The sequence below is a fragment of the Glycomyces harbinensis genome (assembly GCF_900101745.1).
In the GTDB taxonomy this organism is placed as follows: domain Bacteria; phylum Actinomycetota; class Actinomycetes; order Mycobacteriales; family Micromonosporaceae; genus Glycomyces; species Glycomyces harbinensis.
In genome coordinates, this window is record NZ_FNAD01000021.1 from 1 (window position 1) to 94,912 (window position 94,912).

Genomic DNA, 94,912 nt, shown 5'->3' on the forward strand with positions numbered 1-94,912 from the left:
GCAGGTTACCCACGTGTTACTCACCCGTTCGCCACTCGAGTACCCGCAAGCGGGCCTTTCCGTTCGACTTGCATGTGTGAAGCACGCCGCCAGCGTTCGTCCTGAGCCAGGATCAAACTCTCCAACAAAAACCTGTTGCGCACCACCCTCCGAAGAGCATGGCGACTTTGGTATGTGTCGAAGCGATTCCTGACCGATTTTCACGAAACACCTCACGATGTTCCAAGGAAAAGACAGTCAAAAACAGTACCAACCAAACCAGCACGACAACCTAGTGCCACACCCGTTCAGCCGGCCCACACGCTGACCATCCAAACACCCTGTTGAGTTCTCAAACAACACGCCAACTCAGACGATCCACTTTAGGGATTCGGCCTCAGCCGGAGCAACCTCTCAACTCTAACAGTCTCGGATCGCGCTGCAAACTTCAGGCTGATTAACCTGTGTCACACACGATCGAGACTCTTGTGAGTCTCAAAGATCCCCGCGATTCAGCATCCGGACCGCGCCTAAACTCTCCCGAGTTTGTCGCTGGTCTCCGGCGGCTTCCGGACCAGTTTGTTTCATCTGTTCCGTTCCCCCGCGGGCAGAGACAACATTACACGACCTTTCGGGGACCTGAATCGGGGGGTACCCCTAAGCGTCCAGCAGTATGCACCGGTCGTGCTGACCTGCTGGAATGTTCTGGGCCGCAATGAGTTCTGGTGGTCGGTCGTGTCCAGGGACGGCTCGGCAGAACTTGCCCGCTCAAGCGCCCCGGCTCGAACCTACGCGCGGGGTCCGACATTCGAGGGGGGTCGCGCCGCGCTCAGGCGGTACCGCCGGCGCTCGTTCGGTGCGGAGTCCTGGACGCTCCGGTGGGCGGCGGCCGGCTTCCCTTGGGCACGAAAGAAGGGCCGGGCCCGTCTTTCGACGGGCCCGGCCCTTGCATGTCTTCGAGCGTTGCCGCTCAGGTCTTACGCCGCGGCCTCGACCGGGACGATGTTGACCAGCTTGCGGCCTCGCTTGGTGGAGAAGAGGACTTCTCCCTCGGCGAGAGCGAACAGCGTGTCGTCGCCGCCGCGGCCGACCAGCTCGCCCGGGTGGTACTTGGTGCCGCGCTGACGGATGAGGATCTCGCCCGCGCTCACGTGCTGACCACCGAAGCGCTTGACGCCAAGCCGCTTCGAGTTGGAGTCACGCCCGTTGCGGGAGCTGGATGCGCCCTTCTTATGTGCCATTGTCCAACCCCTTACTTGGTGATGCCGGTGACCTTGACGAGGGTCAGCGGCTGGCGGTGACCCTGGCGCTTGTGGTAGCCGGTCTTGTTCTTGTACTTGTGGATCTTGATCTTCGGGCCCTTGGTGTGCTCGAGAAGTTCACCGCTCACCGTGACGCCGGAGGCGTCGGTGACCACAGTGCCTTCGTCGACGAGCAACACCGCAGGCAGCGTAAGCGTGTCGCCGGGCGCGCCCTGAAGCTTCTCGACTTCGAGGACGTCTCCTTCGGCGACCTTGTACTGCTTTCCGCCAGTCTTGACGATTGCGTACATGTCGACGCGGTCTCCTTGGGTCCTCCCCGGTGCGGGGAAATGAGTTCCCCGCAGGGGAACGGTGTCTGTCAATTTCGCGGTGCCGTGCACCTGCCAACTTCCGGCTCCGAGAACGTCGCCTTGGCTGGGCCGCCGATCGAGCTCCGCGCTCGTCCCCGCATGCGCGGGGACGAAAAGCTGAGGGCTCTATAGGCCGCTCACTAGGGTACGTCATGTACCCGCTGTTTCCGGCATCGGGCCGGGGCCGGGGCCGCGGACGTCACAGTCCGCGGCCTCGTCCCGCCTAAGCCGTCGCCTTTCCGGAGGCGGTGTCGCCACCGTCCGTTTCGGCATCCGCCTCGTCGGCCGTCTCGTTCTCGGCCAGGACCTGGTCGGCGTCCGCAGGGACGGCCTCCTCGGTCGCGGCCGCGAGGTCGGTCGTCTCGGTCTCGACCACGATCCCCGAGTCGCCCGCCTCGGAGGCGGTCTCGTCGGCGAACTCGACGTCCTCGTCGTACTCGTCCTCGTAGTCGTCGTCCTCGACGTGCGCGGCGGCGATCTTCGCGGTCTCGGTCGCAGCCGACTTCACGTGCGCATCGGACTTGTCCTGCCGCTTCTGCTGGCCCTGCTGCTGTTGCTGCTGGCCGCCGGACTTGGACTTGTCCTTCTTCTTCTTGCCGCCGCTCTGGTTCTGGCTCTGCTGCTGGCCCGAATCGGGCTTGCCGCCGCCGCCGTTCCCCTTCTTGCGGGTGTTGCCGAGGATCTCGTCGGTGTGGATCATGACGCCGCGGCCCTTGCAGTGGTCGCAGGGCTCGGAGAAGGCCTCGATGAGGCCCTGCCCGACCCGCTTGCGGGTCATCTGCACCAGACCCAGCGAGGTCACCTCGGTGACCTGGTGCTTGGTCCGGTCCCGGCCCAGGCACTCGGTCAGGCGCCGCAGCACCAGGTCGCGGTTCGACTCGAGCACCATGTCGATGAAGTCGATGACGATGATGCCGCCGGTGTCGCGCAGCCGCAGCTGGCGCACGATCTCCTCGGCCGCCTCCAGGTTGTTCCTGGTGACGGTCTCCTCGAGATTGCCGCCCTCACCGGTGTAGCGACCGGTGTTGACGTCGATCACGGTCATCGCCTCGGTGCGGTCGATGACGAGCGAACCGCCCGAAGGCAGGTAGACCTTGCGATCCAGCGCCTTGAGGAGCTGCTCGTCGACACGCATCTCGGTGAAGACGTCCTTCGTGCCGGTGTGGCGCTTGAGCCGCGGCAGCAGCTCGGGCGACACCGACTCGAGGTACTTGTGGATCTCGTCGAAGGCCTCGTCGCCCTCGACCACGAGCTCCTTGAAGTCCTCGTTGAAGACGTCGCGGACGACCCGGATGAGCACGTCGGGCTCGGAGTGCAGCACCGCCGGCGCATTCGCCTTCTTCGACTTGGACTGGATCTCCTCCCACTCCATCTGGAGGCGGGAGATGTCGCGGGCCAGCTCCTCGGGGCCGGCGCCCTCGGCCGCGGTGCGCACGATCACGCCCGCGCTCTCGGGAACGAGCTTCTTGAGGGCCGCGCGCAGGCGGGTGCGCTCGCGGTCGGGGAGCTTGCGGGAGATCCCGGAGGCGTTGCCGCCCGGGACGTAGACCAGGTGGCGGCCCGACAGGGCCACATGGCTGGTCAGACGGGCGCCCTTGTGGCCGACCGGGTCCTTGGTGACCTGGACGAGCACGGCGTCGCCGGGCCTGAGGGCCTGCTCGATCGAGCGGGCCTTGCCGGCCAGGCCGGTCGCGTCCCAGTTCACCTCGCCGGCGTAGAGCACGGCGTTGCGACCGCGGCCGATGTCGACGAAGGCGGCCTCCATGCTCGGGAGCACGTTCTGGACCTTGCCGAGGTAGACGTTGCCGACCAGGCCCTGGGCCCCGGACTTCGACACGTAGTGCTCGGCGAGGATGCCGTCCTCGAGGACGGCGGCCTGGGACTTGCCCGCGCGGACGCGGACGACCATCTGGCGCTCGACCGCCTCGCGGCGGGCGAGGAACTCGGCCTCGCTCACGACCTGGACGCGGCCGCGGCCGGACTTGCGCCCGTCGCGGCGGCGCTGGCGCTTGGCCTCCAGGCGCGTGGAACCGGAGACGCCGCGCACCTCCTCGTTCGACGAGGGGCGGCGCTGCGGGGAGCGGACCTTGACGACGACTTCGGCGTCGTCCTCGGTCTCGTCGGGGCGGGGGCGGTCGGAGTCGTCCGAGCCGGCCCTCCTGCGGCGGCGACGGCGGCGACGGGTCACCTCGGGGCCGTCGGCCCCGCTGTCCTCGTCGTCTTCGTCCTCGGCGTCGGACCCGTGGTCCTCGTCCTCGGAGTTCTCGTCGTCTTCGTCCTCGGCGGAGCCGTCGGCGCCCTTGCCGCGGCCGCGGCCGCGACGGCCCCGGCGACCGCGGCGCCTGCGCCCGGCCTCGGAGTCGTCATCGTCGTCGAAGTCGTCGTCGAAGTCCTCGGCGACGGGCTCCTCGACCTTGGGCTCGGGCTTGTCGCCGGCGGCCTTGTCGGCGGCGCGGTTCTCGGTGCGGCTGCGCGTGCGCTTGCGCGTCGGCTGCTGCTCCTGAGGCTGGGCCTTCTTGGCCTGGGTCTTCTTGACCTGGCCCCGGCGGGGCTCGGGCTCGTCAGCCTGCTGGTCGCGGGAATCGCGCCTGGCGGGCTCTTCCCTCGGCGCCGAGCTCTTGGGCTCGGCCGCCTTGGGCGCGGTCTTCGGAGGAGGGGCGAACATCGCGGTCGTCGCCGCAGCGGCGCGCGGGCGCTCGCTGCGGGGCGGTTCGGCCGCGGGTTCGTCGTTCTTGGGTTTCTGGGGAGCCATGAAGGTGACCGCGATCGGCGGCACCTGTTCGCGCGGCTCATTCTCGCGCATACGAATAAATCTCCATTCCAGCCGCCGCCCGGGCGCGTGACGCGGTTTGCGTCCGCTGCCGCACGGGCGCGGCATCAGCAGTGCGGTCCTCCCGACGTGGTGAACCGGCATCCGGCTCGCTTCGCCTTGGAGGCTTGCGAGCCTTACTCCGGCGCTGAACCATGCCGATCGGGCCGCACTGAAAGCCTCAACTCGCGCTGGGGAAACAACCTCGGCCCCAGCCGAGTGGTCAAGTCCGTCGCCGTCGTGAGGGACGCGGACAGGACATCTTCGGTCGCACTGCACGTAGCTGTGTGCGGTACGACAAGGGCAAGTATCGCACACTCTGCGTCGTTCGCCGAGCAGGACGACGAGCCGGTGCCCCTCCTCTCATTATCCTCCCTCGTCAATCGCCCTTCGACGCCCGTGAAAGATCGGTCACGAACGGGTGAGAAGACGCGACTCCTCGTGGTTGGCACGGTCGGAGCGTGGCTCGTGTCCCATGTACTCGATAAGCTGTTGGCTGGCGCGTCAGCAGCGGGCCGCAGCGTTCAAGGGAAGAAGACCATCGCACTCCAGGTGATCGACTCGGACGAGTCCGAGGAGCCCCGGGCGGACGGAAAACCCTCCACCTACCAGGGGCGGCATCGCGGTGCCGACCTGTTCCGGCAGCTCACCAGCGTCGGCTGGGTGCTGGCCGTGGTCGCGGCCCTGCTCGCGGGGGGCGGCACCGTCCTCTTCTGGTCCTCCGGGATCGGCGACGAGCGGCCGTCGGTGGACGCCGGGAAGATCGGCGACCTGTGCGAGCTGGTCGTGAACCCCGAGCTGCTGACCCCCTGGGCCGACGTCGAGCAGGCGCGGAGCCCGGAGGAGACATCGGAGGAGAAGGTGCGGACGTTCGACTGCACCTACTCGGCCGAGTACGCCGGCGACGAGGCCTACCGGCTGGTGACACTGTTCGCGACCGTGCAGGTGTACGAGGACCCGTCGAAGGCGCGCGCCGCGTACGCCGGGGTCCTGGAGTTCGAGGCCGCCGAAGGGCACGAGACCTCCTCGCTGAGCGGGGTCGGCGAACAGGCCGCGATCGCCACGGTCGAGGACGGCGAGGAGACCGAGGTGCGCGTCCACTCGCAGGAGGCGAACGTCACGGTCAGCGTGAACGGATTCCTCACCGGGCAGCCGCCGGAGGGCGGCGACCCGGAGCAGTTGGTGGAGGATCTCACCGCAGGACTCATCGACGCGCTCCCCCGGGCGGGGAATTAGGCGGCTCCCTTTAAGCTGACCGTGACTACCGCGGCGTCAAGTCGACACGCCGGGAATCATTCGCGGAGGATCATCGTGAGCGCCACATCACCATTTGGCCCGGCCTATGAAGAGCAGCCCGAGGACGGGCAGCGGCCGGGTTCGGGCCAGTGGCGGCCCCGGGCCGGAGGCCCGCGGGGCGCGCAGGGTGAGCCGCAGGACGGTCAGCGCGGTTCGGGCCCGTACCAGGGCGAGCCGCGCACTCCCGGGCGCGGTGTGCCGAGCCGGGGCGCGCAGCCGGGCGGTCCCCCGGCCGGACAGCGTCCGATGCCGCAGGCGGGGCGCCCCTCGCCGCAGGGCGGAGGCTTCGAACCCCAGCCGCGCGGCGGAGCGCCGCGCGCGGGCGGTCCCTCGGCGGGCGGTCCCGTCGCGGGACGCGGCCAGCAGCCGGGCCAGTACTCGTCACCGCAGCGGTCGCCGCAGCCGGGAGGCTACGAGTCGGGCCCGGTCACGGGCTCCACGCCCCGCACCGACCAGTGGAACGCGGGCTCGCCGCCGCGCCGAGAGGCCGGACAGGCCCCCCGCGGAGGCGACTACCGGCCGCGGCCCGAGGGCGCGCCGGGCAGTGCGCCGCAGGCCCAGGACCAGCCGTTCGAGGAGGCCGCGTTCGCCGACGACCGCGGCAGGGACGAATGGGGCGGCGGCAGCGAGACGACTGCCATCGGGCGCCTGGGGTACATGCCGAAGGAGCCGCGGCGGCGCTCGGACTTCCAGAAGGTGCGCAGCCGGGCCCGCAAGTCGAGCCCCTGGCCGAAGATCGGCGCCGCGGTCGTGGCGCTGGCCCTGGTCGGCGGCGGCACCTGGTGGTTCATGAACTCCGGTGACGACGAGCAGACGGGCGCGGCCGGCGAGGACTCGAACCTCACGTACTCGGGCAGCGACGAGCCCTGCTCGCTGGTGGACGCGTCCGAACTCGAGGCGGTCGTGGACGGCGCCGAGCCGGAGGCGTCGGCCGAGGGCGAGGAGAAGAACACCGGCTGGGTGCAGTCGTGCACGCTGACCTACGGCGAACCCGAGATGGCCGCGGCGCTGCTGAAGATCGAGAGCACGGTCTTCGACTCCGATTCGATGGCCAGCGTGAACTTCGACCTGGGCGCCAGGGAGATCAGCGAGATGGTCGAAGCGTGGACGCCGGTGGACCCGGCCCCCGAGATCGGCGACCAGTCCGCGGCGGTGTCGCGGGTCCCCGAAGAAGGCGGCACCACGAACTACCAGCTGCATCTCCAGGACGACAACGTCTACATGGTGGTGCGCCTGGCGGTCGCGGAAGACGGGGGCATGGACGCGCAGAGCCTGACGGAGATGACGACGGCGCTCGCGAACGCGTACCTGGAGAACTGGCGCAACGCGAATTGAGTTTCGGGCGTGTCGGGGAGTGTCTCGGCGCGTCTACGCAAATCGGACACTAGAGGGACCCCTGGTTCGAAAGTACTCCGGGGGTACGACGACGACATCAGGGCCGGGCCCCGTCTTTCGACGGGGCCCGGCCCTTTTCACTCGTTCGAGTGAACGCTGATGAGGGTGCGTCAGTAGGTTCGCATCGGGGCGCCGAACATCTGCGCCTCGATCGACGTCGGAGCGCACCACAGGTAGCGCTCCTTCTGGCCCTTGCGCAGCATCGCGATCATGTCGTCGTGCAGCATCTGGAGCCACTGCAGCACTTCCTGGTTGACCCGGATCGCCGACCGGGCGATCTGGGCCTCCTCGGCGGTGAGCCGCTGGAGCACCGTCATGTGGGCGTCCCCGGTGAGCTCGTCGGCGTAGTTGGTCAGGCGCGGCAGCACCGTCAGCTGCGTGCGCCAGGGGCCGAGGACCGGCTTGGTCTGCGAGCCGCGCTCGCCGACGTCGTAGACGTACAGCGCCGGGGAGTGCTGGCTCGCCTCGACCGTCACCGGCTGGTCGCCGTGCAGGACCGCGAGGCGGTCGTTGCGTCCGGTCGCGGTCTCGCCCAGGCCGTTCCACTCCTGCGGCCGCGTGGTGCACACCGCGACGCGGGTGCCGATCGCCAAGGCGCGGAAGACGAGCAGGCGGGCGAGGTACACGCCGCCGATGAGGTTGATCCGCGTCTCCTCGGGCCGGAAGAACGGCGCGACCACCGGCACCTGCTCGGCGTCGCGGCCGATGACCAGGCCGGACGGCGGGCTCGCGGAGGTCATGAGCTCCAGCGCCCGCGCGGTCGGGATCTGCGGTGCGGAGCGGATCGCCTCGATCGCCTTGCCCGCGTCGCTCGCGGTCTCGACGGAGCGGTCGGTGACCGGCAAGCCGTAGACGGTGCCCTCGGTGGGGCCGGCCGAGACCTGCGAGACGCCGAACAGGCCCGCCGAGGTCGGCAGGGAGCTGATCGGTCCCCCGGTGATCGGCGCGGCGCCCGAGTAGGGCATCCCCGAGTACGGCTGGGCCGAAGACGGCTGCGCGGAGTACGGCTGCCCCGAGACCGGGCTGCCCGGGAAGGGCTGCCCGGAGGTCGGCTGGCCGGACACCGGCTGCGCCGAGACCGGACTCACCGACGGCGCCGACACGGGCGCGGCCGAGACCGGCGCGATCGGCGACTGCGGGCGGCCCTGCGGCTGCGACGGCGTGTTCGGCAGCTGGTACTGCGGCTGCGAAGGCTGCGGCGCGGGTCCGGGCGGCTGCGCGCCCGGAGGCGGACCCGTCGGAGGCTGCACCGCCGGACGCTGCGGCGGCTGCTGCTGGAACTGCTGCGGCGACGACTGCGGTCCTTGGGGAGGGGAACCGGGCGGGCGCATCTCCGGCGGGCGGGGCGTCTGGTGCTGCGGCGCCTGCGGCTGCTGCTGCGGGGGCTGGGGCGGTCGGGGCGGGGGCTGGGCGCCGCCGCGCGCACCGGCGGCCTGCGGCGGCGCGGGGGGCTGGCCCTGCCGCGCGGATCCGGTGTTCTCGGGCGGCCTGGAGTACACGGCGGGCTGCTGGCCCGACTGGCCGTACGTCGATCCCTGGGGCGGGCCGGCGGGGGGCCGCTGCGGCGCCGCGGGCGGCGGACCGGCGGCGGGCTGGCCGGCGCGGGGGACGTTGAGGGTGCCCGCCGCGTCGTCGTCGACCGGACGCTTCGGGGCGCCCTTGCCCTGCTCCTCGTCGTCGTCCGAGTGGCGGCCGCCCTGATAGCCGCCGCCTTGGTACGTGCCCCCCTGGTAGTTGCCGCCGCCGTAGACGTTGCCGTTGCCGTTGCCGTTGCCGCGGTCGCTCATCGGGGTCCTCCTCCGGTCGGGGCGGATGCGTAGGCGGCGGGACCGTGCTCGCCGTCGAGGCGCTGAAGACGCACGCCGAGCTGGTCGGCGACGTTGAGCAGCTGGTTCTGCGCCGACTCCCAGGAGGCCTGGTCGAGCGCGAGGCGGATGATGCCGTCCACGGCGAGCTGGCGCCCGGTGACCCGGCCGTCCGGGTTGACCTTGCCGTTCGAGCCGGCGGTGACCACCGTCGAGACCGTCACGAACGCGGCGGGGATGCCCGACAGCGCGTCCTGGGTGCGGTGCAGGGACACCGCGTCGGTGGGCCACTTGGTGATCCGGTAGGCGACGTGGCGCAGGCCGTCGGCGTACCAGTGGTTCCACTCCTCCGCGGTCCGCTCGCCCGGCACCGGCGCGAACGCGACGCCGAGCGACTGCTGGACCGCTTCGCGCACGCCCTCGGCGTCGAGGATGCGGTTGGGCACGCCGACGTTGCCGAGCAGCTTGCTCACCCGCTGCGAAGTCGAGGCCAGCGCCTTGTAGACGCCGTCGACCTCGCCGCCGCGTTCGGCGGTGGCCTCGCGGGCGTCGCGGGCGCCGAGGCGCACGGCCAGCCAGGCCTTGTGGTGGACGACGGCGGGGTAGTCGCCGAGGAGTTCGCGGTAGGAGCGGGAGGCGGGGCTGTTGTCGTAGGCGCTCAAGCCGACCGGGGTGGTGTGGCCGACGAGCTGGACGGTGGAGACGGGCACGGAGGTCTCGTCGAAGAGGCGCTCGAGGCGCTCCAGCGGGACGGCCTTGGTGCCCTCGTCGGTGGATCCGATCTCGATGACGGCGAACCAGCCGCCGTTGTCGTGGCCGATGCCGACGTTCTCGTCGCGGTCCTCGACGCCGGTGATGCCCAGGTCGGGGGCGATCCGGTGGAGGACCTCGGTGAGCTGTTCGGGGTCGAGGGCCCGGATGCGCCGCTTCATGCGCGACTTCAGCGGCCAGGTCTGGTACCACCAGTAGTCGCCCTTGCGCCAGAAGACGACGATGAGGATGACGAGCGCGACGCCGCCGCCGGCGGCCGCCGCGATCATCCCGAACGCCAGGCACGCGAGTGCGATGGTGAGGGCGAGCTCGACTGCGATGAGCTGCGCGACGGTGAGCGGGCCGAGCCGGCCGGAGGATCGGGTCGTGAACACGACCGACTCGCCGGGGGTCGGTCCGCTGCCCTGCCGGGCCTGCACGGATGCGGTGCCGCGAGCTTGCTGCTGCCCCTGAAGCATCGTCATTGAGACGTCTCCATCATGAAGGTGAGTGGTCGTACCTATCGTAAGCGGACGAGTCCACCTCTTGGTCCCCCGCCCTGCGGGTGTCGCGGGCGCGCATGCGGGCGGACCAGCCCTCTGGCGCTGCGGCGTTAGACTGAGCCGATGCGATTCCTCCCGCGTACTCCTCTCTATGCCGCCGCTGCCGTGTTGGCGGCGGCCGGAACGATACTGCTGCCCATGGGGCCCGCGCAGGCCCAGGGCGGCGAGTGGAACATCCCGATGGCCGAGGCTGACGACCGGCTCGCGTGCGTGCCGGTCGACGACAAGGACAGCGATTCGCTCAACCAGCAGCCGTGGACGAAGAACTTCATCGGGCTCGACGACGCGCAGCAGTACAACCGCGGCACGTTCGAGGCGGGCTCCAAGATCGGCGACCCGGTGACGATCGCCGTGATCGACTCCGGGGTGGCCAAGGAGCGCGAGGACGTGTTCGGGTCCCGCCTGCTGGAGGGCTTCGACCACTGGGACGCGGCGTCCAAGGGCCAGTGCGACGCGTTCTACCACGGCACGGCCGTGGCGGCGATCGCCGCGGGAGGCGCGCTGGACGAGAACTTCATCGGGGTGGCCCCCGAGGCGAACATCCTGCCGATCCGCATCTTCCAGAACGACGAGGACGGCGGCGACGAGAACAAGAGCCGGCTGCTCGCCGACGCGATCAGGGCCGCGGCCGAGCAGGGCGCCGACGTGATCAACACGTCCCTGGTCGTGCTGCCGACGACCGAGCTCCAGGAGGCGGTCGACGCGGTCATCGCGGAAGGCGTCGTGATCGTGGCCGCCACCGGCAACGAGACCAAGTTCATGGAGGACCCGGACCTCGAGTTCAAGGACCAGGGGTTCTATCCGGCCAATTACCCGGACGTCATCGCGGTGGGGGCGCACAACGAGACGGGGAACTGGTACGACAAGACCAACTACGGGGAGAACATCGACCTGCTCGCGCCCGGCCAGAACGTCTCGTTCCCGTTCGCGGGCGGGGAGTGGCAGTCGGCCAGCGGCACGAGTTTCGCCGCGCCGTTCGTGGCGGGTGCGGCGGCGCTGCTGAAGGCCGAGTTCGGGGCCGAGGCGACCCCGGCTTGGATTCAGAAGCGCTTGCAGGAGACGGCGATTCATCCGCCGAACGGCTTCAACGTCTACCAGGGCTACGGCGTCTTGAATGTGAAGGACGCCCTGTCGGCGCCGATCGCCGACCCGGGCGAGATCACTTCGACCGATGTCGGCATGGCGCCGGTGGAGGACCAGACTTCCGGGCCGCCGCTCACGGAGGATGAGCGGGACGCGATCGCGCCGCTCGATCCCGACTACGACCCGTTGAGGACCGAGAAGACGGTGGCTTGGGCGAGCGTCGGCGGGGCCCTGGTGCTCATCGCCCTCGTCCTGGTGCTGAAGAAGGTCATTCCGAAGGGCCGCACGCGGCGCTGGCGGCCGGGTTCGCGCGAGATCGACCGGCTCCCGGTGAAGGTCGACAGCGCCTGAGCGCGAAGCGTTGAGGAGGGGCGAGCGGACCAGGTCCGCTCGCCCCTCCTGCTTTCGCTCGTACTGCCTTCGCTCGCGCTGCCCTCCGGGTCGGCGAGGGGGATCCGGGTGTTCTCGCGCCTGCCGGCGAGGGCGACCCTTCGCCCGCCTCCCCTGGGGGAGAACGACGAGAGACCCGGGTGATCCGATGATCGGCCCGGGTCTCGGTGCGTCGCAGCTGACGCGTTGGTACTACATGAAGCGAGCGCGGTTCGCAGCTTCGACTTCCTGGTAGCGGATCTTCGCGTTGTCGACCGCGGTACCGATCTGCACCAGGAGCTCGTTCAGCTTCGCGAGGGACTGGTCCCACTCGGTGCGCTGAGCCTGGTAGGCCTCGGCAGCGGCGTCTTCCCACTCGAGAGCGTCGAGCTTGCTGGCGAGGTCGGCGAGCGCGTCGTTGATCGACTGCGCGTCCGTGTGGATCCTCTGGCTCGACTCTTCCATGGTCGCGTAATCGAGCTTAATCTGCCCACTGGACATGGCGATTCACCTCTTTCCTTGGGTATCGGGGGGTTGGTTAGAGCATTCCGGCGAAGTCGCTGTGGCCTTCTTCGTCCTGCTCCGTCGTCGCGGTGGCGCTGGAGTCCAGCATGTTGGCGATGTTCTCGAGGGCGTCCTGGAGGTCCGCGGACTCCTTGTCCCAGGTCGTCATGACTTCCTGGAACGCGACGGCGGCCTGACCGGACCATGCGCTCGCGAGCATCTCGACGAGCGACCGGATGCCTGCGAGGGTCCCGTCGACGTCCTGCTTCGTGGTCAATGTGTCGGTGGCAGCCTGGTGGACTGTCTCGGATGTCATTGCGACCATCGGTACACCTCCTGATCGTTAAACCGGGGGCTGCGACCCAAGCGTGCTGAGCCGTCAGGGGTATCCCAGTGAGTTTTCATCGATTCCGCAGTCACCATAACCCGTCCGTGCAAACTCACCGGGTTGGTGGTGCGCTTTTGAGTTTACTAGCCCCGACAAGTCCCGTGTATCCCCACTTTGTGCCACCTCGGGCACCGCGTGCGACCGGACCGCCAGGGACGGGAGGGCATCGTCGGCCGGGAGCGGAATCCCAGCTACGTGGAGTGTAAGGCGCTCCCTTGTGTCCCAATCTCCCCGGTTCGTGCCAAGCCGCGCGGCCAACGGGCCGCGGATGGCGCGCGCTCGGTATGCTGGTATCAGCACGAACCGGTCGGCCGTGCCCGTCGCAGCACGTCAAGGGCGCGAGCGGCTACCGGGACCTACCCCCTGACGAAAACTCATGCACCGAGGTGATGACGTTGCTTCCTGAGGAAATGGACGGCTCCTACACCGCCGTACAGAACACGGACGGGTCCTTCACCGTCACGACGGACACCAACCAGCAGTTCCGTATGACCGAGGAGTCCTTCGACGAGTTCATCTCCAAGATGGGCCTCACGATCCAAGACCTCGACGGCTACCGCAGCCAGGTATTGGGCGGCTCCGTCATCCGCCTTCGCGAAGGCATGAACCCCGAGTACATCAGCGCGGGCAGCTTCCGCACGGTCGACACCGTGAACGTGCCGTTCGGCACCTTCGACGACGCGGTGGAGCTTGCGGAGGCCTACAAGGGCACCTTCTACCCGTCGCGGGCAGAGCAGCTCGACCGCGTCTTCCACGGGCTCGACACCGGTCGCGTGGTCAGCGAGGACATCAAGGTCAGCTACCTGGAGTCCGACGGCAACGTCAGCGCTGACGTCGTGAGCATCGGCAGCGAGTTCGACACCCGCGGCAGTGTTTCGGAGAACGAGGTCACCGAGGTCCAGGAGGAGAACTCCGAAGAGGAGCCTCCGGCCTCGGACGCCGAGACGCCCGGTTCCGACACCGGGGCGACCGGCTCCGAATCCGAAACGCCCGGCTCTGAAGACGAGCCCCGGACGACCCTTTAGCCCTGCTGATCGCAGACGACCTGAACCCCGAGGAAGGAGCCTGCCATGGTTGCCAAGGGCAAAGGCAAGGACTTTTACAAGAGCACTTACACCCACGAGCAGCTGTGGGACATGCTGAGCGTCGCCGACGACTGGGCCGTGGAACAGGCCGGCACGGTCTGGACCTCCGCCGCGAGCGGCATGAAGGCCGCGCGCGAGGAGATGTCGACCCATGTGGTCTCGTTGCGGACGCAGTGGACCGGATCGGCCGCCGAAGAGTTCGAGAACCGCATGGGCGTTGTCGAGCGGTACAGCATCGAGTCCGAGCAAGGCATGAAAGAGGTGGGCGAAGACACGATGCCCGAACTCGCCTCGTATCTCAAGACCGCTCAGAGCAGCGCTCAGGACGGAGACTTGTACCCCAGCTCGACCGAGACCTACGACGAGTGGCTCGAGAGCAAGGACATCGACAAGACCAAGCCTGAGTACGAGGCCAAGAAGACCCAGTACCAGCAGCAGTACCAGGACTATCTCGATCTGCGCCATGACACCATCGCGCAGATCGTCGCGGATCTGGGCGACCAGTATGCGATCGCGAAGGAGAAGGTGTTCGCCGAGCCGCCGCCGCCTCCCCCGAGCGACATGCCCGGCAACACGACCTACACGAAGCCGACCGGTGGAGTGTTCGCCGAGAATTCACTGTCCAGCGGCTCCGGCGCTCCCAACGCCCCCGGTATGACCGGTTCCACCGGTTCCACCGGCATCGTCGGTACCGAAGGGGCCGACGGCATCGCGGGCACCGAGGACGACTTGGACCCCGTCGAGAACGCCTGGACACCGGGCTCCTACACCGACGTCGACGGCGAGTACGACGGTCTTGCCGCCGGCGGCGACACTGTCGTCCCGGCCGGCGGTGGCGGCTACCCCTCCAGCATGGGCGGCGGTACCAACATGGGCGGCGGCACCGTTCCCGGCGGCGGCGCGGGCTTGTTCCCCACGCGCACCACGCCGACCACCGGTGCGGGATCCGCACCCGGCCGCGGCACCGGATCGGGCAGCAGCCCCGCTCGCGCAGGGGCCTCCTCCGGATCGGGCACCCGCTCGGGCTCCGGCAGCGGAAGCAACAGCGGTCGTGGCAGCGGCAGCGGCATGAACTCGAACCGGGGCGGCGTCGGCCGCAACGGCAGCGGTGGATCGCGCGGCGGGGGCACCCGTTCGGGATACAGCGACGATGACGACGACGAGGTGTACACCCGCGAGACTTGGCTGCGGGAGGACGACGTCGACTGGAGCCGCAACCGGGTCTCCGACGAAGAACTCGACGAGGACTGACACAGCTTTCGAACCGTGATTGAGGGGCGAGCGGCCTGGGCCGCTCGCCCCTCAGTCGTCGCCGCCGTGATCGCGGCGGATGGAAATGCAAGGGCCGCAACCGACAGGTATATCCGTTGCGGCCCTGAAGCTATCTCCGGTTCGGATCACTCGGTCGCCATGGGCTCGGTTCCCCTGCGGAACCGGGCGGGTTGAAGCCCGGGCCGCTCGGGGGGCTGCTGTACCCCTGCGGGCCCGGGGGCGGACCGCCGTAGTTCTGGCCCCCGCCGGGAGGAGCACCGAACTGGGGGTTCGCCGGGACCGCTTGCTGGTATCCGGTCTGATCGGGCCCGTTGCCGGGGCCGACCGGTCCGGACTGGCCGGCTGCGGCCGCCTTGCGGCCCCGACCGCGAAGCACCAGCCACACCACGATCGCGGCGGCCAGGAGCACCACGGCAGCGGCGATCACGATGATGGCCGAAAGGTTGGATTCCTTGTTGCCCTCGGCGGCGACAGAAGGCCCGGCGGACTCGGCACCGGGTTCAGGGGCGGCCGACGAGTCTTCTTCTTCGTCGGGAGTCGCGCCGCTGGCGCCGGCTTCGCCCATCGGATAACCGAGGGGATTCTCCTCCACCGTTTCAATGTCCTCGGCGTTGACTGCTTGATCAGCGTTCACGAGGCCGTAGCCCGCCTCGTCGTCGCGGGTGCCACTACCGTCCCCCGCAGTCTGGATCATTCGCTGAATGACGTTGCTGGCGTCAAGATCGGGATGTGCGGCCCAGGTCAGTGCCGCCACGCCTCCGGTGAAACCGGATCCCATCGACGTTCCGCCGTATACGTCGGCATACAACTCGGTGCCGTCGCCCAGCGTGCCGAACTGGGGCACTGGCGCCGTCATCGCGTCAGCGGGCGCCGCGACGACAATCTCCGGGCCGGTCGTGGTGTTCTCTAGCCAGATATCGCCATTCTGGTCGGTGCCCGTTACCGCAACTACGCCTTCAACCGATGCCGGATATCCAGGTTCAATGCCGGGGTCGTTACCTGCACCGGCGACAACGATCGCACCCTTGTCGATGGCGTATTGCAGCACTTCGAGGTACTCGCCTTCGAACTCTGCGCCTTGCAGGATCCAAGGCACCACAAGGACATCGGCGCCGTTGTCGACGGCCCACCGAAACGCCCCGAACTCCGACTCGCCCATGGCCCCGCCGAAGTCCGCCTGACCCGTGTCGAGTCGAACCGGGAGGATCGTGGCTTTCGGAGCCGCCAAGAGCACGCCGGCTGCCACCGCGGAACCGTGCCCGTCCGTGTCATTCCATGCGTCCTCTTCGTCGGACAACGTCGAGTACCCGGGAAGAACGTCCTTGTCCTCGAAGAAGGGGTGCTCGCCGATTCCGGTGTCCATCACGGCGACGGTGACGCCCTCGCCCTGTGTGGTCTCCCATGCGGCGGGAGCCTGGATCTGGTCGACCGCCCAGGCGTTGTCCTCGTTCAGCGTCGTGTCCTGGGCGAGCGCCGTGCCGGGGGCCGCCGCGATGGCGGCCGTGGCGGCGAGCGCGACGAAACCGGCGCCCATGGCGGCGCGGCCGGAGGCGGCTCTCGGCGGTCTCGCGGGGGGTGACGTGAGAGGTGTGGCCATAGGGTGGACCCCTTCCGTGTGCCGGTCGTTACAGCGCTGTCCGCTCTGCACCACAACATACCGGACCAATGTTCAGGTCGCGATCCCCGCTGGAGCCGGTCAGCCGGTTTCCGGGCAGGTGATGCCCTCGACCCTGTCGGTGGTCGGTTCGCCTTGCGGCGGCAGGCATGCCGGGGTCTGGTCGACCCGCTCGACGCAGGCGCTCTCGAGGTGGAGCGCGGCGTCCTCGCCCCCCGTGTACTGGAGTGCGAGCTCGTCCACCCGTTCCGCGGTGATGCGGCGGGTGCCCTCCAGGGTCGCGCCGTCGTAGGTGAGTTCGTAGTCGCCCTCGGCCCAGCGGGCCGCCACGGCGGCCTCGTAGGCCGCGAAGTCGGCCGCCCGCAGTTCGTAGGTGAGGCGGTACCGGTAGGTCGCCAGGCCCGCCGGGGTGCGGTAGTCGCAGTCGACGACGTCGACGTGGCGGGCGGCGAAGCCGGAGAAGGCCGGGATCGCCGCGACGGTGTCGGCCACGGCGCTTTCGAGCCGCGCCCACGTGCCGTCCTCGGTGTGCTCGCCCCTCGGCTCCTCGGGCAGGGAGGCGGCCTCGGCCCATCGGTGGACGTCGGTCCCCGTGCCGATCGCGAGGGCCAGCGCGAGGCACCAGACGGCGGCTTCGACGCCCGCGAGGCGTCGTCCGGCGCGGTCGGGGCCGCCGCCGAGCCAGGTGCGGGTGGCGGTGCCGGCCGCGAGCAGGGCCGCCGCGAACACGATGGGGACCACGGTGAACAGGAAGCGCATCCCCACGGTCGCGGCGCCGTCGCTCATGGCCTCGCGCATCGGCATGGCCGCGGGGGTCAGGAGGAGGACGAGCTGGACGGCCGCGAGTCCTCCGGAGGCGGCGAGGTACAGCTGGGCGCGGCGGCCGCCGCGGTCGAGCCAGATCGCGGCGAGGAGGTTCACGGGGATCGCGGGGGCCAGGATGAGGAGGTAGGACAGGCCGCGTTCGCCGAGTGCGTTGTCGACGCCGGGCCAGGCGTAGGCCTGGACGCCGTGCCAGGTCCACTGCCAGATCCATACGACCGCGGCGGCTTCGGCGAGGAGGAGGAGCTGGAGGGCCCGCACGCCGGCCGGCGGCCATGACCGGGCGCGGCCGGGGACGGCCTCGATCGGCGCGGCGTCGACGCCGGGGGGCGTCAGCAGAGGTCTCATGGGGGCCTTCGGGGTGTGTTCGAGCGGGTTCGGTTCTGACCCTAGTACGCCGCAGGGCCGCCGACCGGTTGCGGTCGGCGGCCCTGTGATGCGGCCTTATGCGGTGCCGTTGGGCGGCAGCAGCGTCGTCTGGATGAGCTGCTCGCCGTCCTTGCGCCGGACCAGCGTGCCGCGGCCCGGGGGCTGCGCGCTGGGGCGGAGCTTGTTGAAGATCGCGCCCTCCTCCCGGCGGCCGCTCATGAGCAGGCCGGGGGATTCGAGCGATTTGATCTGCCCGACGATCGGGTCCATCAGCGCTCGCGAGGCGCCGGAGGCGCGGCGGGCGATGATGACGTGGAAGCCGATGTCGCGGCCCTGCGGGATCAGTTCGGCGAGTCCGGCGAGCGGGTTCACGCGCTGGGCGACCATCTCGTAGTCGTCGACGATCAGGTACAGGTCCGGGCCGGTCCACCAGGAGCGGTCGCGCAGCTGCGCGGGCGTGACCTTGTCCCCGGGGAGCCGTTTCTCGATCGGCCCCTTCAGGTTCTTGACCGAGCCCTCGAAGTGTTTGCCCGACATGGCGTAGTCCAGCAGGGTCGGCTTGGAGACTTCCTCCAGCATCCCGCGCCGGTAGTCGGCCATGATGATCTTGGCTTCGTCGGCGGTGTACGTGGCCTGGATCTGGCGGGCGATGTGCCGCAGCAGGTTCGTCTTGCCGCATTCGGAGTCGCCGAAGACCAGCAGGTGCGGCTCGGTCTGGAAGTCGAGGTACACCGGCTTGAGTCCGGCCTCGTTGAGGCCGATCGGGATGCCCGGCTTGGAGCGGTCGACGGCTTTGAGGAAGTCGGCCACGTGGAGCTGCTTGGGCAGCAGGCGCACGGGCGGGCAGGGTTGCCCGCGCCAGGCCTGCTTGACCTTCTTGACGAAGTCCTCGACGCCCGGTTGCAGGTCGTCGCCGTCCCGGATCGAGTCGATGCGCGGGACCGCGGCGAGGATGTGCAGCTTCTGGAGCGACAGGCCTCGGCCGGGGCGGTTCTTCGGCACGTTGGCCGCCGCCTTGCGGTCGATCTCGGACTCCATGTTGTCCGAGAGCTTGAGTTCCAGTTTCAGGCCGAACATGTCGCGCATGTTCATGCGGATGTCGCCCCAGCGGGTGCAGGTGACCATGACGTGGACGCCGTAGGCGAGGCCGCGGTTGCCGATGGCGCGGACCTGGTCCACGAACGGTTCGAAGTCCTCGCGCAGGGTCATCCAGTTGTCGATGACGAGGAAGATGTCGCCGTAGGGGTCCTCCTGGAACCGTCCGGCCTCCTTCATGCGCCGGTAGGAGCCCATGCCGTCGATCTTGTTGGCGGTGAAGAAGGCTTCGCGGTCGTCCAGGATGCTCGTGACCTCCTGGATGGTGCGCCGCACGCCCTCTTCTTCCTGGCGGCCGAAGACGCCCGCCACGTGCGGCAGGTCTTCGATGCCGCGCAGGGTGCCGCCGCCGAAGTCGAGGCAGTAGAACTGGATCTCCCGCGGCGTGTGCAGCAGCGAGAGCGAGGCGATCATCGACCGCAGCATGTTCGACTTGCCCGACTGGGCGCCGCCGGCGATCGCCACGGTGCCCTGGGCGCCGGAGAGGTCGACGATGAACGGGCTGCGGCGCTGCTCGAACGGCCGGTCCTCTTCGCCGAGGACGGCGTGGAGCTTCCCGTTGAGGGAGAAGCCCCTCGGGGTCAGGCCGCGGACGGGGTCGGCTTCCAGCGGCGGGAGCAGCTGGTCGAGCGTGGGCGGTTCCGCCAGGGGCGGGAGCCACACCTGGTGGGCCGGGCGGCCCATGCCGAGGCAGTTGTTGACCATGACCTCGAGTTCGGAGAGCTTCTCGTTCTCCTCGTCTTCGGCGGCCTCGGCCGCGGTGGTGATGTCCTCTTCCTCGGCCTCCTCCTCGACCTCGGGCTCGGGGGGGAGCTCGACGAAGCCGGGCAGGAACCGCTGCACCTTGTGCTGGACGGCGGCGATGCGCTCGGCGCGGGAGGCGACGCGTTTGGGCGGCTTGTAGGTCCCGCCGACGTACGCGGCGCGGAAGCGCACCAGGTCCTCGGTGCCGACCTGGAGGTACCCGTGTCCGGGCGCCTGCGGCAGTTCGTAGGCGGCGCCGGAGCCGATGACGGTGCGCGACTCCTGCGCGGAGAACGTGCGCAGCGCGACGCGGTACGACAGGAAGGTGTCCAGGCCCTTGAGCTTGCCCTCCTCCAGTCGCTGCGAGGCGAGCAGCATGTGCACCCCGATGGACCGGCCGATGCGGCCGATCTGGAGGAACAGGTTGATGAACTCGGGTTTCGCGACGAGCATCTCGGAGAACTCGTCGGCGATGATGAGCAGGGTCGGCATCGGGTCGAGCGGCTGCCCGGCCTTGCGCGCCTTCTCGTACTCCCAGCGGTTGGTGAAGTTGCCGTTGGCGCGCAGCACTTCCTGGCGCCGCACCAGTTCGCCTTCGAGCGCGTCGGCCATGCGGTCGACCAGTTCGATCTCGTCGGCGAGGTTGGTGATGACCGCCGAGACGTGCGGCAGTTCGTCGAGGGCCGCGAAGGTCGCGCCGCCCTTGAAGTCGACGAGGATGAAGTTGAGCTCTTCGGAGGAGTGCGTCGCGATCAGGGAGCCGACGATGGTGCGCAGCACCTCCGACTTGCCCGAACCGGTCGCGCCGATGAGCAGCCCGTGCGGGCCCATGCCGCCGACGGCCGACTCCTTGAAGTCGATGTCGACGATCGCGCCGTCCGGGCCGGGCCCGATCGGGACCTTCAGGTAGTCCTTGACGGGCTTCTCGCGCCAGTGCACGGCGGGGTCGAGCGCGGCGGCGTCGTTGAACCCGAGCATCTCCGGCAGGCTCGAGGGGTTCGCCATCGGCGAGGCGTCCTCGTCGCCGGACTCGGTCGCGCCGGCCGCGTTCTTCAGCGACAGGCGCCACGGCGAGAGCGAGCGCGCGATGCCCTCGGCCTGGTTGTACGACAGGCGGTCGGGCTTGCCGAGCACGCGGCGGCGCCCGGCCTGGTCGGTGTAGATCTCCTCGGCGGTGACGTCGTAGAGCTTGATGTGCGGTCCGGGCTTGCGCGGCAGGTAGCCGGAGAAGTCGAACACGGTGACGCCGGCCATGCCGTCGGCGGCGATGATCCCGGTGGGGTCGACCTCGCCGCCGTCGAGGATGACGACCAGCTGTGCCTGGCCCTCTCCCGCCGTGGAGCCGGGCGACCAGGCGCTGCGGCTCGACAGCTGCTCGCGCAGCGAGGTCTCGAGCTGGGTGGTCGTGTTGTAGAACATGCGGACCGGTCCGGCCCCGTCCTCGGCGGACGGGTGCTGGAGGTGGGGCAGCCACTTCATCCAGTGCCACTCGGGCATCCGCTCGTTGTCCGCGACGACCGCGAAGATGACGTCGTCGGGCGAGTGGAGGACCGCGAGCTGCGCCAGCTGGGCGCGCAGGTTGTCCAGGACCAGGGCCCTGTCCCCGCGCAGCACCATGCGCCCGGCCTCGGTGTACTTCATCGACCTGGGGATGTCGATGACGTTCGAGTGGGCCGCGACGAAGCGTCTGAGCGCCATCGAGGTCATCGGCTCCAGGTCCTCGACCGGTTTGGTCTCGGGAGGCACCAGTTTCATCGTCATGCGCTGCTTGCCGACGCCCACGCGGACGTCGAGGGCGTCGTCGTCCTTGGGACGCCGCTCCCACATGCGGCGCGAGCCGACCAGCGACCACAGGGCCTTCGGGTCGGGGTGGCGCCAGCGCGCGGCGCGCCACTGGCGCTCGGCGCCCTTGCGGGCGCGGCGCCGCACCTGGTTGAGGTAGCGCATGTAGTCGCGCCGGTCGGCGTTGAACTCGGCCTTCTTCTGGGCTCGGTTGCCGCCCATGCTGGTGGCCATCATGCCGACCATGGAGATGCCCATCATGGCGCCCATGGCGATGCGCATGGTGTTGCTGCCCGAGGAGGCCGACGAGCCGGTGCCGACCCTGGTCATCATCATCATGGCCATGGCGGCCGCGCCGGCGAGCATCGGCAGGATCATCAGATACTGGGCGATGTTCTTGGGCTGCGGATCGGGCATGTCCGGCGGCGACTCCAGGAGGATGTCGCCTCGCGGAGCCTGGGGCCCGCGCTTGCGCGGAGGCCTGCGGAAGAGTTTGGTCGTCACAGAGGGTCCTTGTACTCACCGGGGGATGCGCGGCCACGGCTTTGCAAACTTACGCCTCGCGAGCGTCGGCGAGGATGCTAGCTAGCCGTAACTTCAGCGCTGCCGTATAAAAGATGTAAGTGCGCTCTGTCGAGTATCGCACTAACTAGGGTAGAACCGCATCGCCACTCGGCCGGTACACCCGCCGTTGCATGAGGGATTTATCCTTTAACGGTCCCCCGATTACCGACCTGACCCGGAGGTTCGCGCGGTGAGCACCAAGTCGGCCACTCTTTCGAGGGTGACGATCGTCAGTCCTCGCACCAGGATTGACCTCGCACTGCCCTCAGACGTCCCCCTTTCCGACCTGCTGCCGACGATCCTGCACCAAGCCGGCGAGTACTACATCGACGAAGCCGGCGACAACGGCGGCTGGATCCTCGCCCGCCTGGGCGAGGAGGCCATCGACACCGGCCATTCCTGCTCCCAGCTGGGCATCAGCGACGGCGAGATGCTGTATCTCAACCCCGCCGACGCCGCCAAACCCGAGATCGTGTTCGACGACGTCATCGACGCCGTCGCCACCGCGACCGAGCAGCGCGGCAACCGCTGGGACCACGTCGCGACCAAGCGCTTCAGCGTGGGCGTCGGCACCGCGGCCCTGGCCGTGGGCGCCGTCGCCATCCTGCTCACCGGCCACATGGCTTCCGCGATCGTGGCCCTGGGGGTGGCGGCGGTCCTCGTCGGCGCCTCGGCGCTGCTCTCGCGCGCGGTGGGCGACTCGCGGGCGGCGACCTACTTCGGGATCACCTCGGTGTTCTACGCCGGCGTGGGCGGCCTGCTCATCGCCGGGGGCGACACGAAGCTGTTCGATCTCGACGGCCCGCACGTGATGATCGCCGCGGCGGCGATCCTGCTGTTCAGCGTCCTGGCGATGGTGGCGGTGGGCGACATGGCCTCGGCGCCGGTGTTCATCGTGACGATCCTCGGCGCGATCGTGCTGGGGATCTCGACGGCGCTGATGATGATCATCCCGGGAGGCACGGCCGCCACGGCCGCGGGCATCGCGGCGCCGCTGGCGCTGGTGATCCTCCCGGCGGCCCCGCGCCTGTCGCTGTCGATGGCGATGGTGCCGACCCCGACGCTGCCGACGACCACGGACGAGCTGAAGGAGGGCGACACCGAGGCCATCGACGGCAAGCGGATCCTGAAGCTCTCCGAGCACGCCGGGAACTACCTCGAGGCGCTGCTGTCGTTCGCGGCCGTGGTCGGCCTGGTCTCGGCGATCGCGCTGGCGTTCTCCGACAAGATGCCCGAGGGCCTGATCCTGGCCACGGTCCTGTCGCTGGTGCTGCTGAGCCGGGCGCGTTCGATCGAGGACCGTCCCGCCCGCATCGTCATGCTCGCCGGCGGCATGGGCGGCCTGGCCGCGACGCTCGCGTCGATCTTCGTGGCCAGCGAGGGGAACATCCTGGTGCGGCTGACGGTCATCCTCGGCGCCCTGACGCTCCTGACGCTGATCGCGATGATCTACGGACTGGCCGTGGCCGGCAAGAAGATCGCCCCGACCTGGGGTCGCTCCCTGGACATCATCGAGGCGCTGCTCATCGTGTCGATCCTGCCGCTGGTCGGCTGGGTCTGCAACCTGTACGCGATCGCGCTGTCCCTGCGCGGTTAGTCCCCCCGATCCCCGACCTCGACACTGAGAGAGGCGAATTCCGATGCCCCAGATGCGTTCCCGGCGCGAACAGGTGGACGCCCACCGGTTCATCACGTCGCGTATGAACCAGGCGCTGGTGCTGGCCAACCCCGACTCGATCGAGCGTCCGCTGCGGCGCATCGGCGTGTCGATCTTCGTGTCGGTGATGGTGCTGGCCCTGATCTTCGGCGGCTTCGCGATCGCGACGCTGTTCAACAAGGGCAATGCGCTGCCGGAGGTCGGCAGCATCATCACGATCAAGGGCAGCAACTCCGTCTACGTGTACACGACCAAGAGCGGCGGCGAGCCGACCGAGGAAGACCCGCCGCGGCTGTGGCAGGTCACGAACTACACCTCGGCGCTGCTGCTGGCCAAGCCCGGTTCGGACGGCAAGCCGCCGGTGCAGAACCTGAAGGCCTCGTCGCTGGCGGGGATCGCCCGCGGCGGCTTCACGATCGGCATCCAGGGGATCCCGACCCAGCCGCCGGACCCCAAGGAGCTCTTGCAGAACGAGGACTGGAACGCCTGCTCGATCCCGCGCAAGGACAACGGCACCACGAACTTCCAGCTGACGCAGCTGGCGGTCATGGACCTGCCCGCGCCCCCCGAGGAGCTCGGCGAGGACCGGTGGATGCTCGTCATGACGGCCGTGGACGAGAGCAAGGGCGAGGTCCCGGCGTTCTACCTGCTGTGGAACGGCGCGAAGTATCCGATCGGCAGCGCCGACCGTCCCGCCGACAGGCTGATCGACGACCTGAACCTCTCCATCGGGGACGCCGTCCCGCTCGACGGGGCGATGCTCGACTCGATCCCCACCGGCGCTCCGCTCGCTCCCGAGATCAGGGACGAGTTCAACACCCCCTCCGAGGAGGGGGTGGAGTCCGTCGACGGCACGCTGCTCAAGTACGGCCAGCCGGTCTCGGAGGCCGGTGAGCTGTTCGTACTGGTGAAGACGCCGGACAAGGGCGACGAGTTCGCCCGCATCACCCCGACGATGGAGGCGCTGCTGAAGACCCAGTACGGCGCGACCCTCGAGATCGACCCGGTCGTGAAGGGCGACATCGCCTCCACGGCGACCTACCTGCCGCCGGGCTACCCGGAGGAGAACCTGGGCGACACGCTGTGGACGACCGATTCCCGGCGTCCCGCGGTGTGCGCGGTGTACTCGCCCGAGGCGCAGGAGGAGGAGTCCACGACGATCGCCATCGCCATGTACGAGCAGGCGCCCGAGGAGCTGACCGAGGCGGCGAAGTCCGTCGAGTTCGACGAGAACGGGGAGATCTTCCACCAGGTGTCCATGCGGGCGCAGACGGTGCTGCCGCAGGGCATGGCGGTGCTGGCCGACAGCCGCACCGACGAGGGCGCGACGATCTCGGGCTTCTCCTACATGGTGAGCGACCAGGGCTTCCGCCACGGCCTCGTCGACCAGGGCATCACCGACTCGACGCAGAAGCTGCTGGGGTACGACGGGATCGACCCGATCTCGGTGCCGAACTCGATGATCGAGCTCATCCCGGTGGGTCCGCCGCTGGACCCGTACGAGGCGCGCCAGCAGATGGCGATCGACGCCGACGACGTCCCGCGCTATGAGACCGAGTCCGAGTCGGCCGCCGAGGGCGGCTGAGGCCCGGACGGGTGCCGCGTGCCGCTGGGGACTTCGGTCCCCGGCGGCACCGTCGTTTGTGGGCGCCGTTCGAGCCCCGCTTTCAAAGGTGCTCGGTGCTGGGTGGGGCGTGTTAACCTGGCGCGACACGCTCCCGATTACGCGAGGACTCGTCATGGCCTACCCGCCTCAGCAGCCGGGTTTCGACCCGAATCAACAACCGCCCCAAGGGCAGCCCGGCTACGGGCAGCAACCCGGGTACGGCCAGCAGCCTGGATACGGGCAGCAGCAACCGGGTTACGGCCAGCAGCCGGGTTACGGGCAGCAGCCCGGTCAGCAGCCGGGATACGGCCAGCAGCCGCAGCAGCCCGGATACGGCCAGCCCCAGCAGCCGGGCTACGGGCAGCAGCCGCCGCCCGGGTACGGCGCGCCCGGCCTGCCGCCGGCGCCCAAGTCGAAGACCGGCCTGTTCGTCGGCATCGGCGCGGGCGTCGTTGTGCTGGCGGCCGTGGTGGTCCTGCTGGTCATGCAGCCCTGGGCCGGCGGCCCCGGGGCCGGCGACTCCCCCAGCGACGTGGTCGAGGGCTACATGTCGGCCACGGTCGACGGCGTCAACTCCGGCGGCTTCGCCGACATGGAGGCCCTGGCCGACGACGTCCGCCCGTTCCTGTGCGCGGACATGCAGGACGAGCTCGACACCGGCCTGTCCGAGTCCGACTCGGCGGACGTCGAGGAGTTCGCGGACATGTACGCCGACGCCGAGTTCAACGTCTCCTACGAGCTCGGCGAGGCCACCGAGGACGGCGACACGGCCTCGGTGCCGGTGACCCTCTCGGGCGAGGCGACCTTCGCGGGCGAGACCGTGCCGATGGACGACGAGTACACCGTCGACCTCGTCAAGGAAGAGGGCGTCTGGAAGGTCTGCGGCAGCGACGGCGGCCTGCTCTAGAACAGCAGTGAAGGCCCGCCTCCCGGTCGGGAGGCGGGCCTTTACGATGCGGTCAGACGAGCGCGTTCAGCAGCGGGAAGTAGCCGTCGCGCTGGCCGGCGGCGTTGGGGTGGTAGGACTCGCTGATCGGGTAGGAGAGCCCGTTGACCCACTCGGTGTCGTCGCAGACGGCGTGGCCCTCGAAGGCGTCGCGCACGTCGACGTAGTCGAAGCCGTGGCTGCCGGCCACCTGGCCGATCGTGTCGCCCAACAGGTCGGCGGCGGCGTTGAGCGCGGACTGCTCGGCGGGGCTGATGCGGGTGATGACGTTGCACTGCTCGCCGTTGAACAGCCGCGGGTAGCCCAGGACGATCACCTCGGCGTTCGGCGCGGCCGACTCGATCGCGTCGTAGACGGCGTGCAGCTTCGCGGGAAGCCGGTCGCGGATGAACGCCTCGGCCGCGTCGATCTGGCTGTCGCAGGTCCACGGGTAGGGGTAGGCGCACTGCTGGACGACCCCGGCCCAGCCGGTGTCGTTGCCGCCGATGGTGATCGTGACGAGGTCGGTGCCGGAGGAGAGCCCGCCGAGCTGCGAGGCGAGGACGTCGCCGGTCCTCGCGCCCGAGCAGGCCGCGAAGGTGAGGTCGGCGCCGAGCTCCTCGGCGATCAGGGAGGGGTACGCCGCGTTCGAGCGGCTGCAGTCGGAGCCGTCGTCGATGTACGAGCGGGTGCCGACGCCGGAGGCGTAGGAGTCGCCGAGTGCGACGTATTCGATGGTCTGCGCCTGGGCGGTCCCGCTGGTGAGGGCCAGTACGGAAACGACCGCGGCGAGGAGGGCCGCCGCCATTGTGGAGATTCGTCGGGGGTATGACATTTTGGGCTCCGTCTCGAATTTTGTCCGGGTGCCGGGGCCCTCTTTATATCGGTCCTGTAACGGACGGTCTAGCGCTGGAACGTGCCATGTCGGAATATCGACACCAGTTGTTCCGCTTGCGGGACAAGCGCAAGCGAGCGTTCATTCGGGACGGGTTGCGGGGTTCGCTCAGATGCCCGCGGGGAGGTCGAGCCGGTCGAGCGGCTGGGGTTCGTCGGGGGTCTCGGCCAGGAGCCGGTCGGTGTCGTCCGCCTTCGAGGTCTCGGGCTCGGCGAGCAGGCGCCGGACCTCGGCGTCGAGGTGGGCCCGGACCAGGGACGCGAAGCGACCCGCGTCCTCGGCGGCCAGCGCCTCGACGAAGGCCGCGTGCTCGGAGACGAGGTCGCGGTGGACCTCGAAGTGCTCGTACATCGAGAAGGTGCACAGGCGCGTCTCGATGAGGAGGGTGCCCATCATGCGCGCGAGGCGCACCGAGCCGCCCCACGCCGCGAGGGCGCGGTGGAAGTCGAGGTAGGCGTCGCCCAGGGCGCGGGCGTCGTCCTTGCGCAGGGCGCGCTGCATGCGCTTGACCTCGGTGCCGAGCTCGGCCAGGACGGTGCGGCGCTCGGCGGCGGGCCGGGCGAGGATGCGCCGGCCCAGCTCGGGTTCGATGCGGGCGCGCAGCCAGTGGATGTCGCGCACGTCCTCGGCGGTCATCGTGCGCACGGCCAGGCCGCGGCGCTTGGGGATGACCAGCAGGCCCTCGGCGGTGAGGCGCTGCATGGCCTCGCGCAGGGGGCCGCGGCTGACGCCCAGCTGGTAGGCGAGTTCGGCTTCGCCGAGGACCGCGCCGGGTGGCAGCGATCCGTCGACGACCGCTTCGCGGAGGCGTTCGGCGATGAGGTCCACCGTCGAGGTGCGGCGCACCGGGGCGAGGCGCCCCACCTGACGGGCACCCGCGAGGCCGTTCAGTCCGCTGTTGCGATCAGACACGTCTGCCTGCTCCCCTTCTGTCGCTTCTGGGCAGCATCTTAGCGCCGCTCGTACATCACGCTTCGTCACAAGCTCCGGTTGCGGCACCCGTCAACATGCTTGCATTTTCGTTATCGAACGTCGATCATCGTATTGTCGACAAACTTACAATAGAACGTTAGGGTCGGCAAGACACCGGAGTAGACCTCAGGAGGCGACCATCGTGTCGAACGAACCGCATCTCAACCGCCGCAGCCTGTTCAGAGGCTCCGCTGTCGGAGTCGCCGCGCTCGGGCTCGCCGCCTGCTCGCGGACGGACGACGGCAGCGGCGACGGCCTGCTCAAGGAGGCGCAGGACGGCGGCACCATTCGCGTCGCCTACGCCGACGAGGCCCCGTACGCCTACACCGGCGACGACGGGTCCGTCACCGGGCAATCGGTGGACACCCAGGTCTACCTGCTCGACCAGCTGGGGATCAAGGCCGACCAGATCGAGTGGAAGCTCACCGAGTGGGACTCGCTCATCACCGGCCTGGGCACCAACCACGACATGGTCATCGCCGGGATGTACATCACGCCGGAGCGCTGCGAGGCCGTGGCCTTCGCCAACCCCGACTACGTGATGCCCGACGCGCTCATGGTCCCGGCCGGCAACCCCGGCGGCTACACCGACTTCAACACCATGGCCGAGGGCGACGGCGTCATCGGCGTCATGAACGGGACCAGCGAGCACGAGATCGCCGACGCGATCTACGGCGAGGACCGCATCAACGTGCAGGCCAACCTCGACTCGCTCATCCTCGAACTCAAGGCCGGCCGCTGCGACGCGATCGCGCTGACCAGCGCGAACCTGCGCCTCGCCGCCGACGCGGATGCAGAGGTCGAGGTGACCGAGGGGTTCTGGCTGGTCGACCCCGAGACCGGCGAGGACATCATCGGCGCCGGCGCGGCCGTGTTCCAGCCGAACGACTCGGACTTCCGCGACGCGGTCAACGAGGAGCTGGAGAAACTCCTCGCCGACGACGCGAAATGGGAGGAGCTGACCGGCCCGTACGGCTTCACGCTCGAAGAGAACCACCCGGAGGGCCTCACGGCCGAGGACCTCTGCCCGGACACCTACCAGTAGGAGGCCGGCATGGACTTCCAAGCGGTCATCGAATCACTCCCCCGATACGGCGAACCGCTCCTGGTCACGATCGGGGTCACCGTCGCCTCGGCGGCGCTGGCGCTCGTCCTCGCGTTCACGCTCGGACTCATGACGGGCTCCCGCCGCCTCGCGGTCCGCACCCCGGCCCGGGTGTTCGTGGAGTTCTTCCGCGGCTCCTCGGTGGTGGTGCAGCTCTTCTGGTTCGCGTTCGCGATGCCGGTGGTGCTGGGCATCCAGTTCGACTACCTCATCGTCGCCGGGATCATCGCCCTCGGTTTCAACTACGGCGCCTACTCCTCGGAGGTCGTGCGCGGCGCGATCGCGGCCGTCCCGAAGGGGCAGCTGGAGGCCGCCACGGCGCTCAACCTCACCCCGTCCCAGAAGATGCGGCTCGTGGTCCTCCCCCAGGCCTGGCCCGAGATGATCCCCTCGCTGTGCGCGTTCGCGATCATGCTGCTGAAGGCCTCGGCCCTGGTGTCGGTCATCGGCATCCTCGACATCACCTGGCTCGCCGGGCTCCTGGGCAAGCAGCCCGGGCAGGACCGGCTGCTGCACTACGGCGTCGTCCTGGTGATCTACTTCATCCTCGCCTGGCTCATCTGGACCGGCATGCGGGCCCTCGAACGCAAGGCCAAGCGCGGCCTGGGGATCGACGCGAAGCCCGCCAAGGGCCGCCTGGCCCCGGCCGTGGCCGAAGGAGGTGCCCTCTGATGCAGACCCAATGGAGCAACGAGACCCTCCGGGAGATCTTCCCGGCGATCTGGGACGGCTTCCTGGTGGTCCTCCAGGTCACGCTCGTGGCCGGGGTCATCGCGATCGTGCTGGGCCTGTTCGTCGCCATCGGCGAGCGCAACGGGCCCGTGTGGCTGCGCCGGCCCCTGGGCGCCCTCTTCCAGTTCGTCCGCAACACCCCGCTGCTGGTGCAGGTGCTCATCGTCTGGACGGCGACGAGCCTCTACATCAACCCCGAGTGGAGCGCGTTCGCCGTCGGCTCGGCCGTGCTCGGCGTGCACTACGCGTCCTACACCTCGGAGTCCTACCGGGCCGGGATCGACGCGATCCCCAAGGGCCAGTGGGAGGCCGCGACGGCCTTGAACCTCCCGGCCCGCCGGGTCTGGGGAGCGGTGGTCCTGCCGCAGATGGCGCGGCGCTCCGCGGCCGCCGTCGGCAACTGGATCATCGCCATGTTCAAGGAGGTCCCGACCCTGTTCGTCATCGGCGTCATGGAGATGATCGCCGAGGCCAGGGCCTTCCAAGGCCAGCACTACACCGGTGCCGTCGAGGGGTACACCCTCGCGGGCCTGCTGTTCCTGGCCGCCTCGTATCCCGTGGCGGTCGCGATGCGGAGATTGGAGATTCGCCTTGCAAAGTCCAATTACTGATCCGAGCGGCGCCGAGCCGCTGATCGAGTTCGACCGCGTCGACAAGTCCTTCGGGGACCTCAAGGTCCTCGACAAGCTCAACTTCCGGGTGGACCCCGGCGAGCGCGTGACGCTCATCGGGCCCTCCGGTTCGGGCAAGACCACGATCCTCAGGCTCCTGATGACCCTGGAGAAGGTCACCCCGACCGCGGACCCGGAGACCGAGGGCGGCGTCATCTACGTCGAGGGCAAGCCCTACTCCCACATGGAGAAGGGCGGGAAGCTCGTGCCCGCTTCCGAGCGGTGGCTGCGCCAGCGCCGCTCGCGCGTCGGCATGGTGTTCCAGCAGTTCAACCTGTTCCCGAACATGAAGGTGCTGCGCAACGTCACCGAGGCGCAGGTCCACGTCGCGGGCCGCTCCAAGGCCGAGGCCGAGGCCAAGGCCGGGGAGCTGCTCGAACTGGTGGGCCTGTCGGAGAAGGCCGACGAGTACCCCGCGCGCCTCTCCGGCGGCCAGCAGCAGCGCGTCGCCATCGCCCGCGCCCTGGCGATGGACCCGGACATCCTGCTGCTCGACGAGGTCACCAGCGCGCTCGACCCCGAGCTCGTCGCCGACGTCCTCGCCGTGCTGCGCGACGTCGCCGAGACCACCAGCATCACCATGCTGTGCGTGACCCACGAGATGGGCTTCGCGCGCGACGTCTCCAACCGGGTCCTGATGTTCGACAATGGGCAGATCGTCGAGCAGGGGGCCCCCGAGGCCATCTTCTCTGAGCCGCAAGAAGCCCGGACGCAGGACTTCCTCCGGGCAGTGCTCGCGGAGTAGCATTGGAGTCTCCTCCATCCTTGGAGAGTGTTAGGGGTGTTCGAGGGGGGCGGTCATGAGGGGTTATCGACCGCCCTCCTCATTCTTTTCGCCCGCATTCGGTCCTGAGACCTGCGAGAAGCGGCCGGGTGCGCACTCCGCGCGCGGGTCGCGAGTGGCAGAATCAGTCTCCGTGCAAGCACGCCGATTCCGCCGATCCGAAAAGTGAGCCGATGAACTTGTTCGGTAGAGGTGAACGCCCCACCGAGGAGACCGTGGCCGTGATCGGCCTGGGCCGGTTCGGCTCGGCCGTCGCCGAGTCCCTCACCAGGCTCGGCCACGAGGTCCTCGCGATCGACGAGCGCCCCGAGATCGTCCAGCGCGCCTCCGAGACCCTCACCCACGTGGTGCAGGCCGACTCGACCGAGTCGGCGGTCCTGGGCCAGCTGGGCATCGGCGAGTTCGACCACGTCGTGGTCGCGATCGGCACCGACATCGAGGCGAGCGTCCTCACCGTCCTGGCCTGCGAGGAGGTCGGCGTCCGCGAGATCTGGGCGAAGGCCATCAACGCCAAGCACGGCCAGATCCTCCACCGCACCGGCGCCCACCACGTGGTCTACCCGGAGGCGGCCATGGGCGAGCGGGTCGCGCACCTGGTGAGCGGCAAGATGCTCGACTTCATCGAGTTCGACGACGGCTTCGCGATCGTCAAGACCAAGGCGCCGGCCGAGGCGATCGGCAAGACCCTCGCCGAGTCGCGCCTGCGCTCCAAGTACGGGGTGACCGTGGTCGGCGTCAAGCAGTCGGGCGAGGACTTCACCTACGCCACCCCGGACACGGTCGTCGCCGAGGGCGACACCCTCATCGTCTCCGGCGCGACCACCAAGGTCGAGGCCTTCGCCTCCACCACCTGACATGACCGCACGCGTCAAGGCGTTCTTCAGCCACCCCGCCCGGCTCATCCCGCTGCTGTTCATGGCCGTGATCCTCGGGTCGACCCTGGTGCTCATGCTGCCGGTCGCCTCCGTGGACCCCGGCTCGACCTCGATCACCGACGCGCTGTTCACCGCCACGTCGGCGGTGTCGGTCACCGGCCTGGGCGTGCTGGACACGCCCGTCCACTGGAGCTGGTTCGGCGAGTTCGTCATCATGCTGAGCTTCCAGATCGGCGGACTGGGCATCATGACCAGCGCGGTCCTGGTGGGCCTGTTGGTGTCGAGCAGGCTGGGCCTGCGCACCAAGCTCGCGACCCAGATGGAGATCAGCAAGGCGCTGAGCCTGGGCGACGTCAAGGCCGTGCTGCTGCGCACGGTCGTGTTCTCCTTCATCGTCGAGGCCGCGGTCGCGCTCGTGCTCGCGATCCGCTTCAGCTCGTACGGCTTCGGCTTCGGCGACGCGGTCTGGTACGGCGTCTTCCACGCGGTGAGCTCGTTCAACAGCGCCGGCTTCGCACTGTTCTCCGACTCGCTCATGAGCTACGCGACCGACCCGTGGATCTGCCTGCCACTGTGCTTCGCGACGATCCTCGGCGGGCTCGGCATGCCCGTCATCTTCGAGATGACCCGCCGCCGCTGGGGCCGCAAGCAGTGGTCGGTGCACACCAAGCTCACCCTCGCCGGCTCGGGCATCCTGCTCTTCGGCGGCTGGATCGCGTACCTGCTGTTCGAATGGTCGAACCCGGCCACGTTCGGCCAGTGGCCCTGGTACGACCGGCTGCTGCCGGCGTTCTTCCAGTCCTCCATGGTCCGCGCCGCGGGCCTGAACTCCGTCGACATCGGCCAGATGAACGACGACTCGCTGCTGGCCTCGATCATCCTCATGTTCATCGGCGGCGGCTCGGCCTCCACGGCCGGCGGCATCAAGGTCACCACGTTCTTCGTGCTGCTGCTGGTGATCTGGGCCGAGGTCCGCGGCGAGCCCGACGTCACGGTCTTCCGCCACCGCATCAGCCCCGCGGTCGTCCGCGAGGCGCTCACCGTGGCACTGGTCTACGTGGCCTGCAACGCCTTCGGGATCTTCCTCATGCAGCGCTTCGAACCCGACCTGGACCTGATGTCGATCATGTTCGAGGTCACCAGCGCGCTGGCGACGCTCGGCCAGTCCACCGGCGTCACCTACGACCTGTCCGAGCCCTCCAAGTGGCTGCTGACGATCGCGATGTACACCGGCCGCGTCGGGCCGGTCCTCTTCGCGGCCTCGCTGGCCCTGCGCACCCGCCACCGCCTGTACCGATACCCGGAAGGACGGCCGCTCGTGGGCTGATCGGCCGACCCTCGAAGTGAGCCCCGCCTCACGAGGCCCCCCACCGACAAGCGAAGATGGTCCCAGCACGCCGCAGCGCGGATCGTCGCCCCCAGAAAGGACGCCCCCCGATGTCCCGTAAAGCCCGGCAGCGCACCAGTCGTCTCCCCATCCGCATGCAGTTGATGCTGCCGATCGCAGCGGCGCTGATGGGAATGCTGGTGCTCGGGCTCTTCCAGACGGTGAACGTGTGGGACGAATACCAGAACGCGACCGACGCCGAAGTGCTCGCCGACCTCTCCAAGTCCCTCAACAAGACCCTCGACGTGCACCAGGCCGAGGCCGGGCCGCTGATGGCCTCGGTCATCAACGGCGGCGGCGGCGCGTTCGACGCCGCGGTGGCCCGCCGCGAGACCGACTGGGCCTTCGAGGACCTGGAGGCGACCGCCGACGCGGCGATCCAGCGCTTCCCCGATCTCGAGGACGACCTCGAGACCCTGTTCGACAAGGCCGCCGACCTCCAGGAGGCGCGCACCGCGTTCGACCTGCTCTCCTCGGGCGACGCCGAGTTCAGCGACGACGACGTCGAGGCCGCGTACCTGGTCTACCGCAACGTCGCCGACCAGATCGTCGGCGTCGCCGCGATCCTGCCGAGGCTGGTGAACGACGCGCAGGTCTCGGCGCACCTGGACTCCCTGGCCGCGGTCATGCAGGCCAGCCGCATCGCCGCCGAGATCCAGTTCACCGTGGCCGCCGACCTGGCGCTGCTGAGCGAGAACGGCGAGGTCGTGGTCGGGCGCGCCGAGCTCGCGACGGTGTCCTACCTGTCGGGGTCCTTCGACCGCCAGATCGTGGAGTTCCAGGCGAACGCCTCCACCGAGACCAGCTCGGTCTACAAGGAGGCCATGGACTCCGAGGAGGTCGCCGACGCGCAGCTGGCGCTCGGGATCTACCTGCGCGGCAACATCCCCACGATCACCCCCGAGGACTTCTCGGCCGGGCAGGGCGTGGTCGTGGCCGCGCTCGACACGACCCAGATCTCGGTCATGGACTCGATGGAGGACGACGTCACCGCGATGCGCGACGCCGCCTCCCGGACCCTGCTGACCACGTTCGCGCTGGTGATCGTCCTGGCGCTGACGGCGATCATCTCCGCGGCGATGCTCGCGCGGCGCATCAGCCTGCGCGTCGACGGCGTCCGAGAGGCGACCCTGACCGCCGCGTACGACACGCTGCCCAAGACCGTGGCCGCGGTGTCCCAGGCCGCCAACGCCGACGAGGTGGACCGGCTGCTCCAGGCCGCGAAGCGCCAGACGCTCATGTCGGGCGACTCGCGCTACGCCGACGAGCTCGACAGCCTCGCCGAGGCCTTCAGCGCCGCGCACCACCAGGCCCTGCGCCAGACCGCGAACCAGGCCCTGCTGCGCATCGACGTCGAGGCGATGATGAAGACGCTCGCCCGCCGCGGGCAGAGCCTCATCCGCCGCCAGCAGCAGGTCATGGAATCCCTTGTGGAGGACGCCGGGGGCGACGCGGTCCCCGACGAGTGGCGCAGCGTCTACCACCTGCTCGCGCGCATGCGCCGCAACGAGGAGAACCTGCTCCTGCTCGCCGGCGGCGACCCGCAGCGGCGCTACAACCACCCCTCGGGGCTGGAGCTGATCATCCGCGACGCCGTGGCCGAGATCGAGGACGCCGGCCGCGTCCTGGTCGAGAACCAGGTCGCGGCCCGCCTGGAGACCAAGCCCGCCGGCGACCTGGTGCGCATCCTCGCCGAGCTGCTCGACAACGCCGCCGCGTACTCCCCGCCGACCCAGTCGGTCCGGGTGACCTCGCGGCGCTCGGGTTCGGAGATCGTCATCTCCATCGCCGACGACGGCATCGGCCTCGCGCCCGAGCCGATGGCCGCGATCAACCGCCGCCTGGCCGAGCCGACGCAGCTCACCTCGGAGCTCACCGCGACGATGGGCCTGCTCGTGGTCGGCCGGCTCGCGGCCGAGCACTCGATCAGCGTCCAGCTGCACTCGACCATGGGCAAGGGCACGCTCGCGCTGGTGCGCATCCCGGCGAGCGCGCACGCCGAGGACCCGGTCGGCCTCAACCCGGACGGCTCCGGCGGCTCGGCCGCGCGCCTGGCGCTGTCGGCCCGCGCCGCGAACCTGCCGGTCACCGGGACGGGCGCCGAGGCGGCCGCGCCGAGCGCCGTCGAGCCGATCGTGCCGCGTCCGCGCAAGGCCGGGTCCGCTCCCGAACCGCGCCCTGTAGCTGGGACGACACGCGGCGGAGCCAACGGCGCGAGGCCCCCTGCGGGCCCCGCTCCCGAGACGCTGGATGTTACCTTCAGGAAGGTGAACAGAGCACTCGAAACCTCAGGCAGGGTCAACGGCGCCGAACTGCCCCGTCGCGCGCCAGGTTCCCGGCTGCTCCCAGGCTCCGTTCCCAGCCCGCGCGCGGGCGGCGGCGGAGCCGACCTCGACCCTGCCGAGATCCGGGACCGGCTCGCCGGTTTCGCCTCCGGCATCGCGGCGGCCGCCGCGCACGAACAACGCCAATAGAAAGCAGCGAGATGGATAGCAAGGACAAGAACGTCGGTGAACTCGACTGGCTCCTGACCTCCTTCGTGGAGAAGGTCCCGGACGTCTCCGAGGCGCTCACGGTCTCCGTCGACGGCCTCGCCATCGCCGCCTCGCGCGGCCTGTCGACCGACAGGGCCGACCAGCTCGCCGCCATCACCTCGGGCCTCGCGAGCCTGACGACCGGCGCCGCCAAGGTGCTGGACGCCGGCCGCATCCGCCAGTCCGTCATCGACATGGACGAGGGCGTGCTGCTGCTCATGGCCGTCGGCGACCGCGCCCAGCTCGCCGTGCTGGCCAACGCCGGCTGCGACCTCGGCCAGGTGGGCTATGAGACCGCGCTGCTGGTCAAGCGGGTCTACGCCGCGCTGGAGCCCGACGCCCGCACGGGCATGTAGACCGTAGGAGATTCCTCACCCGCGCGCGGCCGCTTCCGGCGGCCGCCCGCGCACCTCCGCCCTTCCCGCCCGAGCGCGGTGCTCCGCACCGCAGTCGACCTGCGACGACCACCGAACCCGCACGGTCCGATCACCCTCCGCCACGCCGCATCGGCATCGCCCCTCCGCGTCGATGCCCTTTCGCGGCGCTATGCTGCGTTCGCTACCTGGAAAATGAATCTGGAGGCCCACAGGTGACCACGGTTGAGCCGAAGCTTGAGCCAACGCCTATCGTCGCGCGTCCCTGGCCGGTACGTCGCGAGCCGAACGGCTCCTGGCTCGCCCGCACACTCCGCACGACAGACGCGAAGCAGATCGGACTGCTGTACTTCGTCACGTCGTTCGCGTTCTTCGCCATCGGCGGCATCCTCGCCCTGCTGATCCGCGCGGAGCTGTTCCAGCCCGGACTCCAGATCGTGTCGTCGGAGCAGTTCAACCAGCTGTTCACGATGCACGGCACCATCATGCTGCTGATGTTCGCGACGCCGATCGTGTTCGCGTTCGGCAACTACCTGGTGCCCTTGCAGATCGGCGCGCCCGACGTCGCGTTCCCGCGGCTGAACGCCTTCGCGTACTGGCTGTACCTCCTCGGATCGATCCTCGCGGTCTCCGGGTTCATCACCCCCGGCGGCGCCGCCTCCTTCGGCTGGTTCGCCTACCAGCCGCTGTCGAACGCGGTCAACTCGCCGGGCATCGGCGCCGACATGTGGTTCGTCGGCCTGACCATCTCGGGCCTGGGCACCATCCTCGGCGCGGTCAACATGATCACCACGATCGTCACGATGCGCGCCCCGGGCATGCTCATGTTCCGGATGCCGATCTTCACGTGGAACATCCTCATCACCAGTCTCCTGATGGTCCTGGTGTTCCCGATCCTCGCCGCCGCGCTCCTCGCGGTCGTGGCCGACCGCCAGCTGGGCGCCCACGTCTTCGACTCCGAGACGGGCGGGGCGATCCTGTGGCAGCACCTGTTCTGGTTCTTCGGGCATCCAGAGGTGTACATCGTGGCGCTGCCGTTCTTCGGCATCGTCTCCGAGATCTTCCCGGTCTTCAGCCGCAAGCCCATCTTCGGCTACAAGACCCTCGTCGCCGCGACCCTCGCGATCGCGGGGCTCTCGATGGCCGTGTGGGCCCACCACATGTACGCGACCGGCTCGGTCATGCTGCCGTTCTTCTCGCTCATGACCTTCCTGATCGCGGTCCCGACGGGCGTCAAGTTCTTCAACTGGATCTTCACGATGTGGAAGGGCCAGCTGACGTTCGAGGCGCCGATGCTGTTCAGCATCGGCTTCCTGGTGACGTTCCTCCTCGGCGGCCTCTCGGGCGTCCTGCTCGCCAGCCCGCCGGTCGACTTCCACGTCTCGGACTCCTACTTCGTGGTGGCGCACTTCCACTACGTCCTGTTCGGCACCATCGTGTTCGCCGTCTACGCCGGCGTGTACTTCTGGTTCCCGAAGGTCGCCGGGCGCATGTACGACGAGCGCCTCGCGAAGGTCCACTTCTGGCTGACGTTCATCGGCTTCCACGCCACGTTCCTGGTGCAGCACTGGCTCGGCGCCGAGGGCTTCCCCCGCCGCTACGCCGACTACCAGGCCACCGACGGCTACACCACGCTGAACATGATCTCCACCGTGGGCGCGTTCATCCTGGGCCTGTCGACGCTGCCGTTCATCTGGAACCTGTTCAAGTCCTGGAAGGCCGGGCGCGTGGTCGAGACCAACGACCCGTGGGGCTACGGCGGCTCGCTCGAGTGGGCGACCAGCTGCCCGCCGCCGCTGCGCAACTTCGACCGCCTCCCGCGCATCCGCTCGGAGCGCCCCGTCTTCGACGAGAAGTGGGGCCACCTGGTCAAGGAGGTCAAGGGTCACTGACCCCGCCTGCGCGAGCAAGCCCGGGAGCCGCGGCTCCCGGGCTTCTTCGCTGCCCGGGGGGCGGAATTTCGGCCCCGGCCCGCACCGCCCCTACCGCGATCGGCGGTCCGTCACTAGGATCGTGATATGAGCCGGGCACTGATCGTGGTAGACGTCCAGATCGACTTCTGCGAGGGCGGGTCGCTGCCCGTCGAGGGCGGCGCCGCCGTCGCCGCAAAGGTCACCGAACTCATCGGGGCCGCGCCCGGGCGCTGGGACCACGTGGTCGCGACCCGCGACTGGCACATCGACCCCGGCCTGCACTTCTCCGCCGAACCCGACTTCCGCGACTCCTGGCCGCCGCACTGCGTGGTCGGCACCCGCGGCTCGGGCTTCCACCCGGACTTCGACCACTCGCTCGCCGAGGCCGTGTTCGACAAGGGCGCCTACGAGGCGGCCTACTCCGGTTTCGAGGGCTCGGCCGGCGAGACGGGCCTGGCCGAGTGGCTGCGCGAGCGCGGCGTCGACGCGGTCGACGTCGTGGGCATCGCCACCGACCACTGCGTGCGGGCCACCGCGCTCGACGCCGCCGGCGAGGGCTTCGCGACCACGGTGCTCCTGGAGTACACGGCGGCCGTCGCCGAGGAGACGAGGGCCAAGGCCCTCAAGGACCTCGAAGAGGCCGGGGTCGCCGTCGCCTGAGGCCGGGACGCGTCCGCCCCGGCCCCTGCGGTTCAGGCGACGTCCTCCGGCGTGACGTCGACCCGGAAGCCGTTGTTCGACAGGTCCGGGTCGTACACGAACACCTCGGCGCTGTACGTGGTCGGCCTGACGTCGCCCAGCAGGTACATGCCCGAGTCCTCGTCCCCGCTCCACTCCTGCGACGGCGGCGGGGTGAACGTCCACTCCTCCACCACGGACTCCCCCGCGGCGAGGCCCTCGTACACCGCCACGCCCTCGGAGTCGGCCGTGCACGGCGGAAGGTCGAACTCCTCGAGGACGAAGCTGTCGGAGCCGCAGGCGGTCATCTGGAACCCGACCGCCTCGTGGTCGCCCGCGTTCGTCAGCGTCAACTCGATGCGCCAGGTCCCGTCCTCGCCCTCGGTGACCTCCACCGAGGCCTCGATGTCGGTGACCCCCAGCAGGTAGGCCTCCCCGGTGACGTCCTCGAGGTCGGATCCGGTGCGGTACCGCATGATCCGGTAGTCGACCGGAACGGGCTCGTACATGCCCGTCGTCTCCGTGTCGGTCACCATGAGCAGCACGCCCGCGGTCGCGGCCGGTGCGATGTCGAACAGCGGGAAGTCGCTCGTGTCGCCGAGGGCGACCTCCTCGGTCACCTCCCAGCCGCCCGCGCCGTCGCCGGCGACGACGACCGCCTGGCGGACCATCGTCTCGACCGGCATGCACCCGATCAGCGCGACCGCCCGGGTCGGGCCGCCCTCCTCCAGTTTCGTGTGGACCACCTTGAGCACCCACACCGGCCCCTCGTGCATGTACCACTGGCCGTCCTCCCATTCGGGGGTGCCGTCGGCGAGCGTCGCGGGCCCGCTCGGGCACGCGTCGTTCAGACTGCCCCCGTCGGGTTGGAACTCCGGCAGTTCCAGTTCGGCGCCGACGAGGTCCCCGAACGCCGGCAGGACCGGATCCTCGACGTCCTCCGACGCCTGGCCGTCCGGGCCGCCCTCGGGCTCGGCCGCGGACTCGTCGGCGGTGGTCGGATCAGGCGTGGCGGTCGCGGTGGTCTCCTCGGCCGGGGGCGGATCGTTCTCGTCGCCGTTGGACTCCTGGAGCCACCACACGGCGGGCGCGGCGACGAGGAGCGCCGCCAGGCCGGCCGCCAGGGCGCCCCTGGTGGTGCGGCGGCGGCGGACGCGGCCGTGGATGACGGCCGAGTCGACCGGGTCGACCATGAGTTCGGCCGCATGCGCGAGGTCGGCGAACGCCGCTTCGAACTGCGTGTCGTCTGGGGTGCTCATCGCTCCTCCATCTCATCGTGCACGGCGAGACGGCCCGCGAGCGCGGCCTTGCCTCTGGCGAGCCAGGAGCGGACGGTGGCCTCCGGGACGCCTTCCTGGTGGGCGATCTCGGCCACGGTCAGTCCCGCCATGTAGCGCAGGATCACCGCCTTGCGGTGCCGTTCGCCGATGCCGGCGAGCGCCCGCATCAGGTCCACGCGGTCGCCGTCGGGCGGCGGCTCGTGGACCTCCTGCTGGCGTTTGAGGAAGCGCTGCGCGACGGTGCGCCGGCGCAGGTGGCTGGTCGCCAGGTTCCAGGCGACGCGCCGGACCCAGGCGGTGGGGTTCTCGTAGTCCTGGACCTTGTGCCACCGGGCGAGGGCGCGGCAGAACGCCTCGGCCACCAGGTCCTCGGCTTCGGCCCGGTCGCCGGTGTAGGCGAAGATCTGGCCGGTGATGGTGCGGACGTTCGCGGCGTAGAAGTCGTCGAACTCCAGGGTCGGTCGGAGAAGAAGCGGCTGCTCCGCTGCGGGAGGGTGCCGGGTGCCGCGGGTGGGCGTCATGGAGGCTCCTCGGCGTCGAGTGCGGTGCGGCCCCGGGGCCGCACTCTCTAGACGAGGTTCGGCCGCGTTTTGACGCGGTCGATTGAGGAGCTTCGGTTCACAGATTCGCGGGGGCACGGCGAAGCCCCCGCGAGCCGGGGCCCGCGGGGGCTCTGTCCCACCTGCTCACTCGGTGAAAATGCAGGTTCCGGCCGCGCCGATCCAGCCCAGGGCCTGCACGGTCGAGGGCAGTTCGTCGTACGGGGTGGCCGAGGCGACGTCGGCCAAGAACTGCAAGTCTCCGTAGCGGTGCTCCCCGGACGTGTCGACGGCCACGGTCCACTCCATGATGAAGACGTGGTCGACCGGAATCTCGTCGATCTCGGCCACGGCGTCCCACGTCCCGAGCGGGTCGGTGCGGAGGTTGACCGGTACCCCGGAAAGGACCTCGACCTGGGGATCGGTGGCGGCGGTGAGCACGTAGTCGGTGACGGTCCGCGGCCCCGTGTTGTGGATCTCGACGGTGACGGTCCAGACGCCGGTCTCCTCGGTCGCCGCCGCGGTGACTCCGACCGAGAGCTCTGAGTAGGCCTCCGGGCCGAGGTCGCCGATCACTTCCCGCACCGGCTCGCCGCCGGCGTTGAGCGTGATGCGCTCGGCCCAGTACCGGAGGTCGTCGGCGGCGGGATCGTAGCGTTCGGCGAAGCCGACGACCACGCCGTCGCCGACGGCGAAGCCCAAGTGCTGGGGCGATTCACCGTCGAGTTCGGAGTGGACGAGCTGCGTTCCGGCGGCCCACGTGTCGTCCTCGACCTCGTCGAGGGTCACCGCCTGGTACAGCGTCTGCTCGCCGTAGCGGCATCCGAAGAGCCCGACCTGGTAGTACTCCTCACTGCCATCGGACATGAGCGCCTCGCCGGTCTGCACGAGGAAGACCGCGCCGTCATCGACCGGCTCCTGGACGGTGCCGTCGCTGAGCTCCGCGCCGTCGGACGCGCAGACCGCGTCCACGTCGGCGTTCCCGGGCGCGAACGACGGCAGGACGATCGTGGCCCCCACGAGGTCGGGGCCCGGGCCGTATGCGTCCCAGTACTGGTCCTCGTCGGGTGGTACGGAGTCATCGTCGATGGGACGTTCGTGCGCGGTCTGCGGCTGCTCCCGGTCGTCAGCCCCGGCGGTGTTGGCGAGGAGCCACGCCGCGGGTGCGATGAGGGCGAGGGCGGCGGCCCCGGCGGTCGCGGTTCGGCCGACGCGGCGCCGTTTCGCCTTGCGCCGCAATGAAACGGTGCTGCCGTCTTTGACTTCGGCGGTGGTGTCGTCGGTGTATGCGGTGAAGATCGACGCCACGGGGTCGGGGGTGCGGTCGGGGGTGTTCACTGCTGCTCCTCGGATTCGTCGATGCGCAGGCGCTCGGCGAGCGCGGCTCTGCCTCGGGCGAGCCAGGTGCGGACGGTCGACTCGGCGACCTGCTCCTGGTCGGCGATCTCCGCGCCGCTCATGCCTGCGATGTAGTGGAGGATGATCGCCTTGCGGTGGCGCTCGCCCAGTTGGGCGAGCGCGCGTTCCAGGTCGACGCGGTCGGGCCCGGGCCCTTCGACGTCGGCGAGGTGCTGGCGGCGCGTGAAGCGCCGGACGAAGGCGCCGCGCCGGAGCCTGGAGGTGGCGAGGTTCCAGGCGACGCGGCGGACCCAGGTCGCGGGGTTGTCGTACCGGCTGAGGATCTTCCAGCGGATCAGTGCGCGGCAGAAGGCCTCGGCGGCGATGTCCTCGGCTTCGGCGTGGTCGCCGGTGTAGGCGCGCATCTGGGCGGTGATCTGGCCGATGTTGCCGGCGTAGAACGCGTCGAACTCGGCTTGGTGTTCGGGCGCGGCCCGTGATCGCTTCATGATGGACGTTCCGGCGGCTGCTGCGGCATCCATGCGGCTCCTCGTGGCGGGGGTTCGCGGCGCGGTCAAGGCGTCGCACCCTCCACACGAACGAGGGCGCCGCGGCGTCCCACCCGGATCGGGGTTTTCTTCAGGAGGTCATTTGCCGTAGCGGCGGTCGCGGATGGCGAAGGAGCGGACGGCGCGCAGGAAGTCGACGCGGCGGAAGTCGGGCCAGTTGGAGTCGCAGAAGTAGAACTCCGAGTACGCCGACTGCCACAGCAGGAACCCGGAGAGGCGCTGCTCGCCGCTGGTGCGGATCACCAGGTCGGGGTCGGGCTGGCCGGTCATGTAGAGGTGGCGGGCGATGGAATCGGCGTCGATGGCCTCGGCGGCCTGCTCGAGGCTGGCGCCGGAGGCGGCCTGTTCGAGCATGAACGAGCGCACGGCGTCGGCGATCTCGCGCTGGCCGCCGTAGCAGACGGCGAGGTTGACCTGCATGCCGCGCTTGTCGGCGGTGCGCTGCTGGGCGTCTTTGAGGGCGGCCTGGTGCTCTTCGGGGAGGAGGTCGAGGGCGCCGACCATGCGCAGCTGCCAGGGCTGGTCGTCCTCGGCGAGTTCGCCGGCGAGCTCGTCGATGATGTCGAGGAGGGGGTCGAGTTCGTCTTTGGGGCGCGAGAGGTTCTCGGTCGACAGGAGCCAGATGGTGACGTGCTCGACGCCCAGTTCGTCGCACCAGCCGAGGAAGCGCTCGATGTGCTTGGCGCCGGCGCGGTGGCCGTCGTTGGGGTCGGTCAGGCCCATGTCGCGGGCCCAGCGCCGGTTGCCGTCGACCATGACGCCGATGTGCCGGGGCAGGGGCTGGCCGGTCAGCTCGCGTGCGAGCCGACGCTCGTAGATCAGGTAAAGCAGATTCGAGATCGCCACAACCGGCAATTGTAGGCCTGTCCGATTTACGGATTGCACGCTTCGCCGTGCGCGCGGCCGACACGGGCGGGGCCCGTCCGAACAGGGCTCGCGCACGGCGGCGGCCGTGGCCTCGGAAGGCCACGGCCGCTTGGGAACTGCTCTCTGTCGTACTGCTACTGGAGGTCGAGCCGCTGCTTGAGCGCGTCCAGTTCGCTCCACAGGACGGTGGGGAGGCGGTCGCCGAAGCGGGTGAACCAGCTCTCGACGAGCGGGATCTCGGCGGCCCACTCGTCGCGGTCGACCAGGAGCGCGGCCTTGAGGTCGGCTTCGGTGAGGTCGAGTCCGTCGACGTCGAGCGATTCGGGGGTCGGGCAGTACCCGATCGGGGTCTCGACGCCTTCGGCGCGGCCTTCGAGCCGTTCGACGACCCACTTGAGCACGCGTGCGTTCTCGCCGAAGCCGGGCCACAGGAAGCGGCCGTCGTCGGAGCGGCGGAACCAGTTGACGTAGAAGACCTGCGGCAGGAGCGCCTCGTCGGTGGCGGCCTTGCCCATCTCGATCCAGTGGCCGAAGTAGTCGGCGGCGTTGTAGCCGATGAACGGCAGCATCGCCATCGGGTCGCGGCGCACGACGCCGACCCGGCCGGTGGCCGCGGCGGTGGTCTCCGAGGAGAGGGTCGCGCCCATGTACACGCCGTGGACCCAGTCGCGGGCCTGCGTCACGAGCGGGATGGTGGTGGCGCGCCGGCCCCCGAAGAGGATCGCGTCGATCGGGACGCCGCGCGGGTCGTCGTACTGCTCGGCGAGCACCGGGCACTGCTTGATGGGCGTGCAGAAGCGGCTGTTGGGGTGGCTGGAGGGCTCCTCGGAGTCGGGCGTCCAGTCCTGGCCCTTCCAGTCCACGGCGTGGCCGGGCGCCTCCCCCATGCCCTCCCACCAGACGTCGCCCTCGTCGGTGAGCGCGACGTTGGTGAACAGGGTGTGGCCCTTCGCGATGGTGCGCATGGCGTTGGGGTTGGTGTGGTAGTCGGTTCCGGGCGCGACGCCGAAGAAGCCGTACTCGGGGTTGACGGCCCACAGGCGCCCGTCCTCGCCGAAGCGGAGCCAGGCGATGTCGTCGCCGAGGGTCTCGACCTTCCATCCGGGGATGGTCGGCTCGAGCATGGCGAGGTTGGTCTTGCCGCACGCGGAGGGGAACGCGCCCGTCACGTGGTAGACCTTCCCCTGCGGGCTGGTCAGGCGCAGGATGAGCATGTGCTCGGCGAGCCAGCCCTCGTCGCGGCCCATCGCGGAGGCGATGCGCAGCGCGTAGCACTTCTTGCCGAGCAGGGAGTTCCCGCCGTAGCCCGACCCGTAGGACCAGATCTCGCGGTCGGCCGGGAAGTGGGAGATGTACTTGGTGTCGTTGCAGGGCCAGGCGGTGTCGGTCTGGCCGGGCGCCAGGGGCGATCCGACGGAGTGGAGGCACTTGACGAAGTCGGCGCCCGAGCCCATCGCCTCGAGGACTTCGGCGCCCATGCGGGTCATGATGTGCATCGAGGCGGCGACGTAGGCCGAGTCGGTCAGCTCGACGCCGAACATGGGCTTGTCGGCGTCGAGCGAGCCCATGCAGAAGGGGACGACGTACATGGTGCGCCCGCGCATGGAGCCGCGGTAGAGGCCGGTCATGGTCTCGCGCATGTAGTCGGGGGCGGTCCAGTTGTTGGTGGGCCCGGCGTCCTCGGGGTCGAGCGAGCAGATGAAGGTGCGCTCCTCGACCCGGGCGACGTCGTCGGGGTCGGTGCGCGCGAGGAACGAGTCGGGTTTGGCGGGGACGGGGACGAGGGTGCCGAACGCGACGAGTTCGGCGGTCAGGCGGTCCCATTCGGCCCGGGTGCCGTCGCACCAGACGATCTGGTCGGGGTCGGTCAGCTCGGCGACCTCGCCCACCCAGGCCAGGAGTTTGTGGTGGCGGGTGGGCGGATCGGTGAGTCCGATCGCGGGTTCGGCGGTTTCGATGCTCACGGTGGCTCCTTCGGTTCGGTGCTCTGGCGCGGCTCGTGGACGGGTCCGCGACCGGGCGGCGATGTGACGCGGGCGCTCCGGCCGGGACCGGTCCTTCGGACGCTACGTGAACGCGGGGGAACGCGCAGGGACTCATGCTCGATTGAACCCTTCTTGAACAGGGTTTCCGCTTGCCGCTTGCTATAGGGTGCTCATTTGAGCTCGAAACAATCACAACTACTTGCGTTTTCTTCTTCACCACGCATGATCGATCATCCGCACATGAATTTGACGCATACTCGCAACTAACGCGATCTGTTTCGATCATGGATCGAGCGCGTTAGATCGCGATCGCAAACCGGTTACGAGTCGCGACGCGGCCGCATTTGGCGCGAATCCCTACACCGCGGGGCGTCTTGGGCGAAGATGCAGTTCTGCAACCGCATCAGCAACCGAGTGTCGAAGCGTTGGAGAAGTCCATGGCGCACCGCGAACCGGAACCGCAGCCAGGCCGCGCCAGAAGCGTGGCGGTCGGCACGGCGGCAGTGGTCCTGATCCTGGCCGCGCTCGCGGTCTTCCTGCTCATGAGGTGAACACGACGACGGCGGCCGTGCTCGATCATGAGCACGGCCGCCGTTCGATGCGTTGACGTCAGACCGAGGGCCCCCGGCGGCGCAGCTCGTCGACGCTGACCATCGCCTCGCGCAGCTCCTTGAGCCAGTCCTCGGCGTGCTGCTCGACCAGGCGCACGCACCACGCGAGCGCGTCCGAGCGCGACGCGGCCACACCGGAGCCGACGAGCGTGTCGAGCACGAGGCGCTCGGGCTGGCGCAGCCGCGTGGTCACCGGCAGGGACTGGTGGGTGAAGACCATCGTCGTCGAGCCGCAGCGCGCACCCCACGAGGACTGGCGGTGGTAGCGGTACTGGAGCTGCTGGGCGATCTGCACGCGCATGTCGCGGGTGGCCTCGCGGAAGCGCGAGATCCGGCCCTCCTCGGTCGCGGCCCGGTCGGACTCGGTCGCGTCGCCCGGGTGGTCCGGCGTCGGCAGCGGGCAGATGATGATCATCTCGTCGCGGTCGACGGTGACGTCGGGCATGCCGGCGATCCAGCCGTCCGGGACGATCCCGTAGATCCAGGCGGGGGCGTCGTCAGTGGACGGCAGGGGGCCGTAATGCCACGAGCCGGTGTCGTCGATGGCGGCCATTGACGGGTCTCCTCACGTTTCGGTGACGCATCAGGTGTACCCCATCCCGTCAAGGCGGTACTACAGGCCCCGCATGAACACGCCCGCGAGCGCGCACACCGCCGCGATCGCCGCGCCGACGCACGCGAGCGTCTGGCCCGGGCGCGGGCGCACCCGGTACTGCCACGACAGCCACACGCCGAGCACGATCGGGCCCGTCGCGACCCCCAGGAACAGCGTCAGGGCCGCCGCCGCCTGCCGCACGGCCGTGTCCTCGCTGCGCAGCGTCCACAGTGCGACCGCGACCGCCAGGGCGCCCAGCCCCGCGCCGATGGCGGCGGCGGTCGCCTCGGTGTGGCGGGGCGCGTCGATCGGCAGTTCACCCTGGCGGGCGAGGGACAGCAGCCGCCCGGAGCGCTCCAGCCGGGCCCGGACGCGCTCGGCGTCGGGCTCGGGGTCGGGCGGCCCGGCCGACGGGGTCGGCCCGGTGCGGCGGTGCCCCACGAAGTCGCCGAGGGACCGCCACAGGACGGACACGGTCTTGTCGGTCTCGGCCACGAGGGTCGCGGCCGCGACGGCGGCCCGGTTGGCCTCGTCGCGGGCGGTCCCGGCCGCCTCCACCGCGGTCGCGAGCCGGTCGGCTTCGCTCCGGTAGGCGGCGTCGGCGGCGCGGATCTCCGCTTCGGCGTCGGCGCGGTCCTTCAGGAAGGCCGCGACGGCGTCCGCGTAATCGCACGGTTCGGTGTCGGAGGTCTCGGTCGGCATGGCGGCCCCTTTACGGCAGGTCCAGTACGGCCTCGGGCCTGGGCAGGGCCGCGGTCGTCAGGTACGGGATGACCACCTGCGGGGCGCGGTGGCGGGCGCGGTCGAAGTAGAGGCCGCGCCGCTCGCGCGGATACCAGGCGGGGCCGCCGCTGGCGGGCGAGAGCGGGGCCAGCTCGGGCCCCTGCACGTCGAGGGCGAGCCAGGCGTCGACGGCGTCGAAGCGCGCGGAGAACCCGCCGAGGTCCTCGCGCAGGCGCGGCACCGACCGCCACCAGCCGAGGGTGTGCAGGTGGCGTTCGGGCCCGTCGATGAGCATGGCGCGCAGGCGCGCCGACTGGGCGGCGTCCAGGCGCGCGGACCCGGCGTCGACGGCGTAGACGAGGTTGAGCCGCAGGGTCCCGTCGCAGCGCAGCTCCCAGTCCTTGCACAGCGACCCGAGGTCGTCGTGCCAGTCGACGTCGGCGCCTTCGGTCTCCAGGGCGGCGGCCAGGGCGATCGCGGAGGAGGCCGCGTCGGGTTCGAGGCAGCACAGGTCGACGCCGATGCGCTGGCCGCGGGCGGCGGTGAGCGCGGCGGCGGCGAGGATGTCGGCGGCCTCGCCGGAGCGGGTGCCGAGGATGGCGAGGTTGCGTCCGGGGGCGCGGTGGAGGGCGAGTTCGGCGCCGCGGGCGGCGACGTCGATGGTCTGGCCGAGCAGCGCGGTCTCGGGGGAGGGCGTGTGCGCGGCGAGTTCGGGGACGTGGTCGCCGTCGAAGAGCGCGGGCGGCAGGTTCCCGGGCGGGCGGGCCTCCCACAGGCGGCGCTGGAGCGGTTCCCAGGCGTCGGCGTGGCCGGCGTTGGGGAGGGCGACGATCTTGTTGGCGACGGCGTGCCCGGACTCGTCGTTGACGACGGCGTGGAAGCGGGGCACGGTGTCGGCGGCGTGGTTGTTCTCGGCGAGGACCCTGCGGGCCTTGGGCAGTGCGATGCGGAGGGTGAACTGGGCGACCAGGCTCGGGCGGCCCCACAGCGCTTCGATGCCGGCGATGTCCTGTGAGGCGAGGACGAGGTGGATGCCCTGGCTGCGGCCGCGGCGGGCGAGGTCTTCGAGGAGCTGGACGGCTTCGTCGGTGACGGCGTCGCGGGTTTCGAGGAGGACTTGGAACTCGTCGACGACGGCGACGATGCGCGGCCAGTGGCCTTCGGGGTCGGCGGCGCGGAGCTCTTCGAGCTTGGTGGCCTCGTGGGCTTTGGCGGCTTCGGCGCGGCGGCGCAGCTCGTCCTTGAGGTGGCGCAGGAGGGCGAGGCCGAATTCGCGGTCGTCGTTGACGTTGACGCCGACGAGGCGCACGTGCGGGAGCCAGGAGGGGTCGCGGCGGCCGGTGGCGAAGCGCGCGAAGGAGACGCCTTCCTTGAAGTCGAGGAGGTACAGCGCGAGCTCGTCGGGGCTGTAGCCGGAGGCGAGTCCGGCGATCCAGGCGTAGAGCAGGTTGGTCTTGCCCGAGCCGGAGGGGCCGCCGACGAGAGCGTGGGGCGGGTTGTCGCCGAGGGCGAGCCGGGCGACGTCGCCGGCGGGGGTCTCGCCGATGACGGCGTGGAGCCCGGTGGCGGAGGAGGAGGCCCACAGGCGCTGCGGGAGGAGGTCGACGAGGCGGGCGGGTTCTCTTCCGGCGCTGTGCTTCTCGGCGATCGCCTTGGCGGCGGCGGTGATCGCCGGGGAGGGCGGTGGCGCGTCGAGGGCGATCGCGGCGCCGGGCAGGCCGGTGTACTGGGTCGCGGTGAGGCGCGGCAGGTCGGCGGGTCCGGCGGTATCGTCGCCGACGATGACGAGGTGGACGCCGGCGGCGACGCCGGTGCGGCGCAGGCGGGCGAGCTGGGCCTGGTCGTGGGCGGGCCAGGAGGCGAGGTCGGCGTTGAGGAGCACGAGGACGCGCCAGGGTTCGGGGCGCCGCCCGGTGGCGGCGGCGAGCTCGGCGAGGGAGGCGTGCTCGCCGGCGAGGACGTCGGCGTTGATGCGGCGGACGGTCTCGACGAGCGTGTCGAGCGCTTCGCGCAGCCCGGAGGGGCCGACGAAGGAGAGGAGGCCGGCCTTGCCGAGGGCGGCGAACGCGGACAGGGAGCCGCCGAGATGCTCGGGGTCGTAGACGTGGAGGCGCACGAGCCCGGCGGGCACGGACCCGACGGCGCGGGCCAGCAGTCCGGGAAGTGCATGCGCCGCATCGGAATCGATGCGCAGATGGGCACGGTCGAGCAGCGGCAGCAGCGCGGGCAGTGAGACGCCGGTCACTGATTCCACGGAAATGTCATACCCCTCTGTCACATTTACATCACGGAAAGCGACGTGACGGTGAGAGGAGGTGGTGAGAGCAGCATCGGCGCCGGCGGCATCGATGGCGGTGCGGGCGACATCGGCGGCAGCAAGGGCGACATCCACGGAGTCGGCGGCGGCCGAGCCGGACTCCGCGATCGAGCCCGCACCTTCGGGAGCAGCGGCGCGTCCCGCTCCCGAGCCGGCCTCGGCGGGGGTACCACCGCCGAGCGCACCGCCCGCCTCGACTCCACCCCCGACGGCGACCCGGGCGCCGTCGGAGGCGGGGCCAAGCGCGGCGGAAAGCGAGCAGCTGGCATCGGCACAGGCCTCACCGCCAAGGCCGAACGCGGCACCGCCCAGGCCGGTAGCCGGGCGGTGCGAACCAGCGGCGGCAGGCGGGCGCAAGACGGCGGCAGTGGTGGTGGCGGGTGGGCGGTGAGCAGCGGTGGTGGGTGGGTGGGGGGAGGGGGAGGGGATCCCGGGCCCGGAGCCCGCGGATTCGCTGCCGGCGATGCGGCCGATGCGCAGCATCGGGGCCGGGCCCCGTTCCAGGCCCGATTCGGGCTTCCAGCCCTGCCATGGGGCCCCTGCCGCAGCCGGGGCGGCGCTGCGGGCCGCTTCGAGGGCGGCGTCGTGGCCGGCACGCACGGCCGCGGCCCTGCGGGCCTCGAGCGTGGCGACCATCTTCTCGTGGATGCCGCGCAACTGCGTCTGCTTGCGCCCGGCATCGCCGATGATCTGCTCGGCCTTGCGGCCTTCGACGTCCGCTTCGACGGCGGTGCGCTCAGCGAGGAGCCGCGCCTCACCGCGGGCGCGCCCGAGCTCGTCGCCCATGGCCACCACCAGTCGTCTGCGCCAGCTGCTCATGGTCGGGCCCTCCGCTCGTCGTGGCTGCTCGTCGTGCGCCGCAAGATCAGGATCGAGAATTCGCGCACCGTTCACCGGCCCTCTCGCGGCAGGCGGTGCAGCGCGGCGACCAGCGCCGGACCCACCAGCGCGGTGCGGGCCGCGTCGCCGGCGTCGTCGGAACCGCCGCGCCCCAGCGTGCAGGCCGAGGCCAGCGCCGCCCCGATGTGGTCGGGTTCGGCCTTGGGCACCAGCGAGCGCACCTTGTCGGCGCACTTGTCGCGCAGCGAGGCCACGTCGCGGGCGGTGGGCGTGCGGCCGAGGTGCTCGGCGGCGAGGGTCCGCACGAGCGGCCAGGCCAGGCCGGGGAGTTTCACCCCGGTCTCGGGCCCGGCGTCGCGCAGGCGCTTGCAGTAGGCCTCGGCGTTGCCGTCGCCGGCGGCCTTGAGGAGCTCGTTGAACAGGCGCGTCGGCGGGACCTGCTGCGGGTCGGCCGTTCCGGTGCGGTCGCACAGCTCGTTGACGCGCTCGGTCCACCACCGGCGCGGGTCCACCGGGGCCGGCGCGGCGGTCCTGCCCTTCACGGGGGCCGCGACCGGTGCGGCACTGGTTCCGGCGCCGATCGAGTCGAGGTAGTCGTCGACGGCGGCGGCCGCTTCGCTCAGGCGCGTGCGCGCGGCGGCGAGCCGTTCGCGCGCGGCGCCGAGCTTGTGGAGCCCGATCTCGGCGTTCGACTCCCGCGAGGCCTCCTTGAGTTCGGCCTGAGCGGCCTCGAAGCGGTGGTCGGCGGTGTCGAGGGCGGGCAGCGGGAGGTCGACGGCCAGGGCCTTGAGGCGCCCGGCGAGGGCGGCGACGTCCACAGGGGTCTCCGTTCTAGAGGGTCGCGGCGTAGGCCTCGGCCTGCTCGGCGGCCGCGAAGGTCGCGGCCAGGGACTGCTCGAGTTCGGCGGCGGCCTGCGCGAGCGCGGCCTGGGCGGTGGCGACCGAGTCGTGGCCTGATCCGGCGGTGACGGCGGTCAGGCTCCCCTGTGCGGATTCGATGTTCTGGCTGGCGGCGGAGATGGCGGACTGGCCGTCGCGGACCTGCTGCAGGGCGGCGGCGATGGCGGACTTGAGTTCGGCGACGCTCACGGTGGACACGATGCTCATTCTCACCGAGAACAGGCCCGCTTTGCGTGATCGGACGATAACGCGGCGTGTCTGCTTTGTCGGATTTCCGATACACCCGTGACAACCAGTGTTGCTTTCGATGCATTTTATGGTGGCGGAGTGACGTACCTCCCAACTACAGTGTGAGTACCAAACGGGGTAGGGCCGTGGTTACGGCTCGCAAGCTTCGCCGAGGCTGCCCCCAAACATCGATACCCGGGAGGCGACCGTGCCAGTGCAACGCACTTACGTCCTCGACACCTCGGTTCTGCTATCAGACCCTGGTGCGTTCTCACGGTTCGACGAACACCACGTGGTCATCCCGCTCGTCGTAGTCAGCGAGCTGGAAGCCAAACGCCACCATCCGGAGCTGGGCTGGTTCGCCCGAGAGTGCCTGCGGCGCCTCGACGAACTGCGCATCAAGCACGGGCGTCTCGATCAGCCCATCGACATCGGGGACCACGGCGGTTCCATCCGGGTCGAACTCAACCACGTCGACACCTCCGGGCTTCCGGCCGGCTTCGCCGGGGACACGAACGACTCGCGCATCATCGCCGTCACCCGGGCCCTCGGGCTCGAAGGCGCCGAATCCGTACTCGTCACCAAGGACATGCCGCTGCGGGTCAAGGCCTCCGCGGTCGGCATCCCCACCGAGGAGTACCGCCACGGCCAGGCCGTCGACCCGACCTGGTCGGGCATGGCCGAGCTGTCGGTCGCCGACGAGGTCATCGACGCCCTCTTCGAAGGCGGCGACGTCGACCTGCCCCACGACCTGGAGCTGCCCTGCCACACCGGGCTGGTCCTCAACGGCACCGGTTCGAAGGCGCTCGGCCGCGTCACCGTCGACAAGAAGATCCAGCTCGTGCGCGGCCGGGAGGCCTTCGGCGTCCACGGGCGCTCCGCCGAGCAGCGCGTCGCCATAGACCTGCTGCTCGACCCCGAGATCGGGATCGTCTCGCTCGGCGGCAAGGCCGGCACCGGCAAGTCCGCGATGGCGCTGGCCGCCGGCCTCGAGCAGGCGCTGGAACGCGAGGTCTTCAAGAAGGTCATCGTGTTCCGGCCGCTCTACGCCGTCGGCGGGCAGCAGCTGGGCTACCTGCCGGGCACCGAGAACGAGAAGATGAGCCCGTGGGGCCAGGCGGTGTTCGACACCCTCGGGGCCGTCACCGACGACAACGTCATCAACGAAGTGCTCGAACGCGGCATGCTCGAGGTCCTGCCGCTCACGCACATCCGCGGGCGGAGCCTGCACGACGCGTTCGTCATCGTCGACGAGGCGCAGTCGCTCGAACGCGGGGTGCTCCTGACGGTGCTCTCGCGCATCGGGCAGGGTTCCAAAGTGGTCCTCACCCACGACGTCGCCCAGCGCGACAACCTGCGGGTGGGCCGCCACGACGGTGTCGCCAGCGTCATCGACGTGCTCAAGGGCCACCCACTGTTCGCTCATGTGACGCTTACGCGCAGTGAGCGTTCCGAGATCGCGGAGATGGTCACCAACCTGCTCGAAGGCTGATCGGCCAGCTCTGGCATGCTGTGTCCCGGGCGTCTGTGGACAGACGCCCGGGACACAGGAGTAGAGCGAATGATCCCACTGCTGACCCGTTACGGCGCGAAGCTCGCCGCCGTACTCGTCCTCGCATTGGGGGCCGTCATAGCCGTCAACGCCGTGACCGACGACCCCTCGGAACTCGACGCCCAGCACCCCAGCCAGGCCGCCGCCGAACAGCAGGCAGAGGCCGAGGCGGCGTACGAGGAAGTCCGCTACCTGCACGTGAACTACATCGAGGAGACCGCGGGCGCCGACGTGGCGACCAAGGTCGACGCCCTCGCGGACTTCGCCGCCGACCGCGCCGCGAGCCTGGACAGCGCCCAGGAGGACGCCGACCAGGCCGCCGAAGAGGCCGAGCAGGCCGCCGAGGAGGCCGCGAACGCCGGGCGCACCGACGTCGACATCCCCGGCAGCTGCGGCGACTACTCGGGCAACAAGGCCACCGGCTGCGCGCTTGCGCAGGAGCACGGCTTCGACCTCGAGCAGGTCGGCTGCCTCGTCGCCCTGTGGGACCGCGAGTCCGGCTGGAACGAGCTGGCCGCCAACGGCATCGGCGCCTACGGCATCCCCCAGGCGCTCCCCGGCTCGAAGATGGAGTCCGAGGGCTCGGACTGGGAGACCAACCCGGTCACCCAGATCGAATGGGGCCTGGGCTACATCGAGGGCCGCTACGGCACCCCCTGCGAGGCCTGGAACCACTCCGAAGAAGTCGGCTGGTACTAGCCCCCATATAGACAACCCTCCCGCTGCCCGGCCCCGTGCCGGGCAGCGGCGTCACACCTGGAGCGCCACCCCATGATCCCCAAGCTGACCCGCTACGGGGCCCGGATCGCGGCCCTGCTGGTCCTGTCGATCGGCGCCGTCATCGCCGTCGCCGCCATCACCGACGACCCCGCGACCACCGACGCCCAGCACCCCAGCCAGGCGGCCGCCGAACAGCAGGCCGAGGTCGAGGAGGCCATCGAGGACGTCCGCCTCCGGCACGTCGATTACATCCAGGAGACCGCCGGCGCCGACGTCACCGTCAAGGCCGCCGCCGTCGCCGACTACGCCGTGGACAAGGCCGAAGGCCTGGACGACGCCCAAGAGGACGCCGACCAGGCCGCCGAAGAAGCCGCGATGAACACGAACCCGACGTCAGTGGACGTCCCGTCCAGCTGCGGCGAATACTCCGGGAACCGCGCGACCGGCTGCGCGCTCACCCTCGAATGGGGCTGGGACCTCGAGCAGTTCGCGTCGTGCCTGGAGCCGCTCTGGAACAAGGAGTCCGGCTGGAACGAGCTCGCGGCGAACTCCATCGGCGCCTACGGCATCCCCCAGGCCTACCCGGGGAACAAGATGTCCTCCGAAGGCGACGACTGGGAGACCAACCCGGTCACCCAGATCCGCTGGGGACTGGGCTACATCGCCAACCGGTACGACGACCCCTGCGGCGCCTGGGCCAAATCCGAGGCCGAGGGCTTCTACTGATCCCCTGAGCCAGGACCCGATGTACGCCAGCGCCACCAGCTCGAAGCCGACCGTGGTGCGCTGGAGCAGGCCGGCCGCGAAGGCGCCCGGCTCGCGCGGCACGCCGAACCACTCCGCAACATAAGGCGTCGAGCAGGCCACGAGCGCCACGGCCGCGACCCAGCTGGAGGCCAGCACCGCGCGGCGCACCTTCTCGGGGCAGTCGCCGCCCTTCGCCCACTTGGCGAAGCACAGGCCCATGACGGCCATCGTGCTGAACGCGCAGAACGCGGCGTAGCGGTGGATCGCCGAGATCAGCGAGACGTCGGGGAGCCCGGGCGGGTCGGTCGGGAACAGCGCGACGAGGCCGAGCAGGCCCGCCCACGCCAGCAGCATCGGACTCATCCACCGGGGGGCGTCGACGCGCCGCGCGACGGCCGCGAACGCGCACGCGCCGAGCCCGAAGAGCACCAGCGCGACCGGCAGCAGCCAGCCCAGCGGCGTGTAGAGGTGGAGGCTGATGACGACCTCGACGGGGTTGAGGCCGGAGGTGGCGTGGAGGACGACCATCGCGGCGAATCCCGCACCGAGCGAGGTGAACCCGGCCGTCGTCAGTCCCTTGAGGGTGTTCCAGCTTTCGCCAAGGGGCGCATGAATGATCATGTAGCAAGACTCGCGAATTCGGGCTTTGAAATCAGTGACGCGCACACCCGAATCCCTCCCCCCGCCTGCACCCGCCCGGGGGTACCGCCTGCCCTACCTTCGCGCTCCCGTCCGCCGCACCGGCGCGTGTGCGAGGCTTGGGGGGTGAACGAGTTGGCCGGAGCCCTGTCCCCGTATCTGCGCCAGCACGCCGCCAACCCGGTGGCGTGGCGCCAGTGGAGTCCGGCGGCGCTCGCCGACGCCGCGGACCGCGACGTCCCGCTGCTCATCTCGATCGGCTATTCGACCTGCCACTGGTGCCATGTCATGGCGCACGAGTCGTTCGAGGACCGCACGGTGGCCGCGGCGATCAACGACCGCTTCGCACCGATCAAGGTCGACCGCGAGGAGCGACCGGACCTGGACGCGGTCTACATGCAGGCGACCATGGCGATCACCGGGCAGGGCGGTTGGCCGATGACGGTGTTCGCCTTCCCCGACGGCACGCCGTTCTTCGCCGGCACCTACTTTCCCAAGACCCACTTCCTGCGCCTGCTCGACGCGGTGCACACCGCCTGGACCGGTCAGCGCGAGGAGCTGGGGCACCAGGGCGCGGCGATCGTGGAGGCCAGTGCGAAGAGCGGCCCGGCGTTCGCCGACGTGACCGTGGCGTGCCCGCTGGACGGGCCGTGCCCGCCCGCGCCGCCGATCCGCCCCGAACTGCTGGACGCGGCCGCGCGAACCGTCCTGGCCTCGGCCGACGGCGTGCACGGGGGTTTCGGGTCGGCCCCGAAGTTCCCGAGCGTCCCGACGCTGCGGTTCCTGTGCGACGCGTACGTGCGCACCGGCGACCAGGGACTGCTCGACCATGTGAAGCTCACTGCCGAGCGGATGGCCCGCGGCGGGATCTACGACCAGGTCGCGGGCGGGTTCTCCCGCTACAGCGTGGACGAGGCCTGGACGGTGCCGCATTTCGAGAAGATGCTGTACGACAACGCCGAGCTCCTGTGGCTGTACGCGCGGCTGGCCGGTGAGGGGGCGCTGTTCGCGCGCGTCGCCGACGAGACGGCGGCGTTCCTGCTGGAGCACTTCACGACCGCTGAGGGCGCCTTCGCGGCGGCCTTCGACGCGGACACGGACGGCGTCGAAGGCCTGACGTACGTGTGGACGCTCGCGCAGTTGGAGGAGGTCCTCGGCGAGGACGCCGCGTGGGCCGCCGAGGTCTTCGGCATCGACGCGGCGAACCCGAACTTCGAGCACGGCGCGAACGTCCTGGAGCTGCCCCGGGACCCGGACGACTCGGCCCGCTGGGAGGCGGTGCGCCACCGGCTCCTCGCGGCCCGGCGCACCCGGCCGCAGCCGGGGCGCGACGACAAGGTGGTCGCGGCCTGGAACGGTCTGGCGATCGCCGCCCTTGCGGAGTATGCCGCTCGCACGGGCCACCGCGATGCGCTCCTCGCGGCAGAGCGTGCCGCCGAGCACCTCGCGAGCGTCCACATCGACGACGACGGCCGCCTGGCGCGCGCCTCGCTCGGTGGGACCGCCTCCGAAGCGCCGGGCATCCTGGAGGACTACGCGGCGCTCGCACTCGGGTTCCTGCGCCTGGGCGGCGAGTGGACCGCGCGGGCCCAGGGTCTCCTGGAGCAGGTCCGCGAGCGGTTCACCGACTACGAGGGCGGGTTCTTCGACACGGCCGAGGATGCGGAGTCGCTGGTGACGCGCCCGGCCGACGTCCACGACGGGCCGACGGCCTCGGGTTGGGCGCTGGCGGCGGCCGCGCTGCTGGAGGCGTGGCAGGTCACCGGGGACGAGACGTACAAGGACGACGCGTGGCGTTCGATCGCCCGGGCCGAGCCGGTGATGGGCGCGAACCCGCGCTTCACGGCCGGCCTGCACGCCGCCGCCGAAGCCCTGGTCAGGGCCCAGCGCACCGAGTTATCCACAGGCACTGCGCTGCGAGAACCCCGTCCCCGGTCTGAGTTATCCACAGGCGGGAAACTTTCTGTTGCCGATCGGTGGCGCTTCGTGTTGCATAGATAGCAAAAAAGCCATTCGGCGGACCTGCGGGATGGCGGCGACATAAGGGGATTCGCGAACGTCGCCATACCGGGACCGCGCGCGGGAATCCGCCCGCGCGCGGTCCCCGCAGGACCGCCGCTCCTCCGCGGAGCACCGCTCGGGGTGTCCGGCTCGGCCGGGCCGGACACCCCGCTGCGGGTTGAATCACATCCGACCGCATTGGATATGTGCTTGTCGCGCGGCTAGCGGCCCGCATATTTTTGGAGCCGTGAACCCGAATCCGCTGCGCCCCCCGGTCCCGTCCCCCGCGGACATACCCGCCGACCCGTGGCGCTACCTCTGGTACGTCGCCCGGTCCCACACGGGGCTGGTCGCGGTCGGGTTCATTCTGCTCAGCATTTCCGGCACGGCCTGGGTGCTGCTCCCCTGGGCCATTTCGAAGGTGATCGACGAGGTACTGGTCGCCGGGACCACCGAGCCGCTGCTGCCGTGGACGATCGTGCTCATCGGGACCGCGATCGCCTCGTCGTGGGTCTTCATCGGGGGCTACCGGGCCCTGTTCCTGGCCGAGTCGCACGCGCGCGTGCGCACGGTGCAGAACCTCACCGACCATCTGAACCGGGCCGGGACGGGCGTGCGAGGCGCGGTCTCCCCGGGCGAGATGGTGAACCTGTCCACTGAGGACGCACACAAGACGGGGTCGTTCGTGTTCCAGCTCGGCTTCGGCTGGATGGGCGTGGTCATGCTCGGCGTCGGCACGGGAATGCTGTGGAACATCGATCCCGCCCTCGGGGCCGTGATCGCCGGCGGGGTGCTGTTCATCGGGTTCGTCGTCGGGCCGGTCCTCAGCCGCCTCCAGCATCATCAGATCGCCTACCGCTCTTCGGTGGCGACGCTCACCGGGCAGGCCGCCGACGTCGTGGGCGGGCTGCGGGTGCTGCGCGGGGTCGGCGGCGAGGAGCAGTTCTCCCGGCGCTACCGGGTCGCCTCCGCGAATCTGCGCGAGGCCGGCTACGGCGTCGCGACGGCCGACTCTTGGGTGCAGGGCCTGCGTTCGAGCCTGCCGCTGGCGCTCATCGCGGTCATCACCTGGATCGCGGCGCGGCTGGCCCTGACCGGGACCATCACCGTCGGGGAGCTCTCGGCCGCGTTCGGCATGACCGCGCTCGTGGCCCAGCACTCGGGCGCGATGATCGGCATGGCCCAGTCGGTGATCGCCGCGCAGGTCGCGTCCCGGCGGCTCACCGCGTTCTTCGGCACCCGCGCCGACATCACCGACGACGGGACCGAACGGGGGGCCGAGGGCCCGCTCCGCGACCCCGAGTCCTCGCTCGCGGTCGAGCCCGGGAAGCTCACCGTCGTCGTCAGCGCCGAGGCCAAGCCCGCCGAGGCGGCGATGGAACGGCTCGCCCGCTACCGCGAGTCCGACGCCGAATGGGGCGGGACCCGCCTCGGCGCCGTCGCACTCGACGAAGTCCGCGAGCGCGTCCTGCTGCTGCGCGAGGACTACCTGTTCGCCCAGAACCTCGGCGAGACCCTCCGCGTCGGGGCCGCCGGAATCGACGAGGCGAAGGCGCTCGCCGCGATCGAGGCCGCCTGCGCCGCCGACGTGTACTCGAGTCTCGGTTCGACGCTGAACGGCGAGATCACCAACGGCGGCCGGAACCTCTCGGGCGGGCAGCGCCAGCGGCTGCGCCTGGCGCGGGCCCTCGCGGCCGACGCCGAGATCCTCTTGGCCGTCGAGCCGACGTCGGCGGTGGACGCCCACACCGAGAACCTGATCGCCTCGCGCGTGTCCGCGGTCCGGTCGGGCCGCACGACGGCCGTGGTCACCGCGTCCCCGCTGTGGCTCGCCCGCGCCGACCGGGTGGTGTGGATGGTCGACGGCAAGGTCAGCGCGGTCGGCTCGCACGCCGAGCTGTCCCGCGAGCGCGAGTACCGCGCCCTCACTTCGCGACAGGAGTCCTGATGAGTGCCCAGACACCCGCACCGGTGACGGCCGGCCGCCTGCCGATCGCCGATCGCGCCGCCGTGTTCCACGCGGTTCGGCGCCTCGTCGTCGAGGAGAAGACCGCGTTCATCGGGGTCGTGGCGCTCTATGTGGCCGCGGCCGGGGCGGGGGCGGCGCTGCCGGTGATGCTCGGGGAGGTCATCGACGGGATCGGGACGGGGTGGACCGCGTCCCGGGTGGACTTGATCTGCGGCGTGATCGTCGCGTGCGTGCTCTTGCAGTTGGTGCTCATGCGCACGGGCCGCAAGCTCGGGTACCGGCTCGGGGAGCGGGCGGCGGCGCGGTTGCGCGAGTCGTTCATCGACCGGGTGCTGCGGTTGCCGTTGGGCACGGTGGAGCGGGCCGGGACCGGGGACTTGGCGACCCGCACGTCGGGTGATGTGGGTGCGGTGGCGGAGCTGCTGCGCAAGACGGGCCCGGAGGTCGCGGTGTCGTCGATCGAGGCGGTGGTGATCACGGCGGCCGCGTTCGTGGTGAGTCCGCTGCTGGGATTGCTGTTCCTGGTGGGGGTGCCGACGCTGATCTTCACCGCGCGGCGGTATCTGCGTTTGGCGAGTCCGGTGTTCTTGGCGGAGCGGGCGGCGATGAGTGAGATCGCCGAGACGCTGACGGCGTCGGCGGCGGGGTCGCAGACGGTGGCGGCGTACCGGATGCAGGGCGAGCGCGGCGGGGCCGGTTATGCGCGCGCGGGGACGCACATGGAGCGTCTGCGGGGGATCATTCGGATCCAGACCTGGTTCTTCCCGTCGGTGGATTTGACGTTCCTGGTTCCGGCGGTGGTGGTCTCGGTCGTGGGCAGCATGTGGTACCTCGAGGGCTGGGTCTCGGTGGGTCAGGTGATCGCGGTGGCGATGCTGACGCTGCGGCTCGACGGTCCGGTGTTTCGGACGACGATGGCGTTGAGCGAGTTCCAGATGGGCGGGGCGGCACTGTCGCGTGTGGAGGGTGTGCATCTGATGCCCGACGAGGAGCGCGATGCCGCGCCTTCGGGTGCGGACGTGCGATTGGACGACGTGACGTTCGGGTACGGCGACGGCCCTGATGTGCTGCACGGGTTGAGTCTGCATCCGCGGCGCGGGGAGCGCCTGGTCGTCGTGGGGCCTTCGGGTGCGGGGAAGTCCACGATCGCGCGGCTGCTGGCGGGGATCGACCGGCCTCGCGCCGGTTCGGCGACGCTCGGCGGCGCGCCCGTCGCGGATGTCCCGTTGGAGGTCTTGCGCCGCAAGGTGATCCTGGTGACCCAGGAGCATTACATCTTCACGGCGTCGCTGCGCGCGAACTTGAATCTGGCCGCCCCTGAGGCCGGTGACGAGGCGCTGCTGGCGGCCCTGGCGACGGTGGACGCGCGCTGGGCGGCGGATCTGCCCGAGGGGTTGGACACGATGCTCGGCGAGGAGTTCCACGAGTTGAATCTGGCCGAGGCGCAGCAGTTGGCGTTGGCGCGCGTGATCCTCGCGGACCCGGATGTGGTGATCCTGGACGAGGCGACGGCGGGCATCGACCCGGGGAGCGCGGGCAATGTGGAGGCGTCGTTGGCGGCGGCGCTGGACGGGCGGACGGTGATCGCGATCGCGCACCAGTTGCAGGCGGCGGAGTCGGCCGATCGGATCGCGGTGGTGCAGGAGGGCCGGATCGCCGAGGAGGGCTCGCACGCGGAGCTCTTGGAGGCGGGCGGCGTGTACGCGAGCCTGTGGGGTGCGTGGAAGGGCGTGGCGGCCTGAGCGCGTCGTGCGCTGCGCGATGGCGATGGGCCCGAGGCGGAATGCCTCGGGCCCTTCGTCGTTTCGGAGGTTCGCTCGCCTAGTCGACATTCGTGTACTGATGGTGCAAAATACCAGAAATTCGCATTTCGGATACTAGGGTGGACTCCCGTATCTCCGGCACCGCAAGCGGTGTCGCGAACCTCGAACGGGAGCCTCCATGCCGCGCACGACCTTCCCTCCCCACGTCCAGAAGCACCGGCTGGCCGGGTACACGTACTGGTCGCGCCTCACCCGCTCGGAGACCCCCTGCCTGGAACCGGTGGTCCTCATCGGCGGTGCGCTGCACCGCAAGGAGGACTGGGGCCGCGTCGAGCAGGGGATGCTCGCGTTCGCGGACGTGCTGTGCCCGGACCTGCCCGGCTGGGGCGAGGCCGACCTCCTGCCGCCGTACCTCGGCCCGGACGTCCCGGCCGAGGCGATGGTCCGCCTCCTCGACGACCTGGGCATCGAACGGGTGAACCTCTTCGCGGGCTCGTACGGCACCTCGGTCGGCTACCGGCTGGCGCAGCGCCACCCCGACCGGGTCGCCCGGATGGTCCTGGCGGGCACGATGAGCGGCATCCCCGACCGGGCCCGACCGATGATGCGCGAGGCGGTCAACCTCGCGATCGCCGGCCCGCGCGAGCGCTTCGGCCCCGCGGCCGTCGACGCCCTGATGAGCCCCGGGAACACCGCCGACATCGCCTCCGCGGCCGTGGTCCGGCGCATCCTGTCGCTGCGGTTCGGCAGCGCGGACGAAGGCGATCTCGCCAAGTTCATCGCGAACACGAACCGGCTGCTGTCGCGCGACCTCATCGACACCTCGATGCCGCCGACCGTGCCGACGCTCTTCACCACCGGGGAGCACGACACGCTCACCACCCCCGAACTCTGCCGCGAGCTCGCGATGTCGTGCCCCGAGAGCTGGTTCGTGGAGATGAGCCGCGCCGACCACCTGATCCACCTGGAGCGCCCGAAGCAGCTGGTCGACCTCATGACCCGCTTCTTCGCCGAGGAACCGCTGCGGGACCTCGAGTACGCCACCGCGATCGAGGACCTCCGCCGCGTCCCGGTCGCCGCCTGAGCACCGCTGACGCTCATCCGCGCAAGGTGAGACGGCGGACCCTGGTGTCCAAGGGGCTCAAGACTCCTCGTATCTGGCGGCGATCGCGGCGGCTCGGTCGCGCAGCGAGGCGCGCAGCCACTGCGGGGCCACGACTTCGGCGTCCGCGCCGAGCTGCCACAGCGCCCATTCGGCGTGCCTCGCGTCCTGGAAGGTGACCTCCAGCCGCAGCCGGCCGTCCGCTTCGGCGTCCTCGGCGAGGACGGCCAGGCCGGTGCCCGCCAGCTCCGCCCGCCGCGCCGGGTCCACCAGCGCCACTACCGCGACCAGTTCGCCGCCGGCCCTGAACCGCGCGCCGCGCTCCTGCCACATCCGGTCCAGGTCCACCCGGTCCGGTCGCTGCGCGGGCTCGGCCAGTTCCTCGGCGGCCGAGATCCGCGACAGCTTGTAGGTGCGGTCCTCCCCCGACCTCACGGCCAGCAGGTAGCCCTGGTCGCGGACGGTGACCAGGCCGATCGGGTCGACCGTGCGCCAAGCCGGGGCCTGGTCGACCGCCGCGTAACGGATACGCAGGCGGTGCCCGGCGAACACCGCGCGCCGGACCTCGGCCACGACCGCGTCCGGCACCTCGTCGACGTCCGGGCGGCGCGCGAGGAGATCGGTCTCGGGGTCGATGAGCATCCGCTCGGCTACCCCGGCCGCCGTGCCCCGGTGGCTCTCGGGCAGCGCGTCGACCACCTTGAGCATGGCCGAGGCGAGCGCCGAACCGAGGCCGAACGCCTGAGCGCCGCGCCGCGATCCGGCCACCAGCAGCGCGAGCGCCTCGTCGTGGTTCAGCCCGGTGAGCTCGGTCTGGAAACCGGGCAGCAGCGCGAACCCGCCGTGGCGGCCGCGTTCGGCGTAGACCGGGATCCCGGCCGCCGACAGGGCCTCGATGTCGCGCAGCACGGTGCGCGTGGAGACCTCCAGCTCGCGGGCCAGCGCGGTCGCCGAAAGCCTGCCGCGCTGGCGCAGCAGCAGGACCAGTGAGACCAGCCGGTCGGCGCGCATGCGAGAACTCTATCGGAATACATGACACAAGATGTCGTGTATCGCTGGAAGGCTGGCCCTTGACCGAAACCCACCGCATTTCGAGAGGTGATCCACATAGCACACGCGATGGTCAATCCCGAGGGTCTGCACGACCCGGTCCCGTTCGGCTACAGCCATACCGCCGCCGTCTCCGCCGGCACGGACCTGGTGCTCGTGGCGGGCCAGTACGGGTCGGGCCCGGACGGCGCGGTCGTCTCGGCCGACTTCGCCGAGCAGTTGCGGCAGGCGCTGCGCAACGTCGGCACGGCGCTCGCCGCGCACGGGCTCGATCTGGGCCATGTGGTCCAGCTCAGGACGTACGTGGTGAACCATGACGCGAGCCGGCTCGGTCCGATCGCCGGGGCCGTGCAGGGGATCTGGGGTGCGAAGCCGCCGACGCAGACGCTGATCGGCGTCGCGGGCCTGGCGACGCCGGACATCCTGGTCGAGGTCGAGGCCCTCGCCGCCCGGCCGTGAGGGACCGTCTCGCAGGCGGGCCGCGTGCCCGCCTGCGAGGCGCCGGACGGCGGCCCGTGGACGGCGCCGAGGCCCGGCGCCGGGCCGAGAACCCCGCCCCGAGCAGGGCATGAAAGAAGGGACCATCTGGCGATGGTCCCTCTTGCGGTGGAGCTTAGGGGATTCGAACCCCTGACCTTTTCATTGCGAACGAAACGCGCTACCAACTGCGCCAAAGCCCCTTGCGGCGACAAGATTAGCACAGCGGCGCACGGGGTCCGCGCGGGAGTTGTGTGGGCCCGGTCTCGCCGCTAGATCCAGGAGTCGAGCCACATCCTCGCGTGCCATTCCTCGCGCGGCATGGCCTCGCCGGTATAGATCGGCCAGAAGTACGCGAAGCAGAGGACGACGACGGCGACGAAGGCTCCCGCTATGAGCGCGCCGGTGAGGCGGCGTTCGGGGGAGCCGAGGGAGAGCTCGTTTCTTCGGTGCCTGCCGATGATCATGCCCAGGGCCCAGGTGACCGCGCCGATGAAGAAGGGGACGGCCGGGGCGGTGTAGAAGAAGAACATCGTCCGCTCGGGGTAGCCGAACCACGGGAGGATGCCCGCGCCGATGCCCGCCAGGAGGAACCAGGCCCGCCAGTCGCGCTTGTACAGCGCCCACACCAGGACCGCGAGGGTGGCGGGCACGAAGGTCCACCACAACAGGGGCGTGCCCAGGAGGAGGACCTCGCCGGCGCATTCGGTCGCGCCGCATTCGACGTCGGAGCTCCAGTAGAAGACGACGGGCCGCAGGTCGAACAGCCACTGCCACGGCCAGGACTGGTAGGCGTGCTCGGAGGAGAGGCCTTTGTGGAACTCGTAGACGCTCCAGTGGTACTGCCACCAGTTGACGAGCGCGCCGAACACGGCCGGTTCGCTCCTGCCCTGCTCGGCGAGCCAGTGCCGGTAGGAGCCGGTGTCGTTGAGGAACCAGCCGGTCCACGAGACCGTGTAGACGCCGATGGCGAGGAGGCCGAACCACAGGTTCTGCGCGAACTCGTAGATCAGGGTGTCGCGGAAGGGCTTGCGGGCGCCGACGTCGACGCGCAGGCGCCAGTCCCACACGATGTAGAGGACGATCGCGACGATGATGTACCACAGGGCGCTCCACTTGGTGGCCATGGAGAGTCCCAGCAGCACCGCGCACAGGATCCTCCACCACGGCACGCCGAGCCTGGGGCGCCGGCGGACGGGGTCGAGGCCGTCTTCGAGGGCGGCGAGCCAGCGTTCGCGGCGCCAGTCGCGGTCGCGGACGATGCAGTACATCGCGCCGAGGATGAGCGTCGCGATGAAGATGTCGAGCAGCGAGGTGCGCGAGAGCACGAAGTGGCTGCCCTCGACGGCGAGCAGGAGCCCCGCGGTGGCGCCCAGGAGGGTCGAGCCGGTGAGGCGGCGCATGAGCCGGATGAGCACGGCGACGCCGATGATCCCGGCGACGGCCGCGCTGATGCGCCAGCCGAACTCGTCGTAGCCGAACGCGGTCTCGCCGAGGCTGATGAGCCATTTGCCGAACGGCGGGTGCGCGACGTACGCGGAGCCGTCGGCGCCGGGGTCCCATTCGACGCCGTGGGACAGCATCGAGTGCGCGTCCTGGGCGTAGTAGACCTCGTCGAAGATCAGGCCCTTGGGGTGGTTCAGGCCGACCAGGCGCAGCAGCGCGGCGATGCCGGTGACCGCGAGGGTCGCCCAGAGGGCGCGGCGGCGGTCGTCGGGGACGATGCTCGCGAGGCGGTCCCGGACGGCGGGGAGGGGGCCGGAGAGCGGGGTCGGCCGCCAGGCGGCGGGCGGCTGCTCGGGCCGGACTGCGGTGGCGCTCACCGGGGTGAGTCTAGATGCTGTGACGGGCCGTCAGTGCACCAGCTCGGTCGGGGGCTTGAACTCGCCTTCGCCGTTGATCTCCCACTGGGACGCGAGGATGTCGGCGACCGCATTGGCGGGTTTGCCCAGGTTCGAGCGGCCCACGAAGTTCTGGGGGCTGTCGGGGTCGGCGACGAACGCGGCCGCGGCGGCGTTGGGCGTGAAGCCCACGAACCAGTTCGTGGAGTTGGAGTCGGTGGTGCCGGTCTTGCCCGCGACCGGGCCGTCGACCGCGTCGCCGACCTGCTCGGCGGTGCCCCAGGTGCAGTTGCCGGCGGCGGCGCCGTACCCGGTCGGGCAGCGGGCCGCGTCGACGGCGGCGCGGGCCACCTCGACGCTGATCGCCTGGCTGCACTCGCTTTCGAACGCGATCGTGTCGCCGGAGTTGGTGACCGCGGAGGACACCGGCGTCGGCTTGCAGTAGACGCCGTCGGCCGGCAGCGCCGCGTACGCGGCGGCCATGTCCAGGGGCGTGGTCTGGGTGACGCCGAGGACGAAGGGCCCGTACGTCTCCGGGCTGTTCTCGACGTGGCTGAGGTCCAGCGGGTTGCGGAACTGGATGCCGAGCCGCTCGGCCACGTCGATGGCCTTGTCGACGCCGACGCGCTCGGCGAGCTGCACGAAGTAGGTGTTCACCGATTCGCCGAAGCCGGTCCACATGTTGTAGTTGCCGACCTCGCCCTCGGAGGCGTTCTTGGGGCACCAGTAGTTGCCGCAGCTGGCCGCGCCGTCGCCCACGACGTACTGGGACGTGTACTGGTAGGGCGAGTAGATCGTCGTGTCCAGCGGCAGGCCCTCCTCGAGGGCCGCGAGCATCGTGAACATCTTGAACGAGGAGCCCGCCTGGTAGCCGGCGACGTCCGCGTTGCCGCTCAGCAGCGGGTTCGTCGTGTTCGGGTACGAGCCCTTGTAGTCGGCGTTCGCGGTGTTGGGCCCGTTGTCGGACACGTCGTTGGAGTAGTCGCGGTTGACGGCCATGACCTCGATCGCGCCGGTCCCCGGCTCCACGACGACCGAGCCGAGCGCGTACTCCGAGCCGGTCTCCAGCTGGTCCTCGATCGCGTCCTGCGAGGCGTCCTGCAGTTCGGTGTTCAGCGTCGAGGTGATCTCGTAGCCGCCCCGGTAGAGGCGGGCCTTGCGGATCTCCTCGGTCTCGCCGAAGCCCTCCTGCTGCTCCCACCACTTCTCGAAGTAGTCGACGAAGAAGCCGTAGTCGGAGTCGATCGCGCCGCCGGAGGTGTTGTTGGCGTCCTGCGGGTTGAGCGCGAGGTCGGTCGCCTTGGACTCGTCGCCCTCGGCCGAGGAGAGGAAGCCGACGGCGACCATCCGGCCGATGACGTGGTCGCGGCGGACCTTCGCGGCCTCGGAGGAGCCGTTGATCGGGTCGTACGTCGAGGGCGACTGGATCAGCCCCACGAGCATCGCCGCCTCCGGGACCGTCAGGTCCGCGGGGACCTTCCCGTAGTAGACCTGCGCGGCCGCGCCGATCCCGTACGCGCCGTTGCCGAAGTAGACGGTGTTGAGGTAGTTGGTGAGGATCTCCTCTTTCGTCATCTCCTCTTCGAGCGCCAGCGCGTAGCCCATCTCCTTGACCTTGCGGTCGATGGTGACCTCGCTGGCGGCCGTGACCTCGTCGGGGGTGGTCGCCGTGTAGGAGAGGACCTGGCGCACGTACTGCATGGTGATCGTCGAGGCGCCCTCGGAGGTGCCGCCGTCGGCGATGTTGGTGACCAGGGCGCGCATGATGCCTTCGGGGTCGACCCCGTTGTGCTCGAAGAAGTTCGAGTCCTCGGTGGCGACGAGCGCGTTGATCACCGAGTCGGGGATCTGGTCGTATTCGAGCTGGACGCGGTACTGGTCGCCGAACGTGGCGATGACGGTCTCGCCGTCCGCGGCGTACAGGGTCGAGGACTCCGGCGCCGGGGGGAGGACGAGTTCGTCGGGGAGTTCCAGGACGGTCTCGGAGCCGACTTTGGCCAGGCCGCCGACGCTGGAGACGAACGGCAGGAAGGCCACGCCGACCACGAGTCCGAACGCCACGGCGACCGGTACGAGCGCGAACATGGCGCGCCGCTGCACGGCCGTGACGGGTCCGAACCAGGTCTGCGCCACCGGCTTCGAAGTTGCACTCACGCTGTCTCCCGAGGAGCCCCGAATGACGGGGAATATACGGTCAGTTCTTTTGGGCGCGGCATAGCGCCGAGTCAGGCGGAGTTCCGGGGGCGCGTCCACTCTACGACGGCGCGCCTTCGGCGTTCGGAGGCAGTCCGAGCCGGGTGGGGGCGGTTACAGACGCTCCGGGTACTGGCGCGTCGCGCGCGTCCAGCGTGCACCGGCTGGTAGCGGCCGGGGCGGACGCGTAGTGCGTCCGCCCGGGTCCGCAGTTCACCAGGCGAAGGCGAGGGCGGCGGTGAGGACGGCGCCGGCGGCGATCCAGCACAGGCCGATGGCGGCGGAGCGTCCTTCGTAGAGCCGGGTGGCGCCGGAGGCGGCGACGAGGGTGAACGCGACGGCCATGAACAGGACGAGGGCGGGGGCCCAGCGGAGCAGGAGGCCGCCGGTGCCGCCGATGTAGGCGCTGTGGGCGTCGGGGCCGGTGGCGCGGGCGGGCAGTTCGGTGCCGAGGTCGTCGAGGGTGACCTCGCCGGTGAGTGCGAGCTCCCTGGACCAGTCGCCGGTGGTGAACGTGCCGGTGCACGAGGGCGCGAAGCCGGTCTGGCAGGAGGTGACGGTGGCGGTGCCGCTGTGGCTGTGGCCCACGGAGATCCACAGGGCGGGTGCGGCGGACCAGGCGAAGAACATGAGCAGGCAGGCGCAGACGAGGATGCCCAGGAGCGCGGGGGCGAAGTGCTTGGGTTCGCGGCGGCGCTGGGGCCGGCCGGGGCGGGCGGGGCGGCGGCGTTCGGTTTCACCGGCGCGTTCCCACACGGCGCGGATCGCGGCCATGCCTTCGGTCTGGGAGCCGAGGGGTCCGCGCTGGGGCGCGGGTGCGGCCGCGGGCGGGGCGTGGTCGACGGGGTCCCGGTCGGCCGGTGCGTGGAGGTGGGCGGCGCCGGCGGCGCCGTAGGCGGCCGGGACCTGCGGCACCGCGGTGTCGCCGGTGTCACCGGCGGCCTCGGGCCCGCGTGGTGCCGGCTGTGACTGGGGTGCGGCAGCGCGGTGTGTTCCAGACATAAGGGCTATTGCATCACCGAATCGGCGATGCCGGGCGCAATCGCGCGCGGATAGTGTGTCGTGCGGGTCCGGTGGCCGGCGCGGCGGCCGCCTCACGGGCGGTCGGACGATGCCGGTCGCGAAGTCTGGACCGATACCATGGGGCGCATGACTCACGTACTGACCGCGCTGGCCTGGCCTTACGCCAATGGTCCGCGCCACATCGGCCATGTGGCGGGATTCGGGGTTCCCGCCGACGTCTTCGCCCGTTACATGCGCATGCGCGGTCACGACGTCCTCATGGTCTCGGGGACCGACGAGCACGGCACGCCGATCCTGGTGCAGGCCGACTCGGAGGGGCTGAAGGCCGCGGAGGCGGCGGCGAAGTACAACCGGATCATCGTGGAGGACCTGGACGCGCTGGGCCTGTCGTACGACCTGTTCACGCGCACGACGACGGGGAACCACTACAAGACGGTGCAGGAGCTGTTCTCGACGCTGTTCGCGAACGGCTACATCCTGCAGAAGAAGACGCTCGGGGCGATCAGCCCGTCGACGGGGCGGACGCTGCCGGACCGCTACATCGAGGGCACGTGCCCGCATTGCGGGTTCGATTCGGCGCGCGGGGACCAGTGCGACAACTGCGGTCGCCAGCTCGACCCGGTCGACCTGATCGACCCGAAGTCGCGGATCAACGGGGAGACGCCGAAGTTCGTGGAGGAGGACCACTTCTTCCTGGACCTCCCGGCGTTCGCGGACGCGCTGAACGCGTGGCTGGACACCCGGACGGGCTGGCGCACGAACGTCCTGCGGTTCACCAAGAACCTCCTGGACGACATGCAGCCGCGTCCGATCTCGCGCGACCTGGACTGGGGCGTGCCGATCCCGCTCGAGGGCTGGGTGGAGCGCCCGGACAAGCGCCTGTACGTGTGGTTCGACGCGGTCATCGGCTACTTGAGCGCGACGATCGAGTGGGCGCGGCGCTCGGGCGACGCGGACGCGTGGAAGCGGTGGTGGCAGGACCCGGAGGCGGTCTCGTACTACTTCATGGGCAAGGACAACATCGTCTTCCACTCCGAGATCTGGCCGGCGATGCTCTTGGGCGCCAACGGTGAGGGGTCGAACGGCGGGGAGCCGGGCGCGCTCGGGAAGCTGAACCTGCCGACCGAGGTGGTGTCCTCGGAGTTCCTGACGATGGAGGGGAAGCAGTTCTCGTCGTCGCGGCGCGTGGTGATCTACGTGCGGGACTTCCTGGAGCGGTACTCCCCCGACGCGCTGCGGTACTACATCTGCGCGGCGGGCCCGGAGAACCAGGACTCGGACTTCACGTGGGCGGAGTTCCTGCGCCGCAACAACGACGAGCTGGTGGCCGGCTGGGGCAACCTGGTGAACCGGTCGATCGCGATGGCCGCGAAGAACTTCGGGGCCGTGCCGGAGCCGGGCGAGCTGGAGGAGGTCGACCGGGAGCTCCTGGCGGCCACGGGCGCGGCGTTCGACACGGTCGGGGACCTCATCGGCGCGAACAAGGTCCGCGCGGGCATCGGCGAGGCCATGAAGGCGGTCGCGGCGGCCAACAAGTACCTCGCGGACACCGCGCCGTGGAAGATGAAGGAGGACCCCAAGCGCCAGGGCACGGTGCTGCACACGGTCCTCCAGGCGGTCTCGGACCTGAAGACGATCATGAGCCCGTTCCTGCCGCACTCCTCGCAGCGCGTGCACGAGCTGCTGGGCGGCGAGGGCGTGTTCGCGCCGATGCCGCACATCGAGGAGGTCACGGACCTGGACGAGGGCGGGGCGACGTTCGGGACGTACCCGATCCTCACCGGCGACTACGCGGACGTCCCGAAGTGGGAGTCGGTGCCGCTGGCGCCGGGCACGCCGCTGGCGAAGCCCGTGCCGGTGTTCACGAAACTCGAACCGTCCATCGTGGACGAGGAGATCGAGCGCCTCAACTCGTGAGGCACCGAGACGATGCGAAGCGGCCCGGCGGTTCCCGCCGGGCCGCTTCGCGCTGTCACACGACCGGGGCGACTTCGGCTCGGGCGACCCACTTCTCGTAGACGCCGCGCCTGACGGCCTCGGCGCCGGTGCGCGAGAGGACGTCGGGGGTGGGGCGGGCGATGCGGAAGCGGGCCCATTCCTCGTCGGCGTCGACGAGGGAGCCCGCGATGCCGTTCCAGACCACGCGGGTGGCCTCGCGCAGGACGCGGCGCACGCGGTGCGCGCGGGCGAGTTCGACGCCGGGGACCTCGACGCTGCGCTCGGTCTGGAGGGGCGCCCACTGCTGGCCGGCGTAGGCGAACATCGGGAACTCGGCGCCGCTGGTCGAGTACGCCACGAGGCGGGCGCCCTCGGGCAGCGGCAGGTCGGTGAGGTCGGCGGTGACGTGCTCGGGCAGCAGGTGCGCGGCCGAGATCGCGAAGCCGGTGCCGAGCACGGGCATGCCGCGCCGGTCCGAGGACGGCATGGCCGTGAGGCCCTCGTAGTCGGGCGCGACGGGGGCGTCGTAGTCGGCGCCGTCGGCGGCGGGCCAGCGCAGCGCGAACACCCACCGGTCCCCCGGTTCGGTCTCGCCGCCGAGCACGGAGCGGGACGAGGGGGTGCGCAGGTGGGCGGTGTCCCAGCGGCGGTAGCAGAAGCCGCCGGGGACGGCGGCGGTCTCCATGAGGCGGGCGATCTGCGCGGCCGTGACGGGCCGTTCGAGGACGTCGCCGGCGGCGAGGGGCGCGGAGCGGCGGACGCTGTCGAGCAGGGCCCGGGCGGCGGGGTCGAGGTGGGGGGTCTGGGTGAGGCGGCGGACGAATTCGAGGTCGATGCCGGGCGCGAGCGGCACGGTGAGGGCCTGGTCGTCGCCGACGGAGGCGGGGACGCCGTCGCGCAGGACCTCGCTGGCGTGCACGAAGTGCCGGTAGGGGTAGTCGCCGCCGGGCCGGGAGTTGGGGAGGAAGTCGGGGCGCGGGAGCGCGGAGAACAGCTCCCAGGCGGCGCCGTCGGCGTAGGGGGCGCCGGGGTATTTCTCGCCCTGCCATTCGACGGTGACGAGGGGGAGGGTCTCGGTGTGGTCGGCCGGGACGGCGGGGCGGCGTTGCTGGAGCGCTGCGGCGCGGTTGCGGCGGGACGCGAGGTCGCGGGTCATGTGCGGCTCGATTCGTCATGCGCGGGTGCGACTGCGATGTCGCCGAGGCGTGTCGGTGTATCCACTGTCGGTATACGGCTGCACGTCAACGTATGGCGCGGCTGTCAGGCGCGCATGTCCGGTATATGAAATGGGTGTTACGACCGCAGCTCTTGCCTGTACACGGGCCCCGTGCGATCGACCGGCGTTGCGGCGGCGTTCGCGCCCGCGGCCGGGGGTTGCCGTCCCGAACCCCCACCCGCCCCGGGGAAAGGTAGGTCCGATGTTCGCGCGGGGGTGTGACGATCCAGGGGCCCGGCCGCCCCCATGTCACCCGAACGTGTAGGTGCGGCGTCGCCGCTCGCCGCGGCCGCCCGGACGCGCGGGCACGGGGTCGCGGTCACCCGGGCGCGGCACCGCCGTCGCCCGGACGCGCGGGCGCGGCGCGTGGCATCGTTGACGCGTGTACCGATCCGAACCCGCGCCGGCGCCCGAGCCGCTCCCGTTCCCCATCAGCGACAGCCACACCCACCTCGACCTGGTCGACACGTTCGACGCCGAGGAGGAGGTGCCGACGCCCGCGCCCGGCTCGCCCGAGGTCCGCGCGCGCCTGGACGAGGCCGAGGCCGCGGGCGTCGCCCGGGTCGTGCAGGTCGGCACCGACGTGGCGTCCTCGCAGTGGGCCGCCGCGCTCGCGGCGGCCGATCCGCGCGTGCTCGCGGCCGCCGCGCTGCATCCGAACGAGGCGCCCCGCCTCGGCGACCTCGACGCCGCGCTCGCGGCGGTCGACGCGGTCGCGGCGCTGCCGCGCGTGGCGGCCCTGGGCGAGACCGGGCTCGACTACTTCCGCACCGACGAAGGGGGCCGCGCCGCCCAGCAGCGGTCCTTCCGGGCCCATGTCGAGATCGCGAAGCAGCGCGGCAAGACCCTCGTGATCCACGACCGGGACGCCCATGAGGACGTCCTGTCGATCCTCGACGCCGACGGCGCGCCCGAACGGGTCGTCCTGCACTGCTTCTCGGGCGACTTCGCGTTCGCGAAGGAGTGCGCGCGGCGCGGGTTCTTCATGAGCTTCGCGGGGAACGTGACGTTCAAGAACGCGCAGCACCTGCGCGACGCGGCGAGCGTCGCCCCGGCCGAGCTGGTCCTGGTCGAGACCGACGCGCCCTTCATGGCCCCGGTGCCGGTGCGCGGCCACCGCAACCACCCGGCGCTGACGAACTACACGGCCCGGTTCCTCGCCGGCTACCTCGAGAAGGACCTGGAGGCGTGGTGCCGGCGGCTGTGGCAGAACACCGAGAACGCCTTCGGGCAGTGGTGAGGCCCCTCAGCTGACGTCCACGGTCGCCTCGGCGGTCGCGGTGGTCCCCTCGGCGTCGGTGAGCGTGAACGTGAAGACCCACCGGCCCGCGGTCGGGAGGCTCACCTCGCCGGCGAGGATGCCGGTGCGCAGCTCGATGAGCCGCAGCTCCTCGGCCGCCTCCCCTTCGAGCCCGTACTCGGCGGTCCAGTCGACGGCCGCGAACGCGACGCCTTCGAGGTCGTCGGCGAGGATGCGGACGCTGTTGGGCCCGGGCCGGCCGGGTTCGAGCACGAGCTGCGCGGTGTAGGCGTCGGTGGTCACGAGGGTGGCCGTCTCGGTGGACTCGGAGGTGCCCGTCTCGGTCTCCAGCAGCGCGGTCTTGGCGGGCACGGCCTGCACGAGCACCGCGACGGCCGCCATGACGACGGCGAGGAAGGCGACCTCGACGCCGGCCATGACGCGCAGGCGCCGGCGGCCCTCGGCGCCGCGCATGAGGGCCCGGCGCGCGAACAGGGCCGCGCCGAGGATGACGACGAACAGCCCGGCCTTGAGCATGACGAGGCGCCCGTAGGCGGTGTCGGTGAGCGCCTCGATCGAGTCGATGTGCAGCAGCGCCGAGGCGAGCCCGGCCACGAGCAGGTTCGCGATGAGCCACGGCACGAGCGCGGTCCACATGCCGGCCGTGCGGTCGGGGATCTCGGTGTCCTTGCGCAGCGCCAGGATCAGGAGCACGACCACGCCGCCGGCCCATGCCAGCGACGTCGCGAGGTGGACCAGGTCGGCGACGAACGCGACGGCCACCGGCTCGGTCGCCATCGGGTGGCCCGCGAGCGGCCAGGTGGCCGCGAGCCCGAGGCCGACCCCGGCGAGACCGGCGACCAGCGGCGGCCTCGGCTCCTGCGCGCTCGTGACGGTGAGGCGCATCAGCGGCAGCGCGAGCAGCACCAGCAGCAGCCGCAGCAGCGCGGCGAGCCCGATGTTCGACTCCATGACGGCCTGGATCCCGGCCGCGTCCAGCCCCGAGACGCTCGTCCCGGTCTCGTAGGCGGCCTGGAGCGGCAGGCCGAGGACGGCGGTCATGGCCACGACCGAGAGGCCGAGCGCGACGAGTTTCGCGACGAGGTCGCGCGGCTTCGCGCCCGCGACGAGGAAGACGCCCGCGCCGAGCGCGAGTGCCAGGGCGGCGTAGCCGAACCAGCGGTTGCCGTACAGGAGCGACTGCACGAACGGGTCGGTCCCGGCCGTGAGTGCCTCGGCGCTCGGCGCTTCGGTGGGCTCGCCGACCGAGTAGGTGAACGTGCCGGAGACGGGGTGCCCGTCGTGGGAGACGACGCGGTATCCGACGAGGTAGGTGCCGTCGAGATCGGATTCGACGGCGATCGTGATCGTCGTCTGGTCCTCGTTCTGCTCGATGCCGGTGTCGGCTCGGTCACCATCGGGAGCCACGACGCCGGTGGCCGCGTCTACGGGGGTGACTGGCTCGTTGAACTCGACGACGACCTCGCCCGGAGGGGCGTCCAGGACCGCCCCGGAGGCGGGATCGGTCTTGGTCGCGGTCGCGTGCGCCGACGCCGCAGAGGCCCAGAGCACGCCGATCAGGGCTGCCGCGAGCGACGACCAGGCGAGGCGGGCGGCGAGGCGGCGGCCCGAGGGCCGGCCGGCGACGGGGCTCCCGGCGGTCCGGCGGCTGGTGGTTCGGCGGCGTTGCATCGCCGCTGAGCGTACTCGAATCCGCTTCGTGAATCGAGAGTTGGACCGGAGAAAGGCTGAGCGAGCAGATGGGCAGTTCCGAGCGGAAGAACGAGCGCAGAAAAGCCGCAGAGTCGCTGCGCAAGCAGCAGGCCGCGGAGGCCAGGCGCCGCAAGATCGTGTTCGGGGTGGCGATCGGCGCCGCCGTGGTGCTGATCGGGGGCCTCCTGGTGGTCGGCATCCTGATGAACCGCGAACCCGAGTACGAGGTCGCCGAGCCGACCGCCGCGGTGACCGACACGTACGGGGTGCAGATCGGCGACGGGCCGGTCGAGGTCGACCTGTTCATCGACTTCATCTGCCCGGCCTGCAACCAGTTCGAGTCCACGTACGCCGCGGACATTCAAGGCTGGATCGACGACGGCTCGGTCACCGTCAACTACCACCCGATCGCGATCCTCGACCGGATGAGCTCGGGCACCGAGTACTCCAGCCGCGCGGCCGCCGCCTCGGTGTGCGCCGCCGACACCGGCCCCCAGGAGTTCCTCGACTACACCCTCGCGCTGTACGAGAACCAGCCCGCCGAGAACTCGACGGGCCTGACCGACGACGAGCTCATCGCGATCGGCACCGACGTGGGCCTCGGCTCGGACTGGCAGTCCTGCGTCGAAGACGAGGCGTACCGGGGCTGGGTCCAGGAGGGCACCCAGTGGGCCACCGGCGACGGCGGCGTCACGGGCACCCCGACCGCGAAGGTGAACGGCGAGATCGTCGACAACGCCGAGTTCGCCGACCAGGTCCAGGCCGCCATCGACGCGGGCTGACCGGGCACGGGTTTTCAGGGGCGTGGGCGCGAGAGCGCCTGCGCCCCTGCTGCGTCGGCGGCGAAGCCGGCGGGCGCGGGCCGGACTTCCGACAGGGGCTGGGGACACGTGCGACGGTTCCGTGTCCGCCCCGGATCAAGCGTGCCCGGCGGGTACGACCATCGCGGGTCGAACAGGACGAAGGGCCGCTGTCACCGGCGCGTTCAATCGCGGGCGCCTGCGGCGGCGCAGCCGCCGCCGATCAAACGCAGCGCGTACAGCGGCGCCGCCGTGACCGCCCTCAGTCGCGGAGCGCCGCCAAGGCGGTCTCCAGGGAGAACCCGAAGGGCAGTTCCAGGCGGTGGCGCTCCAGCAGTTCGCGGTCCGCGAGGATCTCGGCGATCGGCGCGTCGGCCGCGACGCGGCCCGCGTCGAGGATGACCGCCCGCTCGCACAGCTGGAGCGCGTACGGCAGGTCGTGCGTGACCAGCATCAGGGTCGGCGCCGTCGCGTGCAGGATCTTCGCCAGGTCGCGGCGGCTCGCCGGGTCGAGGTTCGCGCTCGGCTCGTCGCAGACGACGATGTCGGGCCGCATCGCCAGCACGCCCGCGAGCGCGGCCCGGCGCTGCTGGCCCACCGACAGGTGGTGCGGGGGCCGGTCGGCGAGGTCGGCCAGGCCCACGTCGGCGAGTGCGGCCGCGACCCGTTGGGCCAGTTCGGGTCCGCGCAGGCCGAGGTTCGCCGGTCCGAAGCCCACGTCGTCGGCGACGGTGGGCATGAACAGCTGGTCGTCGGGGCTCTGGAAGACGATGCCGACGCGGCGGCGGATCTCGGCGAGGGTCTTCTTGGCCACGGGGAGGCCGCCGACGGTCACGGCGCCTTCGGTGGCGGTGAGCAGTCCGGCGAGGTGGAGCATGAGCGTGGTCTTCCCGGCGCCGTTCGGGCCGAGGATCGCGACGCGTTCGCCTTCCTCCACGGCGAGGTCGACGCCGTCGAGGGCCCGGTGGCCGTCCGGGTAGACGTGCCGCAGGCCTTTGATGTCGAGGGCTTTCACGCGATCACCGCCGTCCACGCCGCGATGGCTCCGGCCACGGCCGGGGCGCTGAGGGCCGCGCCCCATTGGAGGGCGCTGGCGGGTGCGGGGCCGACTTCGAGCGGGAGCCGCCCGGTGTAGCCGCGGGCGGCCATGGACTGCCAGATGCGTTCGCCGCGTTCGAAGGAGCGGATGAAGACGACGCCGAGGCTGCGGGCGAGGGCGCTCGCCTGCCACAGGAAGCGCGGGTCGTCGCAGCGGGCGAGGCGGGCCAGGCGCATCTGGGTCACCTCGGCGACGGTGAGGTGCGCGTAGCGGATCGCGAACGCGGTGATCTGGAGCAGGATCTCGGGGCAGCGCAGGCGCGAGAGTCCGGCGAGGACGCCCGCGACGGGGGTGGTCGCCGAGAGCAGCAGGGCGGCCCACACGCCGAGGGTGGCCTTGGCGAAGAGGTTCCATCCGGCCCACAGGCCCGGCTCGGAGACCGTGATGAATCCGAAGTGGACTGGCGGTCCGGCGACCATGAACGGGAACGCGAGCGCCAGCACCAGGAACGGCGATTCGACGAGGCTCCGCGAGAGCACCCAGGCCGCGGGGACCCTGGCGAGCGCGAAGAGCCCGGCGAGCAGGAGGGCGTAGGTCCCGAAGGCCCACAGGGCTTCTCGCGGCGTCGCGGCGATGGCGCAGGTGAAGCCGACGAGTGCGACGATCTTCACCTGCGGCCGGAGCCGGTGGAGCGGCGAGTCGCCGGGCCGGTAGAGCCCGTCGGCCCCGCTCACGCGCCCTCGCCGGCCGATTCGGTCCGCTTGCCGCGGGCGAGCAGCCAGAACAGGCCGGTCGCGACCGCGAGGGTGAGCAGGACGCCGAGGACGCCGGCGAGCGAGGCGCCGAGGATCTCGTTGTCCACGAAGGCGATGCCGTAGTCGGCGAAGGCGCCGCCGATCTCGTGGTCGCCCGCGGCCTGGAGGACGCAGGTGCCGCCGGTGATCTCGCCTTCGGCGGTGTCGCAGCCGGTGAGGAGCACCGATTCGAGCCCGTCGGGCGAGGCGGAGGCGAACAGGGACACGAACCCGGCCAGGACGAGGGTCACGAGGACGCCCGCGAGGAGGAACCTCTTGGTCTTCATGCGTGCTCCTTCAGGGTTCGCGGGTTCTGGGCGAGGCGGGTGCCGCGCAGGGCGTGGACGAGGTCGGGGCGGGCGAGGGCGACGGCGGTGACGGCGCCGGCGGTGATGACGGCCTCGCCGACGCCGACGAGGACGTGGGTGCCGAGGATGGCTGCGGCCATGGCGCCGAAGGACTGTCCGACTTCCTCGCCGCCGATCCAGAACTGGAGCACGAATCCGGCGGAGGCGGCGACGACGCTGACGACCGAGGCGGCGAAGACGGCGGCGCCCAGGCCCCAGCGGGTGCGCGGGAGGACTTTGAGCGCGAGCACGAGCACGCCGTAGGCGCAGAACGTGGCGATGAGGGCCATGTTGGCGACGTTGAGGCCGAGGGCGGTGACGGCGCCGTCGGCGAACAGGAGCGCCTGGATGACGATGACGACGGTGACGCACAGGGCCCCGAGCCAGGGGCCCAGGAGCGCGGCGGCGAGGGCGCCGCCGAGGAGGTGGCCCGAGACGCCGGCGGCGATCGGGAAGTTGAGCATCTGCGCGGCGAAGATGAACGCCGTGGCGAGTCCGGCGAGCGGTACGAGCCGTTCGTCGAGGCCGCGGCGGGCCCTGACGACGCAGAGGCCGATGAGGAGTGCGGCGATGAGGGCGGCGACGAGGGAGGTCGGTCCGTCGATGACGTCGGTGGGGATGTGCAGCGCCAGGTCTGACACGGGCAGTGCCGCCTTTCGACTGGTTGTGGTGGTCTCGGGAGGACGCGGCCGGGGACGGACCGCTGGTCCGGGGTTCGGCGGCCGCCTGCCGGTGGCAGGGCGCCCGCGTGTGGCTTCAACAACCCGCCGTTGGGCTATTGCCATCATTTTGCAAGAGCAAGGTATCCGCCGTCAAGTGGCCGGTGCGCGCGTGAGGAGGCGTTCATGTCGCGCCGGGAACAGTCGAACAGGGAACACGGGGCGTGCTCACAGGCGATTGTCAGGGACGGCCGGTAGGGTTGCGCCCTGTGAACGTACGACTTCAGCCCGGTGAGACGGCGCCAGATTTCACGCTCTCCACCGACACCGACGACACGGTGACCCTGTCGAGCCTCCAGGGCCGCAAGGTGATCCTGTACGCCTACCCGCGCGCGATGACCCCCGGGTGCACCAAGGAGGCCTGCGATTTCCGCGACAGCCTCGCGAGCCTCCAGGCCGCCGGTTTCGCGGTGCTCGGGATCTCCCCGGACGAGCCGGCGGACCTCGCGAAGTTCGTCGAGCGCGACGGCCTGACCTTCCCGCTCCTGTCCGACCCCGAGCACAAGGTGCTCGAGGAGTACGGCGCGTGGGGCGAGAAGAAGAACTACGGCCGCACGATCACCGGCGTCATCCGCTCGACCTTCGTCATCGACGAGCAGGGCGACATCGAACTGGCCCAGTACAACGTGAAGGCCACCGGCCACGTCGCGCGGTTGAAGAAGCAGCTCGGCCTCGACTGACCCGCCTCAGGACCTCGGCAGCAGCACCCGGAAGGTCGCCCCGCCTCCGGGCGTGCGCGACAGGCGCACGCAGCCGCCGTGGCCGCTGACGATCGCCGCGACGATGGACAGGCCCAGCCCCGAGCCGCCTTCGGCGCCGCGGGCGCGGCCCTGGTCCACCCGGTAGAGCCGCTCGAAGACCGCTTCGGCGTGCTCGGGCGCGACGCCCGGGCCCGAGTCGGCCACCTCGACCACCGCCGCGGGCAGGGGCGGGGTCTCCCCGATCTGCGCCAGAGCGCGCGGCCCGGGCCGGCGGCCCCATCCCAGGCGCACGGTGATCCGCGCGTCCGGCGGCGTGTGCCGCAGGGCGTTGGCGACGAGGTTCGTGAGGACCTGGCGCAGCCGCGGCTCGTCCCCGCGGACGTCGACGGCGTCGAGGAACTCGTCGTCGCCGTGCAGGGGCTCCAAGGCAATGAAGCGGCCGGGGACGCGCAGGTGCGCGTCGCCGACGACGTCCGCCGCGACGCCGAGCAGGTCGACCGGTCCCCGCTGGAGCGGGCGCCTGCGGTCGAGGGCCGCGAGCAGCATGAGGTCGTCCAGGAGCAGGCCCATGCGCTGCGACTCGGCCTCGATCCGGCCGATGGTCTCGTCCATGACCGCCCCTGGCGGCACGCCGCCGCGCCGGTACAGCTGCGCGAACCCCTTGATGGAGGTCAGCGGCGTCCGCAGTTCGTGCGAGGCGTCGGCGAGGAACTGCCGCAGCCGCGCCTCGGAGGCCGCGCTCGCGTCGAGGGCCTCCTGGATCCTGGCGAGCATCGTGTTGAACGCGTGGCCGAGCCGCCCGGTCTCGGTGTGCGGGTCGGTGTCCGCGACCCGCTCGTCAAGGCGCCCTTCGGCGATCGCGGCCGCGGTCGCCTGCATGCGATCGAGGGGGCGCAGGCCGATCCGGGCGACCCAGAAGGCGCTGACGGCGAGCAGGAGCAGGATCGCGAGCGTGACGGCGCCGCCGATGAGCAGCAGCGACTCGGTCGCGGCGCCCACGTACGCCGAGGACAGCGCGAACACCGTGTGCCCGCCGGAGTCCGCGTCGGCCTCGACGAGCACGCGCCAGGAGTTTCCGTCGGCGTCCTCCACGGTGACGGTCCGCCCCGCGAGCGCGGGCAGGTCGTCGAGGCCGGTCAGCTCGCTCATGTCCTCGTCCCCCAGGCCGTGCAGGAGGTTCCCGGCGGCGTCGTACACGAAGACCTTCGGACTGTCGGGCATGCCCTCCACGGGCGGCTGGAAGGCGCCCGATTCGGGGGCGCCGTCGTCGCTCTGGCGCGGCTCGGTCCGCTCGAACAGCTCGGCCGAGGTCGCCAGCTGCTCGTCGATCCGGTCGGTGAGCACGTTCTGCAGCAGCGCGGTCGCGGTGAGGACCGCGGCGGCCAGCGCGAGCGCGCACAGCGTCACGATCGTGAAGGCCATGCGGGAGCGGACGGTCCAGTGGCGCCAGGTCCGCGGGCGCCTCATCGCGCCCTCGGCTCCCGGAGCGCGTAGCCGAAGCCGCGGACGGTCTGGATGAGCGGCGGTTCGGTCACGTCGATCTTCTTGCGCAGGTAGTAGACGTAGGACTCGACGATGCGGCCGTTGCCGCCGAAGTCGTAGTTCCAGACGCGGTCGAGGATCTGGGTCTTGCTGACGACCTTGCCCGCGTTGACCATGAGGTAGCGCAGGAGTTTGAACTCGGTGGGCGAGAGCTCGATGGCGCGGCCGGCGCGGCGGACCTCGTGGACGGTCTCGTCGAGTTCGAGGTCGGCGTAGCGCAGGACGCGGTCCTCGGCGGGGGCGGCGGCCTTGGTGCGGCGCAGGACGGCCTGGACGCGCAGGATCACCTCTTCGAGGTCGAAGGGCTTGGTCACGTAGTCGTCGCCGCCGACGGTGAGGCCGGTGACGCGGTCGCGGACGGCGTCGCGGGCGGTGAGGAACAGGACGGGGAGGTCGCGTTCGGCCCGGAGGCGCTTGGCGACTTCGAAGCCGTCCATGTCCGGGAGCATGACGTCGAGGACGACCAGGTCGGGTTCGAACGCGGCGGCGGCCGCGAGGGCTTCGGCGGCGCTGCGGGCGACGCGGACGTCGAATCCGGTCAGGCGGAGGGTGGCGGACATGAGCGCGCCGATGTTCTCCTCGTCGTCGACGACCAGGACGCGGTCTTTGTTCTCGGCGGGTTCGGTCACCAGGGCTCCTTCGTGAGTGCCCTGACTGCCTATCCGGCGGGGCCCCGGTCTTGCTGGGAGGAACCTCAGAGGAAGGTCAAAATCGTTGCCGGTGCCGGGTTCAGGCGCGGGTGAGGGTCCGCTTGGGCCTGGGTCCGGCGGCCTCGTCGATGGCGAGCAGCCGGGCGGCGTCCTCGGCGGTGCCGGTGCGGAGGACGTGCTCGCGCAGGCGGCGGTACCGGTCCAGGAGTGCGGCCTGCTCTTCCTGGGGAAGGAGGGCGGAGTGCTGGACCGCCACCGCCAGGGCGGCGACCCGCGCGACGTCGTCGGCTGCGTTCATGTCCCGAATGTCGCGGGTGAAGGCGGACGGGAGGCGAACTGGACGTGAACTGGGGCGCACATGGCCGCATCGATCAGGGCCGGAGGGCTCGGCCGATGGCCTGGGCGGCTTGGGGGAAGGCGCCGGGGTCGGGGCCGGAGTAGTTGAGGCGCAGGTGGGGGCCGGTGGGTTCGGCGGGGAACCATTCGTCGCCGGAGACGACGAGGACGCCGGCGTCCTCGCAGGCGCGGGTGAGCGCGGGCAGGTCGGTGGCGTCGGGCAGGCGGGCCCACAGGTTGAGGCCGCCGCGGGGCATGGCGGTGAGGTGGACCTCGGGCGCGTGTTCGCGCAGGCTGTGGGCGAGGAGGTCGCGGCGGGCGGCGAGCTGGTGGCGCAGGTTGCGCAGGTGGGTGCGCCAGCCGGGCTGGCCGACGACGTCGAGTGCGACGGCTTGGAGGAGGCCGCTGACGTACATGGCCTCGGCCCTGGCGTCGGCGATGATCCGCTCGCGGGCGGGCCCGCGGGCGATGACGGCGGCGACGCGCACGGCCGGGGAGACGCTCTTGGTGAGGGAGCGGAGGTAGACGACGTGGCCGCCTTCGTCGCGGGCGGCGACGGGGGTCGCGTCGGCGTCGATGCCGAATTCGCGGGCCCAGTCGTCTTCGATGAGGAACGCGCCGTGTCCGCGCACGACGTCGAGGACTGCGGTCACGAGTTCGGGCGACCACTGGGCGCCGGTGGGGTTGGCGAAGTTCGGCTGCGCGTAGAAGGCGCGGGCGCCGGTCCGCTCGAACGCGGCGGCGAGCACGGCGGGGTCGGGGCCGTCGGGTCCGGAGGGGATCGGGACGGCTTCGACGCCTTCCCTTGCGGCGGCGGTGATCGCGCCCCAGTAGGTGGGCGATTCGATGAGGAGCGGGCGGCCGGGGCCGACGAGGACGCGGAACGCGGAGCTGAGTCCGCTCTGGCTGCCGGGCACGATGACGACGTCGCTGGGCGAGGGCGGGCCGACGCCGGCGGGGGTCGCTTCGGCGAGTTCGGCGGCGAACCAGGAGCGCAGTTCGGGCAGGCCGGTGGCGGGCGAGCGGCTGATCGCGGCGTCGCTGCGGGCGGCGCGCGCGAACGCGGCCTTGACCAGGCGTTCGGGGAGGAGTTCCCTTGCGGGGTATCCCGAGTGGAGCGCTATCGTGTCGTGGCCGGCGGTCTTGAGCGCGGTGGGGTTGCCGGGGATGCGGGCCCGCGGGGAGCCGAGGGCCGCGGTCTGCCAGCCGTAGTCGCTGGGGCGGGCGGTGCGGGCGGCCCGCACGAACGTGCCGACGCCGGGCCGGCTCTCCACCAGGCCTTGCGCGTTGAGGGTCCTGAGGGCCCGCTGGACGGTGACGGGGCTGGCGGCGAACTCGGCGACGAGCGCGCGCGTCGGCGGCAGCTGCGCGCCGGGCGGCGAGGCGGCCACCCGTTCGCGCAGGGCCGCGGCGATCCGCTCACTGCTATCGTTGATCATGAGAGAACATAGTAGCGCTACCGCCATCGCGACGCCGGTGCTATCGCGGGCGCCGACCGGACTGTGGTGGGGCCTGCTGGGCGTGCTGGCGTTCTCGTTCACCGTCCCGCTCACCCGCGTCGCCGTCGGCGGCATGTCCCCCTTGTTCATCGGCGCCGGACGCGCCGTCATCGCCGCGGCCCTCGCCGCGACGGCGCTCGCGGTCACCCGCCAGCGCCGGCCGGCCGGCTCCCAGTGGCTGCGCCTCGCGGTCGTCGCCGCGGGGGTCGTGGCCGGGTTCGGGATGCTCACCTCGTTCGCCTTGCAGCACACGTCGGCGAGCCACGCCGCGGTCGTGATCGCGCTCCTGCCGGCCGCGACCGCCGTCTGCACGGTGATCCGCACCCGCGAGCGCCCGCCGACCGCGTTCTGGATCGCGGCCGCGGCGGGTGCGACGGCGGCGGTCGCGTTCGCGGCCTTGGGCAACGGCGGCTTCGGCTCGCTCGGCTGGCCGGACCTGCTGCTGTTCGCCGCCGTCGCGGCGGCCGCGGTGGGCTACACCGAGGGCGGCCTGCTCTCGCGCGAACTCGGCTCCTGGCAGACGATCTCGTGGGCGCTGGTCCTCGGCGCGCCGGTGATGGCGGCCGCGACGGCGCTCTCGCTCGGCGACGGTCTCCCGGATGCGGCGCCGGTCGAGTGGGCCGCGTTCGCGTACCTGTCGGCGGTGAGCATGTTCCTCGGCTTCTTCGCCTGGTACCGGGGCCTCGCGCTCGGCCCGATGGCCCAGGTGAGCCAGACCCAGCTGGTGCAGCCGGTGCTGACGATCGCCTGGTCGGCGCTGATCCTGAGCGAGCCCTTGCGTTGGACGACCCTCGCGGGCGGCCTCGCCGTCATCGCGTGCGCGGCCCTCGCCGTCCGCACCCGGTTGCGGCCCAGGGAATAGCGATCGACCCCCGCCTCGACTGGGCGGGGGCCGCAACGGCGCCGGTCAGGCGTCGGCGTTCAGGGCGTGCCACACCGGTTCGGTGTCGAGGTCGGCCGCCAGGTCGGTGATCTGCTCGACGGTGACGTCGAGCTTGTCGTCCTCGAACGAGCCCCACCACACGGTCGCGACCGAGCCGTCGGGGTGGAACGCGGCGGCCTCGATGGAGGTCCCGTCGGTGGTCCAGCCGACGACGGTCCCGTCCTCGAGCTCGGTCTCGCCGCACTCGTCGCCCACACTGCAGTGCAGCAGGTAGTGGCCGTCGACGGGGTCGCCCGAGGTCAGGTCCTGGATGCCGTCGGTGATGCCGCCGGGCACGTAGAGCGCGACCTCGAAGCCCTCGCCGGTCTGGTCGACGTAGTAGTCGGCGCGGAACTTGCGCTGCACCGGGGTCTCGTTCTCACCGTCGAGGAAGTAGTTCTGGAGCCGGACCGTCTCCAGCGAGTTGTCGAAGGTCCAGTCCCCGAAGTGCTCGGCGAGCGCCTCGTCGGTCTGGGCCTGGGACTCGGCGGTGTACTCGTCCCGTACGAAGTCCCAGGCCTCGGAGTACTCCCACCCTTCGGCGGGGATCTCGGGCTCCTGGGCGCTGGCGGCGGCAGCCGGAAGAAACACCGCGGCGGCGGCCGCCGCGGCCACGGCGGTGCGCTTGGCGGTGCTGTTGAAAGCGGACATGAAGATCACCTTTCGGTAGAACCATTCACTTGCCACCTTTATAGCGGAATAACGCAGATAACTAAATAAACTATGCGATAGCTATCATTTCCGACCTCGGGGCAACCGATACGCCCACAATGGCGTCCATCAATGTCCATACGCGCGAACCTCCCGAACAGGTTGCCCCGCAACCTGACGACACCTCCTCGGCATCGCCCAAGCGGACTAAACCGGCCAGACCACAACATGTCGCACCCGTATGCCATGATGACCTGACCCCTGGTAGCCACTCCCACACCAGGCGTACTTCACCGTCGAAGTCGACGCCGCCCCGACCAGCCCCGTTGGCCCCAGGTCGTACCGCGACACAGATCCAGGAGCGACGCCCATGAACTCCCATGCCCGTACCGGAACCGCCTGGCGGCCCATCGATCTCCAGGAGTCGACCGATGTCCGGCGCTGACGTCTTCTCCATGGCCCCGGAGAAGGTGCACGAGGCGGTGGAGGTCCTGTTCGGCGTCGAGACCGAAGTGGACACCATCACGAGCGGCCTACGGGCCGAGACCGGAAGCGTCGCCACCGCGTTCGCGAACGCCCACTGCGCGATCGGCGAGGCGCTGACCACCGCATCGGACTTCTGGTGCGTGCAGCGCGTTCTCGGCTTCACCGGCCTGGTCGGCAACCTCGGCGAGTACCTGGCCGTCTGCGCAGAGCAGGCGGTCGAGATCGACGACTTCTCCGCCCACGACTTCGCGACCCTCGCCGACCTCGACCGCTATCCCGGCCGCGCCGCCGAGAACGCCTCCGCGCGCCCGGACTGGTAGGAGCACTGATGAGCGAGATGCACTGGCGCGACCTGAAAGAGACGGACTTCGGCGCCCTGAAGTCACTGGCCGGGCAGTGGGACGCCTACATCAACGACATGGTCGCGCAGGCCGAGATCATCACCGAAGACGTCGTCAAGAAGCACCTCGGCACCGAGAACTTCGACTCTGCAACGGCCGACGACGTCCGCCGCCAAGCCGACCTGCTGGCCGACTCGATCCAAGACGACCTGCACGAATACGCGATGGTCAAGATCAGGGCGACCCTCGAAGACGCCCACGTCGAACTCACCGAATGCCAGGCCCAGCTCTTCGACCTCATCGAAGCGGTGACCGGTGAGTACCGGTTCGAAGGAGGATCCGGCGACCCGCATGTGGTCGTATCCGACGGACACTATGAACGGATCGCCGCGCTGGAGGCGACTGCGGCACTGATGGAACGCGCAGGCGTCAAGGAATCAGACTTCGCCTCCGACTTCGGGCAGAACGAGTCCCGTCAGCGCCTGATCGCGGCAGCCGAAACCGTTGCGGGCGAGCTGACCGAGGTGCTGAAGGCGATCATGACCCGCGCCCACAACGCCGACGACGATGCCGCCGCGATCCTGAAGTCGATCATCGACACCCCGGCCGAGCAGCCACCACCGATCGGCGCCACCTACGACGACCTCATCGACGGCTACGAGGAGGCCGACGCCGAGCGCCACGCCGAGTTTCTCCAAGAGCTCGCCTCCGGTGATTCCGAAGCCACCGCGACTGGCGTCAACGACTGGTGGAACGGCCTCACCGATGACGAACGCGCTGACCTCATCGGATCCCACCCCGGTTTGATCGGCGGCCTTGACGGCATACCGTCCGCTACGCGAAACGATGTCAACCAGAATCTGTTGACGACAGAGATCGACACCACCGGTGCTCGGATCTCGGAGGTCCAGACTCGATTGGACCAGATGCTGGCCGATGGGTCCAGCACCACAAATGCGGAGGAATACCGAAATCTCCAGCTGGAACTCGGCGAACTCCAAACGCAGTACGACAACGCCACCGCGTTGCAGGCAGCACTGAACGCAGGTTCCGACTCCGGAGAGCCGCTCCTCCTCATCGACTTCGACACCAGCAACGACGGTACCGCCGTGGTATCGGTAGGGGATCCCGACACCGCTCACCATACTGCCGTCTACGTCCCCGGCACCACTTCCGACCTGGGCGGCATCGGGGGACTCGTCGGTGATGCATCGACGCTCCAAGCTGACGCCGAACGCTTCGGCATCGACGGTGAGAAAACCGCCGTGGTGATGTGGCTGGACTATGACGCCCCCGACAACGCCGTGCCGGTCACGCAGGACGGGCCCTTCGCCCCTGAAGCATGGAGAGATGATCAAGCCCTCGACTCCCGATCAGGCTTGAACTCCTTCCTCGAGGGCGTCGACGCCGCTCATGGCGGGGATGCCCACACCACCTTGATAGGGCACTCGTACGGCACGGTGGCGACCGGGGCGACGGCAGCCGAGTACCAGATCGCGGCCGACCAGATCATCGACATCGCCAGTCCGGGGCTCATGGTCGGCACTGCGGAGGAACTCAGCGTCGGTGGGGACGACGTCTGGTCGACACGCGCCGAAGACGACGTCATCGAGCTCGCCGTCGGCACCGGTGCGATGGGCGCCGATCCCACCTCCACGGAATTCGGAGGCAATGTCTTCGACGCGGAGGCCATCGGCGACAGTGGTACCAAGATCCACAGCGGATATCTCAAGGACAACGCCGAAGGCGACGAAAACCCCGCTCGCCTGACGATGGCCGAGATCATCACCGGCCAGCGAGGATAACGAAATGCGACGAATTCTGCCGGCCCTTCTTGCAGCGTTCATACTCGCCGTACAAGGATGCTCCATGAACCGGAATCCGCCTCCCGAACGCGATTTCGACGAAGCCGAAGCCTATCCGCTTATGGAGCAGACCGTGCTCGACACGATCGCGGGGCTTCCCGACTTCCCCGGCTTCAAGTCTCGGATGTACTACTCGCCCGAAGACTGCGAGGAGTCGCTCGGGGAGCAGTACCAGGGATGGGTGTCGCTGGAGATCGCGTACACCTTCGACGGCCCGAACTCCGAATCCGACCTAGTGCGGACGACCTATACCGACCTGCTGCGGGACCAGTGGACCGCGGCCGGCTACGAGGTGCACCAGGACTCCATCGACGCGAGCACCGGTCGCGGCTCGCTCGAAGCCGAGCGAGCCGACGGGATCAACCTGTGGTGGACGGTCTCGGGCAGCGTCTCCTTCGCCGTCCAGACCGGCTGTATCCCGGCGACCGAAGGTTTCGACAAACCCGACTACATCCCCCCGGCAGGCGGCGTGATTCCCGAAAACGACGCGGCCGTGCAGAACCGCATGAACCCTCCGGAAGATGCAGCCGGCGAGGCGACCGATCCATTCGCCAGTGCCTCGGAGAGCCCGAGCGACAACTGACAGAAGGCGGGTTCCGAAACCTTCCTGGGACACATGTGAGGGCTGCTGATCAACTGTGCGACTTCCACGACGATCCAGCGCTGTCCGCCGCCCCTACGAGAAGATGCCTGCCGGGTAACGCACCTTCAGCTCAGGAGGTGGGCTTCGACCCCGGATTCGGCGGAACCTCGTTCGACAGCGACGGCATAAGCGGGGATCCCAAGGACGCCCACAGCAACTACTGGGATGAGGGAAATCCCGCCAGAGACAACATGGCGAAGATCTTCACTGGAAACGGAGACCAGGTCACATGAGTCTCCGAAACGCTCGGCGCGAAGCCGCGACCATATGTGTCGCCGTTCTGACCGCAACCACCATCGGAGGATGCTCACCCATGTCCCGAGACCTGCCGGAACTCGAGTTCAACCGGGGCGAGGCCTTTCTTCGCATGGACGAGGCCGTCGCCCAGACGATCGAAGGGCTCCCGAACTTTCCCGGCTTTCAGCAGCGCACGACGCTCAAGCTCGAATGCGCGGAGGAAGGCCGCGAATCCTACGAGGTGAACTACACCTTTCCGGAGGAGACCATCGGCTCCGACCTGGTGACCAAGGAGTACTTCGCGGTCCTCAAGGAATACTGGCCCTCGATCGGATGGGAAGTCCACGGCGAGCGCGATGACGTCGATGGCGACATCGCCGATATCCAGGCCACCCGACCGGACGGCGTCAACGTCTGGTATTCGAACGTCCTCGGCCAGATTGTCATTCACTCCCAGGTGGCGTGCATCGAGCCCGAAGGCGAACCGGTATGCGGCCCCCCTCTCGGTGGCGTCACACCGGAGAACGACAGCACCAAGGACTGCGTGATCGAGACTCCGGAAGAGTCGGAATCTGAAAGCGTCGACGCGATCGCTCCATTTCGAGGAGCTGGAGCCGCGATGATCCCTTGGAGCCGAGAGTCCGGCCCGGGAGAGACGGGCCATGGCTCCTTCAGGCAATGACCTTGAGGTTCATCACTTGCACTCCTGAGTACATCGAGGGCGGCAGTTTTCGCAGCGGCCCGCTCCAACCGCTCTTCATGCCCATACCCGTGCCGACACGCCCATGCCACCAAGTGCGCGAGGGGGGACTCGAACCCCCACGTCCTTAGACACAGGAACCTAAATCCTGCGCGTCTGCCAGTTCCGCCACTCGCGCGTAGCGTGAATGGCGGACGGAAAAGTACCGTCGCCACTCGCGTGTTTCCGTCGGCGCCGCGGGCCGAAGGCCCGTTGACGCCGGCTTCTTCTGCGCGCTGCGGCCTCGGGATGGGACCTGGTCGCGGCGCGTGCCGTCGCTCTCATTTGAGCAGCAACTAGTGTGTCACACGCCTGGGGGTTCCCGTAGGCTGGTGCGGATGACTCGACCTGACAAGCGCGCCGCAGACGAGCTGCGCCCCGTGAAGTTCACCCGCTCCTGGACCGACCACCCCGAGGGCTCGGTCCTCGTCGAGTTCGGCCGCACCCGCGTGCTCTGCACCGCCTCGGTCACCCCCGGCGTGCCGCGCTGGCGCCGCGGCTCCGGCGAAGGCTGGGTGACCGCCGAGTACGCCATGCTCCCGCGCTCCACGCACTCGCGCTCCGACCGCGAGTCCATCCGCGGCAAGATCGGCGGCCGGACCCACGAGATCTCCCGCCTCATCGGCCGTTCTCTGCGGGCCTGTATCGACTTCAAGGCCCTCGGCGAGAACACCATTACGCTCGACTGCGATGTGCTGCAAGCCGACGGCGGTACCCGCACGGCCGCGATCACCGGTGCTTATGTCGCGCTGCACGACGCGGTCGACTGGCTCAAGGACCAGAAGCTCGCCCGCAAGCCCGACAAGATCCTCACCACTTCGGTCGCCGCGATCAGCGTCGGCGTCGTCAACGGCGTCCCCGTGCTGGACCTGCCGTACGAGGAGGACGTCGCCGCCTCGGTCGACATGAACGTGGTCTGCACCGGTGAAGGCGACTTCGTCGAGGTCCAGGGCACCGGCGAGGAGGCGGTCTTCAACCGCTCCGAGCTGGACACCCTGCTGGACCTGGCCCTCAAGGGCTGCAAGGAACTCGCCGGCCTCCAGGCCCGGACCCTCCTGAGCCCGTGAGGGTGCTCCTGGCGACCCGCAACGCGGGCAAGGTGGACGAGCTGCGCCAGATCCTCGCCGAGGCGGCCCCGCACGTCGAACTCGTGGGCCTCGACGCGGTCGAGGAGTACCCCGAGACCCCCGAGACCGAGCTGACCTTCGCCGGGAACGCGCTGCTGAAGGCCCGCGACGGCGTCAAGCACACGGGCCTGGCGACCATCGCCGACGACTCGGGCCTCGCGGTCGACGCCCTCAACGGCATGCCGGGGGTCCTCTCGGCCCGCTGGGCCGGGGCCGCGAAGGACGACGCGGCGAACAACGCCCTGCTGCTCGACCAGCTCGCGGACGTCGCCGACGAGCTGCGCGGCGCCAAGTTCGTGTGCGCGGCCGCGATCGTGTGGCCCGACGGGCGCGAACTCGTCGTGCACGGTGAGATGCCCGGCCATGTCGGTCGTGAACCCAAGGGCGTCAACGGATTCGGGTACGACCCGCTCTTCACTCCCGAGGGCTTCGACCGGACCAGCGCCGAGCTGAGTCCTGCCGAGAAGAACGCCGTCTCGCATCGGGGGAAGGCATTCCGGGAGCTTGCGACCGGAATCTGAAGCGCAGGCGGGAGCTTGCGACCGGAATCTGAGGCGCAGGCGGGAGCTTGCGACCGGAATCTGAAGTGCAGGCGAGAACTGGCGACCAGGATTTAAGCGCACGTGAACGTGATCGCAGGGGCGGCCTTCGGGCCGCCTCTGCTTTTTCATGCGGCCTGGCGCTGCTTCAGGATCGCCAGCGCCTTGTCGGCGTGGGCGTTCATGTTGAGCTCGCTCTTGACCGCGCCGATGATCTCGCGGCCCGCGCCGATGACGAAGGTCTTGCGCTTGGTTTGGACGATGGTGAGCTTGCGCCGCACCCCGAACGACTCGGCGACCTCGCCGTCGGGGTCGGACAGGAGCGGGTAGCCGAGGGTGTGCTCGGCGGCGAAGGCGGCCTGGCGTTCGACGCTGTCGCGCGAGATGCCGACCGGGGTGGCCCCGAGGGCCTTGAACTCGGCGACGAGGTCGCGGAAGTGGCAGGCCTCGGCGGTGCAGCCGACCGACATGGCGAGCGGGTAGAAGAAGAGGACGACGGGTCCGTCTTCGAGGAGCTGGTCGAGGCTCCGCTGCTGGCCGGTCTCGTCGTCGAGGGTGAATGCCGGGGCAGTGTCTCCGATGTCCATGAAGCCCAGCCTATCCGTCCGGCGGGCTGTTGAGGCGGGTCCGAGGTCCCGTGATCGGGGGGGTGATTGCGCTCCGGCCCACAATATAGATACACTCGAATATAAGAGTTTCCTGTCAGTAGTAGTCCACCAGATCGCTTTTGGCTCACGGGGCCAGGTTGGGAGCGCTCCATGACCGGCAAAGGAGTAACTCCATGTCCACCACAACAACGGTGGCGCTAGGCGGCAGACGCCGCCGAATCGCCGCCGTCATGTCGCTGGTCCTGGCCGCTGTCGCGGCGATGACCATCACGACGCTGTTCACCAGGGACGAGGCTCAGGCGCACGGCGCCACGGTCTTCCCCGGTTCCCGCCAGTACCTCTGCTACTTCGACGCGCTCAGCGGCAACGGCGCGCTCGACCCGTACAACGAGGCCTGCCAGTCCGCGCTCGACCAGGGCGGCGCCAACGCGTTCTACAACTGGTTCGGCAACCTCGACTCCAACGGCGCGGGTCAGACCGTCGGGTACATCCCCGACGGCCAGATCTGCAACGGCGGCGGCCGCGGCCCGTACGACTTCTCGGCGTTCAACGACCCCGGCAACTGGCCCAAGACCCACGTGACCGCGGGCGACACCGTCCAGTGGCGCTACAACAACTGGGCCCACCACCCCGGCAAGTTCGACCTCTACATCACCAAGAACGGGTGGGACCCGAACCAGCCGATCGGCTGGGACGACCTCGAGAAGTTCCAGACCTTCACGAACCCGGCCTCCAACGGCGGGCCCGGCAGCAACGACCACTACTACTACGCGAACCTGACGCTGCCGCAGAAGTCCGGTTACCACATGGTCTTCACGCACTGGGTGCGCTCAGACTCCAACGAGAACTTCTACGCCTGCTCCGACGTCGTCTTCGACGGCGGCAACGGCGAGGTCTCCGGGATCCGTCCCGGCGCCGACCTCCCGGGCAACGACGGCGGCGTGGTCGACCCGACCGACGACCCGACCAGCGACGACCCCACCGACCCCGGGACCGGCAACCCGACGGGCGCCTGCACGGCGACCGCCTCGGTCTCGTCGTGGAACGGCGGCGCGACGGTGAACATCACCGTCAGGAACACCAGTACGGCCCCGGTCAGCGACTGGATGATCCACTGGCTGTGGCCGCCGAACTCCGGGATCACCATCAGAGACTCGTGGAGCACCACGATCTCGTCGATGGGCGATATGCAGATGGCCGGCCCGGCCGCCTGGAACGGCACGATCAGTTCGAGCGGATCGGCGACCTTCGGGTTCAACGTCACCGGCACGCTGTCGACCATGCCGACGATGGACTGCATCCCCGGGTGACAACCGGGTGATTCGCGAAGGTGACGGACTCCCGTCCAGAACCTGAATGATCATCAACAAAATAGCCGCTTCGACTCCTCCCTCCGGGAACCCGCTGGAATACTCGACACAGCAGGTCTTCCGGGGGGAGGAGCCATGTCAGCAGCCGCAGCGGCACCGATGAGGGCCGCGTCCGAGACGATCACGGCATCCACACGGTCGGGGGTCGTGATCCGGTCCTACATCAACGCGCAGGTCGACGCGCTCAACAGCGCGATCGCCGCCACCGAGCGGCACGCGCCCGGCTCCGCCGGGTCCGTCCGCATCGCGATCCATCGCCTGCGCACGGCGATCCGCGGCTACGAGCATCTGTTCACGCAGACGCCCCACGGGGGCCCGCAGCTCGACCAGCTCCTGGCGGCTCTCAAGCACACCGAGGACCTGGAGCGCCTGCGCGTCCACTTCGCCGACCGGTTCGACCAGCTCGGCCTCACCGTCCCGGAGTACCCGAAATGGTATGCGGCCCTTGAAGAGGAGATGCGCGAGTCCTACCGGATGATCGAGCGGGTGCACTCGCAGGCGTGGGTCGCGGTACTGCTCGGCCAGGTGCGGATGTTCGCCGAGCACGCGCACTTCACCAGGGACGGCGACAAGCCCGCGTCCTCGCTCATGGGGGTGCTCTCGCAGGCCAAGGCGCATCTGCTCGACACCTACGGGAAGCTCAGCTACGCCACCGACCTCGCGACCGCGAGGGACCAGGCGAGGGTGGCCGCTCGGGAGGCCCGCTTCCTCGCCGAGGCCGCCGAGCCCGCGCTGGGGCGGGCCGCCGAGGACGTGCTCGTGCCGGTGTCGGCGCTCGAACACCTGCTCACGCAGTACCGGCAGGCCCTCGTCGCCCGCAACTGGCTGCTGCGCCTTCCGGGTTCGGACCGCGCCGACCGGTTGACGGCGAGCCTGGCCGACCTGGAGCGGGAGCACCTGCACCAGCTCGGCGAGGAGATCGACGCGGCCGCCACGGCCATGGTCGACCGCTGGCGCTGAGGAAAGAGCGATGCGGCGGGCACCCGATGGGTGCCCGCCGCGTCCGTCGGTCTAGGCAGCGTCTGAGAACTCGGGTTTCCAGTCGAGGATGATGGCGACCTGGATGGTGGCTTCATATCGGACGGCGAGTTTGTCGTATCGGGTGGCGACGGCGCGGTAGCGCTTGAGACGGCCGATGGCTCGCTCAACAGTGTTGCGCTGCTTGTAGATCTCGCGGTCGAACGAGGGGGGCCGCCCGCCGAGGCGGCCCTTCGCGGTGCGGTTGCGCTGCTGATCGGCCCGGTCGGGTATCACCGCCTGGATGCCACGCCGGCGCAGGTAGGCACGGTTGGCCCGGGACGGGTAGCCCTTGTCGGCCAGGACCCGGTACGGCCGGGTTCGGGGCCTGCCCGGCCCGGGCCGAGGCACGCCGATGTCATCGAGCACACCGGGCAGGTGCGGGGAGTCGGCCATGTGCCCGGCGGTGAGTTTGAAGCTCAGCACGGTCTGGCTGGCATCGGCGGCGAGGTGGATCTTGGTGGTCCAGCCGCCCCGCGAGCGGCCCAGCGCATGGTCGTCGGGTTCACCGGGGACCAGCCGCCGGCCGGCTCCGGCCGCGGCGTGGTGGGCGCGCACGGTGGTGGAGTCGACGCTGACGGTCCAGGTCAGGTGCCCGGCTGCATCGAGGAAGGTCCAGATCGCTTTGACGATCATGGGCCAGACGCCCTCGGTCTGCCAGGTGCGAAACAGCCAGTACGCCGTCTGCCAGGGACCGAAACTGGGCGGGAGGAACCGCCAGGGTGCTCCCACCCGGACCCGCCAGGCAATCGCATCGACCAGCGTTCTGCGCGATCTGGTGATCGGTCGGCCGGTCGGGGCCGGGGCAGGCAACCAGCGACGCAGGTGACGCCACTGACCATCGGTGAGCACGGCAGGAACCGGTACGCTTGACACCAGGAGCCTCCAGTATTGAGTTTCGTTGCGACACAACAAAACTAACTGGAGGCTCCCACTGTTCTCAAACGCTGCCTAG

79 protein-coding genes, 2 tRNA genes, 1 rRNA gene and 2 pseudogenes are annotated in these 94,912 nt (G+C 70.3%); 39 read left to right on the top strand and 45 right to left on the bottom strand.

Features of this window, described 5'->3' with window-relative positions; translation table 11 throughout:
• From BLQ63_RS24740 to BLQ63_RS24755, 5 genes and pseudogenes are all read right to left on the bottom strand, one after another.
• Positions 1–128 (bottom strand): 16S ribosomal RNA (locus BLQ63_RS24740); the annotation flags it as partial.
• An 828-nt stretch (positions 129–956) separates the two neighbouring features.
• Positions 957–1,220 (bottom strand): 50S ribosomal protein L27, encoded by a 264-nt coding sequence (gene rpmA / locus BLQ63_RS24745; protein ID WP_091040220.1) that lies wholly within the window; start codon positions 1,218–1,220, stop codon positions 957–959.
• Between the two features lie 11 nt (positions 1,221–1,231).
• Entirely contained in the window at positions 1,232–1,531 is a 300-nt protein-coding gene (rplU, locus tag BLQ63_RS24750) for a 50S ribosomal protein L21 (protein WP_030144752.1), read from the bottom strand.
• Between the two features lie 283 nt (positions 1,532–1,814).
• A complete protein-coding gene (locus tag BLQ63_RS30020) occupies positions 1,815–2,099 on the bottom strand; it encodes a hypothetical protein (RefSeq protein WP_419774945.1) in 285 nt (94 codons plus the stop codon).
• A 41-nt stretch (positions 2,100–2,140) separates the two neighbouring features.
• Positions 2,141–4,370: pseudogene (locus BLQ63_RS24755) on the bottom strand (Rne/Rng family ribonuclease); the annotation flags it as partial.
• Between the two features lie 522 nt (positions 4,371–4,892).
• Between BLQ63_RS24755 and BLQ63_RS24760 the strand changes: the two are divergent.
• The gene (locus BLQ63_RS24760; RefSeq protein WP_143015076.1) at positions 4,893–5,636 is read left to right on the top strand and encodes a hypothetical protein; all 744 of its coding nucleotides are present in this window, start codon (positions 4,893–4,895) and stop codon (positions 5,634–5,636) included.
• Positions 5,637–5,711: 75 nt separating this feature from the next.
• Complete coding sequence (locus BLQ63_RS24765) at positions 5,712–7,031, top strand: hypothetical protein (RefSeq protein ID WP_143015077.1); 1,320 nt, start codon at positions 5,712–5,714, stop codon at positions 7,029–7,031.
• A gap of 170 nt (positions 7,032–7,201) precedes the next feature.
• Here the strand turns inward: BLQ63_RS24765 and BLQ63_RS24770 are convergent, their stop codons facing one another.
• A complete protein-coding gene (locus BLQ63_RS24770) occupies positions 7,202–8,878 on the bottom strand; it encodes a hypothetical protein (RefSeq protein ID WP_091040224.1) in 1,677 nt (558 codons plus the stop codon).
• Positions 8,875–10,131, bottom strand: a complete 1,257-nt coding sequence (gene eccE / locus BLQ63_RS24775) for a type VII secretion protein EccE (RefSeq protein WP_091040225.1) — start codon at positions 10,129–10,131, stop codon at positions 8,875–8,877. The genes BLQ63_RS24770 and eccE overlap by 4 nt, the downstream gene beginning before the upstream one ends.
• Before the next feature lie 216 nt (positions 10,132–10,347).
• Here eccE and BLQ63_RS24780 point away from each other — a divergent pair, with 216 nt between their 5' ends.
• Positions 10,348–11,643 carry a S8 family peptidase gene (locus tag BLQ63_RS24780; RefSeq protein ID WP_177155093.1) on the top strand — a complete coding sequence of 432 codons (1,296 nt, stop codon included), beginning with the start codon at positions 10,348–10,350 and terminating at the stop codon, positions 11,641–11,643.
• 231 nt (positions 11,644–11,874) lie between these two features.
• Here the strand turns inward: BLQ63_RS24780 and BLQ63_RS24785 are convergent, their stop codons facing one another.
• Entirely contained in the window at positions 11,875–12,162 is a 288-nt protein-coding gene (locus BLQ63_RS24785) for a WXG100 family type VII secretion target (protein WP_091040227.1), read from the bottom strand.
• A gap of 37 nt (positions 12,163–12,199) precedes the next feature.
• The gene (locus tag BLQ63_RS24790; protein WP_177155094.1) at positions 12,200–12,481 is read right to left on the bottom strand and encodes a WXG100 family type VII secretion target; all 282 of its coding nucleotides are present in this window, start codon (positions 12,479–12,481) and stop codon (positions 12,200–12,202) included.
• Positions 12,482–12,948: 467 nt separating this feature from the next.
• Here BLQ63_RS24790 and BLQ63_RS24795 point away from each other — a divergent pair, with 467 nt between their 5' ends.
• Together BLQ63_RS24795 and BLQ63_RS24800 are read left to right on the top strand one after the other, a co-directional pair.
• Positions 12,949–13,578: a hypothetical protein gene (locus BLQ63_RS24795; RefSeq protein ID WP_143015078.1), complete on the top strand. Its 630-nt coding sequence runs from the start codon at positions 12,949–12,951 to the stop codon at positions 13,576–13,578.
• Between the two features lie 45 nt (positions 13,579–13,623).
• The gene (locus tag BLQ63_RS24800) at positions 13,624–14,889 is read left to right on the top strand and encodes a WXG100 family type VII secretion target (RefSeq protein WP_091040230.1); all 1,266 of its coding nucleotides are present in this window, start codon (positions 13,624–13,626) and stop codon (positions 14,887–14,889) included.
• Between the two features lie 130 nt (positions 14,890–15,019).
• Here the strand turns inward: BLQ63_RS24800 and BLQ63_RS24805 are convergent, their stop codons facing one another.
• From BLQ63_RS24805 to eccCa, 3 genes are all read right to left on the bottom strand, one after another.
• A complete protein-coding gene (locus BLQ63_RS24805; protein ID WP_091040231.1) occupies positions 15,020–16,507 on the bottom strand; it encodes a S8 family serine peptidase in 1,488 nt (495 codons plus the stop codon).
• 99 nt (positions 16,508–16,606) lie between these two features.
• Positions 16,607–17,695, bottom strand: coding sequence for a hypothetical protein (locus tag BLQ63_RS24810; RefSeq protein WP_091040232.1), 1,089 nt, complete (start codon positions 17,693–17,695; stop codon positions 16,607–16,609).
• 96 nt (positions 17,696–17,791) lie between these two features.
• Positions 17,792–21,841: a type VII secretion protein EccCa gene (gene eccCa, locus BLQ63_RS24815; protein ID WP_091040233.1), complete on the bottom strand. Its 4,050-nt coding sequence runs from the start codon at positions 21,839–21,841 to the stop codon at positions 17,792–17,794.
• A gap of 250 nt (positions 21,842–22,091) precedes the next feature.
• On the opposite strand from eccCa, the gene eccD reads away from it, so the two are divergent.
• From eccD to BLQ63_RS28640, 3 genes are all read left to right on the top strand, one after another.
• On the top strand, positions 22,092–23,498 hold the full coding sequence (gene eccD / locus BLQ63_RS24820; RefSeq protein WP_091040234.1) for a type VII secretion integral membrane protein EccD: 1,407 nt from the start codon (positions 22,092–22,094) through the stop codon (positions 23,496–23,498).
• A gap of 43 nt (positions 23,499–23,541) precedes the next feature.
• Complete coding sequence (gene eccB / locus BLQ63_RS24825; protein ID WP_091040235.1) at positions 23,542–25,143, top strand: type VII secretion protein EccB; 1,602 nt, start codon at positions 23,542–23,544, stop codon at positions 25,141–25,143.
• Between the two features lie 154 nt (positions 25,144–25,297).
• The gene (locus BLQ63_RS28640; protein ID WP_177155095.1) at positions 25,298–26,071 is read left to right on the top strand and encodes an Rv0361 family membrane protein; all 774 of its coding nucleotides are present in this window, start codon (positions 25,298–25,300) and stop codon (positions 26,069–26,071) included.
• A gap of 52 nt (positions 26,072–26,123) precedes the next feature.
• Here the strand turns inward: BLQ63_RS28640 and BLQ63_RS24835 are convergent, their stop codons facing one another.
• On the bottom strand, positions 26,124–26,924 hold the full coding sequence (locus BLQ63_RS24835) for an SGNH/GDSL hydrolase family protein (protein ID WP_091040236.1): 801 nt from the start codon (positions 26,922–26,924) through the stop codon (positions 26,124–26,126).
• A 168-nt stretch (positions 26,925–27,092) separates the two neighbouring features.
• A complete protein-coding gene (locus BLQ63_RS24840) occupies positions 27,093–27,896 on the bottom strand; it encodes a GntR family transcriptional regulator (protein WP_177155096.1) in 804 nt (267 codons plus the stop codon).
• 202 nt (positions 27,897–28,098) lie between these two features.
• On the opposite strand from BLQ63_RS24840, the gene BLQ63_RS24845 reads away from it, so the two are divergent.
• The 10 genes from BLQ63_RS24845 to BLQ63_RS24890 all read left to right on the top strand — a co-directional run bounded on the left by BLQ63_RS24845 (position 28,099) and on the right by BLQ63_RS24890 (position 38,991).
• Positions 28,099–29,001: a transporter substrate-binding domain-containing protein gene (locus BLQ63_RS24845; RefSeq protein WP_177155097.1), complete on the top strand. Its 903-nt coding sequence runs from the start codon at positions 28,099–28,101 to the stop codon at positions 28,999–29,001.
• A 9-nt stretch (positions 29,002–29,010) separates the two neighbouring features.
• Positions 29,011–29,733 carry an amino acid ABC transporter permease gene (locus tag BLQ63_RS24850; protein WP_091040238.1) on the top strand — a complete coding sequence of 241 codons (723 nt, stop codon included), beginning with the start codon at positions 29,011–29,013 and terminating at the stop codon, positions 29,731–29,733.
• The gene (locus BLQ63_RS24855) at positions 29,733–30,404 is read left to right on the top strand and encodes an amino acid ABC transporter permease (protein ID WP_091040239.1); all 672 of its coding nucleotides are present in this window, start codon (positions 29,733–29,735) and stop codon (positions 30,402–30,404) included. The genes BLQ63_RS24850 and BLQ63_RS24855 overlap by 1 nt, the downstream gene beginning before the upstream one ends.
• Before the next feature lie 19 nt (positions 30,405–30,423).
• Complete coding sequence (gene ehuA / locus BLQ63_RS24860; RefSeq protein WP_091040291.1) at positions 30,424–31,209, top strand: ectoine/hydroxyectoine ABC transporter ATP-binding protein EhuA; 786 nt, start codon at positions 30,424–30,426, stop codon at positions 31,207–31,209.
• A 212-nt stretch (positions 31,210–31,421) separates the two neighbouring features.
• The gene (locus tag BLQ63_RS24865; RefSeq protein WP_091040240.1) at positions 31,422–32,102 is read left to right on the top strand and encodes a potassium channel family protein; all 681 of its coding nucleotides are present in this window, start codon (positions 31,422–31,424) and stop codon (positions 32,100–32,102) included.
• 1 nt (position 32,103) lies between these two features.
• Entirely contained in the window at positions 32,104–33,450 is a 1,347-nt protein-coding gene (locus tag BLQ63_RS24870; protein WP_091040241.1) for a TrkH family potassium uptake protein, read from the top strand.
• Between the two features lie 110 nt (positions 33,451–33,560).
• On the top strand, positions 33,561–35,984 hold the full coding sequence (locus BLQ63_RS24875) for a sensor histidine kinase (protein ID WP_143015079.1): 2,424 nt from the start codon (positions 33,561–33,563) through the stop codon (positions 35,982–35,984).
• An 11-nt stretch (positions 35,985–35,995) separates the two neighbouring features.
• Positions 35,996–36,400: a roadblock/LC7 domain-containing protein gene (locus BLQ63_RS24880; protein WP_091040243.1), complete on the top strand. Its 405-nt coding sequence runs from the start codon at positions 35,996–35,998 to the stop codon at positions 36,398–36,400.
• Between the two features lie 233 nt (positions 36,401–36,633).
• The gene (gene ctaD / locus BLQ63_RS24885) at positions 36,634–38,310 is read left to right on the top strand and encodes an aa3-type cytochrome oxidase subunit I (RefSeq protein ID WP_091040244.1); all 1,677 of its coding nucleotides are present in this window, start codon (positions 36,634–36,636) and stop codon (positions 38,308–38,310) included.
• Between the two features lie 126 nt (positions 38,311–38,436).
• Positions 38,437–38,991: a nicotinamidase gene (locus BLQ63_RS24890; RefSeq protein WP_091040245.1), complete on the top strand. Its 555-nt coding sequence runs from the start codon at positions 38,437–38,439 to the stop codon at positions 38,989–38,991.
• Between the two features lie 32 nt (positions 38,992–39,023).
• Here BLQ63_RS24890 and BLQ63_RS24895 read toward each other — a convergent pair whose 3' ends face one another.
• The 11 genes from BLQ63_RS24895 to BLQ63_RS24945 all read right to left on the bottom strand — a co-directional run bounded on the left by BLQ63_RS24895 (position 39,024) and on the right by BLQ63_RS24945 (position 51,771).
• A complete protein-coding gene (locus BLQ63_RS24895) occupies positions 39,024–40,268 on the bottom strand; it encodes a hypothetical protein (RefSeq protein ID WP_091040246.1) in 1,245 nt (414 codons plus the stop codon).
• Positions 40,265–40,810 carry an RNA polymerase sigma factor gene (locus BLQ63_RS24900; protein ID WP_091040247.1) on the bottom strand — a complete coding sequence of 182 codons (546 nt, stop codon included), beginning with the start codon at positions 40,808–40,810 and terminating at the stop codon, positions 40,265–40,267. Before BLQ63_RS24900 ends, BLQ63_RS24895 begins: the two co-directional genes overlap by 4 nt.
• A gap of 165 nt (positions 40,811–40,975) precedes the next feature.
• Positions 40,976–42,166: a hypothetical protein gene (locus tag BLQ63_RS24905; protein ID WP_091040248.1), complete on the bottom strand. Its 1,191-nt coding sequence runs from the start codon at positions 42,164–42,166 to the stop codon at positions 40,976–40,978.
• A complete protein-coding gene (locus BLQ63_RS24910) occupies positions 42,163–42,708 on the bottom strand; it encodes a sigma-70 family RNA polymerase sigma factor (protein WP_218125490.1) in 546 nt (181 codons plus the stop codon). Before BLQ63_RS24910 ends, BLQ63_RS24905 begins: the two co-directional genes overlap by 4 nt.
• A gap of 105 nt (positions 42,709–42,813) precedes the next feature.
• Complete coding sequence (locus tag BLQ63_RS24915; protein WP_091040250.1) at positions 42,814–43,581, bottom strand: isoprenyl transferase; 768 nt, start codon at positions 43,579–43,581, stop codon at positions 42,814–42,816.
• A gap of 155 nt (positions 43,582–43,736) precedes the next feature.
• Positions 43,737–45,560 carry a phosphoenolpyruvate carboxykinase (GTP) gene (locus tag BLQ63_RS24920; RefSeq protein ID WP_091040292.1) on the bottom strand — a complete coding sequence of 608 codons (1,824 nt, stop codon included), beginning with the start codon at positions 45,558–45,560 and terminating at the stop codon, positions 43,737–43,739.
• A 636-nt stretch (positions 45,561–46,196) separates the two neighbouring features.
• Positions 46,197–46,751 carry a hypothetical protein gene (locus BLQ63_RS24925; RefSeq protein WP_091040251.1) on the bottom strand — a complete coding sequence of 185 codons (555 nt, stop codon included), beginning with the start codon at positions 46,749–46,751 and terminating at the stop codon, positions 46,197–46,199.
• A 60-nt stretch (positions 46,752–46,811) separates the two neighbouring features.
• Positions 46,812–47,495, bottom strand: a complete 684-nt coding sequence (locus tag BLQ63_RS24930; protein ID WP_091040252.1) for a hypothetical protein — start codon at positions 47,493–47,495, stop codon at positions 46,812–46,814.
• A 10-nt stretch (positions 47,496–47,505) separates the two neighbouring features.
• Positions 47,506–50,652: an FtsK/SpoIIIE domain-containing protein gene (locus BLQ63_RS24935; protein WP_281188206.1), complete on the bottom strand. Its 3,147-nt coding sequence runs from the start codon at positions 50,650–50,652 to the stop codon at positions 47,506–47,508.
• Positions 50,653–50,723: 71 nt separating this feature from the next.
• Complete coding sequence (locus BLQ63_RS24940; protein ID WP_091040253.1) at positions 50,724–51,491, bottom strand: hypothetical protein; 768 nt, start codon at positions 51,489–51,491, stop codon at positions 50,724–50,726.
• A 13-nt stretch (positions 51,492–51,504) separates the two neighbouring features.
• Entirely contained in the window at positions 51,505–51,771 is a 267-nt protein-coding gene (locus tag BLQ63_RS24945; protein ID WP_218125491.1) for a hypothetical protein, read from the bottom strand.
• 205 nt (positions 51,772–51,976) lie between these two features.
• Here BLQ63_RS24945 and phoH2 point away from each other — a divergent pair, with 205 nt between their 5' ends.
• The 3 genes from phoH2 (at position 51,977) to BLQ63_RS29455 (ending at position 54,799) form a co-directional block, all read left to right on the top strand.
• Positions 51,977–53,293 carry an RNA 5'-3' helicase PhoH2 gene (gene phoH2 / locus BLQ63_RS24950; RefSeq protein ID WP_290428090.1) on the top strand — a complete coding sequence of 439 codons (1,317 nt, stop codon included), beginning with the start codon at positions 51,977–51,979 and terminating at the stop codon, positions 53,291–53,293.
• Between the two features lie 69 nt (positions 53,294–53,362).
• Positions 53,363–54,052 (top strand): aggregation-promoting factor C-terminal-like domain-containing protein, encoded by a 690-nt coding sequence (locus BLQ63_RS24955; RefSeq protein ID WP_091040256.1) that lies wholly within the window; start codon positions 53,363–53,365, stop codon positions 54,050–54,052.
• Positions 54,053–54,124: 72 nt separating this feature from the next.
• A complete protein-coding gene (locus BLQ63_RS29455; RefSeq protein WP_245681084.1) occupies positions 54,125–54,799 on the top strand; it encodes an aggregation-promoting factor C-terminal-like domain-containing protein in 675 nt (224 codons plus the stop codon).
• 30 nt (positions 54,800–54,829) lie between these two features.
• Here the strand turns inward: BLQ63_RS29455 and BLQ63_RS30025 are convergent.
• Positions 54,830–55,441 (bottom strand): annotated as a pseudogene (locus tag BLQ63_RS30025) (DUF998 domain-containing protein); the annotation flags it as partial.
• Positions 55,442–55,585: 144 nt separating this feature from the next.
• Between BLQ63_RS30025 and BLQ63_RS24970 the strand changes: the two are divergent.
• The 4 genes from BLQ63_RS24970 to BLQ63_RS24985 all read left to right on the top strand — a co-directional run bounded on the left by BLQ63_RS24970 (position 55,586) and on the right by BLQ63_RS24985 (position 62,276).
• Positions 55,586–57,460 (top strand): thioredoxin domain-containing protein, encoded by a 1,875-nt coding sequence (locus tag BLQ63_RS24970; RefSeq protein WP_091040259.1) that lies wholly within the window; start codon positions 55,586–55,588, stop codon positions 57,458–57,460.
• A 247-nt stretch (positions 57,461–57,707) separates the two neighbouring features.
• A complete protein-coding gene (locus BLQ63_RS24975) occupies positions 57,708–59,408 on the top strand; it encodes an ABC transporter transmembrane domain-containing protein (RefSeq protein WP_177155098.1) in 1,701 nt (566 codons plus the stop codon).
• Positions 59,408–61,171: an ABC transporter ATP-binding protein gene (locus BLQ63_RS24980; RefSeq protein WP_091040261.1), complete on the top strand. Its 1,764-nt coding sequence runs from the start codon at positions 59,408–59,410 to the stop codon at positions 61,169–61,171. Before BLQ63_RS24975 ends, BLQ63_RS24980 begins: the two co-directional genes overlap by 1 nt.
• A gap of 199 nt (positions 61,172–61,370) precedes the next feature.
• On the top strand, positions 61,371–62,276 hold the full coding sequence (locus tag BLQ63_RS24985) for an alpha/beta fold hydrolase (RefSeq protein ID WP_091040262.1): 906 nt from the start codon (positions 61,371–61,373) through the stop codon (positions 62,274–62,276).
• A gap of 57 nt (positions 62,277–62,333) precedes the next feature.
• On the opposite strand, the gene BLQ63_RS24990 is transcribed toward BLQ63_RS24985, so the two are convergent.
• Positions 62,334–63,305: a helix-turn-helix transcriptional regulator gene (locus tag BLQ63_RS24990; protein ID WP_091040263.1), complete on the bottom strand. Its 972-nt coding sequence runs from the start codon at positions 63,303–63,305 to the stop codon at positions 62,334–62,336.
• A gap of 96 nt (positions 63,306–63,401) precedes the next feature.
• Here BLQ63_RS24990 and BLQ63_RS24995 point away from each other — a divergent pair, with 96 nt between their 5' ends.
• Positions 63,402–63,803 carry a Rid family hydrolase gene (locus tag BLQ63_RS24995; protein ID WP_091040294.1) on the top strand — a complete coding sequence of 134 codons (402 nt, stop codon included), beginning with the start codon at positions 63,402–63,404 and terminating at the stop codon, positions 63,801–63,803.
• A gap of 148 nt (positions 63,804–63,951) precedes the next feature.
• Here the strand turns inward: BLQ63_RS24995 and BLQ63_RS25000 are convergent.
• The 4 genes from BLQ63_RS25000 to BLQ63_RS25015 all read right to left on the bottom strand — a co-directional run bounded on the left by BLQ63_RS25000 (position 63,952) and on the right by BLQ63_RS25015 (position 68,857).
• Positions 63,952–64,024 (bottom strand) — tRNA-Ala (locus BLQ63_RS25000).
• A 69-nt stretch (positions 64,025–64,093) separates the two neighbouring features.
• Positions 64,094–65,644 (bottom strand): dolichyl-phosphate-mannose--protein mannosyltransferase, encoded by a 1,551-nt coding sequence (locus BLQ63_RS25005; RefSeq protein WP_091040264.1) that lies wholly within the window; start codon positions 65,642–65,644, stop codon positions 64,094–64,096.
• A gap of 30 nt (positions 65,645–65,674) precedes the next feature.
• Positions 65,675–67,816: a transglycosylase domain-containing protein gene (locus BLQ63_RS25010; protein WP_143015081.1), complete on the bottom strand. Its 2,142-nt coding sequence runs from the start codon at positions 67,814–67,816 to the stop codon at positions 65,675–65,677.
• A 252-nt stretch (positions 67,817–68,068) separates the two neighbouring features.
• Positions 68,069–68,857 carry a hypothetical protein gene (locus tag BLQ63_RS25015; protein WP_143015082.1) on the bottom strand — a complete coding sequence of 263 codons (789 nt, stop codon included), beginning with the start codon at positions 68,855–68,857 and terminating at the stop codon, positions 68,069–68,071.
• 147 nt (positions 68,858–69,004) lie between these two features.
• Between BLQ63_RS25015 and metG the strand changes: the two genes are divergently transcribed.
• Positions 69,005–70,795, top strand: coding sequence for a methionine--tRNA ligase (gene metG, locus BLQ63_RS25020; protein ID WP_218125494.1), 1,791 nt, complete (start codon positions 69,005–69,007; stop codon positions 70,793–70,795).
• A gap of 55 nt (positions 70,796–70,850) precedes the next feature.
• Here metG and BLQ63_RS25025 read toward each other — a convergent pair whose 3' ends face one another.
• Positions 70,851–71,972, bottom strand: a complete 1,122-nt coding sequence (locus tag BLQ63_RS25025) for a hypothetical protein (protein ID WP_091040268.1) — start codon at positions 71,970–71,972, stop codon at positions 70,851–70,853.
• 442 nt (positions 71,973–72,414) lie between these two features.
• Here BLQ63_RS25025 and BLQ63_RS25030 point away from each other — a divergent pair, with 442 nt between their 5' ends.
• Entirely contained in the window at positions 72,415–73,272 is an 858-nt protein-coding gene (locus BLQ63_RS25030) for a TatD family hydrolase (protein ID WP_091040269.1), read from the top strand.
• A 6-nt stretch (positions 73,273–73,278) separates the two neighbouring features.
• Here BLQ63_RS25030 and BLQ63_RS25035 read toward each other — a convergent pair whose 3' ends face one another.
• Positions 73,279–74,964: a copper resistance CopC/CopD family protein gene (locus BLQ63_RS25035; protein WP_091040270.1), complete on the bottom strand. Its 1,686-nt coding sequence runs from the start codon at positions 74,962–74,964 to the stop codon at positions 73,279–73,281.
• A gap of 68 nt (positions 74,965–75,032) precedes the next feature.
• On the opposite strand from BLQ63_RS25035, the gene BLQ63_RS25040 reads away from it, so the two are divergent.
• Entirely contained in the window at positions 75,033–75,767 is a 735-nt protein-coding gene (locus tag BLQ63_RS25040) for a DsbA family protein (protein ID WP_091040271.1), read from the top strand.
• Between the two features lie 280 nt (positions 75,768–76,047).
• Here the strand turns inward: BLQ63_RS25040 and BLQ63_RS25045 are convergent, their stop codons facing one another.
• The 4 genes from BLQ63_RS25045 to BLQ63_RS25060 are packed head-to-tail and all read right to left on the bottom strand — an operon-like array spanning position 76,048 to position 78,606.
• Positions 76,048–76,800 carry an energy-coupling factor ABC transporter ATP-binding protein gene (locus BLQ63_RS25045; RefSeq protein ID WP_245681085.1) on the bottom strand — a complete coding sequence of 251 codons (753 nt, stop codon included), beginning with the start codon at positions 76,798–76,800 and terminating at the stop codon, positions 76,048–76,050.
• Positions 76,797–77,558, bottom strand: coding sequence for a cobalt ECF transporter T component CbiQ (gene cbiQ, locus BLQ63_RS25050; protein WP_091040273.1), 762 nt, complete (start codon positions 77,556–77,558; stop codon positions 76,797–76,799). Before cbiQ ends, BLQ63_RS25045 begins: the two co-directional genes overlap by 4 nt.
• Positions 77,555–77,905 (bottom strand): PDGLE domain-containing protein, encoded by a 351-nt coding sequence (locus tag BLQ63_RS25055; RefSeq protein WP_091040274.1) that lies wholly within the window; start codon positions 77,903–77,905, stop codon positions 77,555–77,557. Before BLQ63_RS25055 ends, cbiQ begins: the two co-directional genes overlap by 4 nt.
• Positions 77,902–78,606 (bottom strand): energy-coupling factor ABC transporter permease, encoded by a 705-nt coding sequence (locus tag BLQ63_RS25060; protein ID WP_091040275.1) that lies wholly within the window; start codon positions 78,604–78,606, stop codon positions 77,902–77,904. The genes BLQ63_RS25055 and BLQ63_RS25060 overlap by 4 nt, the downstream gene beginning before the upstream one ends.
• Before the next feature lie 287 nt (positions 78,607–78,893).
• On the opposite strand from BLQ63_RS25060, the gene bcp reads away from it, so the two are divergent.
• Complete coding sequence (gene bcp, locus BLQ63_RS25065; RefSeq protein WP_091040276.1) at positions 78,894–79,364, top strand: thioredoxin-dependent thiol peroxidase; 471 nt, start codon at positions 78,894–78,896, stop codon at positions 79,362–79,364.
• A gap of 6 nt (positions 79,365–79,370) precedes the next feature.
• Here the strand turns inward: bcp and BLQ63_RS25070 are convergent, their stop codons facing one another.
• The 4 genes from BLQ63_RS25070 to BLQ63_RS25085 form a co-directional block, all read right to left on the bottom strand.
• Positions 79,371–80,852 (bottom strand): sensor histidine kinase, encoded by a 1,482-nt coding sequence (locus BLQ63_RS25070; RefSeq protein ID WP_177155099.1) that lies wholly within the window; start codon positions 80,850–80,852, stop codon positions 79,371–79,373.
• Positions 80,849–81,556 carry a response regulator transcription factor gene (locus tag BLQ63_RS25075; RefSeq protein WP_245681086.1) on the bottom strand — a complete coding sequence of 236 codons (708 nt, stop codon included), beginning with the start codon at positions 81,554–81,556 and terminating at the stop codon, positions 80,849–80,851. The genes BLQ63_RS25070 and BLQ63_RS25075 overlap by 4 nt, the downstream gene beginning before the upstream one ends.
• A 100-nt stretch (positions 81,557–81,656) precedes the next feature.
• Positions 81,657–81,875 (bottom strand): hypothetical protein, encoded by a 219-nt coding sequence (locus BLQ63_RS25080; protein WP_091040277.1) that lies wholly within the window; start codon positions 81,873–81,875, stop codon positions 81,657–81,659.
• 73 nt (positions 81,876–81,948) lie between these two features.
• Positions 81,949–83,352 (bottom strand): aminotransferase-like domain-containing protein, encoded by a 1,404-nt coding sequence (locus tag BLQ63_RS25085; RefSeq protein WP_091040278.1) that lies wholly within the window; start codon positions 83,350–83,352, stop codon positions 81,949–81,951.
• Here BLQ63_RS25085 and BLQ63_RS25090 point away from each other — a divergent pair.
• Positions 83,351–84,274 (top strand): DMT family transporter, encoded by a 924-nt coding sequence (locus BLQ63_RS25090; RefSeq protein ID WP_091040279.1) that lies wholly within the window; start codon positions 83,351–83,353, stop codon positions 84,272–84,274. The genes BLQ63_RS25085 and BLQ63_RS25090 overlap by 2 nt on opposite strands.
• A gap of 45 nt (positions 84,275–84,319) precedes the next feature.
• Here the strand turns inward: BLQ63_RS25090 and BLQ63_RS25095 are convergent, their stop codons facing one another.
• A complete protein-coding gene (locus BLQ63_RS25095; protein WP_143015083.1) occupies positions 84,320–84,985 on the bottom strand; it encodes a hypothetical protein in 666 nt (221 codons plus the stop codon).
• A gap of 431 nt (positions 84,986–85,416) precedes the next feature.
• On the opposite strand from BLQ63_RS25095, the gene BLQ63_RS25100 reads away from it, so the two are divergent.
• The 4 genes from BLQ63_RS25100 (at position 85,417) to BLQ63_RS25115 (ending at position 89,239) form a co-directional block, all read left to right on the top strand.
• Complete coding sequence (locus BLQ63_RS25100; protein ID WP_091040281.1) at positions 85,417–85,791, top strand: hypothetical protein; 375 nt, start codon at positions 85,417–85,419, stop codon at positions 85,789–85,791.
• Positions 85,792–85,799: 8 nt separating this feature from the next.
• Positions 85,800–87,617: an alpha/beta hydrolase gene (locus tag BLQ63_RS25105; RefSeq protein WP_091040282.1), complete on the top strand. Its 1,818-nt coding sequence runs from the start codon at positions 85,800–85,802 to the stop codon at positions 87,615–87,617.
• A 64-nt stretch (positions 87,618–87,681) separates the two neighbouring features.
• Positions 87,682–88,260, top strand: coding sequence for a hypothetical protein (locus BLQ63_RS25110; protein WP_091040283.1), 579 nt, complete (start codon positions 87,682–87,684; stop codon positions 88,258–88,260).
• 373 nt (positions 88,261–88,633) lie between these two features.
• Positions 88,634–89,239 carry a hypothetical protein gene (locus tag BLQ63_RS25115; RefSeq protein ID WP_091040284.1) on the top strand — a complete coding sequence of 202 codons (606 nt, stop codon included), beginning with the start codon at positions 88,634–88,636 and terminating at the stop codon, positions 89,237–89,239.
• A gap of 114 nt (positions 89,240–89,353) precedes the next feature.
• On the opposite strand, the gene BLQ63_RS25120 is transcribed toward BLQ63_RS25115, so the two are convergent.
• Positions 89,354–89,435 (bottom strand) — tRNA-Leu (locus BLQ63_RS25120).
• 199 nt (positions 89,436–89,634) lie between these two features.
• Between BLQ63_RS25120 and rph the strand changes: the two genes are divergently transcribed.
• Together rph and rdgB are read left to right on the top strand one after the other, a co-directional pair.
• On the top strand, positions 89,635–90,363 hold the full coding sequence (gene rph, locus BLQ63_RS25125; RefSeq protein WP_091040285.1) for a ribonuclease PH: 729 nt from the start codon (positions 89,635–89,637) through the stop codon (positions 90,361–90,363).
• The gene (gene rdgB / locus BLQ63_RS25130) at positions 90,360–90,944 is read left to right on the top strand and encodes an RdgB/HAM1 family non-canonical purine NTP pyrophosphatase (protein WP_091040286.1); all 585 of its coding nucleotides are present in this window, start codon (positions 90,360–90,362) and stop codon (positions 90,942–90,944) included. The genes rph and rdgB overlap by 4 nt, the downstream gene beginning before the upstream one ends.
• 146 nt (positions 90,945–91,090) lie before the next feature.
• Here rdgB and BLQ63_RS25135 read toward each other — a convergent pair whose 3' ends face one another.
• On the bottom strand, positions 91,091–91,549 hold the full coding sequence (locus tag BLQ63_RS25135; protein WP_091040287.1) for a peroxiredoxin: 459 nt from the start codon (positions 91,547–91,549) through the stop codon (positions 91,091–91,093).
• Positions 91,550–91,743: 194 nt separating this feature from the next.
• On the opposite strand from BLQ63_RS25135, the gene BLQ63_RS25140 reads away from it, so the two are divergent.
• Both BLQ63_RS25140 and BLQ63_RS25145 read left to right on the top strand, forming a co-directional pair.
• Positions 91,744–92,880 (top strand): lytic polysaccharide monooxygenase, encoded by a 1,137-nt coding sequence (locus tag BLQ63_RS25140; RefSeq protein WP_091040288.1) that lies wholly within the window; start codon positions 91,744–91,746, stop codon positions 92,878–92,880.
• 135 nt (positions 92,881–93,015) lie between these two features.
• Positions 93,016–93,900 (top strand): CHAD domain-containing protein, encoded by an 885-nt coding sequence (locus tag BLQ63_RS25145; RefSeq protein WP_091040289.1) that lies wholly within the window; start codon positions 93,016–93,018, stop codon positions 93,898–93,900.
• A gap of 51 nt (positions 93,901–93,951) precedes the next feature.
• On the opposite strand, the gene BLQ63_RS25150 is transcribed toward BLQ63_RS25145, so the two are convergent.
• Positions 93,952–94,833 (bottom strand): IS5 family transposase, encoded by an 882-nt coding sequence (locus BLQ63_RS25150; protein WP_091030119.1) that lies wholly within the window; start codon positions 94,831–94,833, stop codon positions 93,952–93,954.
• Between the last annotated feature and the right edge of the window lie 79 nt (positions 94,834–94,912).

Bases quoted from the DNA above. Each gene is read 5' to 3' on its own strand.
- BLQ63_RS25080 (WP_091040277.1), bottom strand. From the start codon at position 81,875: ATGAACGCAGCCGACGACGTCGCGCGGGTCGCCGCCCTGGCGGTGGCG.
- BLQ63_RS25145 (WP_091040289.1), top strand. From the start codon at position 93,016: ATGTCAGCAGCCGCAGCGGCACCGATGAGGGCCGCGTCCGAGACGATC.
- rph (WP_091040285.1), top strand. From the start codon at position 89,635: ATGACTCGACCTGACAAGCGCGCCGCAGACGAGCTGCGCCCCGTGAAG.
- BLQ63_RS24890 (WP_091040245.1), top strand. From the start codon at position 38,437: ATGAGCCGGGCACTGATCGTGGTAGACGTCCAGATCGACTTCTGCGAG.
- metG (WP_218125494.1), top strand. From the start codon at position 69,005: ATGACTCACGTACTGACCGCGCTGGCCTGGCCTTACGCCAATGGTCCG.
- BLQ63_RS24790 (WP_177155094.1), bottom strand. From the start codon at position 12,481: ATGACATCCGAGACAGTCCACCAGGCTGCCACCGACACATTGACCACG.
- BLQ63_RS24850 (WP_091040238.1), top strand. From the start codon at position 29,011: ATGGACTTCCAAGCGGTCATCGAATCACTCCCCCGATACGGCGAACCG.
- BLQ63_RS24870 (WP_091040241.1), top strand. From the start codon at position 32,104: ATGACCGCACGCGTCAAGGCGTTCTTCAGCCACCCCGCCCGGCTCATC.
- BLQ63_RS24800 (WP_091040230.1), top strand. From the start codon at position 13,624: ATGGTTGCCAAGGGCAAAGGCAAGGACTTTTACAAGAGCACTTACACC.
- BLQ63_RS24980 (WP_091040261.1), top strand. From the start codon at position 59,408: ATGAGTGCCCAGACACCCGCACCGGTGACGGCCGGCCGCCTGCCGATC.
- BLQ63_RS25105 (WP_091040282.1), top strand. From the start codon at position 85,800: ATGAGCGAGATGCACTGGCGCGACCTGAAAGAGACGGACTTCGGCGCC.
- BLQ63_RS25015 (WP_143015082.1), bottom strand. From the start codon at position 68,857: ATGTCTGGAACACACCGCGCTGCCGCACCCCAGTCACAGCCGGCACCA.
- BLQ63_RS24985 (WP_091040262.1), top strand. From the start codon at position 61,371: ATGCCGCGCACGACCTTCCCTCCCCACGTCCAGAAGCACCGGCTGGCC.
- BLQ63_RS24785 (WP_091040227.1), bottom strand. From the start codon at position 12,162: ATGTCCAGTGGGCAGATTAAGCTCGATTACGCGACCATGGAAGAGTCG.
- BLQ63_RS25055 (WP_091040274.1), bottom strand. From the start codon at position 77,905: ATGAAGACCAAGAGGTTCCTCCTCGCGGGCGTCCTCGTGACCCTCGTC.
- BLQ63_RS24895 (WP_091040246.1), bottom strand. From the start codon at position 40,268: ATGAGCACCCCAGACGACACGCAGTTCGAAGCGGCGTTCGCCGACCTC.
- BLQ63_RS24955 (WP_091040256.1), top strand. From the start codon at position 53,363: ATGATCCCACTGCTGACCCGTTACGGCGCGAAGCTCGCCGCCGTACTC.
- BLQ63_RS25100 (WP_091040281.1), top strand. From the start codon at position 85,417: ATGTCCGGCGCTGACGTCTTCTCCATGGCCCCGGAGAAGGTGCACGAG.
- BLQ63_RS24990 (WP_091040263.1), bottom strand. From the start codon at position 63,305: ATGCGCGCCGACCGGCTGGTCTCACTGGTCCTGCTGCTGCGCCAGCGC.
- BLQ63_RS24875 (WP_143015079.1), top strand. From the start codon at position 33,561: ATGTCCCGTAAAGCCCGGCAGCGCACCAGTCGTCTCCCCATCCGCATG.
- BLQ63_RS24855 (WP_091040239.1), top strand. From the start codon at position 29,733: ATGCAGACCCAATGGAGCAACGAGACCCTCCGGGAGATCTTCCCGGCG.
- BLQ63_RS25135 (WP_091040287.1), bottom strand. From the start codon at position 91,549: ATGGACATCGGAGACACTGCCCCGGCATTCACCCTCGACGACGAGACC.
- BLQ63_RS29455 (WP_245681084.1), top strand. From the start codon at position 54,125: ATGATCCCCAAGCTGACCCGCTACGGGGCCCGGATCGCGGCCCTGCTG.
- BLQ63_RS24810 (WP_091040232.1), bottom strand. From the start codon at position 17,695: ATGAGACCTCTGCTGACGCCCCCCGGCGTCGACGCCGCGCCGATCGAG.
- BLQ63_RS25115 (WP_091040284.1), top strand. From the start codon at position 88,634: ATGTCCCGAGACCTGCCGGAACTCGAGTTCAACCGGGGCGAGGCCTTT.
- BLQ63_RS24770 (WP_091040224.1), bottom strand. From the start codon at position 8,878: ATGAGCGACCGCGGCAACGGCAACGGCAACGGCAACGTCTACGGCGGC.
- BLQ63_RS24805 (WP_091040231.1), bottom strand. From the start codon at position 16,507: ATGGCCACACCTCTCACGTCACCCCCCGCGAGACCGCCGAGAGCCGCC.
- BLQ63_RS24880 (WP_091040243.1), top strand. From the start codon at position 35,996: ATGGATAGCAAGGACAAGAACGTCGGTGAACTCGACTGGCTCCTGACC.
- BLQ63_RS24935 (WP_281188206.1), bottom strand. From the start codon at position 50,652: ATGAGCAGCTGGCGCAGACGACTGGTGGTGGCCATGGGCGACGAGCTC.
- eccB (WP_091040235.1), top strand. From the start codon at position 23,542: ATGCCCCAGATGCGTTCCCGGCGCGAACAGGTGGACGCCCACCGGTTC.
- BLQ63_RS25090 (WP_091040279.1), top strand. From the start codon at position 83,351: ATGAGAGAACATAGTAGCGCTACCGCCATCGCGACGCCGGTGCTATCG.
- BLQ63_RS24925 (WP_091040251.1), bottom strand. From the start codon at position 46,751: ATGGCCGCCATCGACGACACCGGCTCGTGGCATTACGGCCCCCTGCCG.
- eccE (WP_091040225.1), bottom strand. From the start codon at position 10,131: ATGACGATGCTTCAGGGGCAGCAGCAAGCTCGCGGCACCGCATCCGTG.
- BLQ63_RS25140 (WP_091040288.1), top strand. From the start codon at position 91,744: ATGTCCACCACAACAACGGTGGCGCTAGGCGGCAGACGCCGCCGAATC.
- BLQ63_RS28640 (WP_177155095.1), top strand. From the start codon at position 25,298: ATGGCCTACCCGCCTCAGCAGCCGGGTTTCGACCCGAATCAACAACCG.
- BLQ63_RS24835 (WP_091040236.1), bottom strand. From the start codon at position 26,924: ATGTCATACCCCCGACGAATCTCCACAATGGCGGCGGCCCTCCTCGCC.
- rpmA (WP_091040220.1), bottom strand. From the start codon at position 1,220: ATGGCACATAAGAAGGGCGCATCCAGCTCCCGCAACGGGCGTGACTCC.
- BLQ63_RS24865 (WP_091040240.1), top strand. From the start codon at position 31,422: ATGAACTTGTTCGGTAGAGGTGAACGCCCCACCGAGGAGACCGTGGCC.
- BLQ63_RS25040 (WP_091040271.1), top strand. From the start codon at position 75,033: ATGGGCAGTTCCGAGCGGAAGAACGAGCGCAGAAAAGCCGCAGAGTCG.
- BLQ63_RS25070 (WP_177155099.1), bottom strand. From the start codon at position 80,852: ATGAGGCGCCCGCGGACCTGGCGCCACTGGACCGTCCGCTCCCGCATG.
- BLQ63_RS25025 (WP_091040268.1), bottom strand. From the start codon at position 71,972: ATGACCCGCGACCTCGCGTCCCGCCGCAACCGCGCCGCAGCGCTCCAG.
- BLQ63_RS24900 (WP_091040247.1), bottom strand. From the start codon at position 40,810: ATGACGCCCACCCGCGGCACCCGGCACCCTCCCGCAGCGGAGCAGCCG.
- BLQ63_RS25035 (WP_091040270.1), bottom strand. From the start codon at position 74,964: ATGCAACGCCGCCGAACCACCAGCCGCCGGACCGCCGGGAGCCCCGTC.
- BLQ63_RS24780 (WP_177155093.1), top strand. From the start codon at position 10,348: ATGGGGCCCGCGCAGGCCCAGGGCGGCGAGTGGAACATCCCGATGGCC.
- BLQ63_RS25085 (WP_091040278.1), bottom strand. From the start codon at position 83,352: ATGATCAACGATAGCAGTGAGCGGATCGCCGCGGCCCTGCGCGAACGG.
- BLQ63_RS25095 (WP_143015083.1), bottom strand. From the start codon at position 84,985: ATGTCCGCTTTCAACAGCACCGCCAAGCGCACCGCCGTGGCCGCGGCG.
- BLQ63_RS24930 (WP_091040252.1), bottom strand. From the start codon at position 47,495: ATGCCGACCGAGACCTCCGACACCGAACCGTGCGATTACGCGGACGCC.
- BLQ63_RS25110 (WP_091040283.1), top strand. From the start codon at position 87,682: ATGAACCGGAATCCGCCTCCCGAACGCGATTTCGACGAAGCCGAAGCC.
- BLQ63_RS24910 (WP_218125490.1), bottom strand. From the start codon at position 42,708: ATGGATGCCGCAGCAGCCGCCGGAACGTCCATCATGAAGCGATCACGG.
- rplU (WP_030144752.1), bottom strand. From the start codon at position 1,531: ATGTACGCAATCGTCAAGACTGGCGGAAAGCAGTACAAGGTCGCCGAA.